Annotated in this window: 103 protein-coding genes and 3 pseudogenes (2 of these 106 running past the window's edge); 43 read left to right on the forward strand and 63 right to left on the reverse strand. The window is 72.6% G+C overall.

What is annotated here, in order from left to right:
* The 4 genes from T328_RS09490 to T328_RS09505 all read right to left on the reverse strand — a co-directional run.
* Nucleotides 1–1,309 carry the 5' portion of an ATP-dependent helicase gene (locus T328_RS09490; RefSeq protein ID WP_496495490.1) on the reverse strand. 2,195 nt of this gene lie to the left of the window's left edge, so 1,309 of the gene's 3,504 nt are visible here — the first part of the coding sequence; it begins with the start codon at nt 1,307–1,309; its stop codon lies off the left edge, out of view.
* 156 nt (nt 1,310–1,465) lie between these two features.
* On the reverse strand, nt 1,466–2,182 hold the full coding sequence (locus T328_RS09495) for a hypothetical protein (RefSeq protein ID WP_496495491.1): 717 nt from the start codon (nt 2,180–2,182) through the stop codon (nt 1,466–1,468).
* Between the two features lie 102 nt (nt 2,183–2,284).
* Nucleotides 2,285–5,707 (reverse strand): ATP-dependent helicase, encoded by a 3,423-nt coding sequence (locus T328_RS09500; protein WP_496495492.1) that lies wholly within the window; start codon nt 5,705–5,707, stop codon nt 2,285–2,287.
* 120 nt (nt 5,708–5,827) lie between these two features.
* On the reverse strand, nt 5,828–6,205 hold the full coding sequence (locus T328_RS09505; protein ID WP_496495493.1) for an MGMT family protein: 378 nt from the start codon (nt 6,203–6,205) through the stop codon (nt 5,828–5,830).
* 161 nt (nt 6,206–6,366) lie between these two features.
* Between T328_RS09505 and T328_RS09510 the strand changes: the two genes are divergently transcribed.
* Complete coding sequence (locus tag T328_RS09510; RefSeq protein WP_496495494.1) at nt 6,367–9,048, forward strand: lysylphosphatidylglycerol synthase transmembrane domain-containing protein; 2,682 nt, start codon at nt 6,367–6,369, stop codon at nt 9,046–9,048.
* Between the two features lie 85 nt (nt 9,049–9,133).
* On the opposite strand, the gene T328_RS09515 is transcribed toward T328_RS09510, so the two are convergent.
* Nucleotides 9,134–9,409, reverse strand: a complete 276-nt coding sequence (locus T328_RS09515) for a YciI family protein (protein ID WP_496495495.1) — start codon at nt 9,407–9,409, stop codon at nt 9,134–9,136.
* A 93-nt stretch (nt 9,410–9,502) separates the two neighbouring features.
* Between T328_RS09515 and T328_RS09520 the strand changes: the two genes are divergently transcribed.
* On the forward strand, nt 9,503–11,125 hold the full coding sequence (locus T328_RS09520; RefSeq protein ID WP_496495496.1) for an alpha/beta hydrolase: 1,623 nt from the start codon (nt 9,503–9,505) through the stop codon (nt 11,123–11,125).
* Between the two features lie 63 nt (nt 11,126–11,188).
* On the opposite strand, the gene moeZ is transcribed toward T328_RS09520, so the two are convergent.
* The 7 genes from moeZ to T328_RS09555 form a co-directional block, all read right to left on the reverse strand.
* On the reverse strand, nt 11,189–12,367 hold the full coding sequence (gene moeZ / locus T328_RS09525) for an adenylyltransferase/sulfurtransferase MoeZ (RefSeq protein WP_496495497.1): 1,179 nt from the start codon (nt 12,365–12,367) through the stop codon (nt 11,189–11,191).
* 61 nt (nt 12,368–12,428) lie between these two features.
* Entirely contained in the window at nt 12,429–13,262 is an 834-nt protein-coding gene (locus tag T328_RS09530) for a spherulation-specific family 4 protein (RefSeq protein ID WP_496495498.1), read from the reverse strand.
* The gene (locus T328_RS09535; RefSeq protein WP_496495499.1) at nt 13,250–14,353 is read right to left on the reverse strand and encodes an SDR family oxidoreductase; all 1,104 of its coding nucleotides are present in this window, start codon (nt 14,351–14,353) and stop codon (nt 13,250–13,252) included. The genes T328_RS09530 and T328_RS09535 overlap by 13 nt, the downstream gene beginning before the upstream one ends.
* The gene (locus tag T328_RS09540) at nt 14,350–15,798 is read right to left on the reverse strand and encodes a hypothetical protein (protein ID WP_496495500.1); all 1,449 of its coding nucleotides are present in this window, start codon (nt 15,796–15,798) and stop codon (nt 14,350–14,352) included. The genes T328_RS09535 and T328_RS09540 overlap by 4 nt, the downstream gene beginning before the upstream one ends.
* A gap of 287 nt (nt 15,799–16,085) precedes the next feature.
* Nucleotides 16,086–17,897: a DUF3492 domain-containing protein gene (locus T328_RS09545; protein ID WP_496495501.1), complete on the reverse strand. Its 1,812-nt coding sequence runs from the start codon at nt 17,895–17,897 to the stop codon at nt 16,086–16,088.
* A gap of 141 nt (nt 17,898–18,038) precedes the next feature.
* Nucleotides 18,039–19,499 carry a DUF3152 domain-containing protein gene (locus T328_RS09550; protein ID WP_496495748.1) on the reverse strand — a complete coding sequence of 487 codons (1,461 nt, stop codon included), beginning with the start codon at nt 19,497–19,499 and terminating at the stop codon, nt 18,039–18,041.
* A 350-nt stretch (nt 19,500–19,849) separates the two neighbouring features.
* The gene (locus tag T328_RS09555) at nt 19,850–20,857 is read right to left on the reverse strand and encodes an alpha/beta fold hydrolase (protein ID WP_496495502.1); all 1,008 of its coding nucleotides are present in this window, start codon (nt 20,855–20,857) and stop codon (nt 19,850–19,852) included.
* Between the two features lie 183 nt (nt 20,858–21,040).
* On the opposite strand from T328_RS09555, the gene T328_RS09560 reads away from it, so the two are divergent.
* The 4 genes from T328_RS09560 (at nt 21,041) to T328_RS09575 (ending at nt 22,945) form a co-directional block, all read left to right on the forward strand.
* Complete coding sequence (locus tag T328_RS09560; protein WP_496495503.1) at nt 21,041–21,355, forward strand: hypothetical protein; 315 nt, start codon at nt 21,041–21,043, stop codon at nt 21,353–21,355.
* Nucleotides 21,356–21,517: 162 nt separating this feature from the next.
* The gene (locus T328_RS09565) at nt 21,518–22,159 is read left to right on the forward strand and encodes a TetR/AcrR family transcriptional regulator (RefSeq protein ID WP_496495504.1); all 642 of its coding nucleotides are present in this window, start codon (nt 21,518–21,520) and stop codon (nt 22,157–22,159) included.
* Between the two features lie 125 nt (nt 22,160–22,284).
* Nucleotides 22,285–22,512, forward strand: coding sequence for a DUF3107 domain-containing protein (locus T328_RS09570; RefSeq protein WP_496495505.1), 228 nt, complete (start codon nt 22,285–22,287; stop codon nt 22,510–22,512).
* A gap of 145 nt (nt 22,513–22,657) precedes the next feature.
* Entirely contained in the window at nt 22,658–22,945 is a 288-nt protein-coding gene (locus T328_RS09575; protein ID WP_496495506.1) for a hypothetical protein, read from the forward strand.
* Between the two features lie 103 nt (nt 22,946–23,048).
* Here the strand turns inward: T328_RS09575 and T328_RS09580 are convergent, their stop codons facing one another.
* Nucleotides 23,049–23,801, reverse strand: a complete 753-nt coding sequence (locus T328_RS09580; protein ID WP_496495507.1) for a ferritin-like fold-containing protein — start codon at nt 23,799–23,801, stop codon at nt 23,049–23,051.
* A gap of 472 nt (nt 23,802–24,273) precedes the next feature.
* On the opposite strand from T328_RS09580, the gene T328_RS09585 reads away from it, so the two are divergent.
* On the forward strand, nt 24,274–25,728 hold the full coding sequence (locus T328_RS09585) for a DEAD/DEAH box helicase (RefSeq protein WP_496495508.1): 1,455 nt from the start codon (nt 24,274–24,276) through the stop codon (nt 25,726–25,728).
* A gap of 175 nt (nt 25,729–25,903) precedes the next feature.
* Entirely contained in the window at nt 25,904–26,773 is an 870-nt protein-coding gene (locus T328_RS09590) for an alpha/beta fold hydrolase (RefSeq protein WP_496495509.1), read from the forward strand.
* A 200-nt stretch (nt 26,774–26,973) separates the two neighbouring features.
* Here the strand turns inward: T328_RS09590 and T328_RS09595 are convergent, their stop codons facing one another.
* Complete coding sequence (locus T328_RS09595) at nt 26,974–27,435, reverse strand: MarR family winged helix-turn-helix transcriptional regulator (RefSeq protein ID WP_496495510.1); 462 nt, start codon at nt 27,433–27,435, stop codon at nt 26,974–26,976.
* Between the two features lie 61 nt (nt 27,436–27,496).
* Here T328_RS09595 and T328_RS09600 point away from each other — a divergent pair, with 61 nt between their 5' ends.
* Entirely contained in the window at nt 27,497–28,408 is a 912-nt protein-coding gene (locus T328_RS09600; protein ID WP_496495511.1) for an LLM class flavin-dependent oxidoreductase, read from the forward strand.
* A gap of 207 nt (nt 28,409–28,615) precedes the next feature.
* Nucleotides 28,616–29,071, forward strand: coding sequence for a redox-sensitive transcriptional activator SoxR (soxR, locus tag T328_RS09605; RefSeq protein WP_496495512.1), 456 nt, complete (start codon nt 28,616–28,618; stop codon nt 29,069–29,071).
* A gap of 196 nt (nt 29,072–29,267) precedes the next feature.
* Here the strand turns inward: soxR and T328_RS09610 are convergent, their stop codons facing one another.
* Nucleotides 29,268–29,699 (reverse strand): ATP-binding protein, encoded by a 432-nt coding sequence (locus T328_RS09610; protein WP_496495513.1) that lies wholly within the window; start codon nt 29,697–29,699, stop codon nt 29,268–29,270.
* 137 nt (nt 29,700–29,836) lie between these two features.
* Nucleotides 29,837–31,021: a helix-turn-helix domain-containing protein gene (locus T328_RS09615; protein WP_496495514.1), complete on the reverse strand. Its 1,185-nt coding sequence runs from the start codon at nt 31,019–31,021 to the stop codon at nt 29,837–29,839.
* 105 nt (nt 31,022–31,126) lie between these two features.
* On the opposite strand from T328_RS09615, the gene T328_RS09620 reads away from it, so the two are divergent.
* Complete coding sequence (locus tag T328_RS09620; protein WP_496495515.1) at nt 31,127–31,690, forward strand: flavoprotein; 564 nt, start codon at nt 31,127–31,129, stop codon at nt 31,688–31,690.
* Here the strand turns inward: T328_RS09620 and T328_RS09625 are convergent.
* The 3 genes from T328_RS09625 to T328_RS09635 all read right to left on the reverse strand — a co-directional run bounded on the left by T328_RS09625 (nt 31,687) and on the right by T328_RS09635 (nt 34,009).
* Complete coding sequence (locus T328_RS09625; protein ID WP_496495516.1) at nt 31,687–32,532, reverse strand: PHP domain-containing protein; 846 nt, start codon at nt 32,530–32,532, stop codon at nt 31,687–31,689. The genes T328_RS09620 and T328_RS09625 overlap by 4 nt on opposite strands.
* Before the next feature lie 104 nt (nt 32,533–32,636).
* The gene (locus T328_RS09630) at nt 32,637–33,272 is read right to left on the reverse strand and encodes a DUF6758 family protein (protein WP_496495517.1); all 636 of its coding nucleotides are present in this window, start codon (nt 33,270–33,272) and stop codon (nt 32,637–32,639) included.
* 128 nt (nt 33,273–33,400) lie between these two features.
* Nucleotides 33,401–34,009 carry a suppressor of fused domain protein gene (locus T328_RS09635; protein WP_496495518.1) on the reverse strand — a complete coding sequence of 203 codons (609 nt, stop codon included), beginning with the start codon at nt 34,007–34,009 and terminating at the stop codon, nt 33,401–33,403.
* 445 nt (nt 34,010–34,454) lie between these two features.
* Between T328_RS09635 and T328_RS09640 the strand changes: the two genes are divergently transcribed.
* Both T328_RS09640 and T328_RS09645 read left to right on the forward strand, forming a co-directional pair.
* On the forward strand, nt 34,455–35,564 hold the full coding sequence (locus tag T328_RS09640; protein WP_496495519.1) for a magnesium and cobalt transport protein CorA: 1,110 nt from the start codon (nt 34,455–34,457) through the stop codon (nt 35,562–35,564).
* Between the two features lie 65 nt (nt 35,565–35,629).
* Nucleotides 35,630–36,151 carry a hypothetical protein gene (locus T328_RS09645; protein ID WP_496495520.1) on the forward strand — a complete coding sequence of 174 codons (522 nt, stop codon included), beginning with the start codon at nt 35,630–35,632 and terminating at the stop codon, nt 36,149–36,151.
* A 95-nt stretch (nt 36,152–36,246) separates the two neighbouring features.
* Here T328_RS09645 and T328_RS09650 read toward each other — a convergent pair whose 3' ends face one another.
* Nucleotides 36,247–36,996, reverse strand: coding sequence for a hypothetical protein (locus T328_RS09650; RefSeq protein ID WP_496495749.1), 750 nt, complete (start codon nt 36,994–36,996; stop codon nt 36,247–36,249).
* A gap of 95 nt (nt 36,997–37,091) precedes the next feature.
* Between T328_RS09650 and T328_RS09655 the strand changes: the two genes are divergently transcribed.
* On the forward strand, nt 37,092–38,228 hold the full coding sequence (locus tag T328_RS09655) for an Mrp/NBP35 family ATP-binding protein (protein ID WP_496495521.1): 1,137 nt from the start codon (nt 37,092–37,094) through the stop codon (nt 38,226–38,228).
* 112 nt (nt 38,229–38,340) lie between these two features.
* On the opposite strand, the gene T328_RS09660 is transcribed toward T328_RS09655, so the two are convergent.
* The 5 genes from T328_RS09660 to sigE all read right to left on the reverse strand — a co-directional run bounded on the left by T328_RS09660 (nt 38,341) and on the right by sigE (nt 45,303).
* Entirely contained in the window at nt 38,341–38,985 is a 645-nt protein-coding gene (locus tag T328_RS09660) for a hypothetical protein (protein WP_496495522.1), read from the reverse strand.
* Nucleotides 38,986–39,147: 162 nt separating this feature from the next.
* A complete protein-coding gene (locus tag T328_RS09665) occupies nt 39,148–39,633 on the reverse strand; it encodes a sec-independent translocase (RefSeq protein WP_496495750.1) in 486 nt (161 codons plus the stop codon).
* A gap of 198 nt (nt 39,634–39,831) precedes the next feature.
* Complete coding sequence (locus T328_RS09670) at nt 39,832–41,451, reverse strand: S1C family serine protease (RefSeq protein WP_496495751.1); 1,620 nt, start codon at nt 41,449–41,451, stop codon at nt 39,832–39,834.
* Between the two features lie 2,104 nt (nt 41,452–43,555).
* A complete protein-coding gene (locus tag T328_RS09675) occupies nt 43,556–44,506 on the reverse strand; it encodes an anti-sigma factor family protein (protein ID WP_496495523.1) in 951 nt (316 codons plus the stop codon).
* The gene (gene sigE / locus T328_RS09680; protein ID WP_496495752.1) at nt 44,503–45,303 is read right to left on the reverse strand and encodes an RNA polymerase sigma factor SigE; all 801 of its coding nucleotides are present in this window, start codon (nt 45,301–45,303) and stop codon (nt 44,503–44,505) included. Before sigE ends, T328_RS09675 begins: the two co-directional genes overlap by 4 nt.
* 297 nt (nt 45,304–45,600) lie before the next feature.
* On the opposite strand from sigE, the gene T328_RS09685 reads away from it, so the two are divergent.
* Complete coding sequence (locus T328_RS09685; RefSeq protein ID WP_496495524.1) at nt 45,601–46,233, forward strand: O-methyltransferase; 633 nt, start codon at nt 45,601–45,603, stop codon at nt 46,231–46,233.
* A gap of 142 nt (nt 46,234–46,375) precedes the next feature.
* On the opposite strand, the gene T328_RS09690 is transcribed toward T328_RS09685, so the two are convergent.
* On the reverse strand, nt 46,376–46,543 hold the full coding sequence (locus tag T328_RS09690) for a DUF3117 domain-containing protein (RefSeq protein WP_018834979.1): 168 nt from the start codon (nt 46,541–46,543) through the stop codon (nt 46,376–46,378).
* 343 nt (nt 46,544–46,886) lie between these two features.
* On the opposite strand from T328_RS09690, the gene chcB reads away from it, so the two are divergent.
* Nucleotides 46,887–47,690 carry a 2-cyclohexenylcarbonyl CoA isomerase gene (chcB, locus tag T328_RS09695; RefSeq protein WP_496495525.1) on the forward strand — a complete coding sequence of 268 codons (804 nt, stop codon included), beginning with the start codon at nt 46,887–46,889 and terminating at the stop codon, nt 47,688–47,690.
* Between the two features lie 681 nt (nt 47,691–48,371).
* Here chcB and T328_RS09700 read toward each other — a convergent pair.
* Nucleotides 48,372–48,953: a DNA-3-methyladenine glycosylase I gene (locus T328_RS09700; RefSeq protein ID WP_496495526.1), complete on the reverse strand. Its 582-nt coding sequence runs from the start codon at nt 48,951–48,953 to the stop codon at nt 48,372–48,374.
* Nucleotides 48,950–49,600, reverse strand: a complete 651-nt coding sequence (locus tag T328_RS09705; protein WP_496495527.1) for a DivIVA domain-containing protein — start codon at nt 49,598–49,600, stop codon at nt 48,950–48,952. Before T328_RS09705 ends, T328_RS09700 begins: the two co-directional genes overlap by 4 nt.
* A 208-nt stretch (nt 49,601–49,808) precedes the next feature.
* On the opposite strand from T328_RS09705, the gene folP reads away from it, so the two are divergent.
* Entirely contained in the window at nt 49,809–50,669 is an 861-nt protein-coding gene (gene folP, locus T328_RS09710; protein ID WP_496495528.1) for a dihydropteroate synthase, read from the forward strand.
* A 27-nt stretch (nt 50,670–50,696) separates the two neighbouring features.
* On the opposite strand, the gene T328_RS09715 is transcribed toward folP, so the two are convergent.
* Both T328_RS09715 and dapE read right to left on the reverse strand, forming a co-directional pair.
* Nucleotides 50,697–51,437, reverse strand: coding sequence for an LOG family protein (locus T328_RS09715; protein ID WP_496495529.1), 741 nt, complete (start codon nt 51,435–51,437; stop codon nt 50,697–50,699).
* A gap of 113 nt (nt 51,438–51,550) precedes the next feature.
* Complete coding sequence (dapE, locus tag T328_RS09720; RefSeq protein ID WP_496495530.1) at nt 51,551–52,624, reverse strand: succinyl-diaminopimelate desuccinylase; 1,074 nt, start codon at nt 52,622–52,624, stop codon at nt 51,551–51,553.
* 133 nt (nt 52,625–52,757) lie between these two features.
* Between dapE and T328_RS09725 the strand changes: the two genes are divergently transcribed.
* The gene (locus T328_RS09725; protein WP_496495531.1) at nt 52,758–53,717 is read left to right on the forward strand and encodes a VldE C-terminal domain-containing protein; all 960 of its coding nucleotides are present in this window, start codon (nt 52,758–52,760) and stop codon (nt 53,715–53,717) included.
* A gap of 297 nt (nt 53,718–54,014) precedes the next feature.
* Entirely contained in the window at nt 54,015–54,383 is a 369-nt protein-coding gene (locus T328_RS09730) for a hypothetical protein (RefSeq protein WP_496495532.1), read from the forward strand.
* 177 nt (nt 54,384–54,560) lie between these two features.
* Here the strand turns inward: T328_RS09730 and dapC are convergent, their stop codons facing one another.
* Both dapC and fdxA read right to left on the reverse strand, forming a co-directional pair.
* Complete coding sequence (gene dapC / locus T328_RS09735) at nt 54,561–55,667, reverse strand: succinyldiaminopimelate transaminase (protein ID WP_496495533.1); 1,107 nt, start codon at nt 55,665–55,667, stop codon at nt 54,561–54,563.
* A 121-nt stretch (nt 55,668–55,788) separates the two neighbouring features.
* Nucleotides 55,789–56,115 carry a ferredoxin gene (fdxA, locus tag T328_RS09740; protein ID WP_027754067.1) on the reverse strand — a complete coding sequence of 109 codons (327 nt, stop codon included), beginning with the start codon at nt 56,113–56,115 and terminating at the stop codon, nt 55,789–55,791.
* A 111-nt stretch (nt 56,116–56,226) separates the two neighbouring features.
* On the opposite strand from fdxA, the gene T328_RS09745 reads away from it, so the two are divergent.
* A complete protein-coding gene (locus tag T328_RS09745; RefSeq protein WP_496495534.1) occupies nt 56,227–57,273 on the forward strand; it encodes a GNAT family N-acetyltransferase in 1,047 nt (348 codons plus the stop codon).
* A gap of 67 nt (nt 57,274–57,340) precedes the next feature.
* Nucleotides 57,341–58,273 (forward strand): transglutaminase family protein, encoded by a 933-nt coding sequence (locus tag T328_RS09750; RefSeq protein WP_496495535.1) that lies wholly within the window; start codon nt 57,341–57,343, stop codon nt 58,271–58,273.
* A gap of 124 nt (nt 58,274–58,397) precedes the next feature.
* Here the strand turns inward: T328_RS09750 and T328_RS09755 are convergent, their stop codons facing one another.
* The 5 genes from T328_RS09755 to T328_RS09775 form a co-directional block, all read right to left on the reverse strand.
* Complete coding sequence (locus T328_RS09755) at nt 58,398–59,534, reverse strand: ABC transporter ATP-binding protein (RefSeq protein ID WP_496495536.1); 1,137 nt, start codon at nt 59,532–59,534, stop codon at nt 58,398–58,400.
* A 16-nt stretch (nt 59,535–59,550) separates the two neighbouring features.
* Nucleotides 59,551–60,612: an ABC transporter ATP-binding protein gene (locus T328_RS09760; RefSeq protein ID WP_496495537.1), complete on the reverse strand. Its 1,062-nt coding sequence runs from the start codon at nt 60,610–60,612 to the stop codon at nt 59,551–59,553.
* A gap of 10 nt (nt 60,613–60,622) precedes the next feature.
* On the reverse strand, nt 60,623–61,600 hold the full coding sequence (locus T328_RS09765; RefSeq protein ID WP_496495538.1) for an ABC transporter permease: 978 nt from the start codon (nt 61,598–61,600) through the stop codon (nt 60,623–60,625).
* Between the two features lie 102 nt (nt 61,601–61,702).
* Entirely contained in the window at nt 61,703–63,442 is a 1,740-nt protein-coding gene (locus T328_RS09770; protein ID WP_496495539.1) for an ABC transporter substrate-binding protein, read from the reverse strand.
* Between the two features lie 150 nt (nt 63,443–63,592).
* On the reverse strand, nt 63,593–64,645 hold the full coding sequence (locus T328_RS09775) for an ABC transporter permease (protein ID WP_496495540.1): 1,053 nt from the start codon (nt 64,643–64,645) through the stop codon (nt 63,593–63,595).
* A gap of 498 nt (nt 64,646–65,143) precedes the next feature.
* On the opposite strand from T328_RS09775, the gene T328_RS09780 reads away from it, so the two are divergent.
* The 5 genes from T328_RS09780 (at nt 65,144) to T328_RS09800 (ending at nt 70,535) form a co-directional block, all read left to right on the forward strand.
* The gene (locus T328_RS09780) at nt 65,144–66,109 is read left to right on the forward strand and encodes a hypothetical protein (protein WP_496495541.1); all 966 of its coding nucleotides are present in this window, start codon (nt 65,144–65,146) and stop codon (nt 66,107–66,109) included.
* Nucleotides 66,110–66,318: 209 nt separating this feature from the next.
* Nucleotides 66,319–66,513, forward strand: coding sequence for a hypothetical protein (locus tag T328_RS09785; RefSeq protein ID WP_496495542.1), 195 nt, complete (start codon nt 66,319–66,321; stop codon nt 66,511–66,513).
* Nucleotides 66,514–66,565: 52 nt separating this feature from the next.
* Nucleotides 66,566–67,471, forward strand: coding sequence for an N-acetyl-1-D-myo-inositol-2-amino-2-deoxy-alpha-D-glucopyranoside deacetylase (gene mshB / locus T328_RS09790; RefSeq protein ID WP_496495543.1), 906 nt, complete (start codon nt 66,566–66,568; stop codon nt 67,469–67,471).
* The gene (locus tag T328_RS09795; RefSeq protein WP_496495544.1) at nt 67,468–68,130 is read left to right on the forward strand and encodes a DUF6113 family protein; all 663 of its coding nucleotides are present in this window, start codon (nt 67,468–67,470) and stop codon (nt 68,128–68,130) included. Before mshB ends, T328_RS09795 begins: the two co-directional genes overlap by 4 nt.
* A 275-nt stretch (nt 68,131–68,405) precedes the next feature.
* Complete coding sequence (locus tag T328_RS09800) at nt 68,406–70,535, forward strand: peptidoglycan binding domain-containing protein (RefSeq protein WP_496495545.1); 2,130 nt, start codon at nt 68,406–68,408, stop codon at nt 70,533–70,535.
* Between the two features lie 135 nt (nt 70,536–70,670).
* Here T328_RS09800 and T328_RS09805 read toward each other — a convergent pair whose 3' ends face one another.
* The 14 genes from T328_RS09805 to T328_RS09870 form a co-directional block, all read right to left on the reverse strand.
* On the reverse strand, nt 70,671–70,829 hold the full coding sequence (locus T328_RS09805) for a hypothetical protein (protein WP_496495546.1): 159 nt from the start codon (nt 70,827–70,829) through the stop codon (nt 70,671–70,673).
* Between the two features lie 29 nt (nt 70,830–70,858).
* Nucleotides 70,859–72,016 carry a hypothetical protein gene (locus T328_RS09810; protein ID WP_496495547.1) on the reverse strand — a complete coding sequence of 386 codons (1,158 nt, stop codon included), beginning with the start codon at nt 72,014–72,016 and terminating at the stop codon, nt 70,859–70,861.
* Nucleotides 72,017–72,137: 121 nt separating this feature from the next.
* On the reverse strand, nt 72,138–73,220 hold the full coding sequence (locus T328_RS09815) for an ABC transporter ATP-binding protein (protein ID WP_496495548.1): 1,083 nt from the start codon (nt 73,218–73,220) through the stop codon (nt 72,138–72,140).
* A gap of 270 nt (nt 73,221–73,490) precedes the next feature.
* On the reverse strand, nt 73,491–74,498 hold the full coding sequence (locus T328_RS09820; RefSeq protein WP_496495549.1) for an ABC transporter ATP-binding protein: 1,008 nt from the start codon (nt 74,496–74,498) through the stop codon (nt 73,491–73,493).
* 7 nt (nt 74,499–74,505) lie between these two features.
* Entirely contained in the window at nt 74,506–75,468 is a 963-nt protein-coding gene (locus T328_RS09825; protein ID WP_496495550.1) for an ABC transporter permease, read from the reverse strand.
* Nucleotides 75,461–76,384, reverse strand: a complete 924-nt coding sequence (locus tag T328_RS09830; protein ID WP_496495551.1) for an ABC transporter permease — start codon at nt 76,382–76,384, stop codon at nt 75,461–75,463. Before T328_RS09830 ends, T328_RS09825 begins: the two co-directional genes overlap by 8 nt.
* 67 nt (nt 76,385–76,451) lie before the next feature.
* Complete coding sequence (locus T328_RS09835) at nt 76,452–78,095, reverse strand: peptide ABC transporter substrate-binding protein (RefSeq protein ID WP_496495552.1); 1,644 nt, start codon at nt 78,093–78,095, stop codon at nt 76,452–76,454.
* A gap of 143 nt (nt 78,096–78,238) precedes the next feature.
* Complete coding sequence (typA, locus tag T328_RS09840; RefSeq protein ID WP_496495553.1) at nt 78,239–80,143, reverse strand: translational GTPase TypA; 1,905 nt, start codon at nt 80,141–80,143, stop codon at nt 78,239–78,241.
* 147 nt (nt 80,144–80,290) lie between these two features.
* Entirely contained in the window at nt 80,291–80,560 is a 270-nt protein-coding gene (locus tag T328_RS09845) for a DUF3349 domain-containing protein (RefSeq protein ID WP_496495554.1), read from the reverse strand.
* Between the two features lie 5 nt (nt 80,561–80,565).
* Nucleotides 80,566–81,066 (reverse strand): hypothetical protein, encoded by a 501-nt coding sequence (locus tag T328_RS09850; RefSeq protein ID WP_496495555.1) that lies wholly within the window; start codon nt 81,064–81,066, stop codon nt 80,566–80,568.
* On the reverse strand, nt 81,063–81,188 hold the full coding sequence (locus T328_RS09855; RefSeq protein WP_496495556.1) for a hypothetical protein: 126 nt from the start codon (nt 81,186–81,188) through the stop codon (nt 81,063–81,065). The genes T328_RS09850 and T328_RS09855 overlap by 4 nt, the downstream gene beginning before the upstream one ends.
* A 36-nt stretch (nt 81,189–81,224) precedes the next feature.
* A complete protein-coding gene (locus tag T328_RS09860; protein WP_496495557.1) occupies nt 81,225–81,707 on the reverse strand; it encodes a hypothetical protein in 483 nt (160 codons plus the stop codon).
* A 24-nt stretch (nt 81,708–81,731) separates the two neighbouring features.
* Nucleotides 81,732–86,204 carry a DUF6531 domain-containing protein gene (locus tag T328_RS09865; RefSeq protein ID WP_496495558.1) on the reverse strand — a complete coding sequence of 1,491 codons (4,473 nt, stop codon included), beginning with the start codon at nt 86,202–86,204 and terminating at the stop codon, nt 81,732–81,734.
* Nucleotides 86,205–86,312: 108 nt separating this feature from the next.
* Nucleotides 86,313–88,535: an ABC transporter family substrate-binding protein gene (locus T328_RS09870; protein ID WP_496495559.1), complete on the reverse strand. Its 2,223-nt coding sequence runs from the start codon at nt 88,533–88,535 to the stop codon at nt 86,313–86,315.
* 355 nt (nt 88,536–88,890) lie between these two features.
* On the opposite strand from T328_RS09870, the gene T328_RS09875 reads away from it, so the two are divergent.
* From T328_RS09875 to T328_RS09915, 9 genes and pseudogenes are all read left to right on the forward strand, one after another.
* Nucleotides 88,891–89,181, forward strand: a complete 291-nt coding sequence (locus tag T328_RS09875) for an Rv0250c family protein (protein ID WP_047017871.1) — start codon at nt 88,891–88,893, stop codon at nt 89,179–89,181.
* Nucleotides 89,182–89,309: 128 nt separating this feature from the next.
* Complete coding sequence (gene sdhC, locus T328_RS09880; RefSeq protein ID WP_496495560.1) at nt 89,310–90,143, forward strand: succinate dehydrogenase subunit SdhC; 834 nt, start codon at nt 89,310–89,312, stop codon at nt 90,141–90,143.
* 41 nt (nt 90,144–90,184) lie between these two features.
* The gene (locus T328_RS09885; RefSeq protein WP_496495561.1) at nt 90,185–92,212 is read left to right on the forward strand and encodes a fumarate reductase/succinate dehydrogenase flavoprotein subunit; all 2,028 of its coding nucleotides are present in this window, start codon (nt 90,185–90,187) and stop codon (nt 92,210–92,212) included.
* Nucleotides 92,209–93,000 (forward strand): succinate dehydrogenase/fumarate reductase iron-sulfur subunit, encoded by a 792-nt coding sequence (locus tag T328_RS09890; protein ID WP_496495562.1) that lies wholly within the window; start codon nt 92,209–92,211, stop codon nt 92,998–93,000. The genes T328_RS09885 and T328_RS09890 overlap by 4 nt, the downstream gene beginning before the upstream one ends.
* A 93-nt stretch (nt 93,001–93,093) precedes the next feature.
* Nucleotides 93,094–94,668 carry a D-alanyl-D-alanine carboxypeptidase/D-alanyl-D-alanine endopeptidase gene (gene dacB / locus T328_RS09895; RefSeq protein ID WP_496495563.1) on the forward strand — a complete coding sequence of 525 codons (1,575 nt, stop codon included), beginning with the start codon at nt 93,094–93,096 and terminating at the stop codon, nt 94,666–94,668.
* 196 nt (nt 94,669–94,864) lie between these two features.
* A pseudogene (locus tag T328_RS09900) lies at nt 94,865–94,999 on the forward strand (threonine dehydratase); the annotation flags it as partial.
* A gap of 11 nt (nt 95,000–95,010) precedes the next feature.
* Nucleotides 95,011–95,220, forward strand: coding sequence for a hypothetical protein (locus T328_RS09905; protein ID WP_496495564.1), 210 nt, complete (start codon nt 95,011–95,013; stop codon nt 95,218–95,220).
* Nucleotides 95,221–95,239: 19 nt separating this feature from the next.
* Entirely contained in the window at nt 95,240–95,440 is a 201-nt protein-coding gene (locus T328_RS09910; protein ID WP_496495753.1) for a hypothetical protein, read from the forward strand.
* Between the two features lie 367 nt (nt 95,441–95,807).
* A complete protein-coding gene (locus tag T328_RS09915) occupies nt 95,808–96,794 on the forward strand; it encodes a sulfotransferase (protein WP_496495565.1) in 987 nt (328 codons plus the stop codon).
* 56 nt (nt 96,795–96,850) lie between these two features.
* On the opposite strand, the gene T328_RS09920 is transcribed toward T328_RS09915, so the two are convergent.
* The 4 genes and pseudogenes from T328_RS09920 to T328_RS09935 form a co-directional block, all read right to left on the reverse strand.
* The gene (locus T328_RS09920; protein ID WP_496495566.1) at nt 96,851–97,447 is read right to left on the reverse strand and encodes a glycosyltransferase; all 597 of its coding nucleotides are present in this window, start codon (nt 97,445–97,447) and stop codon (nt 96,851–96,853) included.
* A 1-nt stretch (nt 97,448) separates the two neighbouring features.
* Entirely contained in the window at nt 97,449–97,928 is a 480-nt protein-coding gene (locus tag T328_RS09925) for a hypothetical protein (protein WP_496495567.1), read from the reverse strand.
* Nucleotides 97,918–98,874 (reverse strand): sulfotransferase, encoded by a 957-nt coding sequence (locus T328_RS09930; protein WP_496495568.1) that lies wholly within the window; start codon nt 98,872–98,874, stop codon nt 97,918–97,920. Before T328_RS09930 ends, T328_RS09925 begins: the two co-directional genes overlap by 11 nt.
* Nucleotides 98,875–98,975: 101 nt before the next feature.
* A pseudogene (locus T328_RS09935) lies at nt 98,976–99,143 on the reverse strand (IS1380 family transposase); the annotation flags it as partial.
* A 331-nt stretch (nt 99,144–99,474) separates the two neighbouring features.
* On the opposite strand from T328_RS09935, the gene T328_RS09940 reads away from it, so the two are divergent.
* Nucleotides 99,475–101,007 (forward strand): MATE family efflux transporter, encoded by a 1,533-nt coding sequence (locus T328_RS09940; RefSeq protein ID WP_496495569.1) that lies wholly within the window; start codon nt 99,475–99,477, stop codon nt 101,005–101,007.
* A gap of 199 nt (nt 101,008–101,206) precedes the next feature.
* On the opposite strand, the gene T328_RS09945 is transcribed toward T328_RS09940, so the two are convergent.
* Nucleotides 101,207–102,727, reverse strand: a complete 1,521-nt coding sequence (locus tag T328_RS09945; RefSeq protein WP_496495570.1) for a hypothetical protein — start codon at nt 102,725–102,727, stop codon at nt 101,207–101,209.
* A gap of 342 nt (nt 102,728–103,069) precedes the next feature.
* Between T328_RS09945 and T328_RS09950 the strand changes: the two genes are divergently transcribed.
* The 4 genes from T328_RS09950 (at nt 103,070) to T328_RS09965 (ending at nt 108,857) form a co-directional block, all read left to right on the forward strand.
* Entirely contained in the window at nt 103,070–104,029 is a 960-nt protein-coding gene (locus T328_RS09950; protein WP_496495571.1) for a glycosyltransferase family 2 protein, read from the forward strand.
* Nucleotides 104,029–105,432, forward strand: coding sequence for an O-antigen ligase family protein (locus tag T328_RS09955; protein ID WP_496495572.1), 1,404 nt, complete (start codon nt 104,029–104,031; stop codon nt 105,430–105,432). The genes T328_RS09950 and T328_RS09955 overlap by 1 nt, the downstream gene beginning before the upstream one ends.
* A gap of 250 nt (nt 105,433–105,682) precedes the next feature.
* Nucleotides 105,683–106,714, forward strand: coding sequence for a glycoside hydrolase family 26 protein (locus tag T328_RS09960; protein ID WP_496495573.1), 1,032 nt, complete (start codon nt 105,683–105,685; stop codon nt 106,712–106,714).
* 649 nt (nt 106,715–107,363) lie between these two features.
* Nucleotides 107,364–108,857, forward strand: coding sequence for a sugar transferase (locus T328_RS09965; protein WP_496495574.1), 1,494 nt, complete (start codon nt 107,364–107,366; stop codon nt 108,855–108,857).
* Nucleotides 108,858–108,869: 12 nt separating this feature from the next.
* On the opposite strand, the gene T328_RS09970 is transcribed toward T328_RS09965, so the two are convergent.
* The 4 genes from T328_RS09970 to T328_RS09985 form a co-directional block, all read right to left on the reverse strand.
* Nucleotides 108,870–109,658: a sulfotransferase family protein gene (locus T328_RS09970; RefSeq protein WP_496495575.1), complete on the reverse strand. Its 789-nt coding sequence runs from the start codon at nt 109,656–109,658 to the stop codon at nt 108,870–108,872.
* A gap of 155 nt (nt 109,659–109,813) precedes the next feature.
* Nucleotides 109,814–110,008, reverse strand: coding sequence for a hypothetical protein (locus T328_RS09975; RefSeq protein WP_496495576.1), 195 nt, complete (start codon nt 110,006–110,008; stop codon nt 109,814–109,816).
* Nucleotides 110,009–110,372: 364 nt separating this feature from the next.
* Nucleotides 110,373–110,672 (reverse strand): hypothetical protein, encoded by a 300-nt coding sequence (locus T328_RS09980; RefSeq protein ID WP_496495577.1) that lies wholly within the window; start codon nt 110,670–110,672, stop codon nt 110,373–110,375.
* A gap of 48 nt (nt 110,673–110,720) precedes the next feature.
* Nucleotides 110,721–111,074 (reverse strand): hypothetical protein, encoded by a 354-nt coding sequence (locus tag T328_RS09985; protein ID WP_496495578.1) that lies wholly within the window; start codon nt 111,072–111,074, stop codon nt 110,721–110,723.
* Between the two features lie 201 nt (nt 111,075–111,275).
* Here T328_RS09985 and T328_RS09990 point away from each other — a divergent pair.
* Nucleotides 111,276–111,545: pseudogene (locus T328_RS09990) on the forward strand (D-alanyl-D-alanine carboxypeptidase); the annotation flags it as partial.
* Between the two features lie 25 nt (nt 111,546–111,570).
* Here the strand turns inward: T328_RS09990 and T328_RS09995 are convergent.
* The gene (locus T328_RS09995; protein WP_496495579.1) at nt 111,571–113,397 is read right to left on the reverse strand and encodes a serine/threonine-protein kinase; all 1,827 of its coding nucleotides are present in this window, start codon (nt 113,395–113,397) and stop codon (nt 111,571–111,573) included.
* Between the two features lie 173 nt (nt 113,398–113,570).
* Here T328_RS09995 and T328_RS10000 point away from each other — a divergent pair, with 173 nt between their 5' ends.
* The gene (locus tag T328_RS10000; protein ID WP_496495580.1) at nt 113,571–113,930 is read left to right on the forward strand and encodes a DUF6247 family protein; all 360 of its coding nucleotides are present in this window, start codon (nt 113,571–113,573) and stop codon (nt 113,928–113,930) included.
* A gap of 213 nt (nt 113,931–114,143) precedes the next feature.
* Here the strand turns inward: T328_RS10000 and T328_RS10005 are convergent, their stop codons facing one another.
* Both T328_RS10005 and T328_RS10010 read right to left on the reverse strand, forming a co-directional pair.
* On the reverse strand, nt 114,144–114,344 hold the full coding sequence (locus tag T328_RS10005; protein WP_496495581.1) for a hypothetical protein: 201 nt from the start codon (nt 114,342–114,344) through the stop codon (nt 114,144–114,146).
* Complete coding sequence (locus T328_RS10010) at nt 114,341–114,580, reverse strand: hypothetical protein (protein WP_496495582.1); 240 nt, start codon at nt 114,578–114,580, stop codon at nt 114,341–114,343. The genes T328_RS10005 and T328_RS10010 overlap by 4 nt, the downstream gene beginning before the upstream one ends.
* A 481-nt stretch (nt 114,581–115,061) precedes the next feature.
* On the opposite strand from T328_RS10010, the gene T328_RS10015 reads away from it, so the two are divergent.
* Nucleotides 115,062–115,343: the 5' end (the start) of an NsdA family TPR-like regulatory protein gene (locus tag T328_RS10015; protein ID WP_496495754.1), read on the forward strand. The gene runs 714 nt beyond the window's last position; only the first 282 of its 996 coding nucleotides appear in the window; the start codon lies at nt 115,062–115,064; its stop codon lies beyond the right edge, outside the window.

Genomic DNA, 115,343 nt, shown 5'->3' on the forward strand with positions numbered 1-115,343 from the left:
CCGTGCCCGTACGCACCAGATGCGCCACCGAGTCCGCCAGCCACGCCAGCTCCTCCGCGTACGTCGGCAGCAGCGCGCAGCGCACCGTGCCGTGCCGCTCCGCGCCGGGCGCGGGGCGCAGCGCCTCGACGCCGACGTGCCGTTCGCGCAGGGGGGCGGCGAGGCCGTTGGCGAGGGCGAGGAGGCGCCCGCCGCTGCGCCGGTTCTCGCCGAGCGCCTGGCGGCGCGCGGGGCTGCCGTCGGCGTGCGGGAAGTGGGCGGGGAAGTCGTCGAGGTTGGCGACGGACGCGCCGCGCCAGCCGTAGATCGCCTGACAGGGGTCGCCGACCGCGGTCACGGCGTGCCCGGTGCCGCCGCCGGAACCGCCGAACAGCCCTGCCAGCAGCCGCCGCTGGGCGACGGACGTGTCCTGGTACTCGTCGAGCAGCACCACCCGGCACTCCTCGCGCAGCTGCCGCCCCACCGCCGGGTGGGCCTCCGCGAGCAGCGCGGAGTGGGCGATCTGGTCGCCGAAGTCGAGCAGGTCGCGGCGCCGCTTCTCGCGCCGATAGGCCCGTACGAGCCCCAGCAGCTCCAGCCGGGCCAGCGCGGCCCTGGGGGCCTTGCGCAGCTCGTCGTTGGTGAGCCGGACGCGGTCCAGCTCGGCGAGCTGCGCGACGCCGAAGTCCGCCAGCGCGTCCGGCTCCACGAGGTGTTCGGCCAGCTCGGCGTCGAGCGCGAGGAGTTCGGTGACGAGCGTGGCAAGGGACTTCGTCAGCGCCGGGTACGGGCCGGGGGCGGTGCGCAGGACGTGGGCGGCGAGCTGGTAGCGGGTGGCGTCGGCGAGGAGGCGGGCGCCGGGTTCGAGGCCGATGCGCAGGCCGTGGTCCTTGAGCAGCTGGCCGGCGAAGGCGTGGTACGTGGAGATCCGCGGCTCGCCGGGCTCCGCGGAGCCGTCACCCCACGCGCCGTCAGCCCCGTCGCCGTACGCACCGTCGCCGTACGCACCGTCGCCGTAAGCACCGCCCCCGCCCGCGGCTCCGTCCGGCGGCGTGACCCCCGCCTGCGCCAGCGCCCGGCGCACCCGTTCCGCCAGCTCCGCCGCCGCCTTGTTCGTGAACGTCAGCCCCAGCACCTGCTCCGGCGCCACCTGCCCCGTGCCGACCAGCCACACCACCCGGGCCGCCATCACCGTCGTCTTGCCGGAGCCCGCCCCCGCCACGATGACCTGCGGGGCGGGCGGTGCGGTGATGCACGCCGTCTGCTCCGCGGTGAAGGGGATCCCGAGGAGCTCCTTGAGCTGATCGGGGTGGGAGATACGAGCCGGCATCCCAGCGAGCGTAGCGGCGCCCGCCGACAGCCGGGGTCTTGAGGCCACCGACGGGCGCAAGGGACGCGGGATGCGCTACGGGGCGTACGCGCCCGGTCCCAGCCCCGTCTCCCGGGTCCCGCCTCCCAGCCCCGCCTCTCGGCTCTGGTCCCGGTCTCAGCCGCTGAGTTCGTCGAGGCTCACCGAGTCGGCCGGCGCCTCGACGTCCACCGTCTCGTTGAACTCCGAGAACTCGGCCGTGCCCGGCTCGTCCCCGCCCTCGATCTCCATCTTGAGGATGTACGGCTCGCCCTCCGTGGCGACGTGGACGTTCGTGGTCTCGCCGTCCTTCTTCTCGATCAGCGTGATGGTCGGGGTGCCCCGCACCTCGCCCTCGTCGCCCTTCTCGGTCTTCTCCTTGTTGTCGCCCTTGTCGTCGTCCATGTCGTTGAGGACCGTGTCGAGGTCGCAGAAGGACGCGAAGTCGTCCTGGCCGGCGCCCATCTCCACCCAGCGGTCGCCCACCGTCGCCTCGATGAGCTGCGCCTGCTCGGGGCCGCCGGCGTTCAGCTCCCAGAACTTCGTGTCCGGCTTCATGTACGACGTACCGCCGACGCGCAGGATCTCCGCGTTCGCGCCGTCCACGCTGATGGTGCCCGTGCACTCGCCCTTCTTGGTCAACGACAGCTCCATAGCCGTCTCCTGGGCACCGGGGGCACCGGTCTGGTTGAACTTCAGGGTCATGGACGTGGCGGCGCGCATCGCGTCCACCGTCTCGTCCTTGATCTCCTCGGCCGACTTGCTCGCGAGACCACCGTCCTCGCTGCCGCAGGCCGACAGGACCGTCATGCTCAGGGCCGAGACCAGGGCCGCCGCCACCACGCTCTTCCGCACAGTCATTCCTTACTTGTTGCTTACGTCTGACCGGCTGGTCATACGACCACATACGACGCCCCGCTGTCACACCGGGTCTCACTCTGCGGTCCTGCCGCCGCCTCACTCCACGATGTGCCGCCCCTCCGGGCGGGCGCTGCACGAGCTGCGGAAAGCGCACTGCGCGCAGTGGTCGCCGGGCGTCGGGCCGAAGCGCTCGTCCAGCACCCGGGCGGCGGCGGTCGCCAGCAGCCGCGGCACCCAGTCACCCTCCGGCGGCGGCTGCCGCTGCACCTTGGGCAGCGCGTCGCCGCCCTCCCGGACGGGCGCCCCGATCCGGAGGTGGACCAGCTCCGCGCCGCCCGGAACGGTGCCCTCCGTGCCGGCCGCGCCCTCGGCGACCGCGCCCTCGGCAACCGCGGCCTGGTACACGGCGAGTTGGGCGTGCTCGGCCACCTCGGGGCCGGTCGGCCGGGATTTGCCGGTCTTGAAGTCGACGACGTACGCGCGGCCTTCGTCGTCCTCCTCGACGCGGTCCATGGTGCCCTTGATCTGCACCTCGTACGTGCCGGCCTTCAGCGTGACGTCGAAGTCCCGCTCGCTGGCCACCGGCCGGCGGCCCCGCTCCAGCACGTGCCAGCGCAGAAAGCGCTCCAGGGCGGCGCGGGCGTTCCCCTTCTCCTGCGCGGACTTCCACGGCGCGTCGAAGGCGAGCCCGTCCCAGACGCCGTCGAGGCGCTCCATGAGCGCGTCGAGGTCGGCGGGGGTGCGGCCGGAGGCGACCTCGTCGGCGAGGGCGTGGACGACGAGGCCGAAGCCCTGGGCGGCGGAGGCCGGTTCACCGGCGCGTACCTCGCGGCCGAGGAACCACTGCAGCGCGCAGGTGTCGACCAACTGCCCTACGGCGCTGCCGGAGAGCGCGACGGGCAGGTCGCGGTCGCGCAGCGGGACCGCGTTCTCGGTCGGCTCCACCAGCCCCCACCAGCGGCCCGGGTGCGCGGCCGGCACCAGCGGGCGGCCGTCGTCCGCCGGCGCCGCCAGCCGGGCCAGCCGCTCGGCGGCGGCGGCGCGCAGGGCGTCGGACGCCTCGGGGTCGACGGTCGTCGCGCGCAGCTCGGCGACCATCGCGGCGACGGACAGCGGGCGGCGAGGGCGGCCGATGACGTCCTTGGGGTCGACGCCGAGCTCGGCGAGGAACCGCGACGGCTGGTCGCCGTCCTCCGCCGGCGCCTTCACGGCGGTGACGACCAGCCGTTCGCGAGCGCGGGTGGCGGCGACGTAGAACAGCCGGCGCTCCTCGGCGAGGATCGCGCCGGGCGGCAGCGGCTCGGCGAGGCCGTCGCGCCCGATGCGGTCCGCCTCCAGCAGGGAGCCGCGGCGGCGCAGGTCGGGCCAGAGGCCCTCCTGGACCTGGGCGACGACGACGAGCCGCCACTCCAGGCCCTTCGCGCGGTGCGCGGTCATGAGGCGCACGGCGTCGGGGCCGGCGGGGCCGGTGTCGGCGCGGCGGGTGAGGACGTCGGCGGCGATGTCCTGCGCCTGAAGCTCCTCCAGGAAGTTGAGCACGCCACGGCCGCCGGTGCGGTCCTCGGCGCGGGCGGCGGTCTCGAAGAGGGCGCAGACGGCGTCGAGGTCGCGGTCGGCGTTGCGCCCGGCGGGCCCGCCGCGGGCGGCGGCGCGCTCCAGCCGGTCGGGCCAGGGGGTGCCGTCCCACAGCTCCCAGAGCGCGGCCTCGGCGGTGCCGCCGCGGGCGAGCAGCTCGCGGGCGTGGCGGAGGAGCAGCCCGAGGCGGCGGGCGCCGCCGGCGTAGGCGCGGTCGTGGGCGACGAGGCGCGCGGGCTCGGCGAGTGCCTCGGCGAGGAGGACGTCGGAGGGGGGCGGTACGGAGCGGCCGGCGGCCCGCGCCTCCTCGCGGAGGGCGCGGCCGAGGCGGCGCAGGTCGGCGGCGTCCATGCCGCCGAGGGGGGAGGAGAGGAGGGAGATGGCGGTGTCGGGGGAGATCCACGGCTCGGGTACGGAGTCGCCGTGCCCCTCCGGGCCCGTCCCCCCGTCAGGTACCTCGGCACCCGTCGCGTCGGCCGACGACGCCTCCGGCGCCGAGGCATCCACCCGCCCACCCGATACCGGCGCACGCGCAGCCACCGACCCGGCGCCGGGCTCCCCGCCGTGCTCCGCCGCAGGCGGTTGCGCGGCGACCCGCAGGGCCGTCAGCAGCGGCTGCACCGCCGGTTCGTGGCGTAGCGGCAGGTCGTCGCCCGCGATGTGCAGCGGCACTCCCGCCGACGTCAGGGCGCGGCGGACCGACGGGATCGTGCGGGCACCCGCGCGGACCAGGACCGCCATCTCGCGCCAGGGGACGCCGTCTTCGAGGTGGGCGCGGCGCAGGATGTCGGCGATGTTGTCCAGTTCGCCGCTCGCCGTCGGGTACGTGTACGCCTCCACCCGGCCCCCCGCGCGCGGCGACGCCAGCGCCCGGTGCGCCCGTACCGCCGCCGACGGCAGCCGCGGCAGCGGCATCCGGCGCGTGAGCAGCCGGGTCGCCTCCAGCAGCCGCGCGCCCGAGCGCCGCGACGTGCCCAGGACGGCGACCGGCGCCGGCCGGCCGTCCGGCCGTGGGAAGACCTCCGGGAACGTCAGGACCCCCCCGACGTCCGCGCCCCGGAACGCGTAGATCGACTGGTCCGGGTCGCCGAAGGCGACCAGCGTCCGGCCGCCGCCCGCCAGCGCCCGGAGCAGCCGCACCTGCGCCGCGTCCGTGTCCTGGTACTCGTCGACGTACACCGCGTCGTACCGCCCGGCCAGCTCCGCCGCCACACCCCCGTCGGCCGCTGTCTCGGCCAGCAGCACCGCCCGGTGCACCAACTCCGCGTAGTCCAGCACGCCCTGCATGTCGAGCACGTCCAGGTACTCCGCCAGGAACTCCCCCGCCGCCGCCCAGTCCGGCCGGCCGGCCGCCGCCGCGAACCGGTCCAGTGCCGCCGCCCCCAGCCCCAGCTCCCGGCTGCGCGCCAGCACCGCCCGCACCTCGTCCGCGAACCCGCGCGTCGTCAGGCCCGCCCGCAGGTCGTCCGGCCAGGACACCCGCGCCCGCGCGCCGTCCTCCTCGTGCCCGGCGAGCAGCTCCCGTACGACGACGTCCTGCTCCGGCCCGGACAGCAGCCGCAGCGGCTCGACGAACATGTCGGCATCCTGGTGCGCCCGCACCAGCGCGTAGCAGTACGAGTGGAACGTGCTCACCTGCGGTGCCCGCAGTGCCTGCGCGCCGTCCAGCCGGGCCGCCATCCGGTCCCGCAGCTCCACCGCCGCCTTGCGGCTGAACGTCAGCACGAGGATCCGCCCGGGGTCCGTGCCGCGTCTGATCCGCTCGGTGACGGCCTCCACCAGAGTCGTGGTCTTGCCCGTGCCCGGCCCGGCGAGCACGAGCAGCGGCCCGTCGCCGTGCTCAACCACCGCGCGCTGCCGCGCGTCCGGCACAGGGGGGACCGGCCGCACGGGTGCGGTGCGGACGAGCCGGTAGGCCGGGGAGGAGACGGACGCAGTGCTCACATGTATCGCCGGTGGAAGTGGAAGTGGAAGTGGAAGAGGTCGGGATTCAGGTGCCGGTTGCCGAACCGTACTCCGTACGGGTGGCGGCCCGGGCCGTTTGGTGCCCGGTGTCGGAAGCTGTCAGATATGACCCTCGACACCGTCGCCGCCGCCGTCCCAGCGGGCGCGACGGAGGTCGATGCGCTGCTCACCGGTGGTGGTGACGCGCAGCGGCGTGCCCTCCACGCGGTACTGCTCAAGGGCGTCGCGCTCGTGGCCGGGCAGCGGCCGGCCGTCCGCGCGCACCACGCGCCACCAGGGCACGGGGCTCCCGTAGAGCGCCATCACGCGGCCTACCTGGCGCGGCCCGCCGCGGCCTGTGAACTCCGCCACGTCTCCGTACGTCATCACCCGGCCCGGCGGGATGCGCTCTGCCACGGAGAGCACCAGGTCCGCATACTCGTCGAGAAGAGCCGCTTCGGGGCCCGGAGGGCCGGCGGAAGGTGTCGCGTCGTCCATCCGTCCCATCCTGCCCCAGACCGCCGACAGCCCGGGGTGGCGGCGGGCAGCGGCCACACCGCTGTAAAGCAGACCCGGATGCGACCATCGGAGACATGCTCGTGCCACCATCGTGCGGGCGGTGACTGGTGATACGAGACGAAGACGGGACAACTCAGGGCATGCGGCGCGACCCCGCGGCCGAGCCTCCGCCGGCCGAGCCGGCCACGGAGGCGCGGAGCCCTGCCCGCCGGGACTCCGGGAACGGTGACGAGGGAGGCGCACGGGACGGCAGGGTCCGGCACGACTCCCGCCGCCGCGTCGCCCCCGGCCCCGTCGAAGGCGACGACCCCCTCCTCCCCGCCCGCGTGCACCGCCCCTCCGACCTCATCCGGCTGCTCCTCGGTGTCCTCGGCATCGCCGCCGTCCTCGGCCTCGCCGCCGTCGCGCACGCCACCACCGAGGGCCTGGAGGAGGACATCACCAAGGGCGCCGAGTACACGCCCTCGTTCGTCGTCACCCTCGGCGGCCTGACCTCCAGCATCGCCGTCCTCATCGTCCCGGTCGCGTTCGCCGTCGAACGCCTCGTCAAGCGCGACGGCCTGCGCATCGCCGACGGCGTGCTCGCCGCCGTGCTCGCGCACGGCGCCGGGCTCGCCGTCTCCCTCTGGGTCTCCGAGGCCGCCCCCGGCTCCGTGCAGGGGGCGCTGACGCAGATCGCCCGCGACGGCGAGCGCACCGACCCCGTGCACGGCTATCTCGCCCCCGTCATCGCGTACATGACCGCCGTCGGCATGTCCCGGCACGCCCGCTGGCGCGTGCTGATGTGGACGGTCCTGGTGCTCGACGGCCTCGCGGTGCTCGTCGGCGGCTACACCACCCCGTTCGCCATCCTGCTCACCGTCCTCATCGGCTGGACCGTCGCCTACGGCACGATGTACGCGGTCGGCTCCCCCAACGTCCGCCCCACCGGCCGCAACCTCCTCGCCGGCATGCGCCGCGTCGGCTTCCGCCCGGTCAGCGCGCTGGTGCCGGACGAGCAGCCGGACCTGGAGGGCGACGGCCGCGGGCGGCGGTTCGTCGTCACCCTGGAGGACGGCCCGCCGCTGGACGTCACCGTCGTCGACCGCGAGCAGCAGGCCCAGGGCTTCTTCTACCGCGCCTGGCGCCGCCTGTCGCTGCGCGGCGTCTACCAGCGGCGCAGCATGCAGTCGCTGCGGCAGGCGCTGGAGCAGGAGGCGCTGCTGTCGTACGCCGCGATCGCCGCCGGCGCCAACGCCCCCAAGCTCATCGCCACCTCCGACCTCGGCCCCGACGCGGTCATGCTCGTCTACGAGCACACCGGCGGCCGTCCCCTGGACGCCGTCTCCGACTCGGCGATCACCGACCGGCTGATGCGCGAGAGCTGGCGGCAGGTCAAGGCGCTGCAGTCGCGCCGCATCGCGCACCGCCGCCTGGACGGCGACGCCGTGCTGGTGACCGGCGCGGGCGAGGTGATCCTCACCGACCTCAGCAGCGGCGAGATCGCCGCCGGCGACGTCGTGCTGCGCATGGACCTCGCCCAGCTGCTCACCACCTTCGCGCTGCGCGTCGGCGCCGAGCGGGCGGTCGCGGCGGCGGTCGAGGTGCTCGGCCCGGACGCGGTCGCCGACGCGCTGCCGCTGCTGCAGCCGATCGCGCTGACCCGGGACACCCGCGCCGAGCTGCGCCGGCTCTCCCGCGAGCGGGCCGCGCGCGAGCGCGAGTCGGTCATCGAGGCGTCGCGGACGCGCAAGCACCAGCCGGCCGGGGACCGCAGGAGCAAGCGGGCCGCCAAGCAGGCGGAGAAGCGGGCGATCGAGGGCGCCCTCGACGAGGCCCGCGAGGAGGACGTGCTCACCCAGATCCGCCACCACGTGCTGCGGATCCGGCCGGAGGCGCCGGTGGAGCCGGTACGGATCGAGCGGATCCGGCCGCGCACGCTCGTCAGCATCATCGCGGGCGTCTTCGCCGCGTACTTCCTGGGGACGCAGCTGACCCACGTCAAGGTGGACGACGTCCTGGCGCAGGCGAACTGGCGCTGGGCGGCGCTGGCCGTGCTCTTCTCCGCCGCCACCTACCTCGCCGCAGCGATGTCGCTGCTGGGCTTCGTCCCCGAGCGGGTGCCGTACGGGCGCACGGTGCTGGCACAGGTCGCCGCCTCGTTCGTCAAGCTGGTCGCCCCGGCGGCGGTCGGCGGGGTCGCCATCAACACCCGCTTCCTGCAGAAGTCGGGCGTACGGCCCGGGCTGGCGGTGGCCAGCGTCGGCGCCTCGCAGCTCTTCGGGCTCGGCAGCCACGTGCTGCTGCTGCTCACCTTCGGCTATCTGACGGGGACGGAGCGGACGCCGTCGCTGTCCCCGTCCCGTACGGTCATCGCCGGGCTGCTCGCGGCGGCCGTGCTGATCCTGATCATCACCGCCGTACCGTTCCTGCGGAAGGCCGTGGTGTCGCGGATCCGGTCGCTGTTCGCGGGCGTGGTGCCGCGCATGCTGGACGTGCTGCAGCGCCCGCAGAAGCTGGCGGCGGGCATCGGCGGCATGGTGCTGATGACGCTGTCGTTCGTGCTCTGCCTGGACGCCTCGGTACGGGCCTTCGGCGGCGACCTCAGCTTCGCGAGCGTCGCCGTCGTCTTCCTCGCCGGCAACGCGCTGGGCTCGGCGGCGCCGACGCCGGGCGGCGTGGGCGCGGTGGAGCTGGCGCTCACGGCGGGTCTGACGGCGGCGGGGATGCCGAGCGACACGGCGCTGTCGGCGGTGCTGCTGTTCCGGCTGCTGACGTTCTGGATGCCGGTGCTGCCGGGCTGGCTGTCGTTCACGCACCTGACCCGCAAGGGCGCGTTGTAGCGGGCGCGGGGCGCCGTTGTTCTCGGCGGGCGCGGGCGGGTGGGTGGGTGGGGGCACCGCCCAGGCCGGAGGCTCTGGGGGAGCGTCAGAGGTCGACGACGCGCCAGGGGCGGATGCTCCAGCTGTCCACCAGCCCGTTCGCCACGTACGGGTCCTTCCTCACGAACTCCTCGGCGGGCGCCGGGTCGTCGGTCCGCCAGACGATGAGCCCGCGCGGCGGGTCCTCGGTCATCGCGCCGGCCATGAGGAGGTCGCCGCGCCGGTGGCACTCGCGGATCAGGTCGAGGTGGGCCTGGCGGTAGGAGTCCCGGCGCTGCAGGTAGTCGTCGACGTAGGCGTAGTCGAGGACGTAGTAGGACACGCGGCCTCCCAGGTGGCGGGGTGATCGGTACGGGACCACCGTACTCACCCGTACGCCCCGCGCAGCGCGCGACCGCCCGCGGGCCGCCGGACGATGGCAGTCCGCCACCTCCGAGACCGGGGAGCCGCCGTGCGGGCCACCGCCAAGCTGACCACCGCCGCCACCGCCGTCACCGCCGTCACCGCCGTCACCGCCGTCCTGCTGACCGCCCTCGCCGCCGGCGGGTGCGGCATCGCGGCGTCGTCCGACAGCTCCAGCGGCCGGCTGGAGGGGGAGGCGGGCGCCGGCATCGACTGGGGGGCGTGCAAGAACCTCCCCGCGCCGGCGCCGGGCGCGCCGGCCGCCGAGGTCGACTGGCAGTGCGGCACGCTCGACGTGCCGCTCGACCACGACAGGCCGGACGGCGAGAAGATCGGCATCGCCATGATCCGCGCCGAGGCCACCGGACCGCGGTCGGAGCGCATCGGCTCGCTGATGTTCAATTTCGGCGGCCCCGGCGGCTCCGGCATCGACACCCTCCCGGGCCTCGCCGGCCAGTACAAGACGCTGCGCAAGCGCTACGACCTCGTCAGCTTCGACCCGCGCGGGGTCGGCCGCAGCAACGGCGTGCGCTGCCTCGGCGACCGCGCGCTCGACACGTACTTCGCCGCCGACAACACCCCCGACGACAAGGCCGAGGAGAAGGCGTACCTGGGCCGGATCCACGACTTCACCGCCGCGTGCGAGAAGAAGTCCGGCCGGATCCTGCCGTACGTGGGCACCGAGAACACCGCCCGCGACATGGACCTCATGCGCGCCGCGCTCGGCGACGACAAGCTGCACTACTTCGGCATCTCCTACGGCACCGAGCTGGGCGCCGTGTACGCGCACCTCTTCCCGAAGAGGATCGGCCGTGCCGTTCTCGACAGCCCGGTGGACCCGACGCAGGACAGGGCGGAGATGTCGCTGGCGCAGGCGGCGGGCTTCCAGCGGGCGCTGGACAACTACGCCGAGGACTGCGCCCGCAAGGGCAGGAACTGCCCCGTCGGCAACGGCTCGGCCGACGACCCGGCCGCCGCCACCGAGGACGTCGCGGACCTGCTGAAGCGGCTCGACCGCAAGCCGGTCCCGGGCACCTCCGGCCGCGACCTGACCCAAGCGCTGGCGACCGGGGGCATCACGCAGTCGCTCTACTCCAAGCAGCTGTGGCCCCTGTTGACGGAGGGGCTGCGGCAGGCGCAGGACGACGACGGCGCGACCCTGCTGCTCCTCGCCGACGTGCTCAACGGCCGCGATCCCGACGGGCACTACAACACGCTCCACTCGTCCTTCCTCGCGATCACCTGCGCGGACACCCGGGACCGCTACTCGGCCGGCGAGATCCGCGAGCGGCTGCCGGAGTTCCGCAAGGCGTCGCCGGTCTTCGGCGACTTCATGGCGTGGGCCATGGCGTCGTGCGACGGCTGGCCGGTGACCGGCAAGCGCTCGACGCTGGAGGTGGGCGCGAAGGGCGCCGCCCCGATCCTGGTCGTCGGCACGACCGGCGACCCGGCGACACCGTACGAGGGCACGCAGAAGATGGTCGACGCGCTGGGCGGCGACGTGGCGGTGAAGCTGACGCGCGTCGGGGACGGGCACGGGGCGTACGGCAGCGGCAGCGGCTGCACGCGGAAGGCGGTCGACACCTACCTGCTCGACGGCCAGGCCCCGAAGGACGACACGACCTGCCGGAAGTAGCCGTCCGACGCGTGCGTGCCGCCACCGGGAAACTCTCTCCGGTGGCGGCACGCGCGTCATCTCTTAGTAGATGGGCTTCTCCGGCTCGATCTGGTTCACCCAGCCGACCACGCCGCCGCCCACGTGGACCGCGTCGGCGAAGCCCGCCGACTTCAGCACCGCCAGGACTTCCGCGGACCGGACACCCGTCTTGCAATGCAGGACGATCTTCTTGTCCTGCGGCAGCCCCTCCAGGGCGTTGCCCATGAGGAAGTCGTTCTTCGGGACCAGCCGGGCGCCGGGGATCGAGACGATCTCGTACTCGTTCGGCTCCCGGACGTCGATGATGTCGATGTTCTCACCGTCGTCGATCCACTCCTTGAGCTGCTTCGGAGTGATCGTGGAGCCGGCCGCGGCCTCCTGCGCCTCGTCGGAGACGACGCCGCAGAACGCCTCGTAGTCGATCAGCTCGGTGACGGTCGGGTTCTCGCCGCAGACCGCGCAGTCCGGGTCCTTGCGGACCTTCACCTGGCGGTACTGCATCTCCAGGGCGTCGTAGATCATCAGCCGGCCGAGCAGCGGGTCGCCGATGCCGGCGAGCAGCTTGATGGCCTCGTTGACCTGGATGGAGCCGACCGACGCGCACAGCACGCCCAGCACGCCGCCCTCGGCGCAGCTCGGCACCATGCCGGGCGGCGGGGGCTCGGGGTACAGGCAGCGGTAGCAGGGGCCGTGCTCGGCCCAGAAGACGGACGCCTGGCCGTCGAAGCGGTAGATGGAGCCCCACACGTACGGCTTGCCGAGCAGCACGCAGGCGTCGTTGACCAGGTAGCGGGTGGCGAAGTTGTCCGTGCCGTCGACGATCAGGTCGTACTGCGCGAACATCTCCATGACGTTCGAGGAGTCCAGCCGCTCCTCGTGCAGCCGGACCGTCACGTACGGGTTGATGCCCTGGACGGTGTCGCGGGCGGACTCGGCCTTGGAGCGGCCGATGTCCGCCTGGCTGTGGATGATCTGGCGCTGCAGGTTCGACTCGTCGACCTCGTCGAACTCGACGATGCCCAGCGTGCCTACGCCCGCCGCGGCGAGGTACATCAGTGCCGGCGAGCCGAGACCGCCGGCGCCCACACAGAGGACCTTGGCGTTCTTCAGCCGCTTCTGGCCGTCCATCCCGACGTCCGGGATGATCAGGTGGCGCGAGTACCGGCGGACCTCGTCGACGGAGAGCTCGGGGGCGGGCTCGACCAGCGGTGGCAGCGACACGGGGACTCCGTAAGCGTGTGAGAGCACAGTGGGTCTTTCCGTAACACTGCCACGCGCCTCCTCATTCCGAGACACCCTGTCCGAGACGCGAGACGAGGTCGTCCCAGTAGCCGGGCAGGGCCTCCCAGCCGGGCCGGTCGGTGAAGAACACCGAGGCCGCGCCCTGCCAACGGGCGATCCGCAGGGCCTCGTCCAGATGCGTCGGCGGGACGCCGTGGACCAGGTGGCAGAACCGCTCGGCGGGGTGCTCCGCGGTCCACTCCGCGACCTGCGACCAGCGGTAGCCGGCCCACGGGCCGGCGAAGGTGACGAGCTGGTCGGCGACCTCCGCGTAACCGGGGTACGGGTGCGTGCCGACGCCGAGGACGACATGCGCCCGCGGGGACAGGGCGCCCAGCGTGGCCGAGACGCGCCGGACCTCCGGCAGCCGGTCCCGCTCGGCGGGGCAGCGGCCGAGGTAGAAGCCGTCGACGCGGTACCACTCCAGGAACCGGTGGGCGTCGGTGATCAGCTCGCCGAGGGGGCGGTGGCCGTTGCGGAGGTCGAGGTGGCCGAGGGTGCGCACCCGCGCCGACTTCAGCCGGCCCGCGGCCTCCAGGCAGTGCGGGTCGGGTCGGGTGCCGGGGCCGGCGGCGACGTCGAGCACCGTCCAGTGGACGGCGTCGGCGGCGGCGGGCCGGGTCAGCTCGCCCCACTCGACGGGGGCGACGAGGGGGTGCGCGTAGCCGGGGACGCCGAGGCGGAGGGGGGTCTCGGCCGGCGGGGGCGGCGGGCGGTGCAGCCCTTCGGGGGCGGGCGGGGTTTCGGGGGTTTCGGTCCGGGCTCCCGGCAGGTCGCGCAGCACCGCCCCGGTGCCGGTGGGTGGGCCGGTCCCGTCAGACCTCAGATGCGGCATGCCGCCTCCATCCAGATATCCGCAAGGCTCTCCTCGATTCCGATCCGGGGCCGCCAGCCGAGGCGGTCCCGCGCCGTCCTGATGTCCGCCTGCTGCCAGGCGCCGCACCCGTCCGGATAGGGATACGCCGCGGCGACCGCCGCCGGTTCCGCGCCGGGGCCGCCGTTCGGCCCGTGGCCGGGTCCGTGGCCGGGTCCGTGGCCGGGCCCGTGGCCGTGGCCCGATCCATGGCCCAGGCCGTGACCGGGCCCGTGGCCCAGGCCGTGGCCCGGTCCGTGGCCGCCGTGCCCGAGGCCGTGGCCGGCGCCCACGGGCTGCGGAATCCGGCCGGTCAGCGTCGTGTCGTACTCGTGCAGCTGGCCGCCGTACCCCGCGATCCGCGCCAGCGCCGCCGCCGCGTCCCGCAGCCGCACCGCACGCCCGCCGCCGATGTTCACGACGCCCTGCGCCGCCGACAGCGACGCGGCGTGCACCGCCCGCGCCACGTCCCGTACGTCCACGAAGTCCCGCTGCGCGCCGAGCCCGCCGAGCTTCAGCTCGCCGTCGCCCTGCTGCATCGCCCGCCGCAGCGCCTCCGCCAGCCGGCCGAGCGGCGAGCCCGCCGGGGTGCCGGGGCCCGCGGGCGAGAACACCCGCAGCACGATCGCGTCCAGCCCGGAGCCGAGCACCAGCTCGGTCGCGGCCAGCTTGCTCACCCCGTACGGGCCGCCGGGGCGCGGCAGCGCGTCCTCGGCCGTCGAGGAACCGGCCGGCGACGGCCCGTACTCCGAGGCGCAGCCGACGTGCACCAGCCGCGCCGAGCAGCTGCTGCGCCGCATGGCCTCGCAGAGGGTGGCGACGGCGACGGTGTTGTGCCGGGTCAGGTCGCGGGCGCCGCCGCGGGTGGTGCCGGCGCAGTTGACGACGACGCCCGGGTGCACGGCGTCCAGGAACCGGGTCAGCGCGCCGGGGCTGCCGGACGACAGGTCGAACCGTACGTCGGCGTCGTCGCCGCGGCCGAGCGCGGTGAGCTGCACGGCGGGGTCGGCGAGCAGGCGGTCGGCGACGTAGCGGCCGACGAAGCCGGTGCCACCGATGAGCAGCACTCTCATCGCGTACCCCCCGTGTTCGAGGGGGGCGTGGCCAGTGGTGGTGCGGTCATCTCGTTGTGCTCCTTGCGATGAGCTGAGGCTCGGGTGAGTGCGCCGCCGGCGTACGCCAGCAGCGCGAGCGCGGCGGCGCCGCAGGCGACCGCCGGTACGGCGGCCATGTCGGAACCTGCGGAGCCGGCGACCAGCAGCTCGACCGGACGGCCGAGCACGGCCAGCCCGGGAACCCGGGCGGCCAGGACCAGCAGCAGCGCCGTGACCTGCGCGGCGCAGGCGGCGGCGAGGCCGTACGCGGCGGCCCGGGGGAAGCCGTGCACGGCGAGCAGCCGGGCGAGGAAGAGCAGCGCGCCGAGCGCGCCGGCGGCGGCGACGGCGCCGGGGACGCCGGAGGCGGGGACACCGGAGGCGGGGACGGCCGAGGCGTGGGCGGCCGAGGCGTGCGCGGCGGGTTGGTGCGGGGCCTCGGCGAGCTGTCCGACGACGGGTTCGGCGGCCACGGCGGCGAGTTGCAGCGCGACGAGGACGGCCGGCACGACGGTGACGGCGACGGCCAGCAGCGGACGGACCCGGGCACGGAACTCGGCCAGATCCCGGCTGTCCCGCAGCCCGGCGCGGGCCCGGGCGGCGAACCACCGGGCGACGGCCGCCGCGGGCAGCACGGCGGCGGTGAGCCCGGCGAGGGCGGCGGCGGTGGCGTACGGGATGACGGGGGCGCGGCTGACGGCGGTGGCGCCGCCGAGCAGCTCGGCGAGGAGCCAGTCCCCGTACGCGGCGTACGCCAGCAGCCACCCCACGGCGAGCCCGGCCCCGGCCGGCAGCCCGCCGCCGACCCGCAACGGCCCCCGCTGCGGCCCGAGCACCACCGCGATCACGACCGCGGCGACGCCGACGCCGGTCACGGCGGCCTGCGCGCGGCCGGGCAGCGCGGTGGCGAGGAGGACGACGAGCCCGCCGACGAGGGGCAGGAGGTGGGCGACGGGGGCGAGGGGCGTACGGGGCTGAGGGCCGCCGGACACCGGGGCGTGGGCCGGGACGGCGTCGGGCCGGCGGGTCCGTACGTACATCTCCTCGGCGAGGGAGAACACGTCCCGGTGCCGGCACCGCCGAGCGGTCCGGTCGGTCACCCCGTGAGCCTCCAGCCCGGCGGCGATCTCCAACGGATCGACGGCACGGTCGCACAGCTCCCGGTGCCGGTGCATGAGCCCCCGAACGGGATCGGCGGGCCCGCGCCGACCGCCTCCGGCGCGGAAGCGGGTGGCCGCGGGGGCGGGGGCGGCGGGGGTCGCCGCGTCCGCGGTCGCGGAGGTCGCGGTCGCGGAGGTCGCGGTCGCGGAGGTCGCGGTCGCGGAGGTCGCGGTCGCGGAGGTCGCGGTCGCGGAGGTCGCCTCGCCGGTGGCGGGCGACGCGGGGCCGAGGACCGCCGCGGCAGCGCCTGCGGCACGCGGCACGGCGGCGGCGTCGCCTGATCCCGCCGTCCCGCCTCCGGCGCCCGGCGCAAGCTCCGGCCCCCCGGGGTCCCCCGCGGCAACGTCTTCGGCGGGGGGCTTCGAGGGATGAAGAGACGTTACGGCGGGTGGTGTGCGGCGAGGGCCGAAGGCTGCTTCCAGGGCTTCCGCCAGGTCTTCCGCCGGTGTTGCCGGCGACGGCTCCCGGGGCGCGGCCCCCGGCCGCGGCGGCTCCTCCTCCGGCAGCGGCAGCGGCGGCTGCGGCTCGGCGGCCGCTCTCGGTACGTCGGTCATCGGTCGGCCCCCTCGAACACGGCGCACGCACCCGCGACCACCGGCTCCGGGTCCGACTCCGCGTCCGGCGCCGCTGCCGGCGCGGCCGTCCAACCGTCCGGCAGATGCGCCTCCGCCGGGCGCGCGAAGGGCCGCGGCTCACCGTCCGCCGGGCCCACCAGCGGACTGCGCGAGGCCAGCTCCAGATAGATGTTCCGGAACGCCCCCACGTTCTGCTCCACGGAGAACAGCTCCACCGCCCGCGCCCGCGCCGCCGCGCCCAGCCGCGCCCGGCGCGCCGGGTCGCGGAGCAGCGCCAGGCAGGCGTCCGCCAGCGCCCGCGGGTTCCGCGGCGGGACCACGAGGCCCGTACCGCCGATGACTTCCCGTACCGCGCCGACGTCCGTCGACACCGTCGCCCGGGCGCAGAACATCGCCTCCACCAGCCCCACCGGGAAGCCCCCCATGACGCTGGAGCGCACCGTGACGCCGCCTGTCGCGTACGCCGCCGCCGTGTCCGGCAGCGCCGGGTCGCCGAGTTCCTCGAACGACACCGGGCTGGCGCCCACCGCGTGGGCGTCCGCGGCCTCGTCGGGGAAGAGCTGGGCGGCCAGCGCCCGGCAGTGGTCGCGGTAGCCCGCGTGGGCGGCGGGCGGCGGGCCCGTCTCCACCACCACGAGGTGCGCGGCGGGCTCCGCCCGGTGGATCTCCGCGAACGCGTGCAGCAGCGCGACGAGGTCACCGGCCGGCTCCGTCCGGCCGACCCAGACCAGGGTTCTGTCGTCCTCCCCGGCCTCCGGCGCCGGCTCCCCCACCTCCGCGAACCGGGCGCTGTCCATGCCCGGGTAGACCGTCCGCAGCCGGCCCCGCGACGCGCCCAGGCGCAGTGCCCAGCGGCACGCGTGCGCGTTGCCGGGGGTGACGAGCGCCGCCTTGTCGTACGCCTCCGCCGCCAGCCGGCGGTGGAAGGCCGCCGTCAGCGCCCGTACGGCCACGGACCCGCCGGCGCGCGCCCCCGCTCCGCTCGCCCCGCTTGCCGCGCTTGCCGCGCTTGCCGCGCTTGCCGCGCTTGCCGCGCTTGCCGCGCTTTCCAGGTAATGCCGCCGCAGCCGCACCCCGTACTCCGTCACCAGCAGCGGCGTCCCGAAGAACCGCCGCGCCAGCAACCCCGGCAGCACCGCCGGACCGCCGGACAGCGCATGGCACAGGTCGACGCCCGCCAGCCCCCCGGCCACCGCACCGCCCGGCACCACACCGCCCGGCACCGCACCGCCCGCCGCCGGCCCGCCGCACCAGCCCGCCGCCAACGGCCGCAGCGCCCGGTCCAGCTGCCCCGCGACGGCCAGCAACTCCACCACGCGCGCCCCCTGCACCACCGGATGCGCGCCCGGCGCCCGGCACACCCGCTCCAGGATCCGCACCGCCTGCTCCGAACGCAGCGCCCGCCCCGGCCCGCCCGCGTCCACGGCCAGCTCCGCCAGCCCGTACAGCCCGTAAGCGAAACGGTCCTGCCCGTCCGCCGCCGCGTCGCCCGCCGCCAGCGCGGTGGCCAGCTCGGTGAAGTGCTCGGCGAATCGGCGCCGGCCGGCGCGCCCGTAACGGCGCTCGCCGGGCGCCGGGCGCCCCAGCGGCGCGACGTGCACCGTGCGCACCTGCGGCGGCAGCGAAACGAGCCCCGCCGTCTCCTGTGCCGCATCGGCGGCAAACGCGAAAACGTCGAACTCGTGGTGCGCAAGCCCGCGTACGAGCCGGTCGCACCACCCCGGCGACTCGCCCGCGGCAAACGGGAATCCGCCCTCCGCGAGAAGGCCGATGCGCAACGAGAACACCCCCGAGACTGCTGTGGCTCCGTCCAGTGGGAGGACGGTACGCACGCGGTGGGGAGCGCGGTGGACGGTTGTCCATCGCACCACCGGAAGGGGTGAATACCCGTGACTATTCGGGGACTAGGGCGTTTTACGCGCCCACCGTCAGCCGCGCGGGTACGGCCAGGGGTTGGGCTTGCAGGTCGCGCCATCCGTCGACAGGTACTTCGTCTGCTGCATCATCACCGGCGCGAGCGCGCCGTCGCGCGAGCAGCCGACGTGCCCGTGTCCGAGCCGGTGGCCGACCTCGTGGTTGATGAGCATCTGCCGGTACGCGTAGATGTCGTCGCCGTAGGTCTTCGAACCCTGCGCCCACCGGAAGGCGTTGATCATCACGCGCTCGGTGGCGGCGGAGTCGCAGGACACGTCCTGGTCGGCGGTGTCGAGGCCGGACTTGGCGCACCACTCGTCCGTGGTCCCGGGGCTGGCCAGGGTGATGACGAAGTCCGACTCCGCACCCGCGGCCACGCGCTCGAAGGTGCGCTCGCCCCGCCCACCCCAACTCCGGTCGTCGTTGAGCGTCTTGTGCACGGCGGAGGCGAACAGCTCGCCGTCGAGCGGCAGTCCCTCCTCGACGTCCACGCGGTACGCCAGCACCTCGCCGCGGCCGGGCGCCTTGTCGCCGCCGGGGACCGCGGTGAGCTTGCCGGAGCCGGTGAGGTCGCGGCTGAGGGGGTACGTGGCCGCCATCTTCTCGGCGTACGTGGCGGGCACGGCCCGCGCGCCCCCGTCGCCGTCGCCGTCCGCACCCGGGCGGGTGGTCGAATCCGAGCCCGCCGGGCCGTCGCGGTCGCCGGAGCGGGAGGCCGCGTCGTCGGCGGCGGCGCGCTGTTTGCGCGCGTCGGCGGCGGCGGCGTCGGCGCGCTTCGCGCGGCCGTCGGAGACCTGACCGGCGATGGCGGCGGCGAGCGCGCACGTCACGACGGCGGCGGCGACGCCGGTGGCGACGCGGCCGCGGTTGGTCGTGCGCTGCCGGGGGCGACGGTGGCCGCCGGCGGTGGACTCCAGGGCGGTGGCGGCATGGTCGGGCGGCCCGTCGCCGTCGTCGCCGGGCGGCGGCCGGCCGCGGTCGTCCGCCGCGGGGGCCGGCCCCGGCACGTCGCCGGGGCGGCGGACGGCGGGCCCGCCGGCGTGGCCGGGCCCGTCGAAGGCGTCGAGGTACTCCTGCCGTACGGGTGTGGGTGCCGCGGCGACGGTGGCGGTGCCGGGACCCCGGGGCGCCGGCCCGTAGGGCGGGGCGCCCCACCCGCCGCCGGGCTCCCGGTGCTGGGGGTGACCGAGGGGGGTCTCGCCGGTGTCGTCCATGCGCGGCACGCGGGGCAGCCCTCCGGTGTCGGCGACGCGCCGCGTCGCACCGGTGTCGCCGACCGCGCGGAAGCCGCCCGTGTCGCCGGCCCGCGGCACGTGTCCCGTATCGCCGACCCGCGGCATGTTGCCCGTGTCGCCGAACGACCGCATCGGCCCGGTGTCGGTGAAGCGCGGTGTGGCGCCCGTGTCCCCGGCCCGCGGCACCGGTCCCCCACCGGCGGCCCGGGGGATGGGACCCGTGTCGCCGAAACGGGGCATCGGCCCCGTGCCCGTGACCGTTCCGCCCGCGACCCGCGGCGGCGGCCCGGTGTCCGGCACCCGCCGCATCGGACCCGTGTCCGCGACCCGCGGCACCGGCCCCGTGTCCGTCACCCGCGGCAGCGGGCCCGTGTCCGTCACCCGCGGCAGCGGGCCCGTGTCGCTGATCCTCGGGATCGGCCCGGTGTCCCCGCGCCGCGGCAGCGGCGGGCGTGACCGGGCCCCGGTGCCGCCACCGCCACGGCCGCCACCGCCACGGCTGACGGCACCGCCGTCACGGCTGCCGCCACCGGCGTCCCGCGCCTGCTTCCTGCCCTTGCCGCCCGCGCTGTGCCTGCCCACCGTGTGTGTCAGCTCCCGCCCAGGCTCGCGTCGGCGGCCCCTGTCTCGTACTCGCCCAGCAACTCGGTGAAGGCCTTGGCCACCACTTCCGGATACTCCATCATGGCCACGTGCCCCGCCGCCGGCAGGGCCAGCAGCCGCGAGTTGCGGAACGCGGCCTTCGCCCGCCGCGCCATCCGGAACGATACGAGTTGGTCGCGGCCGCCGTAGATGAGAAGCGTAGGGGCAAGCACCCGCTCGGCCAGCCGCCAGAGCGAATGCTGCCCGCCCAGGGTGTACGCACCGACGACCCCGCGCGCGGAGCGCTCCATGGCGTCCCAGTGGTACGGCAGCCTCATCCGCCCGGCGTACTCGCGCGCGTGCTCCGCGAAGCCCTCCGGGCTGACCCGGCGCGGGTCGCCGTAGCAGAGGCCGAGCATCGCGCGGGTGTGCTGCTCGGGAGTCCAGTCCCGGGTCAGCCGGGCGAAGAGCGCGGTGACGCCGGGCACGGCGAGCAGCGCCGTGGGGACCGCGGTGCGCTGCGGGCGCAGCTCGGGCAGCGCCGGCGAGACGAGGGTGAGGGTGCGCACCAGGTCGGGGCGGAGCGCCGCGACGCGGGTGACGATGGTGCCGCCCAGCGAGTTGCCGAAGAGGTGGACGGGGCCGCGCTCGCCGGCGTCGAGGTACCGGATGACGGCGCGGGCGTGGCCGGAGAGGGAGTAGTCGCCGTCGTCCGGGGGCGGGGAGTCGCCGAAGCCGGGGAGGTCGACGGCCTCGCCGTCGACGCGCTCGGCGAGGCGGGGGCCGAGGCCCGACCAGTTCAGCGCGGAGCCGCCGAGCCCGTGCACGTACACCGCCGGCGGCAGCCCCGCGCGGGCCGCCGGGTGCTCGCGGACGGCGAGGGTCAGTCCGGGGAGCGTCACCTGCCGTCGCGCGACACCGCCCCGGCCCTCGTGGGACGAGGGCGGCACGATCCCGGGGGGCGTCCTCGCCGGGGACGCCTCGTCGCCCGCCAGATAGGGCTCTGTCGACGGCATGGGGGCAATGTTACGAGACAGTCACGCTGTGGTTCATGTGTTCGCGCTCACAGGTCGCCTCGCGTCTGAAAGCGCCCTCTCTTACGCTCGTATGGAGGACATCTACCGAAACTGCGCCCGAAGTCCGCGTGACGAACCGGACGCGCAGCGTCGACGGCGATGCGAGAGAGGGGAGACGACGCCATGGCTGTGGACCCGCAGGATTCGGACACGTTCAACGAGCCCGCCGGCGGTACGGGCCCCGACGGCGCGAAGGGCGCCTCCGCCGCCCGGTCCCGCCCGCCCCGTCAGGCCGGCCCCGACGACCCGGACGACCCGGACGACCCGGACGGCGAGACGCCGGAGGCCGACGCCGCGGAGCAGCGCGCCGAGGTGGAGGGCGCCGAGACCGAAGAGGACGACGCCCCGCCGAGCGAGCGCCACAACGACGAGGTGAACCCCGCGGACGCCGCCGAACAGGCGCGCGTCGTCGAACAGAGCGAGGAAGAATACCGGTGACATGCTCCGTATTGCCCCGATTCGACGCGGGTCGGGCGCGATGAAATTTCGCGCAGCGACGGAGCGCCGGACGATTACCCGCACGTACGATGGCACCCGCGGTCGACCCGCCGGACAGGCCCGGCGTCCCGGGGGCGATCATCTGAGGAACCAGGAGGCGCAGTGACAGCCATCGAGCAGGCCGAGACGCGTCCACGCAGTACGAGGCTTCCCCGTCGTGCGCGCCGCAACCAGCTCCTCGGCGCGGCCCAGGAGGTCTTCGTCGCCCAGGGCTACCACTCCGCCGCCATGGACGACATCGCGGACCGCGCCGGCGTCAGCAAGCCGGTGCTCTACCAGCACTTCCCCGGCAAGCTGGAGCTCTACCTCGCCCTCCTCGACCAGCACTGCGACGCGCTGCTCAAGGCGGTGCGCGCGGCGCTCGCCTCCACGTCGGACAACAAGCAGCGCGTCGCCGCCACGATGGACGCGTACTACGCCTTCGTCGAGGACGAGGGCGGCGCCTTCCGGCTGGTCTTCGAGTCCGACCTGACCAACGAGCCCGCGGTGCGCGAGCGGGTCGACAAGGTCAGCCTGGACTGCGCGCAGGCGGTCAGCGAGGTCATCGCGGAGGACACCGACCTGCCGGTGGAGCAGGCGATGCTGCTCGCCGTGGGGCTGTGCGGCATGGCGCAGATCACCGCGCGGTACTGGCTGGGCTCCGGCCAGTCCATCCCGCGGGACGCCGCCGCGCGGCTGATCGCCTCGCTCTCCTGGCGCGGCATCGCCGGCTTCCCGCTGCACGGCGGCCCGGACCAGGCGTAGGGCCCGCCCGCCGGGACACCTCCCGCGGCGGTGTTCGCTGCGGGCGTGCAGGCATCGGTCCCGCGGGGTGTGCACGCCGGGTTAGTGTGCATGCGTACATCCAACTGACCGAAAGGGATCAGGCCGTGGAGGTCAAGATCGGCGTGCAGCACGCCCCCCGAGAGATCAGCCTGGAGAGCGGGCAGTCCGCCGAAGAGATCGAGAGCGCGGTGGCGGACGCGCTCGGCGGCAAGTCGGAGGTGCTGACCCTGGTCGACGACCGCGGCCGGAAGATCCTCGTGCCGGCCGGCCGCATCGCCTACGTGGAGATCGGCGCACCCTCCGCACGCAAGGTGGGTTTCGGCGCCCTGTGAGGGTGGGTTCCACCGCTCTCCCCCACTCGTCCGGCCCCTCGGTGTCCTCACCGGGGGGCCGTCGTTTGCCCGCGCATCCGTGCGGGTAGACCCGGAGCGTCCGATTCGCCCCAGCGGTGGGGGCCCAACGAAGGGCGGGCGCGAGATGGTCCTGGCAGCTCTGTGCTCCGCAGTCATCGGCCTGGCGATTGCGCTGGCCGCGTTCTCCCGCTATCCGGATCGGTTCGGGAACCGGAACCTGACCCTGGCCACCGGCCCGGGGGCCGCGGCGCTCGGCGCCGCGATCGCCCACACGGTGCTCGGCGGCGGGAACCTGCCGATCGTCCTGCCGGTCGCCGCGGCGTTCGCGGCGGCGATGCTGTCGCTGCTGGTGAAGCACCCGGAGCGGAGCCGCCCCGCGGCGGCGTACCTCGCCGGACGCCCGGTGCGCTGAGCGGCCCGCGGCGCGCGTACGGACGGACCCGTACCAAGACGCGCACCGGCACGTACAGACAACCGCACAGCGGCACGCGCCCCGGGCGCCCCGGGGCGCCGCGCTACGCCGACAGCCCCAGCGCCGCCATCCGCTTGGTGTGCGCCTCGGTGATACGCGAGAACATCCGCCCCACCTCCGCCAGATCGAAGCCGTCGGCGACCCCGCCCACGAGCATCATCGACAGCGCGTCCCGCTCCGCGACCACGCGCTGCGCCTGGCTCAGCGCCTCACCCATCAGCCGCCGGGCCCACAGCGCCAGCCGGCCGCCCACCCGCGGGTCGGCCGCGATGGCGCTACGGACCTTCTCCACGGCGAACGTCGCGTGCCCGGTGTCGTCCAGCACGCCCAGCATCAGCCCGCGGGTGTCGGAATCCAGCCGGACCGCGACCTCGCGGTAGAAGTCGCTGGCGATCGAGTCGCCGACGTACGCCTTGACCAGCCCCTCCAGCCAGTCGGACGGCGCGGTCTGGCGGTGGAACTCGTTCAGCGCGGCGGCGAACGGCTCCATCGCCCGGGCCGGGTTCTCGTCGATCTCGGCCAGCCGGTCCCGCAGTTGCTCGAAGTGGTGGAACTCGGCGGCGGCCATCGCCGCCAGCTCCGCCTTGTCCTCCACGCCGGGCGCGAGCTTCGCGTCCTCCGCCAGCCGTTCGAAGGCGGCCAGCTCGCCGTAGGCGAGGGCGCCGAGGAGGTCCACGACCGCGGCCCGGTACTGCGGGTCGGCGGCGGCCTCCGCCCAGCTCTCGGCGGCTACGCCGGAGGCGGCAGCGGTGTTCTCGGGCTGCTCGGGAGCCTCGTCGGAAGAGGGAGTGTCCATGGAGCGGAGAATAGCGGCCCGCGCGGACCTGGGAAGGGCCTGGTCAGCCCGTGGACTATGAGACATCGCACAACACAGCTGCACGATTTTAGGTAGAGTGGTATAGCGCCCGCCGGTCACGGCGGGTCCTCCATGCCCGGGCGTGAGTCCGGAGGCGCATGGGAAGTATGTATCGAAGGATGCCCGGTCGGTGGCCCGATCGGCTCCGACCCCGACCGCTCTCAGCGGAGCCCGTGCGGCCTGTCCCGCCGTACGCACACCGCCGGAGGGAATTCTCGCGGCTGGAGCGCCCGAGTGACGGAAGAAGTGGTCCCGCGCGACCCCGCGCGGTACGACCCAAGTCCCCCGCCGCTCGCCGCGACCGACAGAAGAGGCAAGCATCCTGTCCACGTTTCGAGACCTGGGGATCCTCCCCGAGACTGCTGAGGCCCTGGAGGCCGTGGGAATCACCACTCCTTTCCCCATTCAGGAGATGACCCTCCCGGTCGCCCTCGCCGGCACCGACGTGATCGGCCAGGCCAAGACCGGTACCGGTAAGACGCTCGGCTTCGGCCTTCCCCTGGTGGAGAAGGTCGTCGTCCCCGCCGACGTCGAGTCCGGCCGCGCCGACACCGGCGCCCTGACGGACGCGCCGCAGGCGCTCGTCGTCGTCCCTACCCGCGAGCTGTGCGTGCAGGTCACCAACGACCTGCTGACCGCCGGCAAGGTCCGTAACGTCCGCGTGCTGTCGATCTACGGCGGCCGGGCGTACGAGCCCCAGCTGGAGGCGCTGAAGAAGGGAGTCGACGTCGTCGTCGGCACCCCCGGCCGCCTCCTCGACCTCGCCGGGCAGCGCAAGCTGGACCTGTCGAAGATCAAGGTGCTGGTGCTCGACGAGGCCGACGAGATGCTCGACCTCGGCTTCCTGCCGGACGTCGAGAAGATCATCCAGCAGCTGCCCGCCAAACGGCAGACGATGCTGTTCTCGGCCACCATGCCGGGCCAGGTCATCGGCCTCGCCCGGCGCTACATGTCGCAGCCCACCCACATCCGCGCCACGGCGCCCGACGACGGGGGCGCCACCGTCGCCGCCGTCGAGCAGCACGCCTTCCGGGCGCACTCGATGGACAAGCCGGAGATGCTGGCGCGCATCCTGCAGGCCGAGGGCCGCGGGCTGACCATGATCTTCTGCCGTACGAAGCGCACCTGCGCGGACGTCGCGGAGCAGCTGGCCCGGCGCGGGTTCGCCGCCGGCTCGGTCCACGGGGACCTGGGCCAGGGCGCGCGCGAGCAGGCGCTGCGGGCGTTCCGCAACGGCAAGGTCGACGTGCTGGTCTGCACGGACGTCGCCGCGCGCGGCATCGACGTCACCGGCATCACGCACGTGATCAACTACCAGACGCCGGAGGACGAGAAAACGTACCTGCACCGCATCGGCCGCACCGCCCGCGCGGGCGCGTCCGGCACGGCGGTCACGCTGGTCGACTGGGACGAGATCACGCGCTGGCACCTGATCAACAAGGCGCTGGAGCTGGATCTGGAGAACCCCGAGGAGACGTACTCCACCTCCCCGCACCTGTACGAGGCGCTGCAGATCCCCGAGGGTACGAAGGGCGTGCTGCCGCGCGCCGAGCGCACCCGCGCGGGGCTCGGCGCCGAGGAGCTGGAGGACCTGGGCGAGACGGGCGGCGGCCGGCGCGGCGCGGGCTCGCGCCGCGGGTCGTCGGCCACCGGGGAGCGCCCGAAGCGGACCCGTACGGAGCGGCAGCGCCGCCGCACGCGCAGCGGGCGCCCGTTGGCGGCGGAGGCCGGCGCGGGCGCTGAGGGCGCCGGCGAGAAGCGGGAGTCCGCGGCGGAGCCGGCCGCGGCCGACGCCGCTCCTCGCAAGCCCCGTCGCCGCCGTCGCCGCACCCGCAGCGGCAACGCGGGCCAGCCGACGGCCGAGTAGGAGAAACAGCAGAACCCTGAACGGGCCCGGGGCGTACGTCACGACGTACGCCCCGGGCCCGCGGCTTGCCCGCAAGCGGGGTGGAACGCAGGTAACCGGGCGCCCCCTGCCCCCGCCCCCGCCGCGAGGCGGGGTGGGTGCCCGGGGGTCGTACGGCCACGGCTAGGGTCGGGGCATGAGCAAGCCGCCGTTCGTCGCGTTGCCGGCCGGGACCGAGGCCGTGCGGATCGAGACCCCGCGCGGGGCTTTCGCCGCGCTGCGGGCCGGGCGGTCCGTACACGGGACCGCGCTCCTGCTGCCCGGGTTCACCGGCAGCAAGGAGGACTTCATCGCCCTGCTCGAACCCCTCGCCGCCGCCGGGTTCCGCGTGGTCGCGGTGGACGGCCGCGGACAGTACGAGTCCGACGGCCCCGCCGACGAGGCCGCGTACGCGCAGGACGAACTCGCGCAGGACCTCCTCGCGCTGGCCGCCGCCCTCAGTGCACCGGACGGCCCACCGCCGCACGTCCTCGGGCACTCCCTCGGCGGTCAGATCGCCCGGGCCGCCGCCCTCCGCGCCCCGGGCGCGTTCTCCTCGCTCACCCTCATGAGCAGCGGCCCCGGCGCCATGTGCGACGAACAGCAGTCCCGCGCCAAGCTCCTCGCCGACGCCCTGACGACGTACGACATGGAATCCGTCTGGCAGGCCATACGCGCCATGGACCCGCCCGAGGCCGCCGACGCCCGCACCCCCGCCGACGTGGACGACTTCCTGCACCGCCGCTGGCTCGGCACCAGCCCCGCCCAGCTCACCGCCACCGGCCGGCAGCTGTGCGAGGAGCCCGACCGGACCGCGGAGCTGGCCGGGCTGCCGCTGCCCGTGCACGTGCTCACCGGGGAGTCCGACTACGTCTGGCCCGTCGCGGAGATGGACGACATGGCGCGCCGGCTGCAGGCCCACCGCACCGTCGTCGCGGGCGCCGACCACTCCCCCAACGTCGACCGCCCCGCTGAGACGGCCGCCGCGCTCGCCGCGTTCTGGGCCGCCGGGCCCGCGGCCGGGTAAGCGCCCCCGGGGAACATCGGTGCGGCCGATCTGGGCTGAGATTGACCTCGCTGGCCAGTCGGTCTCCGTGCCCTGGAGGACCCGGTCCGCAAGGCGTTGCCGGAGGTCGGCTTCCTCGGGGGTCACCGGGCGTCCGCTATGAAGTGCTGCACCTGTCCGCCCCCGCCCTGGCAACCCGCCGGAGGGATGGGTGAGGGCCTTCAGGGTCTGTTCGGAATTCTGGTCAGCACCCGAAGCGACTGCATCAGCCGCGCCGCGTCCTTCGCGCCGAGTGGGGCGAGGAACTCGCGTTCCGTCGCCTCGCGGGCGTCCTCGGCATCGGCCCGCACCCGCCTGCCCCGCTCCGTCAACTCAACAACGTTGCGGCGGCGGTCCTCCTCACTGCGGCGCCGCTCCACCAAGCCCTTGCCCTCCAGCGCGTCGACGAGCGCGACCATCGTCGTCCGGTCCACGGCCAGCCGCCGCGCTGCTTCGAGTTGCGACAGCGGGCGGCCCGCCGCCAGCACCGCGAGCACCGCCAACTCCCGTGCATCCAGCCCGAACGGGGCCAGTGCGGGCCCCGCGTGCTCGGCCAGCCGTAGCTGCGTGTGCTTGAGCAGGTAGCCCAGCCGCGTGCCGAGCAGCTCCTCGACCGCGGCCCCGTCGTCGCCACTCTCCGCCATTGCGACATTCTAACCAAGTGCTGATCGTCAGCAAACCTGACGATCGCCTATGCTGATGGCTATGCCTGTTGATGTGCCCCACCGCGCGCTCCGCTTCGGCGTCAAGACAACGCCCATGCACCTGGCCTACGATGAGATCCTCCGCGTCTGGGAGGAGGCCGACGGACTGCCCGAACTCGACGACGCCTGGCTGTGGGACCACCTGATGCCGCTGGCCGGACCGCCCGGCGGCGCCGTACTGGAAGGCTGGACACTGCTGGCCGCGCTGGCCGCTCGCACCACTCGACTCCACCTCGGCCTGCTCGTCACCAGCAACAGACTGCGCGCCCCCGCACACCTCGGAAAGATCGCCACCACCGTGGACGTGATCTCCCAAGGGCGCCTGATCATGGGCCTGGGCGTCGGCGGCACCCGACAGCCCGACGGCCCCAACCCGGCCGTCGCCGAGTACGCCGCCTACGGCCTCCCACTCCCGAGTCCCCGCGAGGGCCTGGCCCGCCTCACCGAGACGATCAACATTCTGCGCCGCATGTGGACCGAGGAGGTCTTCGATCACGACGGCCACTTCACCACCCTGCACGGCACCCGCAACGGCCCCGGCCCGGTCCGGGCCGGCGGCCCGCCGCTGCTGCTTGGCGGCTGGGGCGACCGCACGCTGCGCATCGTCGCCGAACACGCCGACATCTGGAACGTCCCCGGCCCGCCCCACAACGGCACCGACTGGATCGCGGAGCGCGCCCGCGCCCTGGACACGCACTGCGCGACGATCGGCCGCGACCCCGCCGAGATCACCCGCTCCGCGCAGATCATCGTCGACTACGCCGACCCGGCCGCCACCCGCGCCCACGTCCGCGCACTCGCCGCTGCCGGCATCCGGCACGTCGTGCTCGCTCTGCCCCGCCCTTATCCGGACCATGCCGCCCGCTGGCTTGTCGACGAGATCGTCACCCCTGTCCGCGAGGAAGGCGTCTGAAGGGGTCTGCGCTACTCGGCCGCGCATCGTCCCCGCACCGACACGCGCTGGGGGCGGGTGCGCGGGGATGCGCATGCGGCCACAGGCCACGGCGACGGGGAGGGGCACCATCGCTCAGCGCCAGCGGCTGTACCGACGTTCCCCGAGGCTGGTAACCGCCCGTCGTCGAACCTCAACCGCGGTTGAGGTCGGGTTACGCTGGCGGGTATGACGCACCACCTGTCCCCGCAGGCCAAGGAAGCCACCATCGGCGAGCTGTCCGACCGCAGCGGAGTCCCCCAGTCCGCGCTGCGCTTCTACGAGCGCCAGGGCCTGATCAGCAGCCGCCGCACCACCGGCAACCAGCGCCGCTACTCCCGGGACACGCTGCGCAGAGTCGCGTTCATCCGCGCCTCGCAGCGCGTGGGCATCCCGCTGGCGGCGATCCGCGAGGCGCTCGCGTTGCTGCCCGAGGGGCGTACGCCCAACCGCGCGGACTGGGCGCGGCTGTCGGAGTGCTGGCGCAACGACCTCAACACCCGCATCCGCCGGCTGGAGCGGCTGCGCGACAACCTCACCGAGTGCATCGGCTGCGGCTGCCTGTCGATCGACAAGTGCGAGCTGGCCAACACCGGCGACCGCCTGGGTGAGCGTGGCCCGGGCGCGCGCGGCCTCGGGGTGTGACGGAGGCGCCTGTCACCTCACGCCCGCCGGCTGAACGCCGTGACGCCGCCTGCGATCTAGCGAACCCGGTGCCGGTTCTCGGATCCGGGACGTCCCCCGCGTTCTGTGAGACTGGCGACGGCGAAGCCCGCACGCCGCGGTCCGCCACACCGATCAGCCTTTGCCGCCCGCCGCATCGCCCTCACCTTCCGTGGGATCACTTCGCCCCCTCGTCGGTGGTCAGCACCGCCCAGACGCACTTACCAATCCCACCGCGCTCCGCGACGCCCCACCGGTCGGTCAGCTCATCGACCAGGAGCAGCCCGAACCCACCGTCGTCATCCGGCGTGCGCGGCACCGGCCGCTCGTCGGAGGCGTCGTGTACCTCGATGCGCACCCCGTCGTCCTGTCGGACGAACCGCGTCAGGATCTCCCTCCCCGGCGGCACACGGGCGTGAACGACGGCGTTCGTGACCAACTCCGAGACCACCAGCGCAGCCGGTTCCTCGATCCCGGCCATCCCCCACCCGGTCACAGCCTTCCGCACCTGCGCCCGCGCCAACGCCACACACCGAGGATGCCGGCGCCACTGCCACGTCATCACGCGGTCGTCGGCGTCACGGGCCTTACTCGTCGTCGTCGCAGACATCGGTCATCGCCTCAGAACGTTGGTCTCGGGCCGCCCATCGGGTCCCGGTCACTCGACCGGCCGTGATCCATCCTGATGACGTGAACAGCCCCCGACTTTCACAGTTCAGTGAAAGTCGGGGCCACGGAGTGTGATGACTACAGACCGACCCAAGCTGCCAGGTGATCCAACGTGTCCGGGGTACGCCGGGCCAGGTGGACAAGCCCTCTGATCGTCTCGCGTGCCCCCGAGTGATAGCGGGTCTGCTGAGGCGCCAGCCGGCGTGCCTGGCTGATCGACTTCAAGGCGGCTTCGCTGCGCCCCGCTTCCATCTGGGCGCGAGCCTTGTCCACGTAGAAGTGCGCGGCGCGGGAAACCGCCCAGTCCTTCGGGATCACCACCTCTGCCGCTTCCTTCAACGCCTCCCCGTACTCGCGGAGTTCGATGTTCGCCGACACAGCGTGCGCCGCGACGTTGGTCGGGCCGAAGGACAGCCAGTGCACGTCTGTGGCCTCACCGACACGTTCCGCATGGGCACGGGCCTCGGCAAGATGCGTCTCTACGGCGCCCCTGTCGCGGGCGCGAGCCGCGATGATGCAGGCGCCCAGGTGGAGCTGCCCGGCCACCACCTCCCGCTCTCTCGACGGGGTGGCCTGGCTCAGAAGCCCGTGACCGGACGAGACGAGCCGCCGGCCGATCGTGTACTCACCCTCGCGGAAGTACACGAGCGCACGCATGTACTGGCGTACCGCGCCCAAGAGCGGATCCGCCGCGCGGGAGGCGGCCCAGTCCATCCGGTCCAGCGCCACGGTGGACAGGTCGTAGAAGCCGAGCTTCACCGAGATGTCATGGGCGGTCCGGAAGGTGCTGGACAGTGCGGCCCACAGCTCCGACGACGGCGCGCGGTGCGCGGCCGTGGTGATCTCGGCGATCAGCCCTGGCAGGTCCAGCGCGGCGTCATGGAGCTTGGTGGCTCTTACCTGCTGACACAGGTTCTCCGCAGCGGCTACGAGTTGGAGGGTCGGCCTCGGATCAATGTCCGGGTCGGCGCCCAGGTCGTAGAGATCGAGCGCTTCGCGAATCGGCCGGATCAGCCCGGCGAGTCTGTCCTGCTGGAGTTCGGTCACATACGGCTGCCCCGTCAGGGCGGTCACGTCGATGGCCAACGCACGCGCCACCGTGGCCACCAAGTCGGGGCTCGCCGGCTTGTGGCCGCTCTCCACCTGAGTGAGCAGGCTGTACGAGTACGGGATCTTGTCGGCCAAGGCGCGCTGGGTCAGTCCCGCACGCTTGCGGTGGTGCGCGATGCGCGCCCCCGTGTGATCTTCGCCGCGAAAGGGCATAGGGCTCCGTTCCGTCACTCCTCCCCCGAAGCTACCCGCCGGGGCGCCGTCGGAGACGATTGTTCCCGGTTGCGCCCACCCGGCCCCGCACGATGAACTGCGCCAATGGCCAGGAACCGCGTGCTTTACCTGCTGGGCAGCGCCGCTCCGCCCGTGCTCGACGTCGAGGACGTCATCAAACGCGCACAGGCGGGGGGATGGAACGTGTGTCTCGGGCTCACCCCCACCGCCGCCCGATGGCTGGACGACCAAGTGCCCCGGCTGGAGGAGCTGACCGGGTATCCGGTCCGCAGCCAGTACAAGCTGCCTCATGAACCGGACGTCTGGCCGCCTGCCGACGTCGGCGTCATCGCCCCTGCCACCTTCAACACCATCAATCAGTGGGCACTGGGGATCACTGAAAAGTTCGTCGTCGGGTTCGCCGCCGAGGGGATCGGCAAGAACATCCCGCTGGTGACCATGCCGTGCGTGAACGCGGCCTATGTGCAGCACACCCAGTTCACGCGCAGCATCGAGACGCTTCGCGCCATGGGCGTGCATGTCCTCTACGGCGAAGGCGGGTTCGTGCCGAACGAACCAGGCAAGGGCCGACCGGACGCATACCCGTGGGACCTGGCCCTCGAAACGGCCACGAGACTGGTCGTCCCGCGCGCCCCGGCGGGTGGCTAGCGCCGCACCGGGGCTGCTCCCGTCGCGCGGTCCACGATCTGCTCGTACACCTCCGGGGCGGTCGTGAACTCGCCCAGCCGGCAGGTCTTGCGCGCGCCGTGGTAGTCGCTGGAGCCGGTGGCCAGCAGGCCCAGGTCCGCGGCCGTGCCGCGGAGGCGGGCGCGGGTCTCCTCGTCGTGGTCCATGTGGTCCACCTCGATGCCGTCGAGGCCGGCGGCGGCCAGTTCCGCTACGGCGCTCTCCGGCAGGCACACGCCGCGCTTGACGGCCAGGGGGTGGGCGAAGACCGTGACGCCGCCGGCGCCCTTGATGAGGCGGATGGCGTCGAAGGGGTCCAGCTCGTGCTTCTCCACGTACGCCCGGCCGCCGGAGCCGATCCACTCGTCGGTGAACGCGTCCCCCACCGAGGCGACGATGCCCGCCTCGACCATCGCGCTGGCCACGTGCGGCCGGGCGATGGCGCCCTCGCCGGCGATCTCCCGCACCCGCTGCCAGGTGATCGGCACGCCCAGCTCGATCAGCCGCTCGGTCATCAGCTTCGCCCGGCGCACCCGGTCGTTGCGCACCGCGTCGCGCTCGCGGGTCAGCTCCGGCTCCTCGGGATCGAAGAGGTACGCGAGCATGTGCAGGCTGACGCCGTCGAGGTCGCAGGACAGCTCCATGCCGGGGACGAGGGTCAGCCCGTCGGGCAGCGCCTCGATCGCCTCGGCGTGGCCGCCGACGCCGTCGTGGTCGGTGAGCGCGACGACGTCCAGCCCCTCGGCCGCCGCCTTGCGCACCAGCTCGGCGGGGGTGTCCGTGCCGTCCGAGTCGGCGGAGTGGGTATGCAGGTCGATGCGCACGGACGGTACCTCGCACGGGTTCGGGGTCGCTGGAAGGCACCCAGCTTAGGGGCCCGGGCAGATGTCCAACCGGGCAAGGCGGGTTCCGGGGCACCGCCCCTCTGCTAAAGCAGCCGCGGCGACAGCGCCCCGCAGGGCAGCAGCTCCAACTCCGCGCCGGCGTCGCGCAGGTCGGTGAGCACCAGCTCGTCGTAGAGCAGCAGGCCGGACTGCTCCGGCCAGACGATCGCCCACAGCCACAGTCCCCGCGCCTCCCCGGCGAAGACGGCACGGTCCACGGGTACCCCGCCGACGTGCCACAGCGGGGTGGGCCGGCCGGCGGCGATGACCTTGGCGTCCGGCGGCTTGTCCGTGCACATCCCCGGCCCGGGGTCGGGGCCCTGCACGCCGGCGAAGCGCGCGCCGAGGCCGACGCCCAGTTCCTCGGCGACGAGGACCAGCTCGCCGGGTCCGCCCAGCGGCCCGGGTCCCGAGCACGCGACGGCGGTGGCCCGGCCGCCGCTGCGGTCGTCGCCCGCGTTGGCGACCCCGGTGAACAGCCAGCCCAGGGGCAGCGGCCACGGCATCCACACCGGCACCTGGGCCCGGTGCACCACCACGCCCAGCGCCTCGACGCTGGGTGGTATGACGGGCTGCAGCGGCTGCACGGGTCCGTGCCGCTCGCACTGCCAGGAGTCGGTGAAGAGACCGGGCGCCCGGACCCGCCCGCCGCACTTCGGGCAACTGGGTTCGCCCCTCATAGCCACCCACGGTCCTCCCCGGCCGCCGCATCGTCAAGGACGATCACCCGTCCGGGGCCGCCCGGCCGGGCGCCCCCGCGCGTTCGCCGCCCCCCGCCCCGTCCCGCCCCGTCCCGTACGACGAGCGCCTACGCCCCCAGGTCCACCCCGCGGCGCAACGGGTCGCGCAGGTCCGTCCCCGCCGCGAGCCAGCGCTCGCGCAGCGCCGCCGCGCCGTGCACCCGCTTCCACGCCGCCTCGTTCGGCGTCATCGGCAGCAGCGGCAGGACCCGTACCGGATCCCGCGGCGCCGGCAGCGCCACGTCCGCCACCAGCCCGCCCGGCTCCGCGACCAGCACCGCGCGGAACGGCGCCCCCGGCCAGAGCGGCTCCCCCACCTCCAGCGACGCATCCGGTGCCACGACGACGCCCTCCACCTGCGGCGACGCGGCGAGGACGGCGAGCGGGCGCAGCACCTTGTCCGTGTCGGCGTGCCCGGCCCGTACGGTCAGCAGCAGCTCGGCGCGCGGGCCGCGCAGCGGGTCGGCCAGGGCCTGCGCGGGGTCGGTCATGGGCTGCGCGGACATGCCGAGGGTGGCGTAGCGCAGCAGCGGCTCGCCTTCGGCGGTGGCGGACGTGAAACGCACCACCTCGATGCGGTCCGTACCCACGAAGGTCACCGAGGCCCGGGCGTCCGGCTCGCCGAACGCCCCGGTCAGCCGCCGCTCCACCTGCGCCAGCACGTCGTCGTACGCCATGTGCCTCAGCCTAGGCGCCCGGAAGCCGTCACGGCCGCGCGGTCGGTTCACCGGCGGCTGGTAGCCTTGCATGTCGGCTTGATGCGCGTCGTACGCACCGTGCCGGCACAGCTTCGACATTCACGCCCTTCGACAGGGCCCGGCCGGAGGAGGTGGGGACTGCGGTGGATCCCAGCCGACCTTGCAGTACCGACAGCTCGCCCGCCCGGCCCGGCGTTCGCTGACGCTCTCCGGCCTCCTCCCGCACCGTCGCGGGGACTTCCTTCCAGGCCGGCTCCGGCCGCACCCTCCGGCGCCCTGCGGTTGAGCATGCACTTTCCGTCGTAATCCACTGACGTGCCGTCGGCGCGCTCAGCGGTGCCCGCTTTGTGGGTGTACCTCTGCGTAGATCCCCATTCCCGGCAGCGTTGGCCCGCGCCCGGCAGGAGCGTGAAGGAGTTCGCCCATGTCGATGATCCGTGACCTGCGAGCCGTCGTCCGTCCCGCCCGCAGCCGCCGGGGCCAGTCCGTCCACGGCTACGACCCCACCCGCGACCCGGCCACCGGCAGCGCCGTCGTCGACTGCGCCGTCTACCGCGGCGGCCGGCGCATCAGCGAGCGGCTCTCCCCGGCCCAGGCGATGCGCCGGGTGCGCGCCGAGGGCGGCTTCGCCTGGATCGGGCTGCACGAGCCGACGGAGCGCGAGTTCGCCGGCATCGCCCAGGAGTTCGGCCTGCACCCGCTGGCCGTCGAGGACGCGATCGACGCCCACCAGCGGCCGAAGCTGGAGCCGTACGAGGACTCGCTGTTCACCGTCTTCAAGACCATCCACTACGTCGAGCACGCCGAACTCACCGCCACCAGCGAGGTGGTGGAGACCGGCGAGGTGATGTGCTTCACCGGCCAGGACTTCATCATCACCGTCCGGCACGGCGGCCAGGGCTCGCTGCGGGCGCTGCGCGCCCGGCTGGAGCAGGACCAGGAGCTGCTGGCGACCGGCCCGTCCGCGGTGCTGCACGCCATCGCCGACCAGATCGTCGACAGTTACATCGTCGTCGCCGACGCCGTCCAGGAGGACATCGACGAGGTCGAGATCGACGTCTTCTCGCCGAGCGACGGCCGCAGCGGGCGCGGCAGCGACGCGGGGCGGGTGTACCAGCTCAAGCGCGAGGTGCTGGAGTTCAAGCGGGCGGTGGCGCCGCTGCTGCGGCCGATGCAGCTGCTGTCCGAGCGGCCGATGAGGTTCGTCGAGCCGGAGATCCAGAAGTACTTCCGGGACGTCGCGGACCACGTCGCGCGCGTCCACGAGCAGGTGGTCGGCTTCGACGAGCTGCTCAACTCCATCCTCCAGGCCAACCTGGCGCAGGCCACCGTGGCGCAGAACGCGGACATGCGGAAGATCACGTCCTGGGCGGCGATCTTCGCCGTGCCCACGATGATCGCCGGGATCTACGGCATGAACTTCGACCACATGCCGGAGACGACCTGGGAGTACGGCTATCCCTTGGTGGTCTCGGTGATCCTCGTCATCTGCGGTGCCATGCACCACGGCTTCCGCCGCAACGGCTGGCTGTAGCCGCGGCGGCACGGGGCGGCGCGGGGCGGTACGGCCCCGGGCTCCGGCGGCTACGCTCGTGCCCCATGGAGCCGATCGCCGCCGCCCTCGCCGAAGAGGCCGCCAAGAAGTCCGGGCTCGTCTGGATCGAGGGCCCCGACGGCACGCAGCGCGCGCTGTGGCACGTCTGGCTCGACGGCGCCGTCCACCTCGTCGGCGACGGGCCGGCCGAGCAGCCGCTCGACGGGCTCGGGCTGGCCGACGGTGCGCTGGTGACGGTGCACGCGCGGAGCAAGGACAAGGGCGGGCGGCTGGTCGCCTGGCCGGCCCGGGTGACCGAGCTGGCGCCGGAGAGCGAGGTGTGGCGGGCGGCGGTGGCGGAGCTGAAGGGCAAGCGGCTCAACGCCGTGGACGCCGACCACGTCACCGAGCGCTGGGCGCGGGAGAGCCGGGTGCTGCGGCTGGCCCGGGACGGCGCGGCGGTCACCGGGGAGGCGCTGCCCTCCGGTTCGCTGGCCGCCCCGCCGCCGGCGACCCCGGCGACGACGCGGCGGCCGGCGCCGGCGGCGCTGCCGCGGCTGCTGTTCGGGCGGCGGCGGCGCGGCTGAGCGGGGGGCACGGTTCGTACGGGTCGTACGGGACGACGTCCGCCGCCGCGGGACGAGGTCCGTACGACGGTGAGGCCCGTACGACCCGGGCCGGGTCAGCTCGCCGAAATCTGCTTCCCGTAGTCCACGACGTCCTCCTTGCGCGGGGCGTTGACCTCGAACTCCTCGTCCCAGTCCACCAGTCGCAGCTCGCCCGCGTCCCCCGCACGCTCCAGCAGCAGCGGGTACGGCCGCCCCTCCAGGGCCACCTCCAGCGCCCCGCCCTCGCCGTCGTCGGCCGTCACCCGGATCGTGGTGAAGCCGTCGACCTCGCCGTTGTCCTCCGTGGCCAGCTCGCCGTCGAGCTTCAGCAGCCCGTCGAGCAGCACCTTCATTTCGGTGAAGCCGCTGAGCTGCTGGTACGCGGTGTCCTCGGGCGGCACCTTCACGTACTTGCCGTCGAGCTTCCGTGCCGCCGCCTTGTCGGACTCTGAGGGCTTGCCGCCCCCGTCCCCGTCTTCGTCGCCCTTGCCGCCGTCGCCCCCGGCGTCGTCCTGGTGCAGCCAGAACTCGTCGCCGGCCTTCAGGTACAGGTCCTTCTCGTCGCGCAGCAGGGAGAACGTCATGCCCCCGGTGGACACTTCGCCGACCCCGCCGGCCGACGACAGCCTCATGTCCAGCTTCACCGGTTCGCCGTTGCTCACGAGGGTGCCCGCCAGCCGCACCGAACTCGCGCCCGTCGCCGCCCGCTCCGCCTTGGACCTGATGCTCTCGGGAGCGAGCTTTCCGACACCGTTTTCGCCCGCCTCCGGACCGTCCTCGGAACAGCCCGCGAGAACGGCGGCGGAGACAGCGAACAGCACTATCCGGAAGGCCGATCTCCTCATCACGTGCGGCAGCGTACCGGGCGCCCGGGCACCTGGCTTTCCCCGCCCGCGGCACTCGGCCGTAGGCTGGTGCCATGGCTGTCACAGATGAGGCGGTGCGCGCCGCGCTCGCGACGGTGAACGACCCGGAGATCCACCGGCCGATCACCGACCTCGGCATGGTCAAGTCGGTCGAGATCGGGACAGACGGCTCGGTGGCCGTCGGGATCTTCCTGACCGTCGCCGGCTGTCCGATGCGGGACACGATCACCTCGCGGGTCACCGACGCGGTCGAGAAGGTCGCGGGTGTGACGTCCGTCACCGTCGAGCTGGACGTGATGAGCGACGAGCAACGCAAGGCGCTCGCCGCCTCCCTGCGCGACGGCAAGGCGGAGCGCGAGATCACCTTCGCCCAGCCCGGCTCCCTGACCCGGGTGTACGCGGTGGCGTCCGGCAAGGGCGGCGTCGGCAAGTCGTCCGTGACGGTCAACCTGGCGGCGGCGATGGCGGCCGACGGGCTGAAGGTGGGTGTCGTCGACGCCGACATCTACGGCCATTCCGTGCCCCGCATGCTCGGCACGGACGCCGTGCCCACGCAGGTCGAGGACATGATCATGCCCCCGACCGCGCACGACGTGAAGGTCATCTCCATCGGGATGTTCACGCCGGGCAACACGCCGGTCGTCTGGCGCGGCCCGATGCTGCACCGCGCGCTGCAGCAGTTCCTCGCGGACGTCTTCTGGGGCGACCTCGACGTGCTGCTCCTCGACCTGCCCCCGGGCACCGGCGACATCGCGATCTCCGTCGCGCAGCTGGTGCCGAACGCCGAGATCCTCGTCGTCACCACGCCGCAGCAGGCCGCGGCCGAGGTCGCCGAGCGGGCCGGCGCGATCGCCGTGCAGACGCACCAGAAGATCGTCGGCGTCGTGGAGAACATGTCGGGCCTGCCGTGCCCGCACTGCGGCGAGATGGTCGACGTCTTCGGCACCGGCGGCGGCAAGCAGGTCGCCGAGGGGCTGACGCGCACGACCGGCGCGGAGGTGCCGGTGCTGGGCGCGATCCCGATCGACGTGACGCTGCGGGCCGGCGGCGACGAGGGCAAGCCGGTCGTCCTGACCGACCCGGACTCCCCGGCGGGTACGGCGCTGCGCGACATCGCGGCGCAGCTGGGCGGGCGGCCCCGTGGGCTCGCGGGCATGTCGCTGGGCGTCACGCCGCGCAACAAGTTCTGAGCGCCGGTTTCCCGGGCGCCGCCGGTTCCGGGCGCCGCGTTCGGCGCCGCCGAGCGCGGGCTGGGGGGGGCGCGGCCCGTACGCGATCCGCGCCCCGCACCGCCGGGGGCGGTTACCCGCGGCGGTCCTCGTACGCCGTGATGTCCTTGATCACCGAGAACGCGAGCCCGTACGCGCTCATGCCGCGGCCGTACGCGCCCAGGTGCACCTGGTTCGGCGTCGTCCCCGCCAGCACCCAGCCGAACTCCGACTCGCGGTAGTGGAACTGGGTCGCCTCGCCGTCGACCGGCAGCGACAGCGCCGACCAGCCGGGACCCTCCAGGTCGTCCGCCAGCTCCCAGGCCACCGACGTCTGCTGGTCCAGCCACTCCTCGCGCATCTGGCGCTCCATCTGCGGCGGCCAGGTGCACGACAGCAGCCCGGAGCCCGCCAGCCAGGCCGCGGACGACACGGACGTCGCCTCCAGCACCCCGGTACCGTCCGCGCTGCGCCGCACGGGGCGGCTCGCGACGGTCACGACCACCGCGAAGCGGTGCTCGCGCATGCCGGCTTCGGCGAGGTACGAGGGCATGTCCCCGTGGCCCACCGTGCCGTGCTCCACGCCGCCGTCGCCGCCGGTCGACTGCAGCCAGCGCGGACCCGCGAACGCGCCGTCCAGCCCGTACCAGGGGAAGGACGCCAGCAGAAAGCTGTCCACCAGGCGTGGCTCGGACTCCTGAGTCGTCCCCCCGGCCTCCGCCTCGCTCGTCATCTCCATCAGCGTGGTGCCTCCTCGTGGCCTGGCTCTGTATTCGGCGGTCGCCCCCCGCGGGGCGCACGCCCCGCCTGGCACACCGCATGCCGGGCGCTCACCCAGACACACCGGAGGATATCCACCTGCATACGCTAGGACAGGCAGCTGGTCTGATATGTGAGCCGATCAGGTGGCGTCCGAGTCGTACGGGGGGCGCTCGGCGGTGGCCGTGCCCCTGGCCTCACCTGCGGCGTCACTCTTGCCGTTGCTGCCGTTGCTGCCGCTGCTGCTGTCCTTCGTCAGGCTCATGCGCTTGTCGCTCGCGGCACCGTCGTCCTCGATGTCCCCCACCGTGCGCGCGGCCTCACCGATCTCGGCGACCTCCTTCTTGAGGTCGAAGCCGTTGCGGATCTCCTTCAGACCCAGGTCGTCGGTGTCGAGCAGATGCTTCTTGGCGAAGTTCTTCGGGTTCAGGTCCTCGAACTCGAAGTCCTTGAACTCCGGGCCCAGCTCCTTGCGGATGTCCTCCTTGGCGCTGTCGGAGAACTCCCGGACCTTGCGGATGAACCGCATCGTGTCCTGGATGACCTTGGGCAGCTTGTCGGGGCCGAAGACGATCGTGGCCAGGATGATGAGAGCGATCAGCTCAAGGGGTCCTATGTCGAAGAACACCTGGCACTCCTTGCTGTCCTGTCCGTCGGCCTGCTGCCGGCAGGTCCGGGCGACTCTCACGGTACCTGGCGACCCCGCCTCACCGGGAGTACCGCATCGGCCGCGGTGGAGTGGTCCGTCCGCGGCCGGTGCGGTGTTTGGTGACGCTTGGCTGCTTTTGGCATTTTTTGGCGTTGTTCGGTGGCGCCGGGCGCCGGTTCAGTCGGTGGCCTCGCCCTCGCCGAGGGTGAGGTCGACGGTCAGCTCCTCGCCGTCGCGCTCGACGGTCAGGCTCAGCTCGTCGCCGGGGCTGCGGCTGCGGATCTTGACGATCAACTCCTCGCCGTTGTGCACCGCGTCGCCGTCGACCCCGGTGATGACGTCCCCGGGCTCGATGCCCGCGCTGTCGGCGGGGCCGCCCGGGGTGACGGGCTCGGTCCCGCCCTCCTCCGCGGAGGTGCCGACCTGCGCGCCGTCGCCGGTGTACTGCATGTTGAGCGTCACGCCGATGACGGGGTGCGTCGCCTTGCCGGTGTTGATCAGCTCCTCGGCGACCTCCGCGCCCTTGTTCACCGGTATGGCGAAGCCGAGGCCGATGCTGCCGCCCTGCTCGGTCTGCGGTTCGCCGCTGCCGTTGTCGGCGCCCCGGATGGCGCTGTTGATGCCGATAACGCGCCCTTCGGAATCGAGGAGCGGGCCGCCGGAGTTGCCGGGGTTGATCGGGGCGTCGGTCTGCAGGGCGTTGACGTACGAGATGTCGCTGCCGTCGCCCTGTTCACCGCCGGCGGTGATGGGGCGCTCCTTGGCGCTGATGATCCCGGAGGTGACGGTGTTGGGCAGGTCGTACGGGGCGCCGATGGCGACGACGGGGTCGCCGACGGCGACGGAACGGGAGTTGCCGAGCGGCAGCGGCTTCAGCCCGGAAACACCCTTGACGCGGACGACGGCGAGGTCGTAGCCGGCGTCGCCGCCGACGACTTCGGCGGTCTGGGACTCGCCGCCGCTGAACGTCACCGTTATGTCGCCGCCGTCCTCGGCGGGCTGCACGACGTGGTTGTTGGTGAGGATGTGCCCGCGCTTGTCGAGGACGAAGCCGGTGCCGGTGCTCTGCTCGGCGACGCCGCTGACGCGCAGCGTCACGACCCCGGGCAGCGCGGACCGGGCGATCCCGGCGACGCTGCCGGGCGGGCGCTTGCCGTCGTCGTCGGCGGCGGACTGGTCCAACTCGACCTGCCCGGAGGTGCCGTTGCGCTCGATGTAGCCGCCGATGGCGCCGCCGATGCCCCCGGCGACGAGCGCGATGATGAGTGCGCCGACGAGGGTGGCCCACCGCCCCCTGCGCCGCTCGGGCGCGCTGGCGGCGTGCGCGGTGTGCGCCGGGGCCCAGGGGTCGTAGCGCTGCCACGAGGCCCCCTGCGCGGGCCCCTGCGGGGTGCCCTGTGCGGTGCCCTGCGGGTGTCCGTAGGGGCCGGGGGTTGTGGGCGCGGGGGTGTACGAGCCGGGCGCGGGGGCGTCGGGCCCGCCGACGTGCGGGGTCGCGCCGTGGGCGGGCGGCGGCGCGTGTCCGCCGTGCGCGGCGGGCGGGTGCCCGTGGGCGGTACGCCCGGGACCGTCGGCCCCCGGCGCCCCCGGCGCGGGTACGCCGCCGGGCGCCCCCGGCACTCCGCCGGCGGCGGGTACGGGTGCGCTGTGTGCCGGGTTCTGGCCCCCGGGCCCGTGCGGGCCGGGAGCACCGGTGTGGCCCGCCTGCGGGCCGGGGCCCGGGTGGCGGGTGTCACCGGGCGCAGGCCGCCGCGGGCCCGGAACGCCGCCGGCGGGCGGCGGGTCGGCGTCGGAGATGACGGCGAGCTGCGTGGTGTCGTCGTCCTCGACGGGAACCCCGGTCGCCGGCCCGGATCCGGCACGGTCCGCGTGAGCGGTGTCAGACCCCGGCGCGTTCGCGTCGGGACGGTGGTGAGGCTCGTCCGAAGGCGCAGCGCCGAACCCGGCCGCGCGGCCGGACTGCGCGGTGGCGTCCGACTTCGGCGTGACGGCGTCGGACTGCGGGCCGTCCGCTTCGCCGCGAGCCGTATCCGAGGCGCCAGCCTGCCGGCCGGCCTCCGCGCCGCGATCCTGGCTCGACCGCGCGACGTCGGCGGCATCCCGCGGGCCCTGCCCGGGCACAGCGTCGTCACCGCCCGAAGTGCCGGGCCACCCTCGGCCGCCCGCACCCGACGCGGCGGCGTCGGCCCTCCGGCGGGCCTCCTCGCCACTGTCCTGGCGCGACTGCGCGGCTTCAGCGGCATCCCGCGGGCCCTGCCCGGGCACGGCACCGCGGCTGCCCGATGCGCCCGACCCCCCTTGGCCGTCCGCCCCGGGGGCGGAGGCGCCGGCCCGCGGGTCCTGCCCGCGCGCTGCACCATGACCGCCCGAACCGGCAGAGTCCGTACCCGGCGCGGTTGCGTCGGCCCTCTGGCCGGGCTTCTCGCCGCCGGACCGGAGTGACTGCGTAGCCCCAGCGGCATCCCGCGGGCCCTGCCCGGGCACAGACCCGTAATCGCCCGAACCCGCCAAGTCCGCGCCCGGCGCGGCAGCGTCGGGCCCGGCCGGTCCGGCCTGCCCGGCGACGTCTCGTTGTGGCCCGGCCGCCGGGGCGGCGTTCGGCGGCGCCGCGGGCTCTGGCGGGCCTGAGGCGGCCGTACGGGCGTCGGGCGCGGGGGCGTGCGGGTGCTCGGGGCCTGCGGCGTCCTGCGGGGCGCCTGGGGGCGCTGCCGGGGGCTCGGGGGCGGTGTCCTGTGTGTCGCGTGGCGGCAGGGCGGCCCGGCCGGCGCGGGCGCCCGCGACGGCGGACACCGCGGCGGGTATGTCCCTGCCGCCCGACGAGCCACCGGCCCCGGCCTCCTCGGCACCCGGGTACGGCCGCACGCCGACCTCCCAGGGCCGTACGTCCGCACCCCCCGCACCCGCATCCGCACCCGTGCCTGCGCCGGCCGCAGCCGCGGCGGTGCCGTCCCGGGCCGGCGCCGAGGAACCGTCCACGTCCTCAGCCGTGCCCGGCGCCTCCGCCGACGCGGCCCCGGCCCGCGGCGCGGGCACGCCCGCGTCCGAGTCCGACCAGCCGGACTCCGGAGACCGCGCCGCGGGGGCACCGGCGCCCACCGCCGGGCCCGGGCCCGGCGTCTCGGCGCCCGTGGCCCGCGTCGGCAGCGCACCCGCACCCGCGGCGTCCGGAGCGGCCTCCGCGACCGTGCCCGACCCGCCGCTCTCCGCCTGTGCCGCCTGTGCCGACGTCGCCGCGCCCGCGGCCGGGTCCGCACCCCGCCCCGCGGAAGCGTCGGCGCCCGGTGCCCCGGCCGCCACGGCCGGCGCGCCCGCCTCCGCACTCCGCGCGGCAGGCGCCGGACTCGGCGCACCGGCGTCCGCGGCCTGCTCCGTACCGGACACGGCATCCGCACCAGGGCCCTCCGGAGCATCCTCCGACAGGCCCCGCTCCCGTACGCCGTTCTCCGCCGCACCGTTCTCCGCCGCGCCCCCCGCAGGGGACACCGCAGGGGACGACGCCGACCGGCTCCGGCTCCTGTGGTACTCGTCCTCTCCGTCGCGCCATTCCCGCAGCGCCTGCCGTACGCGGCGCAGCTGGTCCACCTCCGGGTCGTACCCCGGTGGCGGACCCGCGTCCTCCGGCGGGGCCGCCGAGGCGGCCTGCTGCGCGGAGGTGTCGGAGTCGGTGGGCGGTCCGGCGGTGTCCGACTCGGCCTCGCGCGGAGGCTCGCCGGGCTCCTGCCTCCACCAACTCGGCTTCCCCTGGTCCATGTTCTCCCCACACGTTCCGCATGCGACTGGGCGCGAACCGTCGCGGCCCGCAGTTGTTGCTCACCCGCCGGGCAGGCCCTTGCGATTCAATCAGGTGCATGCGGTCCGGCGCATCGCCCAGGGGCCGACGGTCGCCGGTCCCCGTGGGCCGTCACCGCGGGGGTGGGGTATTCATCCCGCTCAGTGCCGTCTGCGGCGCGGAGGGCGCGGACGGCTCGGCTGCCGGGGGGTTCGTGACGGCGACCACCGACAGCAGCGGCGGCTGCGGCGTCGCGGTCGTCGCCGCCGTCGCGGAGGCGGCCATCTGCAGCGAGCCGCTCTGCGTGGAGAACGGCTGCACCTCGCCGGCGTCCTGTGCGCCGCCGGAGGTGGAGAGCCGGGGGTCGTACGAGTAGCGCGCGGGCACCCCGCGGTCGCCGGGGGTGACCGCCGGGGAGCCGGCGGGGTCGATGGCCGCCTCGATGGGGAGCGCGCCGCCGAGGGCCAGGGCGGCGAAGGAGACCGCGCCGGCGGCGGCGAACGCGAAGCGCCGCCCGCGGGCGGCGGGCCGGTCGACCTCGTGGATCGGGAACCCCGGGCCGGTGTCGAGCACACCGCCGTCCAGCGCACCGCCACCGTCAAGGGCACCGCCACCGTCGAGCGCACCGCCACCGTCCAGCAGGCCGCCGTCGAGCACGCTGCCGCCCGGCCGCCCGCGAGCACCGGCACCGGTGCCGGCAGCCGCAGCCGCCGGCCTCAGTCCGATTCCGGGCCGCGACCCGGCGTCGCGCCGGCCGCCCAAGCCGCCGGCCCGGCCGCCCGTACGCGTACCGCCGGCGCCGCCGCCCGCGAAGGGCGAGCGGCGGGCGGCGTCGTCGAGGTCGACACCGGGCAGGTTCTCCAGGCGGGCCAGCAGCCCGTCCGAGGGCGGCGGCGGCGCGGCGGCGGAGAACACGCTTTTGAGCCGACGCTGCTCGTCGGCCTCTGCCTTGCACCGCGGACACGTCGCCAGGTGCGCCAGCACGCGATCGCGCGCGTCGTGGGGCAGCTCCCCGTCGACCAGCGCCGCCAGCGCTTCGCCCAGGTGCTGCTCGGCGGGCGACAGCCCGCCCACGCTGCTCACAGCGTTCCGCCCTCCTCGTCCGAGCCGTAGGCGCCCTGCCCCGCCCCGGCGAGCGAGCGCTGCTCGGCCCGCGCCTCCGGGGAGCGGTGCTTGAGCGCCTTGCGCAGGTGGGAACGGCCGCGGTGGATCCGGCTGCGGACCGTGCCCAGCTTGACGCCCAGGGTGGCGGCGATCTCCTCGTACGACAGGCCCTCGATGTCGCACAGCACGACCGCGGCCCGGAACTCGGGCGCGAGGGTGTCCAGCGCGTGCTGGACGTCGGCGTCGAAGTGCGTGTCGTTGAAGTGCTGCTGCGGCGACGGCTCGCGGCTCGGCAGCCGCTCGGCGGCGTCGTCACCGAGCGCGTCGAACCGGATGCGCTGCTTGCGCCGCACCTGGTCGAGGAAGAGATTTGTGGTGATGCGGTGCAGCCAGCCCTCGAAGGTCCCCGGGGTGTACGTCGACAGCGACCGGAAGACGCGGATGAAGACCTCCTGCGTGAGGTCCTCGGCGTCGTGCCGGTTCCCGGTGAGGCGATAGGCGAGACGGTAGACGCGACCGCTGTGGGTGCTGACGATCTCCTCCCAGGAAGGCGGAGTCCACCCCTTGGACGACGCGTCGTCTGCCGGGAACGTGGAGAATCCGGCAACGGTCACGGTGTCGGTGGCGTGGCTGCGGTCATCAGCATTGTCGGTCACGGATTTCGGCTCATCCGGTGCTCGGGACCCCCGGCGGAATCGCCGCAGGGCGCCCTGGTCGCCGGACGCGGCCGCACCTCCCCTGGTGGCTCTGGTGGTGTCCAGTAGGCCCCCTACCATATCCACCTCGCCCGTTAGCTCCGGATAAGCTCTTCCGACCGGTATTTTCCCGCATTCAGCGGAACCGTCCCCGCCGGCATCCTTACCTCGTCCGTATCACTTCCGTCTCCCCCAACGCACGGTCCGGCCAGGAGGTTCCCAGACGCAGCGGATACAGTCACGCTTGCGACGGATGCAGGTGCAGGTGCCAACGGGGAACAGGAGAAGGCGATTACCGGCAACCGGCTGGCGAGCTGGTCGTTCGCGGAGGCGTACGGCACGGACGGTGCCGCGGACGCCGACAGCGGCCGGGGCGGGGTGCCCCCGGGCGACCCGGCGGGGCCGACGCGTGCCCAGGGCTCGGCGACGGCGGCGCTGCACTGGGCCCGGCAGCGGGCGCTGGAGGCGGGGCTGCGCCAGGTGTCCGCGGGCGCCGGGGCCGCGCTGCGGCTGCTGGCGGCGACGGCGGGCGCGAAGGCGGTGGTCGAGATCGGCACCGGCACCGGGGTCTCCGGCATCCACCTGCTGCAGGGCATGCGTCCGGGCGGGGTGCTGACCACCGTGGACCCGGAGCCGGAGCGGCAGCAGTTCGCCCGTCAGGCGTTCCGGGCGGCGGGGTTCGCCGCGAACCGGGCGCGGATCATCGTCGGCCGGGCGCTGGACGTGCTGCCGCGGCTGGCGGACGGCTCGTACGACATGGTCTTCTGCGACGGCGACCCGTTGGAGTGCCTGGAGTACCTGGGCGAATCGTTGCGCCTGCTGCGCCCCGGGGGCGTCGTGTGCTTCGAGGGGGTCTTCGCCGACGGCCGCACGGTGGATTCGGCGGCGCAGCCCGACGAGGTGCAGAAACTGCGCGAGCTGCTGCGTTCGGTGAAGGAGAGCCCGGAGCTGATGCCCGCGCTGCTGCCGGTGGGGGACGGGCTGCTGTGCGCCGTCAAGCGCGAGGCGTGACGAAGCGTGACGGGGGCGCGCCGGGGGCGCGGCAGGGGCGCGGCGGAGGCGCGGCAGGGGCACGGCGGCGGGCCGGAGGACGATCCGCCCCGGCCACCGCGTGGCCGGGGCGCATACAGGGTTCTTCCGGACCTCGGTCCGACTAGCTGACGACCTTCTTCAGGGCGTCGCCGAGCGCGTCGGCTTCATCGGGGGTCAGCTCGACGACGAGCCGCCCGCCGCCTTCGAGCGGAACGCGCATGACGATGCCCCGCCCCTCCTTGGTCACCTCGAGCGGGCCGTCACCCGTCCGCGGCTTCATGGCCGCCATGCTCGTTCCCCTTCCTGAAACCAGCTCTTCGTTGAGAAGCTCTCGACGGCCCGTGGACAGGCTCGTCGACACCGGCATCGAACACAGTGCTTCTTGCCCATTATCCCGCATTGCCGGTCCTGATGACCAACATCGGTCCGCATACTCTCGACGACGTCCGACCCCAAAACCTCCCAATTCCCGCCAGAGGGATGCGATACTGCGCCCTTCCCGGCCAAGGCGTGCCGCGTTTCGATTTGACGCACGTCACATGTCGCGGAGCGTGGATCTCCGCCATGCTGACGGCACCGGACGAGACGCGGCACAGCCCCGGTGGCCGAAGGGGCGTAGCGAAGGGACGAACATGGCGGACACCGTGCTGTACGAGGTCGCCGACGGGCTCGCGACCGTCACCCTCAACCGCCCGGACGCGATGAACGCCCTCGACACCGGGACCAAGGCCGCCCTCCGCGACACGCTGCGGCGGGCCGCGGAGGACGACGCCGTACGGGCCGTACTGCTCACCGGCGCCGGGCGGGCGTTCTGCGTGGGGCAGGACCTCAAGGAGCACATCGGCACCCTCGCGGCGGCCCGGGCCGCGCGGCGTACGGACCACGCGATGGACACCGTCGCGGAGCACTACAACCCCATCGCCGCCACCCTCGCCGGGATGCCGAAGCCGGTGGTCGCGGGCGTGAACGGGGTCGCCGCCGGAGCCGGCGCGGGGTTCGCCTTCGCCGCCGACTACCGGGTGGTGGCCGACAGCGCGTCGTTCAACACCTCCTTCGCCGGCGTCGCGCTGACCGCGGACTCCGGCGTCTCCTGGACCCTCCCCCGCCTCGTCGGCCACGGCCGCGCCGCCGATCTGCTGCTCTTCCCGCGCCGGATCGGCGCGGACGAGGCGCTGGCGCTGGGCATCGCGAACGTCGTCGTACCGGCGGCAGACCTGGCCGCCGAGGCGGCGGCGGTGGCCCGCAGGCTCGCGGCGGGGCCGACGGGCGCGTACGCGGCGATCAAGGAGTCGCTGGCGTACGGCGCCGGGCACGGGCTGGCGGAGACGCTGGCGAAGGAGGCCGAACTGCAGTCCCGGGCGGGGGCGTCGGAGGACCACAGGATCGCGGTGGAGGCGTTCGTGGCGAAGGAGGAGCCGCGCTTCACGGGCCGCTAAGCCCTCGCCGGGCGGGCGACGCCGGGACGGTGCCCTCGCCGGGCGGGCGACGCCGGGACGGTGCCCTCGCCGGGCGGGCGACGCCGGGACCGGGCCCGCGCCGGCCGGGGCCGGCGCCCCGGGCGCCAGGGGGCGAACGACACGAGCGCGCACCGCGGACTCGCCGCCCGCGCCCCCGCCCGAGGGCGGATAGGCCGCCGCGCCCCGACGCCGCCCGCGACCGGCGCGAACCCGACACCCCGGCATCGACCGCGTACGAGACGTGCACGACCGCCGACGCCCCACCCGCCCCCGCCGGGACCCGCGCCGGGACCGGGCCCGCGCCGGCCGGGGCCGGCGCCCCGGCGCCGGGGGCGAACGACACGAGCGCGCACCGCGGACTCGCCGCCCACGCCCCCGCCGGAGGGCGGAGAGAGCGCCGCGCCCCGACGCCGCCCGCAGCCGACACGGACTCGACACCCGGCACCGACCCGCCCGCGGCGCCCGCGGCGCACGGCACCGGGACCGAGCCGCGCGCCGCTCACATGCGGTGCGCGGGCAATGCGTGGCCGTATCGCGGCCCCCGCGCGAGCACCCAGCCGGTCCGGACCCGCCATCGAGAAACCGCTGGGGCGGGCCCGCGGCCTCGCGCCGAGCGGAGGCGCGGCACCTGCGGAGGAGCCCGGCGTGCGGCCCGCAGGGTTACCGCGCGTGGCAGTCCGCGAGGTGGTCGTCGACCAGGCCGCACGCCTGCATCAGCGCGTACGCCGTCGTCGGCCCGACGAACCGCACGCCGCGCCGCTTCAGCTCCTTGGCCAGCGCCGTGGACTCCGGCGTCACGGCCGGCACGTCCGCGAGCGTGCGCGGCGCCGGGCGGCCGGCAGGGTCCGGGGCGTACGACCAGATCAGGGCGTCCAGCTCGCCCGGGTCCCAGGTGGCGAGCGTGCCGGCGTTGGCGAGCGTGGCCCGCACCTTCAGCCGGTTGCGGATGATGCCGGGGTCGGCAAGCAGCCGCTGCTCGTCCTCGGGGCCGAACTTCGCCACCGCGGCGATCTCGAAGCCGGCGAAGGCGGCCCGGAAGCCCTCGCGGCGGCGCAGGATCGTCAGCCAGGACAGCCCGGACTGGAACGCCTCCAGCGACAGCCGCTCGAAGAGCGCGTCGTCGCCGTGGACGGGCCGGCCCCACTCATCGTCGTGGTACGCGACGTAGTCCTCGGCGGACAGCCCCCACGGGCAGCGCAGCAGCCCGTCGGGCCCGGCCACGGCCCCGCCCGCGGCGCTCATACCCGCCCGTCCAGACCGCCGCGCGGGTCCGGCCCGCCGAGGTCGGGGCCGCCGGGATCAGGCCCGCCGAGGTCGAGCCCGCCCAGCTCCGGGCCACGCAGCCCCGGGCCACGCAGGTCCCCGCCGCCCAGGTCCCTGCCTCCGCGGTCCCCGCCGCCCAAGTCCATGCCGCCCAGTTCCCTGCCGCCCAAGCCCGTGCCGCCCAGGTCCGTACCGCCGTTGCTCCGGCCGCCCAGGTCCTGCCCGCCCCCGAAGCCCGGCCCCCGGTAGTCCGCGGGACCGGGCGGCGCGTCCTCGTACTCCTGGTATTCCTGGTACTCCGACACGCCCTGCCGCCCCCCGCGGTACGCCGCCGCGTGCGCACCCGCCAGCGCCGCCTCCAGCTCCGCGATGCGCGCGTCGCGCTCGGCCAGCTCCGCGGCGACGCGGTCCAGCGCGTCGTCCACGTCCTCCATGCGGTATCCGCGCAGCGCGACCGGCAGCCGCAGGCCGTCGATGTCGGCGCGGCCGATCGGGCGGTCGGCGGGCAGCGGGTCGTGGAACCGGTCGGGCTGCGGCTCGGTCAGTTCCTCCTCGCCGTTCCCCGCCAGCACGAGGGTGACCGCGGCGACGACCGCGACCATGGCGATGAGCATGAACCAGAACACGATGTCTCCCCGTGGACAGCCGGGGCGCCGCAAGGCCGCGCCCGGTACGCCGGGTGGCTGCGCCCCACCATAGCCGGGGCGTGTGACAGCCCCCAGGGCCCGCCTCGCGGACACCGGGCCCAGCGCGGCGCGCCCGTGCCGCGCCCCCGGGCTAAGGTCGCTGGAGGAGCCCGGGACCGCCGTCCCGGAGGGCGTCAGAGGAGGCAGCATGCTGCGACTGGGGTCGCGCGCTTTCGCCGCGCACGAGCCGGTGATCATGGCGATCGTCAACAGGACCCCGGACTCCTTCTACGACCAGGGCGCCACCTTCCGCGACGAGCCCGCGCTCACCCGCGTCGAGCAGGCCGTCGCCGAGGGCGCGGCGATCATCGACGTCGGCGGGGTGAAGGCCGGACCCGGCGACGAGGTGTCGGCCGCGGAGGAGGTGCACCGCACGGCGGGCTTCATCGCCGAGGTACGCCGCCGCCACCCGGACGTCGTGATCAGCGTCGACACCTGGCGCCACGAGGTCGCCGAGGCCGCCTGCGCGGCCGGCGCGGACCTGCTGAACGACGCCTGGGGCGGCGTCGACCCGCAGCTCCCCGAGGTCGCCGCCCGGCACGGCGCGGGGCTCGTGTGCACCCACGCGGGCGGCGTGCAGCCGCGCACGCGACCGCACCGCATCGCGTACGAGGACGTGATGGCCGACATCCTGCGGGTCACCCTCGGACTGGCGGAGCGGGCCGTGGAGCTGGGCGTACGCCGCGACGGGATCCTGATCGACCCGGGGCACGACTTCGGCAAGAGCACCCGGCACTCGCTGGAGGCCACCCGCCGGCTCGGGGAGATGACCGCGGCGGGCTGGCCGGTGCTCGTCTCGCTGTCGAACAAGGACTTCGTCGGCGAGACGCTGGACAAGCCGGTCAAGGAGCGGCTGGTCGGCACGCTCGCCACCACGGCGGTCTCGGCGTGGCTGGGGGCGCAGGTGTACCGGGTGCACGAGGTGGCCGAGACCCGGCAGGTGCTGGACATGGTGGCCGCCATCGCGGGCCACCGCCCGCCCGCGGTCGCGCGCCGCGGCCTCGCCTAGCGCCTCCGTACGACGCCGGGTGTACCTCTAGGGCGTCTCCTTCGTGACCAGTTCCACGGCCTCGGCCACCTCGTCCGTGATGTGGAACAGGTCGAGGTCCCGCTCCGCCGCCTTGCCCCCGTCGACGACGGTCTTGCGCAGCCAGTCGACGAGCCCGCCCCAGTACTCGCTGCCGAAGAGGACGATCGGGAACCGCGTCACCTTCTTCGTCTGCACCAGGGTCAGCGCCTCGAACAGCTCGTCCATCGTGCCGAAGCCGCCGGGGAGCACCACGAACCCCTGGGAGTACTTCACGAAACAGGTCTTGCGCACGAAGAAGTAACGGAAGTTCACGCCCAGGTCGACGTACCTGTTGAGCCCCTGCTCGAAGGGCAGCTCGATGCCCAGCCCGACGGACAGCCCGCCGGCCTCCAGCGCGCCCTTGTTCGCCGCCTCCATCACCCCGGGCCCGCCGCCGGTGATCACCCCGAAGCCGGCCTCCACCAGCCCCTTGCCGATCGCGACCCCGCGCGCGTACTCCTCGCCGTCCGGCGCCGTACGCGCCGAGCCGAAGACGCTGATCGCCGGCCCCACCTCGGCGAGCGCGCCGAACCCCTCGACGAACTCCGCCTGCATCCGCAGCACCCGCCACGGGTCCTCGTGCACGTACTCGGCAGCGCGCTCCCGGGTGTCGAGCAGGTGCTGGTCCATCGTCCCGCGCTGGATGCGGCTGCGGCGGCGGAGGACGGGGCCGAGCCGCTGCTCCCTGAAGTCGTCCCGGTTGCCCACACGCGCTCCCTTCCTCGTACGGCGATCTCCCGGCCAAGGCTAGGCGAAGCCGCCCGAAGCCACGTGAACCCCGGCAGAAACCACGGCGGAACAGCCGGTGACGGCCCTGCCGCTCACCCGGTGAGCCAGGCGCGCAGCCGTTCCTCGCAGTGGTGGATACGGGCCGTGTGCACGTGCTCGTCGCGCTTGTGCGCGAGGTTCGGGTCGCCCGGTCCGTAGTTCACCGCGGGCACGCCGAGGGCCGTGAAGCGGGCGACGTCCGTCCAGCCGTACTTCGGCCGCGGGGTGCCGCCGACGGCGGCGGTGAACGCGGCGGCGGCGGGGTGGGCGAGGCCGGGCAGGGCGCCCGGGGAGCTGTCCTCGACGGTGATCTCCGCGACGCCGCAGCCGTCGAAGTACGCGCGTACGAAGGTGATCGCGTCGTCCTCGGAGCGGTCCGGGGCGTAGCGGAAGTTGACGGTGACCTCGCAGACGTCCGGCACGACGTTGCCCGCGACGCCACCGGAGACGCGGACGGCGTTGAGGCCCTCGCGGTACTCCAGGCCGTCGATGACGGCGTGCCGCGGTTCGTACGCCGCGAGCCGGGCCAGCGCGGGGGCGGCGGCGTGGATGGCGTTGGCGCCGAGCCAGCCGCGCGCGGAGTGGGCGCGTTCGCCCTCAGTACGGAGAACGACGCGGAGCGTGCCCTGGCAGCCCCCCTCGATCTCGCCGTCGGACGGCTCCAGCAGCACGGCGAAGTCGCCGGCGAGCCAGTCGGGGTGGCGCTCGGCGAGGCGGCGCAGGCCGTTGCGGGAGGCGTCGACCTCCTCGTTGTCGTAGAAGACGAAGGTGAGGTCGCGGTTGGGGGCGGGCACGGTGGCGGCGATGCGCAGTTGGACGGCGACGCCGGCCTTCATGTCGGAGGTGCCGCAGCCCCAGAGGACGCCGTCCTCGTACGTGCCGTCGAGGCGGGAGGGCACGTTGTCGGCGAGGGGCACGGTGTCGATGTGCCCGGCGAGCACCACGCGCTCGGCGCGCCCCAGCCGGGTCCGGGCGACGACGGCGTCGCCGTCGCGGTCCACCTCCAGGTGCGCGAGCCGCCGCAGCGCGGCCTCGACCGCGTCCGCGAGGGGCTTCTCCGCGCCGCTGACGGAGGCCGTGTCGACGAGCTGGGCGGTGAGCCGTGCGGCATCGAGCATCAAGTCCATGCCGTCGACCCTACGGCGCGGCGCCGCACGCTCCCGCGCCCTCTGGGCCCCGTGCCGTACGGGCCCCGCCCGGTCCGCTCCCTCGTCCGCTCCCTCGTCCGCGGCTGTCCGCCGCGAACGCTACGGTGGGCGCGTGCCCGCCTCCGACGTCTTCCGCCGCCGCCTCCTCCGCACGCTCGTCGCGTTAGCGGTGCTCGGCGGCGTGGGCGCGTACCTGCTGGTCCACCTCAACACCGGCGGCGGGCCCGCGCCGCGCTGCGAGGTGCGCACCAGGGACGAGGACGAGCCGTACGAGCTGGATCCCGAACAGGCCGCCAACGCCGCGACGATAAGCGCCGTGGCGTCCTCCCGCCGGCTCCCCGAGCGCGCCGTGACCATCGCGCTGGCCACCGCCATGCAGGAGTCCGGGCTGCGCAACATCGAGTACGGCGACCGCGATTCGCTCGGGCTGTTCCAGCAACGCCCGTCCCAGGGCTGGGGCACGGAGGAGCAGATCCTCGACCCGGTGTACGCCAGCGGCGAGTTCTACGAGCACCTGGCGGAGATCCCCGGCTACTCGCGGCTCCCCCTCACCGAGGCCGCCCAGCGCGTCCAGCGCAGCGGCTTCCCGCAGGCGTACGCGAAGCACGAGCCCGCCGCCGCCCGGCTGTCCGCCGCGCTGACGGGCCGCGAGGGTGGCGCCTTCACCTGTACGACGGCGATGGGCGGCAGCCGCCCCGGCGACCCCGCGCTGCTGCGCAGGGAGCTGAGGCGGGAGTTCGGCGCCGACGTGCTGCCGGAGCCCGAGACCGGCGGGTCCGGCTCGTCCGGCGGCGGGACCGCGGGCGGGAGCCGGGGCGACGGCGGGCAGGTGCTCGTGCTGCCGACGGCCGCGGACGGCGGCGGCATCGCGGGCGGCAGCGCGGACGCGACCGGCCGCGGCTGGGAGCTGGCGCACTGGGCGGTGGCGCAGGCGCCGCGGCTGCGTATCGCGCAGGTGTCCTTCGCCGGCCGCGAGTGGCGGTCGGAGGACTCGGCGGACGGCTGGCGGGAGGTCGAGGGCGCCGGCGGGGCGGCGGGCGCGGCGTCGGTCCGTATCGTCACCGAGCCGTAGCGCACGCTCCTTCGCGCGAGGGAAGCCGGTCAACGCGAGTTGACCGCGGGACGGGATCCCGCACCCCTTCCCCGCTCCGATTCCACGATCCGACGAATCCCCGGTGAGCAGGGTTCTTGGCCCCTCCAGCGGCACGCCCGCCGACCCGCTTTGCCCGGTTTTCTGGTGAAGCAGATAATGCGACGCATTACCAACTCTTTACCTAGAACGGCCGCAACCTTCCGGCGCCTCGCGCGGTAGTCACGGCGTCCGCACGGCGGACACGACCTGTCAGTAACCCTCCGTCAAAGGAGCACCATGTCCCACCCCCTCAAGCGCCACCTCGCCCGGGTCGCACTCGTCGTCGCCGCGGGTGCCGCCCCGGTCGTCGGCGCCGCGGGTGCCGCAAGCGCCGTCGAGCTGCCGAGCACGAACGGCCTGAACCCGGCCAGCGCCCTGGAAACCGGCGCGCTGCCCGAGACCGCTTCCCAGACCGGCAGTGAGGTGCTCAACGCCGGCGCCGAGACCGTGACGCAGGTCGGCGAGGACGCCGGCCCGACCACCGAGAAGGCCCTGACCACCGTGCAGGAGACCACCGGCAGGACCGTCGAGCAGGGCAACAACGCGGTCGGCGGCGCCGCCGCGAACCTCCAGCCCGACCTGCCCAGCCCGGCGGGCCTCATCTGAGCCTGCCCGGCTGACCCACGAGGCCGCCGGTGGCCCGCGGAGCCGTCCTCCGCGGGCCCGGCGGCTCGTCTGCGCCGCGGCGGGACCGCCGGCGGCGTACGAGACGCGCCGGATCGCTCAACCCCGCAGCCGCGGCCTCAGACCCGCAGCCGCGGCCTCAGCCCTGCAGCCGCGGTCTCAGCCCCGCAGCGCCCCCAGCCGCTCCACGGCGGCGGCCACGCGCTCGTCCGTGGCCGTGAACGCCACCCGTACGAACCGCTCCCCCGCGGCCCCGTAGAACTCCCCGGGCGCCACCGCGATCCCCAGCTTCGCCAGCTCCGCGACCGTGTCCCAGCACGGCTCGTCCCGCGTCGCCCACAGATACAGCGACGCCTCGCTGTGCTCGATCCGGAAGCCCGCCCCCGTCAGCGCCCCGCGCAGCGCGGCCCGCCGACGGGCGTAGCGCTCGCGCTGCTCCGCCACGTGCCGCCGGTCGCCCAGCGCGGCGATCATGGCCTGCTGCACCGGCTTCGGCACCATCATCCCGGTGTGCCTGCGCACCGCGACCAGCTCGCGCACCACCGCCGCGTCGCCGCCGGCGAACCCCGCGCGGTAGCCGGCGAGGTTGGAGCGCTTCGACAGCGAGTGCACGGCGAGCAGTCCCTCGTACGAGCCCTCGCTGACCGACGGGTGCAGCACGGAGACCGGCTCGGTCTCCCAGCCCAGCTCCAGATAGCACTCGTCGGAGGCGACGAGCACGCCGTGCGCGCGCGCCCACGCGACCGCGCGGCGCAGCTCGGCCGCGTCCATCGTGCGCCCGGTGGGGTTGGACGGGGTGTTGAGCCAGAGGAGCCGCACCCGCGCCGGGTCGAGGTCCACGACCGGGTCGGCGTACGTCACGGGCTCCGCGCGCGCCGTCAGCGCCCCGATCTCGTACGTCGGATACGCCAGCTCCGGATACGCCACCTGGTCCCCCGGCTCCAGCCCCAGCAGCGTCGGCAGCCAGCCGACCAGCTCCTTGGTGCCGATCGCCGGCAGCACCGCGTCCGGCCCGACCGCGGCCCCGAGCCGCCGGCCGAACCAGCCGGCGATGGCCTCGCGCAGCTCCGGGGTGCCCCAGGCGAGCGGGTAGCCGGGGCTGTCGGCGGCGTCGGCGAGCGCGGCCCTGACCACCTCGGGAACGGGGTCGACGGGGGTGCCGACGGACAGGTCGACGATGCCGCCGGGATGGGCGGCGGCCGCGGTCTTGTAGGGCTCCAGCCGGTCCCAGGGGAAGACCGGCAGCCGGGAGGTGACGGGTCGCACTCTCACAGTCCTCAGTCGACGGGCGACGGGTGACGGGCGACGGCGACGCAACAGCCCCCGCCGATCAGCCCGGAGCCGATGGGCGGGGGCGATGCGTGCGTGTCGCCGTGGTTCTCGGGTGTTACTCGTCGTGCTCCTGCGGCGGCAGGGCCGCGACGATCGGGTGGTCCCGCTCGATCAGGCCGAGCTTCGAGGCGCCACCGGGCGATCCGAGGTCGTCGAAGAACTCGACGTTCACCTTGTAGTAGTCCTTCCACTCCTCCGGAGTATCGTCCTCGTAGAAGATCGCCTCCACAGGGCAGACCGGCTCGCAAGCACCGCAGTCGACGCACTCGTCCGGGTGGATGTACAAGAACCTCTGGCCCTCGTAGATGCAGTCGACGGGGCACTCCTCAATGCAGGCCTTGTCCTTGAGGTCCACACAAGGCTCTGCGATGACGTAGGTCACGCTGTCGTTCCTCCTCGATCAGGCTGGCGGCGCGGGAGCGCGGCGTGTCGATGCCCGCATCTAGTATCTCCGTTCCCGGGCACGGAGCGAACAAGAGGGGCGTGGAGAGCTGTGGAATTCACCACTGGGGCGCGGCTCGAAGTCCGTATCACCCCTGCTGACGTGGGAAAACGCGTTTCAGTTCGGCGACTGACAGATGCCTGCGAGGCAGCCGCGCGGTTTACGGACGCGGTCGGCGTGCTCACATCGTGGGACGCCGGGGAGCTTCGTCTCACGAGACGGAACGGCGAGGTCGTGCGGATCCCGGAGTCGGCCGTGGTGGCGGCGAAGGTCGTGCCGGCCGCGCCGGCCCGGCGCCGCGGCCCGGCGGCCTCGGCGGCGGAGCTGACGCGGGTCGCGGCGCGCGGGTGGCCGCCGGTGGAGAGCGAGCGGCTGGGCGACTGGACGCTGCGGGCCTCGGACGGCTTCACCAGCCGGGCCAACTCCGTGCTGCCGTCGGGCGACCCCGGGCTGCCGCTGGACGCGGCGCTGGCGCAGGTCACGCGGTGGTACGGGGCGCGGGGGCTGCCGGCGCTGGTGCAGGTCGCGACAGGTGCAGAGGGCGCAGAGGGCGCGGAGGGCACCGGGGAGGCGCTGGCGGCGGAGCTGGACGCGCGCGGCTGGACGGTGCGGCGGGCGGCGCTCATGCAGGTCGGCGAGCTGGCGCCGGTGGCGGACACGGGCGGCCCGGACGCGGGCGGCGGGGGCGGCGCAGACACGGGGCGGGTGGAGCTGTCCCGTACGGCGTCCGCGGCCTGGTTCTCGCTCTACAACCGGGCCGGGGAGCTGACGCCGGCGGCGCGGACGGTGCTGGAGGGCGGCCCGTCGGTGTGGTTCGCGACGGTCCCGGGGCCGGACGGCGCACCGGCGGCGATCGGGCGCTGCGTGGTCGACGGCCGCTGGGCGGGGTTCGCGGCGGTCGAGGTGGCCCCGGCGCACCGCCGCCGCGGGCTGGCCACGACGGTGATGGCCGCCCTGGCGGACCGGGCGCTGCAGGAGGGCGCCTCGGCGGCGTACCTCCAGGTGGAGCCGGACAACGCCCCGGCCCTGTCCCTCTACGCCGGCCTCGGCTTCACCACCCACCACGCCTACCACTACCGGTGTCACCCGACGGACTAAGCACCGGCGGCGGGGGGGTCTCCCGTTGCCCGGGACGTTGGGGGGCGGTGCGTCGCACAATGGAGGCATGAGTTTGCCCGGCGTCGGTCACCGGGCCCGGTTCGCGGAGGAGGCACGCGCGCCGCGGCCCGACCTCGCGCTGCTCTGCCTGCTCGTCGGCGCCGAGACCGGCCCCGGGCTCGACGAGGACGGCATCGACGCCGTGCAGATCGAGCTGGACGAGTTGGCCGGGCAGTTGCCGTACGCCCCCGGCGGGCCCCGCGCGTGGGCGCGGGCCGCCGCCGAGCTGCTCGGGGAGCGCTGCGGGTTCCACGGGACGCCCGGGGACTACCGCCTGCTGGAGTCGTCGCAGCTGCACGAGGTGCTGCGGCGCCGCCGCGGCCTGCCGATCATGCTCTCCGTGGTCTGGATGGAGGTCGCCCGCCGCGCCGGGGCCCCGGTGTACGGCGTGGCCCTCCCCGGACACTTCGTCGTCGGCTTCGGCCCACCCCCCACCGGCACGCCCGCCACCGGCAAGCCCGGCCCCTCCCGCGCCGCACCACCCCCCGCCCGCCCCGGCGACCCCGGCGACCCCGCCGCGCCCGCCGCGGGCGACCCCGTGCTGGCCGACCCCTTCGACGGCGGCCGGCTCCTCTCCCTCGCCGACGCCGAGTCGCTGGCCGCCGGGGCCGGCGGCGGCGAGCCGCTGTCGCCCGCGCTGCTCAAGCCCGCCGACCCGCTGGACATCGTGCTGCGCATCCTCAACAACATCCGCGCCTGGGCCGCCCCGCGGCCCGAACAGTCCGGCGTCCAGCTCGCGGCCGTCGAACTCTCGCTCCTGCTGCCCAGCCACCCCGCCCGGCTGCGCCACGAGCGGGCACAACTGCTCATCGCCCGCGGCGACTTCGTCACCGGGGCGGCCGAGCTGGAGGAGTACGCCGCGGTGATAGCGGCGATGGAGCCGCAGGCCGCCGAAACCCTGCGCCGCGAGGCCCGCGCGGCCCGCGCCCGCCTCAACTGACCGGGCCCGCCTCAACCGGCCGCGCCCGGGCCGCGCCCGGGCCCGAACCGACGACGCGGGGACCGCCACCGGGCAACAGCCCCGGCACCGGCCCCCGCGCCCCTGCGCGACGTACGCCCCGCCGCTACTCCTTCACCGGAGACGCGCCCGGGATGTCCTCCAGCGCCGCCAGCGCCTTGTCCATGATGACCACTTCCTCGCGCTCCACCGTCGGCTCCTCCGGGAAGTGGCACGCCGTCAGGTGCCCGCCCCGGTTCCCGCCGATCTGCACCAGCGGGGGCTCCTTCTCCGCGCACAGGTCCTGCGCCTTCCAGCACCGCGTGCGGAACCGGCACCCCGACGGCGGGTTGATCGGCGACGGCACGTCGCCCGCCAGCCGGATGCGCTCCCGCGGCGCCGCGTCCTCGTCCTCCGAGAGGTTCGCCTCCGGGACGGCGGAGAGCAGGGCGTGGGTGTACGGGTGCCGCGGCCGGGTGTAGATGTCGTCCCGGTCGCCCGTCTCGACGATCTTCCCGAGGTACATGACCGCGACGCGCTGCGAGAAGTGCCGGACGATCGCCAGGTCGTGCGCGATGAACAGGAACGCGATGCCCATCTCCCGCTGCAGATCCTGCAGCAGGTTGACGACCTGCGCCTGGATCGACACGTCCAGCGCCGAGACCGGCTCGTCCGCCACGATCAGCTTCGGCCCCAGCGCCAGCGCCCGCGCCACCCCGATGCGCTGCCGCTGGCCGCCGGAGAACTCGTGCGGGAAGCGGTTGTAGTGCTCGGGGTTGAGGCCGACGGTCTCCAGCAGCTCGCGGACCCGCTTCTCCCGGCCGCCGGGCGGGTTGATCCCGTTGACCTCCATCGGGCTGCTGATGATGGTGCCGACGGTCTGCCGCGGGTTCAGCGACGAGTACGGGTCCTGGAAGATCATCTGGATCTCGGACCGGATCGGCGCCAGCTGCTTGCGCTTGGCGTACGTGATGTCCTGGCCGCGGTACGTGATCTTGCCGCCGGTCGGCTCCAGCAGCCGCGTGAGCAGCCGCCCGGTCGTCGACTTGCCGCAGCCGGACTCGCCGACCAGGCCCAGGCTCTCGGCCGCACGCACCTCCAGGTCGACGCCGTCGACCGCCTGCACCGCGCCGACCCGCCGCTTGATCGGGAAGCCGCCCATGATCGGGAAGTGCTTCGTGAGCCCTTCGACGGTGAGCAGCTCCTCGCCCGCCGCTGTCGGGGTGTCGTCCCGGGGGCCGGGGAGGGTGAGTTCTTCGCTCATGGTGGTCAGTCTCTCCCTAGCCCAGCCGGGGCTTGATCTGCTCGATGAAGATGTCCTGCTTCTGCCCGGCGCTCAGGTGGCAGGCGGCCCCGCGGCCGTCGGGCAGCTCCGGCCGGTCCGTACGGCAGGCGGTACCGCCCACCTCCTGGACGAAGCCGCACCGCGGGTGGAACGGGCAGCCCGGCGGCGGGCTCAGCAGGCTGGGCGGGGTGCCCTTGATCGGCGTGAGCGGGACGTTCACGTCCGAGGAGAGCCGCGGCATGCTGCTCAGCAGGCCCCAGGTGTACGGGTGCTCCGGCTTGCGCAGCACCTCGCGCGTGGTGCCCCGCTCCACGGCGCGCCCCGCGTACATCACCAGGATGTCGTCCGCGACGTTGGCGATGACGCCGAGGTCGTGGGTGATGAAGACGATCGCGGAGCCGAACTCGTCCTGCAGGTTCCTGAGCAGGTCGAGGATCTGCGCCTGCACGGTCACGTCGAGCGCGGTGGTCGGTTCGTCGGCGATCAGCAGGTCGGGGTTGCAGACCAGCGCCATCGCGATCATGGCGCGCTGCCGCATGCCGCCGGAGAACTGGTGCGGGTAGTCGTCCGCACGCAGCTTGGCGTTGGGGATGCCGACCTTGTCCAGCATCTCCACGGCCCGCTGGTGCGCCTCGCGCTTGGAGACGCCCATGTGCTTGCGGTACGGCTCGGCGATCTGCCGGCCGACCGTGTAGAAGGGCGAGAGCGCGGTCAGCGGATCCTGGAAGATCATCGCCATCTTGTTGCCGCGCAGCTTCTCCAGCTTGCGCTCGGGCGCGCCGATCAGCTCCTCGCCGTCGAGGCTGATGGAGCCCTCGATGTTGGTGAACATCTGGTTGTGCAGGCCCAGCACGGTCAGGTTGGTGACCGACTTGCCGGAACCGGACTCGCCGACGATGCCCAGGGTCTTGCCGCGCTCGACGTCGAAGGAGAGACCGTCGACGGCCTTGACGACGCCGTCCTCGGTGGTGAACTGCACGCGCAGGTCCTGCACCGAGAGGAAGGCACCGCCCGCGGACGGAGCGGAACCTTCCGATTCCTTGGTCAGGGTGGTCACTGCTCTTCTCCTAGGACAGACGGATGCGCGGGTCGATGAAGGCGTACGCCGCATCGACGATGACGTTCATCAGGATGATCATGGTGGACGAGAACAGCAGCACGCCCATGAGCACCGGCAGGTCCGCCCTGAACACGGACGCGATGGAGAGCTGGCCGAGGCCCGGCAGCGAGAAGGTGAACTCGGTGATGATCGCCCCGCCGAGCAGGGTACCGAGGTCGATGCCGAAGATCGTGACGACCGGGATCAGGGCGCCGCGCCAGGCGTAGCGGAAGAAGACCGTGCCTGACGACATGCCCTTGGCCTTGGCCGTTCTGACGTGTTCCTCCTGCAACTGCTCGATCATCGTGGACCGCACCATACGGGTGTAGTTCGACGCGAAGATCGTGGAGAGCACCGCCCAGGGGAGAATCAGTCCGACCGCCCATTTCCACGGGTTCTCGGTGAAGGCGTTGTACGCCGGGTCGCCGAAGAGTCCGGTGCTGTACACCAGCGCCCACAGCACGAGCGGGCCGATGAAGTAGATCTGTAGCGAGCCGATGACCAGCGAGCTGCCGCTGACGAACTTGTCGAGCGCCGTGCCGCGCCGCCAGGCGGCGACCATGCCGGCGCCGACTCCGAAGAAGAGGAACACGACGGCCGCGCCGATGGTGAGCGACAGCGTGGTGGGGAAGCGGTCCTGGATGAGGGTGAGGACGTTCTCGTCGTGCACGAACGAGCGGCCGAGGCAGGGCGCCGGGCACTCGCCCGTCGGGTAGGAACGGCCGGCGAAGATGCCGGAGAGGAAGTTCCAGTACTGCACCGGGACGGGATCGTCGAGGCCGAGGGACCTGCGGATCAGCTCCAGGTTTTCCGGCGTGCACTTCTCGCCGCAGGAGATGCGGGCGGGGTCACGCGGAACGGCGAAGAACAGGAAGAAACAGACCGCGCTGAGGATCAGCAGGATGATCAATGCGCCGATTGTCCGGCGAATCAGGAAACGAAGCATGACTGTGGGCTGCTTTCGAAGGACAAAGCGGCGACGTGGACTGAAGGGTGGGTGCGCGGGGGCCCGCCGATCGGGCGGGCGCCCCGCGCACCGGAGGTGGTGCTACTGCTTCAGGTAGAGCTTCCGCGGGTCGATGTCACCGATGACGTCGTCGTACTGGACGCCGCCGATGTTCGATCCGTAGAGCTGGATCTGCTTGTAGTACGTCATGGGGATGTTGGAGATGAGGTCCTCCACCACGTACTGGGAGAGGGTGTTCCACTCCTTGGCCGCCTCGGCCGGGTCCGCGATCTTCTGGATCCGGTCGATCTCGGAGTTGATGTGGTCGTCGTTGGTGTGCGAGTAGTTCGACGAACCGTCCTGGATCTGCCGGCCGTCGTACAGCGGCGGGACCACGGTGCTGGCCGACGGCCAGTCGGCGCCCCACGCGCTCACGTACATGTCGAACTCGTTGTCCACGACGCCGATCTCGTCGTAGTACGTCTCGGCCGAGATCTCCTTGCGCTGGACGTCGAAGCCCGCTTCCTCCAGGGTCTTCTCCATCGTGGGCGAGTAGTTCTGGCCCTCGGGGGTGTTGATGTAGCCCCAGGTGATCTTGTACCCGGTCTCGCCGGCCTCTTCGAGGATCTTCTTGGCCGCGGCCGGGTCGCCCAGCGGCTTCTTCAGCTTGCCGAAGGGGTCGAAGCCCTCCTCGTAGCCGGAGACGGTCGGGCTGATCAGGCCGCCGGCCAGCTCCTGGCCCTGCGGGCCGCCGAACGCCTGCTGGTAGGGCTGGATGGGCAGCGCGTACGCGATGGCCTCGCGGACCTTCTTGTTCTTCACCCGGTCCATGTTGATGGCCATCTGGGCGACGTACGGCTGGTAGCCGTTGACCGAGCGCTTCTGGGCGTCGGGGTCCTTGTTCAGCTTCGGCAGCGTGGCGGCGTCCACGTTGTTGGTGAAGCTGACCGAGTTCTTGTTCTCACCCTGGTCGGCCATCAGCCGCTCGGCCGAGGTCTCGAACTGGATGTTGAACGTGATCTCGTACTTGTCCGGGTAGGCGTTCCGCGTCGCGTCGGTCGCCGGGTCCCAGTGCTCGTTCTTGACCAGCGTCATCGACTTGCCGGTCTTGAAGGACTCGATCTTGTACGGGCCCGCGGTCATCGGGGCCTTGTCGTACTTCTCCTGGGTGTCCTTCGCCTCGGAGACCATCGAGTAGCCCGACATCGCCAGGGCGTACGGGAGGTCCGGCTTCGGCTCCTTGAACTTGAAGACGATGGTCTTGTCGTCCGGCGTCTCCAGGACGGAGTCCGGCAGGTGGTCGCCCTTGTACGGGCCGTCGGGCAGCAGCTTGCGGTAGTCGGTGCCGGGCTCGTTGGACAGCCACTGCTGGATGTAGACCGGACCGTCGTTGATGAACTCGGCGAACTGCCGCTCGAAGGTGTGCCGGACGTCCTTGGACGTGATGTCCGTGCCGTCGGCCCACTTGATGTTGTCCTTGAGCGTGTACGTCCAGGTGCGGCCGCCGTCGGAAGGCGTGCCGCTGTCCGTGGCGAGGTCGCCGACGAGGGTCTGCTTGCCGTCGAAGTCGGCCTTGTAGCCGGTCAGCCCGCGGTGGATCAGCCGCGCCAGGGCGCCCTCGTCCGAGACGTATATCTGACCCGGGTCGAGGTGCGCGTAGCTGTCGCGCTGCATGACGGGGATCGTGCCGCCCTCCTGGGCGCCCTTCACCTCGGGAGCGGGGCCGGTGGACGCCTTGGCGTCACCGAACGGGATCTGCGCCTGCTGCTCCGCCGCCTTCTTCTTGTCGTCCTGGTTGGCGTCGGTGTTCTCCGAGCCGCTGCTGCAACCGCTCAGGGCCAAGGCCCCCGCTGCGAGCGCCGCCACCACGGCGTGCGATCTGCGTGCACCCCTGATTCTCACTGTCTAACCACCCTGTCTGTCGGTCTTGACTTGCTGTGTGCGTGTTCACCCGTTGCCACGGCCGGTCGCACCCTGGCGGCGGTACGAACGTCAGCGCGCGGCCTTCGGATCGAACGCGTCGCGGACGGAGTCCCCCAGCAGGTTGAAGGCGACCACGAAGATCACCATGGCGATGCCGGGGAAGAACATGAACGTGGGAACGGTCTCGGACACGTCCGCGGCCCGGGAGAACATCAGACCCCAGTCCGGGGTCGGGTTCACCAGGCCGACGCCGAGGAACGACAGTCCCGCGGCGCTCGTCACGACGAGCGGCAGCTCGAAGGTTCCCTGCACGAGAATGGGTGTGACGAGGTTCGGCAGCATCTCCTTGCGGATGATTCGCCAGTTCGACGCCCCGCTCACCTTGGCGGCCTCGACGAACTCGCGCTCCCGCATCGACAGCGCAACACCGCGCACGATGCGCGCCATGCGCATCCAGTTCAGCGCCGCGAGCACGCCGATCAGCACCGCGACCCGCAACCAGGTCGGCGTCGCGTCCTCGGGAGCGACGAACATCGCGGTGATGACGGGCATGAACGCCACGAAGAACAGCTGGCTCGGGAACGCCATCATCAGGTCGGTGAAGCGGCCGATCAGCGTGTCGGTGCGACCGCCGGTGAAGCCGGCGGCCACGCCCAGCAGGACGCCGACGGTGACGGTGAGGAGCGTCACCGCGACGGCGATGGCCAGCGAGGTCCGGATGCTGTAGATCAGCAGCGTGAAGACGTCCCGGCCGAGGATGGGCTCCAGGCCGAACCAGAACTCGCCGCTGATACCGCCGTTGGGCTTGATCGGGTAGCCGAGAGGGTCGAACAGCTCGGGCTTGCCGGTGGCCGAGTTGTACAGCGTGTACGGCGACTTCCCGTACAGCTTCGAGATCAGCGGGGCGCAGATCGCGATCAGCACGAAGAAGCCGACGACATACGCGGATATAACGCCCGCGCGGTCGCGCTTGAAGCGCTGCCACATCAGCTGGCCAGGGGACTTGCCGATGTGCTCGGCGGATTGCTGCCCCTCTGGGCCGGCCGCGCCCCGCTCCAGCCGTGCGGGGTCGTACGGAGTGCCCTGGGGCCCCTCCGCAGTGGCCGGGACCGTACTGTCCATAGGTTTGAGCTCCCGAACCGCGTATGCCGCAGCGCCCGTGCACGCTGCGGTGGTTGACCGGACTTTCGCAATCGATTCATCCCCCAGTCAAGGGGGTGGCGGGGTAAGGCGAGGTGCGGTATCGCTTCTTGAGCGTATGTTTTGCAGATTGAGGTCCCTACGTGCTTGACAAGCCGCCTTAGTGACCGACATGACCGATAAATCGCCCCGAAGGTCGTTAACACGTCGGCAACCCACCTGTCGTATCACCGATATACGAACGCGTCACTCTGGGGAGCGTACGGCCGTGCGGGTGCCGTCACCCGGCCGGGCCCGGCCTTCACGCCGGCCCGGCCGGATCCGGCCCACCGTCCGCCGCCCGTCCGCCGCCGTCCGACCGGTCGTGCCGAGAGTGTTGTCCGGCGGTGCGGAGAGGTGTAGACCTGGGTGCCAGTGGGCCCACAAGGCACACGGTTGCGTATCGGGGGTCGGCCGGCGATGGAACAAGGACACATACTGGTGCGCGGTGCACGCGTCTTCGGTGCCGTGTGCTGCGCGCTCCTCGCCCTGCTCTCGCTCGTGTGGATCGGCCGGGACGTGGACGTCTCGGCGAGCCTGCCCGACCTGTGGTGGTTCTGGGCGGGCACCCCCGAGTCCGCTCCCGAAAGCCCCTGGGGCACCTCTCTGTACGACCCCGTCCTCGTCGGCGTCTACGCCGTCGCCGGCGTGACCGCCCTGCACTCCGCCGCCGCCGCCGGCGCGCTCGGCGCGGCCGGCGCGGCCACGATCCTGCTGCGCGCCCCCGCGCTGTGGACGCTGACGGCCGACTGGATGCAGGGCGTCGACCAGGACCTGCGCAACCGCGCGCTGCTCTCCGCCGGCGCCGCCGTCACCCTCGGCGCGGTGCTGCTCATCTCCGTCGCCGCCGGCCGCCGGCCGGTGGACTCCGCAGGCGCCGGCTACCTCCTGTCCGACGAGCAGCCGCCGCACCGGCCCTCCCGCGGCGCCGCGGGAACCGGTCTCGTCTTCCTCGCCGTCGCCGCGCTGGCGTTCGCGGCGTGGGAGCTGCGCGTCGCCACGGTCGACGGCTGGAGCGCGTACGGCGACCGGCTCACCGGCGAGGGCACCACGTACGCGCTGCTGATGCCCCCGGCCGCGTACGGCAAGTGGGCGGTCGCCGCCTTCTGCTTCGTCGCCGCCGTGGCCGCCGCCAAACGGGCCGCGCTCGCCCGCCCGCTGGGCATGACCGCGGGCGCGCTCGTCCTGGGCTGGGGCGCCGCCGACACCTCCCGGTACCTGAAGGCCGAGGTCTTCGAGAACTTCGGCGACCTGGCCACGGAGTACCAGTTGCGGGCCGTCACCGGGATCGGGCTGCTCCTCGCCGGCTTCGTCATCCTGTTCGCGCTCGCCGGCCGCGGCGAGCGCGACCCCATGGCGGAGCCGCTCTCCCGCTGGCAGGAGCCCTCCTCCCCGCCCCCCTGGTGACCGCCGGGCGGACCCCCGCGTCGCCCTCTCCGCCACCCGCCGCGACGGCCCCGTCAGCGCCCCGCGGCGGCCCGGCGCGTGCGACCCCTCCATGCGCCGGTGCGCCGAACGATGCACGGGCACCGATAGTTATGATGCGTGCGCGCGGCGGGCATGCATCTCGTGGCCCGTCAGATGACCCGACCACAGGTCCCGGGAGGTGAGCCGCTGTGGCTCTGTCGATCTCGCTAGTGCTACTGCTCGCGATCATCGTCTACCTGCTCATCAAGAAGAGCGGCCTCAAAGGCGGGCACGCAGTGGTGTGCATACTGCTGGGCTTCTACCTCGCGAGTTCGTCGATGGCGCCGACCATCGACGACGTGACACAGAACGTCGCGGACATGATCGAGAGCATCGAGTTCTGACCTCCGCACACGTGCCCCGGGACCTCCCGTCCCCTCGTCTAGGCTTCCCTCCATGAGCAGGGAGCTTCCGCCGCGCAGGCTGCTGCTGGTGCATGCGCATCCGGACGACGAGACGATCACCACCGGCGCCACCATGGCGCGGTACGCCGCCGAGGGCGCCCTCGTCACGCTGGTGACGTGCACCCTGGGGGAGGAAGGCGAGATCATCCCGCCCTCGCTCGCCCGGCTGGGACCCGGGCGGGAGGACCGGCTCGGCCCGTACCGGGCCGGTGAACTCGCCGCCGCCATGCGGGCGCTGGGCGTCACCGACCACCGCTTCCTCGGCGGCCCCGGGCGCTTCCGCGACTCGGGCATGAGCGGCCTCGACACGAACGGCCGCCCCGGCACGTTCTGGTCCGCCGACGTCGACGAGGCGGCGGGACTGCTGGTGCCGGTGATCCGCGAGGTACGGCCCCAGGTGCTGGTCACGTACGACCCGGACGGCGGCTACGGCCATCCCGACCACATCCAGGCCCACCGCGTCGCGACGCGCGCCGCGGAGCTGGCCGCGGACGCCTCGTACCGCGCGCCCGGCGAGGACGCCGCCGAACCGTGGGCGGTGGCCCGCATCTACTGGACCTGCGTCGCGCGCACCGCGGCGGAGAAGGGCCTCGCCGAGCTGGCCGCGGCCGGCCGCCCCTTCGCCGCCCCGGCGACCCTCGCGGACCTGCCGGGCGTCGTCGACGACGACGAGGTCACGGCGGCCGTGGACGGCGGCGCGTACGCGGCGGCGAAGGCCCGCGCGCTGACGGCGCACGCGACGCAGATCACCGTCGCCGACGGCTTCTTCGCCCTCTCCAACGGCCTGGGCCAGCCGATTCTGACCACGGAGCACTTCCGGCTCGCCGGCGGCGCGGATGCCGCCCGGCACGGTCCGGGGTCCCCGGAGACCGACTTGTTCGCGGAGGTGACGGCGTGAGCGCCAAGAAGCGGGCCGTACGCCCCAAGTCCGCCGCGCGCGGCGGGAACGGGGGCTCGCGCGGCGGGAAGGCGGGCGGAGGGAAGGCGAGCGGAGGGAAGGCGAGCGGAGGCAACGGCGCCGGAGGCAACCGCGGCGCGGGCCACGGCGGCTCGGGCAACGGCGCCGGGGGCAACCGCGGCGGGGGCGCGGGGAAGCGGAGCCGGGCCGGCGCCGCCACGACGAGCCCACCCGCGCGCCGCCCCGCCGCCCCGTACCCCGGCAGCGCCCTCGCGCAGCCCGTGACGCTCGGGCGCGTCCTCGCGTACCTGGCCGCCGTGCTGCTCGGCGCCCTCGTGGGGGCCGCCGGGTCGCTCGTCCAGGCGGCCTGGTCGCCGGGCGGGATGCTGCTCGCCCTCGCCGCCGTCGGCGCCCTCTGCTACGGCGCCGGGGTGGCCATCGACGGACGCGGCGGGGGTAGCGGGGGCGTCGCCGCGGGCGGCGGCTGGCTGCTCGCGGTGATCGCCATGTCGCTCAACCGCCCCGAGGGCGACTTCGTCTTCGTCTCCGGGCTCGGGCCACAGCTCTTCATCTTCGGCGGGTTGCTGATCGCTGTGATGTGCACCACCCTGCCGCGGCTCGTCTCGACGGACGACGCGCCGTCCCGACTCCCGGAGTGACGTGCTCTGTTGGACGTCGACGGCCGCCAACTACGCCTTCGCGCGGGTGGCCGAATGCGGTTACCGGGCGTCGGTGTCGGAGCGGACAAGTATGGTGGTGCGCGCCGCCGAGCTGCCCGCGAGTGCCGTGACGGGCGGCGGAGCACTACGGGAGACCTGCCGTGAGCCGAGAGAATGACAGTCCGCAATCCGGTCCCGAGGGACGCGGCGACGCCGCGTATCCGTCGGGGACCCCGCCGTACGCGGGACCGGACTCGCCGACCGCCGGTCCCCCCGTGCCCGCTCCGGGCACCGGGGCGGGCCCGGACGGCGACGCGGGCGTTCCCGCGACCGAGACGACGCTGACGACCCGGATCCGGATCAACATCCCCGGTTCCCGGCCGATCCCGCCCGTCGTGGTGCGCAAGCCCCTCGAAGACGGGGCGGAGGACCCCGACGGCGCCGGCGCCCCCGCGCCCCCGCCCGGCCCGGCGGAGGCCGCCGCGGCGTCCGCGAACGGGCAGGGCGGCGACGCCAAGCCGGCGACGAGCGACTGGTTCGCCCCCCGCAAGACGCCGAAGGACACGACGTCCGCGCAGGGCGCCCCCGAGGCGGCGCCCCCGGCGCCCGCCGGACCGCCGCCTGGCCCGCCGCCGATGAACCCCCCCGCGGGCCCCACGGGCACCACGGACGGCTCCGGGATGCAGTTCCCCGCCTTCGCGCCCCCGGGCGGGCCGGGTGGGCCGGGTGGGCTCGGCGGGCCGATAGACACCCCGCCGGTCGGCGTCCCGCCGGCGCACCCGGCGCCCACGGACACCGGGTCCGTGGAGGTGCCGGTGAGCGAGAGCGGCCACGGCTTCGCCGGGGACGACCCGGCGAACGCCCTGCCGGTACGCCCCACTCCGGCCGGCGGCACGCCCCGCGGCGGCCCCGGCAGCCCCGGCGGACCGGCCGGTCCCGGCGGCGTACCCGCCGGCCCGACGTCGGGTCCCGCCACCGGCAGCATGCCGCTCAAGCCCGCCGCCCCGGCCGCCGGCCGCACCCTGCGCGGCCCCGCCGCGCCGCCGGCGCCCACCGGCGGCATGGGCGACACCGCCGTCGGCGGCATCCCCGCGGTGCCGCCGGGCCCCGACCCCACTCCGGCGCACGGAGTGCCGCAAGGCCCCGGGCACACGCCGGCCCACGGCGTACCGCAGGCCGGCCCGCCGCGCCACGGCCCCGGGCACACCCCGACGCACGGCATCCCGCAGGGCGGCCCCGGCCCGGAGGGCCCGCGGTACCCCCAGGAGGCCACGCCCGCACCGGGGTTCATGCCCCCCGGGCAGCCGCCGATCGGCCCCGGCCCCGGCGCCGCGCCGCCCCCCGGCCCTGGTCCCGGCCCTGTACCCGTACCGGGCAGCGACTCCCCGCCCGTGCCGCCGCCCGCCCCCGCCTCCGCCGCCCGCTCCCGCTCCGGGAGCCCGGCGGGCCGGGCCCCCCGCGGCGACCGCAAGAAGCTCGCCGTCATGGCCGGCGCCGGCGTGTTCGGGGTGCTCTGCATCGCGTACGGCGCCGGGCTCGTCCTCAACAACGACGACGTGCCGAAGGGCACGACCGTCCTCGGCGTCGACATCGGCGGCAGCTCCCGCGACCAGGCGGTGTCCAAGCTCGACGCCGCCCTCCAGGAGCGTACGAAGGCGCCGCTCGTCCTGCGCGTCGGCGACGACGAGCAGGAGCTGACATTGCAGTCTGCGGGCCTCGGCATCGACACCGCGGAGAGCGTCCGCTCGGCGATGGGCAGCGACTACAACCCGGTGTCCGTCATCGGCTCGCTCTTCGGCGGCTCCCGCGAGGTCGACCCGGCGATGGTCGACGACGAGGACAAGCTCCGCGCCCAGCTGCAGGAGATCGCCGACGAGACGGGCGGCGGCAAGGACGGCATGATCCGGTTCGTCGACGGCGAGGCGGTGCCCGTGAAGGGCGAGCCGCATGAGGCCGTGGACGTGGACAAGTCCATGAGCGCGGTGCAGGAGGCGTTCGACGAGCGCGCCGCCGGCGGTGCGAACGAGCCGGTGACGCTGCCGGTCTCGCAGCAGGAACCGGCCGTCAGCCAGGCGGAGTTCGACTCCGCGATGAACGGATTCGCCAAGACCGCCATGTCCGGCAGCGTCTTCGTGCAGGCGGGCGACGCTTACATCGAGTTCAGCCCGGAGAACTCGATCTCGCAGTTCCTGACGATGCAGGCGACGCCGGACGGCAAGCTGGCGCCGAAGTTCGACCTGGAGAAGCTGGAGGAGCTCTACGGCCGCACCTTCGTCGGGCTCCTCGTCCAGCGCGGCGACGGCAGCAAGACGGAGATCACGCCGAACGACGTGGCGAGCGCCTTGATGGGCCCGCTGCGCGCGACGGACCCGGAGAAGCGGGTGGGTGTCATCGACATCGACTGACACCTCCGGCACGAGTCGCCTCCGGCGCGGGCCGCCTCCGGCGCGGGCGGCCGGAGGCGGATGGGGCGCCGACGACGTACGACGACGGGCCCCGCGGTGCTGCCACGGGGCCCGTCCGCCGTACTGCAGGGGGCGTCAGGCGTGACGTCGCCTGCGGGCCACCACGACGACCCCGGCGCCGAGGGCGGCCAGGCCGCCGAGGCCGGAGCCAAGCGCGAGCCGCCTCCGGCGCGGGCGGCCGGAGACGGACGAGGCGCCCACGACGTACGACGACGGGCCCCGCGGTGCTGCCACGGGGCCCATCCGCCGCGCTGCAGGGAGCGTCACGCTTGACGTCGCCTGCGGGCCACCACGACAGCCCCGGCGCCAAGGGCAGCGAGGCCGCCGAGGCCGGAGCCAAGCGCGAGCCAGAAGTCGGCGCCGGTGTGTGACAGTTGCGCGGCGGCCTTGTCGGCATCGGCCTCGTAGTCGAAGTCGTACGCGGAAGCAGGGGTACGGCGATCGGGCGGCTCGAAGCCGTCGCCGTCCTCGTTGATCCCGCCCGCGGCCCCCGCCCCGGAGTCGTCGGTCGCGCCGGGCGCCGGGGCCGCGGAAGCGGGGGGTTCGGCGGCGGGGGTCTCGGGGTGGGGGACATCGGTGCGGGGGCGTGCAGCCTCGGGGGCCTCGGCCGCGGAGACTACGGCGGCGGGGTGTTCGGCCGCAGGGGCTTCGCGCCTGAGGAGTAGGGACAGGGGCGGTTCGACCGCGGGGAGTTCGGCCGCGGAGGCTTCAGGGCGGGAGAATTCCGCCCCGGCGCGTTCGGCGCGGGAGAGTTCGGCCGCGGGGAATCCCGCCCCGGAGCGTTCGGCACGGGAGGGTTCGACCGCGGGGAGTTCCGCCTCGGAGCGTTCGGCTGCGGAGGGCTGGGGGCGGGAGGGCTCAGCCGCGGAGTCTTCGGCGCGGGAGGGTTCTGCCGCGGAGGGCTGGGCCTCTGAGCGTTCGGCGCGGGAGGACTCGGCCGCGGGGAATTCGGCCCCGGTCGCCGGCCCGCCGGTCTCGGTGCCGCCGGGTGCCGCAGCGTCGGCCCGGCTGCCCGGCGTCCCGGCGTCGGCCTCCTCGTCCTCGAACTCCGCCCCCGGGACCGCGGATTCTGCGTCGGACCCGGCCCGCTCCGACCCGGCCTCCACCTCCACCTCCACCTCCGGCACCGGCAGCCCGGCCTCACTCTCGACCGCGCTCTCCGAACCTCCGGAGGCCGGGGCTCCGGTCTCCGCGCCCGCATCCGCCGCGGAGCCGGCCGGCCCGTACCCCTCCCAGAAGCCCTCCTCCCCCGCCCCCTCCACCACATCCGCCACAGGCACCTCCCACCCCTCCGGCACCAGCTCCACGGCCCCGGCGGCGGCCGGCGCCGCGTGGACGGCCGGCGTCGCGCCCGCAAGGGCCGACGCGGCGAGCAGCGCCCCACTCAGCACGCGGAGCCGACGGCGTGACAAACGCTTCATGGTGGACGTCCTCTGCTCGGTGACGGGGCATCAGTGGCCGACGCCCACCATCGCTATCACTAATACGCGATAAAACCGACTAACCAGACTTCCCTCTCTCCGGCAGATTCGCCCCGTCGGCCTACGCGCTCCCCGGCGGCTTCTCCTCGTCCTCCCACTCCGCCGCGAAGTGGCACGCCGACGGGTGCGCCACCGCCCCCTCCGCCTCCCGGAACCACGGCGGCACGTCCAGCGCCGGGTCCTTCTCCGCGCACACCGGCTGCGCCTTCCAGCACCGCGTCCGGAACCGGCACCCCGACGGCGGGTCCGCCGGCGACGGCACGTCGCCGGCAAGCAGGATCCGCCCCCGCGTCTCCCGCGCCTCGGGGTCGGGCACCGGCACCGCCGAGAGCAGCGCCTGCGTGTACGGGTGCGTGGCGTGCTCGTAGATCGCCGTGTCCGTGCCGGACTCCACGATCCGGCCCAGGTACATGACCGCGACCCGGTCCGAGATGTGCCGGACGACGGACAGGTCGTGAGCGATGAAGATGTACGACAGGTGGAACTCGTCCTGCAGCCGCTCCAGCAGGTTCACCACCTGCGCCTGCACGGACACGTCGAGCGCCGAGACCGGTTCGTCCGCGACGATGACCTCCGGCCGCAGCGCGAGCCCGCGCGCGATCCCGATCCGCTGCCGCTGCCCGCCGGAGAACTGGTGCGGGTAGCGGTTGATGTGCTCGGGGTTGAGGCCGACGACGTCCAGCAGTTCCTGCACCCGCGCCCGCCGGCTGCCCTTGGGCGCTACCTCGGGATGGATGTCGTACGGCTCGCCGACGATGTCGCCGACGGTCATCCGCGGGTTGAGCGAGGTGTACGGGTCCTGGAAGACCATCTGGATGTTGCGCCGCACCGCCCGCAGCGCGCGCCCGGACAGCCGGGTGATGTCCTCGCCCTTGTACCGGATCCGGCCGGCCGTCGGCCGCTCCAGGCTGACCAGCATCTTGGCGATGGTCGACTTGCCGCAGCCGGACTCGCCGACGATGCCGAGGGTTTCGCCGCGGCGGAGGTCGAAGGAGACGCCGTCGACGGCCTGCACGGCACCGATCAGCCGGTGGAAGACGATCCCCTGGGTGAGAGGGAAGTGCTTGACGAGGTCGCGCACTTCGAGGATGGTCTCCCCGCCCGGCGCGTCCGGCCGCGTCTCGGTCACCTCGGGGCTGGTCATACGGTGGCCTCGCCGGCCGGGCCATACCCGGACGGGCGCAGGCCCGAGCCGCCCGGTCCCACGCCGCCCGGTCCCACGCCGGGAAACCCCGAAAGAGGGCAACGCCGAGGCTCATCCCCTCGCGGCACCTCACGAGTGACACGCGCAATGGCCTCGCAGGCCCGGCCATACCCGGACCAACGCCCGCCCACCGAGCCGCCCGACCCCACCACCCGAACCACCCAAAACAAAGAAGGCGGCCCATCCGGCACACCTTCCCCCCACGACACCTCACGGCTGATCATGCAACTGGTCCCTCCAGAAGTGACACGCGCTCCCCCGCCCGGCGAGAGGGCGCCCCGCGTCGTCCGTCACCTCGTACAGCGGCGGGCGGTCGGTCAGGCAGACGTCCTGGACGCGGGGGCAGCGGGGGTTGAAGGGGCAGCCCGGGGGGATGGCGAGCAGGCTGGGCGGGGTGCCGCGGATGGCGCTCAGCTCCTGGCCCTTCTGGTCCAGCCGCGGGATGGAGTCCAGCAGCCCGCGGGTGTACGGGTGCGCCGGCGCCTTGTACAGGTCGTGTACGGGCGCCGTCTCCATGATCCGGCCCGCGTACATGACCGCGATCTTGTCGGCGACGTCCGCGACCACGCCCAGGTCGTGGGTGATGAGGATGAGCCCCATCCCCGTCTCCTCGCGCAGCTCCGCGAGCAGGTCCATCACCTGCGCCTGCACGGTCACGTCGAGGGCCGTCGTCGGCTCGTCCGCGATGATCAGCTCCGGGCCGAGCGCCAGCGCCATCGCGATCATGATCCGCTGCCGCATGCCGCCGGAGAACTGGTGCGGGTAGTCGTCGACCCGCTCCCGGGCGGCCGGGATCCGTACCCGTTCCATCAGCTCGATCGCCCCGGCCCTGGCCGTCGACCGGCTTGCGCCGCGGTGTACGCGGAACATCTCGCCCAGCTGGAAGCCCACGCTCAGCACCGGGTTGAGCGACGACAGCGCGTCCTGGAAGATCATCGCCATCCGCTCGCCGCGCACCCTGCGCCGCGCCTCGCGGCCCAGCGTCAGCAGGTCCTCGCCCTGGAAGAGCACTTGCCCGCCGGTGACGAACCCGGGCGGCGAGTCGAGGATGCCCATCACCGCCTGCGCGGTGACGGACTTGCCCGAGCCGGACTCGCCGAGCACCGCCAGCGTCTCGCCCGCCGCCACGTCGTACGAGACGCCGTTGACGGCGTTCGCCACCCCTTCCCGGGTGCGGAACTCCACCTGCAGGTCGCGGACGTCGAGCAGCGCGGTCACGGGCACCTCACCTGAGCTTCGGATCGAGCGCGTCGCGCACCGCGTCGCCGAGCATGATGAACGCCAGCACGGTCAGGCTCAGCGCCCCGGCCGGCCACAGCAGGGCGTGCGGCGCGTTGCGGATCTGCTGCGAGGCGGTGGAGATGTCGCCGCCCCAGGAGACGGTCGGCGGCTTGAGGCCGACGCCGAGGAACGACAGCGTCGCCTCCAGCGCCACGTACGTACCGAGGGCGATGGTCGCGACGACGATGATCGGCGCGATCGCGTTGGGCAGCACGTGCCGCAGCATGATGCGCCCGGTGGAGGCGCCGAGCGTGCGGGCGGCCTGCACGTAGTCGTTCTGCTTGGCCGTGATCACCGAGCCGCGCGCGATCCGCGCCACCTGCGGCCAGCCCAGCAGCACGATCAGCCCGATCACCGGCCAGACCGACCCGCTCTTGATCACGGAGAGGAAGACCAGGCCGCCCAGCAGGATCGGGATGCCGAAGAACACCTCGGTGATACGGGACAGGACCGCGTCGCCCCAGCCGCCGAAGAAGCCGGCGAGGCCGCCGAGTACGGTGCCGAGGACGGCGGCGCCGAGGGTCGCCAGGGTGCAGACGGTCAGCGAGGCGCGGGCGCCGTAGACGGTGCGGTTGTAGACGTCGCAGCCCTGGCTGTCGAAGCCGAAGGGGTGCCCGGACTCGGCCCCGAGGTTGCGCTTGGCGATGTCGCAGTCGTACGGGCTGCCGGTGGCCACCACGCCGGGCCACAGGGAGATGAAGATCAGGAAGAGGATCAGCAGCCCGGCGACGACGAAGACGGGGTTGCGGCTCAGGTCGTGCCAGGCGTCGGACCACAGGCTGCGGGCCGGCTGGTCCGTGGCGGCGGTGCCGTCGTGCTCGGCCTGCAGGACGTCGCTGCCGGGCAGCGTCTCCGCCTCCTGGGTCGCGAAGTCCGCCCGCTGCTTCTCCTCGTAGCGCTCAGGCATAGCGGATCCGGGGGTCGAGGACCGCGTACAACACGTCCACCAGCAGGTTCGCGAGCAGGTAGACGATGACGAGGACGGTCACGAAGCCGACGACCGTGGGGGCGTTCTGCCGCAGCACGCCCTGCCAGAGCTGGTAGCCGACGCCCTGGATGTTGAAGATCCGCTCGGTGACGATCGCGCCGCCCATGAGGTTGCCGATGTCGATGCCGATGAAGGTCACGACCGGGATGAGGGAGTTGCGCAGCAGGTGGCGGACGGTGATGCGGCGGCGCGGCAGGCCCTTGGCGACGGCGGTGCGGACGTAGTCGGCGCGGGCGTTCTCGGCCACGGAGGTACGGGTCAGCCGCGTGGTGTACGCCAGCGACACCAGCGCCAGCACCACGGCCGGCAGGATCAGCTCGTCCAGCGGCGCCTCGGCCGACACCGCGGGCTTGACCCAGCCCCACCTGACGCCGAGCAGGTACTGCAGCACGTAGCCGGTGACGAACGTCGGGATGGAGATGACCACCAGCGTGACGAACAGCACCCCCGTGTCCACCGCCCGGCCGCGCCTGAGCCCGGAGATCACGCCGAGGGTGATGCCGATGATCATCTCGAAGAGCACGGCGAGCAGGGCGAGCCGGACGGTGATCGGCCACGCGCTGCGCATCAGGTCCAGCACCGGCTGACCGTTGAACGCCTGGCCGAAGTCGCCGGTGAAGATGTTGCCCATGTAGAGCACGTATTGCTGCCACAGGGGCTTGTCGAGGTTGAGGTCCCTGCGGATCTGCGCCGCGGTCGCGGGGTCGGGCGCCCGGTCGCCGAACATGGCGGCGACCGGGTCGCCGAGCGCGTACACCATGAAGAAGATGAGGAACGTGGTGCCGATGAACACCGGGATCATCTGCAGCAGCCGCCGGATCACGTAGCGGCCCATGGCGCCCCTCCTCTCCTCGCGTGTCCGCTCCTCCCGTCACCGCGGCGGCGGACCGCCGTGCGTGCAGCTAGTCGACCTTGATGTCCGGGTAGTACGGCACGCTGAAGGGGTCGAGCCTGACGTCGGAGACCCGCTCGGAGTGGCCGGCGATGCCGTTCTGGTACCACAGCGGGATCGCCGGTACGTCCTCGGCGAGCAGCCGCTCCGCCTCCTTGTACGTCTCGACGGCGGCGGCGGTGTCCTCGGCGGCGTTGGCCTGGTCGAGGAGGTCGTCGAACTTCTTGTTGCTGTACTCGCCGTCGTTGGAGGACGCGCCGGTGTAGTACGTGGGCGCGAGGAAGTTCTCGATCAGCGGGTAGTCCATCTGCCAGCCGGAGCGGAACGGGCCGGTGAACTCGCGGTCCACGACCTGGGTGCGGAAGTCCGCGAAGGTGCCGACCGGGTCGACGACGCAGGCGTTCTCCTTGCCGAGCGTCTTGTTGATGCTGTTGCAGACCGCGTCCATCCACTCCTTGTGCGAGCCGGTGTCGACGTTGGAGGAGATCGTCAGCTTGCCGCCGGGGAGGCCGCCGGCGTCCTCGATCAGCTTCTTGGCCCGCTCCGGGTCGAACGTGCACAGGTCGCCGCAGATCGTGTCGTCGAAGCCGCCCTTCTCACCGATGACCGGGGAGGTCCAGTCCTTGGCGGGGATGCGGGTGTCGTTGTAGATCTGCTTGGTGATCTGCTCGCGGTCGATCGCCATGGAGATCCCGCGGCGCAGGTCGACCTTGTCGTCTCCGCCCCAGCCGTCGTCGTAGAGCGGGTAGGCGAGGGTCTGGATGATGCCGGCCTTCTGGTTGATGAAGCGGTCGCCGAGGTCGCTCTCGGCGTTGGCGAGCTGGCCGGCGGGCAGTTCGTCGGAGACGTCGAGGTTGCCGGCCTGGAGGTCGGTGTAGGCCGTGTTCTGGTCGGTGTAGACCTTCAGCTCGATGCCGTCGTTCTTGGCCGTGTCGTCGCCCCGGTACCTGTTGTCCTTGACGAGCTTCATCGACGTGCCCTTGGAGTACGAGTCGATCTTGTACGGGCCGTTGCCGATGGGCTTGTCGAGGTACGCGTCGTGGTCGTCGAAGAACGCCTGCGGGAGCGGCGCGAAGGCCGGGTAGCCGAGGGTGTCGGGCCAGATGGCGAACTTCTGCGACAGCTTGACGGTAAACGTCTGGTCGTCGACGACTTTCAGCCCGGACAGCTTCTGCGCGGTCGGTTCGGCGCCCTCGTCGGTCGGGTGGACCGCGTCGTAGCCCTCGATGTACTGGAAGAAGGTGCTGTTGACCTGCTGGTTCTTGATGTTGGCGGCGTAGTTCCAGGCGTCGGTGAAGGACTTGGCGGTGACCGGCTCGCCGTTGCTGAACCGGTGGCCCTTCTTGACCTTGACCGTCCAGTTCTGCCGGTCGTCGCTCTCGATGGACTCGGCGAGCATGTTCTGCGGCTCGGCGGTCTCCGGGTCGTACGTGACGAGCCCGCGGGTGATCAGCTTGAGGACCTTGCCGCCCTGGACCTCGTTGACGTTCGCCGGCTCCAGCGGGTTCTGCGGGTCGCCCCACTGCGCGGTGACGATGTCGCCTCCGCCCGACGAACCGCCGCCGCCGTCACCGCTGTCACTGCCGCAGCCGGTCGCGGCGAGCGCGGCGCAGACGACGCAGGCGGTCCACGAGGCGCGGGTGGCTCGGCGCATTGGTGCCTCCCAGGGGTCCCAAGTATCACTTAAGTGACATAAGACCCCATAGGGAGCATTCGCGCTTCCGGGGCACGCCATCGGGGGAACACAACCCCCCGGATGGAGCGCGCGCCGTGAGCCGGGCCGGGGGCGGCTTTGTACTACGCGGTCGCGGGTGACGCGTGCTTCGCCCGCGAGGCCGCCCGCGCGCGCTCGCGACCGTCCAGCACCACCTTGCGGATCCGCACCGTGTCCGGCGTGACCTCCACGCACTCGCCGTCCCGGCAGAACTCCAGCGACTGCTCCAGCGACAGCTTCCGCGGCGGGACGATCGACTCGGCGATGTCCGCGGTGGAGGAACGGACGTTGCTGAGCTTCTTCTCCTTGGTGATGTTGACGTCCATGTCGTCGGAGCGGGAGTTCTCCCCGACGATCATGCCCTCGTACACCTCCGTGCCCGGCTCCACGAACAGCGTCCCGCGCTCCTGCAGGTTCGTCATCGCGAACGCCGTCACCGCGCCCGTCCGGTCCGCGACCAGCGACCCGCTGCTGCGCGTGCGCAGCTCGCCGACCCAGGGCTCGTGGCCCTCGAAGATCGAGTGCGCGATGCCGGTGCCGCGGGTCTGGGTCAGGAACTCCGTACGGAAGCCGATGAGCCCGCGCGAGGGCACGACGAACTCCATCCGGACCCAGCCGGAGCCGTGGTTCGTCATCGTCTCCATCCGGCCCTTGCGGGCGGCGAGGAGCTGCGTGATCGCGCCGAGGTGCTCCTCCGGGGCGTCGATCGTCATCCGCTCGAAGGGCTCGTGGACCTTGCCGTCGACCTCCTTGGTGACCACCTCGGGCTTGCCGACGGTCAGCTCGAAGCCCTCCCGGCGCATCGTCTCCACCAGGATCGCCAGCGCCAGCTCACCGCGGCCCTGCACCTCCCAGGTGTCCGGCCGCTCGGTGGGCAGGACGCGCAGCGACACGTTGCCGACGAGCTCGCGGTCGAGGCGGTCCTTGACCAGCCGGGCGGTCACCTTGTGCCCCTTGCTCTTCCCGCCGCCGACTCCCTTGCCGACCAGCGGCGAGGTGTTCGTCCCGATCGTCATCGAGATCGCCGGCTCGTCCACGGTGATCAGCGGCAGCGCGACCGGGTTCTCCGGGTCCGCGAGGGTCTCGCCGATCATGATGTCCGTGATGCCGGCGACCGCGCAGATGTCCCCCGGCCCGGCCAGCTGCGCGGGCCGGCGGGTCAGCGCGTCGGTCATCATCAGCTCGGTGATCCGGACGTTCTGCACGGTGCCGTCGCGCTTGATCCACGCGACCGTCTGCCCCTTCTTCAGCTCGCCCTGCTCCACGCGCAGCAGCGCGATGCGGCCGAGGAAGTTGTCGGCGTCGAGGTTCGTCACGTGCGCCTGCAGGGGGGCGTCCTCGTCGTACGAGGGCGCGGGGACGTAGTCCAGCACGGTGGAGAAGAACGGCTCCAGGCTGTCGCTGTCCGCCGGCACCGTGCCGTCCTCCGGCTGGGTCAGCGAGGCGACGCCGTCGCGGGCGCAGGCGTAGACGATGGGGAACTCGATCTGCTCCTCGTCCGCGTCGAGATCGAGGAAGAGGCCGTACGTGTCGTCCACGACCTCGGAGATCCGCGAGTCGGGCCGGTCCGTCTTGTTGATGCAGAGGATCACCGGCAGCCGCGCCTGCAGCGCCTTGCGCAGCACGAACCGCGTCTGCGGCAGCGGCCCCTCGGAGGCGTCCACCAGCAGCACGACGGCGTCGACCATGGACAGCCCGCGCTCGACCTCGCCGCCGAAGTCGGCGTGGCCGGGGGTGTCGATGATGTTGATGACGACCGTGTCCCCGCCGCCCTTGGGGTGGTACCTCACCGCCGTGTTCTTCGCGAGAATGGTGATGCCCTTCTCGCGCTCCAGGTCGCCGGTGTCCATGACCCGGTCGTCGACGGACTGCAGCTGGTGCTCGGCGAAGGCACCGGCCTGCTTGAGCATGGCGTCGACCAGGGTGGTCTTGCCGTGGTCGACGTGGGCGACGATGGCGACGTTGCGAATGTCCTGGCGCGTCGGCATGGCTGGGCGGTGCTCCCGGGCTAGAGGGGGTCTGCCGGGCGAATCAACCACGGCCATCCCTATCGTACGGGCCCCCACCGACACCCACCCCCCGCCGCCCCCGCCGCCGGCACCGGGGGCGGGGGCGGGGGCGCGGGCGCGCCGGGCTCAGTCCTCGTCCGGATCCCAGCCGTGCCGCTCAAGCCGCCCGCGGAGCACCGCGGCGCGCTCCCGCTGGGGCCGGGACAGCCGGCGGGCCGCGTCGTTCATCACCCGGTGGTGCTCGGCCCCCAGGAAGGCGGAGGCGACCACGCCCACGTTCCACTCGATGAGCCCCTCGGAGAGAACGGCCAGCAGAGGGAGGTAGTCCTCGTCCTCGATACCCGCCGGGAACGCCTCCTCCAGCATGGCCACGACCGGGATCAGATGCGACTCCACCGCGGTCACCCGGGCGTGACGGAGATCGACCAGAATTCTCCCCTGGAGATTCGGTGCGCCGAGTCGGGCAGCGGATCCGTGAGGACGTAGACCGCCACCCGGCCGCTCGGCGACTTGAACTGACTGAACTCTTTGCCGGAATAGTTCTCCATCCTGGTGAGGGGCAGGTCCGCACCTTCCAGGGATGCGGTCAGCTCCTCGATCCGCACACTGCTGCGGAAATCGCCGTATTTCTCCCGCAGGTACGCGGGGACGGAGCCTTCGCCTCCGTCGGAGAGCCGGTGGACCTGGATCGTGAAGCCGGAGCAACTCCACTGCTGGTCCACTCTGACGAAGAAGACCTCGACGAGCCCATAGTCCCGGCGCATGAACTTCTTGCGCTTGTCCTCCAGAAAGTCGCCGGGAAGGGCACGTTCCCACTCCTCCGGCGTGGAGTCCGCGGTCGGTCCCCCGATACCCTCGTGCTGCACAACCTGCCGGTACAGGTCGATGTCCGTCGCCGTCACATCTTCTCCAGCGCCTTGATCAAGAAGTGGATTTCGAGGGCCCGGTTCACCTTCGTACCGTACTCTCCAGCATTCATGGCGGCGCGCGCAGAAGAAGCCTTGGCTATGAGGTCCGCGCGCATTCTCGGATTGTTCTGCCCTCCCGGCTGCCCGCGACCTTACGAAGCGAAGCTCTCGCGCAGGTCGCGGAGAACGGTACCGGAGAAGGGATCGGTGGCCGGGTCGTCGGGGGTGAGGAGAGTGACCATGAAGAAGCCGGTGAGCATCAGGCCGATGGACTCGACCGACTCGGCGACCGCCTCCGGTACCCCGGAAACGCCGGTGACCGCACCAGCCGTCAGCGGTTGACGGTAGCGCGAGTAGAACAGGGCGAACGGTCCCTCGCCGGTGTCGTCCAGCGCGTACCCCTCGTCTTCCCAGTGCTGCTCCATCGCGGCGTCGCGGGCGAAGCCGAGGATGTTCGATTCGGACGCGTCCGGTTCCTCCGGCAGTTGCCAGCTGCCCAGCGCCGCGTCGTCCAGACGTTCCCCGTTCAGGGAGAGCTGCGGCCAGCGGCGCGTCCGGCGCACGAGGAACCTCCGCGCGGCCTCGGGAAACCCGAGGTCCGTGAGGAAGTCGGTGGGGTATCCGGTCAGATCCACGGTTGCTCCTGTTGCGATGCCGTCCTAGGGGGTCCAGCCAGAGGTGGGGCCGTGATAGGAGATCGCGCTCTTGGGGATATTGAGATCACCTGGGCTGTACCATACGTGCTTGCCCCGATCACCCCTGATCGCCTTGAAGAGGGCCTTGTCCATCTCGAATTCGATCATGTACTCCGACTTTTCCTTCGTGAGGCCGAGGAACGACTTGAAGCCGCCGGGCTTCTTCAGGATCTCCGCCGGGCTCATCGGGGTCACGTAGACACCGGTCGGGTGTCCCTTCGCCGGGGCACTGGCCTTGAGGAGAATGGCGTCCTTTCCGCCTCCGCTCATGATTCTTTGGTAGCTCTCCTTGGTGGTGAAGTGGCGGACGACCACCTTGCAGGGCGTCAGGCCCAGTGGGTCGATCTCGGTGAGCGGGTTGGCGACGTAGCCGTGGTGGTTCGGGGCCGGGTCGAGACCGAGGGGGTCAGGGCTGAGGTAGCGGGAGGTCTCGGGGTCGTAGTAGCGCTGGTTGTTGTAGTGGAGCCCGGACTCCGTGTCGCGGTACTGCCCGGGGAAGTCGAGTGGACAGTGCACGGCAGGCGTCGTCGCGTCGGCGGGGCCGCCCGCCAGGGGCCGCCCCCACAGCGTGGCCCGACGTTCCCATGCGACCGCGCCCTCGCGGTCCAGCAGGGAGGTAGGGGTGCCGGCGAGATCGGTGACGATGGCGAAGAAGCGGCGGTCCACCTCCTCCTGACCGAGTTCCGGGCCAGGTTCGGCGGGCCCTTCCACCTGGGTGAGCGGTCGGTCGGCCCCGGGTTCCCAGTCCCAGGTCGTCACCCGGCCGCCCGAGGTCTCCTCGGCCAGACGCGAGCCGTCCCAGGAGAAGACGGTCTCCTGCGTGATCACCGAGCCGTCCCGGCGGCGTTTGCCGATCCGGCGGCCGAGCGGATCGTACGCGTACTCCCACACGGCCCCGTCGGGACAGGTGAGAGTGAGAAGCCGGTCCTCGGCGTCCCACTCGTACGTCCATTCCCTCAGCTTGCCCGACAGCGTGCGCACGCTCTTACGGACCAGGCGGCCTTGACGGTCGTGCTCGTACCTGCTGCGACCGGCGGTGCGCAGCAGCGTGCCGGAGTACGTGAGAGGGGTGTCTTCCGCGGGCTCGGCGAACTGGTCACCGGCGCGGACCTCGGCCGCGGTGAGGTTGCCCAGCGAGTCGTACGCGTAGCGCTCGCTGTGCTCCGCCGAGGTGAGCGCGGTGACCCGGCCGAGGCCGTCCAGCGTCAGCTCGGCTGCCCCCGCACCGGTCATCCGGCCGGCCCCCCGGTAGCGGAAGTCCCGCTGCCGGGTACCGGCGTCCTGCACCAGCGTCTGCGACACGAGGCGTCTGCCCTGGTCCCAGACCTGCCGCAGCACGGCCGCCGGGCCCACGCGGCGCTCGATCTCGTCGCCCGAGGCGTCGCGGCGGAACGCGACGGTCGTCCCGGCGGTCGAGAGTGCGGCGACCCGGCCCTCGGGTGTCCACGACCAGTCGGAAACGGCGCCCGAGGGGGTCACCCGTCGCACGCGCCGGCCCACCGCGTCGTAGGTGCTGGTCACCGCCCGCTCGTTGCACTCCTCCGCCAGCAGGCGCCCGCACCGGTCATACACGAAACCGATCTCCGCGTGCCGGTTCGACGCGCGGACGAGACGTCCCGCGGCGTCGTAGCCGAAGCGGCTCACACCGTCCGCTGCGCGCTTCTCGACGGTGGCGCCGCTGGCGTCCCTGACGAACTCCGTCTCCTGCCCGGCGCCGTTGAGGTGGGCGACGACTTCCCCGGCGGCGTTGTAGCGGTACGTGAGGGACCGGCCGTTGTAGTCCGTCTCGCCGACCAACCGGGCCGCGTCGTCGTACCGGTACTCCCACGACTGCCCAAGCGGGTTGACGACCCGGCGCAGTGCGGTCTCCGTGTCGTACTCGATCACTGTCCGCTCGCCGAGGTGGTTGGTCACGGCGGTGGTGACGCCGAACGGTCCTACCTCCGTGCGTGTCCTGGCCCCGTTCGCGTCCACGTGCTCGACCAGGTTGCCCTCGGCGTCGTACGCCCACTCCTCCGTCTCCCCCGTGGCCCAGCGCCGCCGGGCGGGCAGGCCCTCCGGGGTCCACTCCGTTTCCGTGCGGGCGCCGCCCGGTTCGATGACCGCGCTGATCCGGCCGAAGGGGTCGTACTCGACGGTCGTCACGTTGCCCTCGGGATCCGTGATCCGGACCGGCAGTCCCAGGTCGGTCACCTCGACATGCCGGCGATGGCCCAGGGCGTCCGTGACGAGGCGCAGGGCGCCAGAGGCGTGATACTCGGAGGTCGCGACCGCATCGAGAGGGTCGGTCTCTTCGATGAGATTCCCGGCTTCGTCGTACGCGTAACGCCATTCGCCACCATCGGCCTCGATGATCCGCTCCGGCAGGCCCGGACCCGCGTAGGTCGCCCGGGCAACGGTGCCGTCGGGGTGGGTGATCTCCGTGACGTTGCCTTCGTCGTCGTGGGCGTACGACGTGCTGCGCCCGAGCGGGTCCGTCAGCCTGACGAGGCGGTCGTAGCGGTCCCACTCGCGCCTGGTCACGTTGCCCAGCGGGTCGGTCTCGGCGACCAGTTGGTAGGCGTCGTTGAACTGGTGGCGGCTCACCTTGCCCAGCGAGTTCGTCACCGTGGTCAGCCGGGCGTCGTCGTCATACGCGTAGGAGTAGTCGAGGAATCCGTCCGTCCCCCGGGTCGCCGTGCAGCGTCCGCGGTCGTCGTACTCGTACGAGTACCAGTATCCGATCCGGTCCCGCCATCCCGTGATCCGATGGCGGTCGTCGTAGGTGTACGTGAGCGGGTGGCCGGAGGAGTTCACGACCTCGGTGAGGTCTCCGTTGTCGTCGTAACCGAAGCGGACCAGTGCAGGGTCGTCCGGGGCGTCACGCAGGTGCAGAGCGGTGATCCGGCCGCCGGTGGTGGTGACGTCGACCGTGTAACCGCCCTCGTGCACGACCGCGGTGGGGGAGGCGTCGTCGTAGTCGACGGTGATGCGGTTGCCGTTGCGGTCGGTGAGCGCACGCAGCGGCAGGTCACCGGGCTCGCCCCCGGGCACAGGCTGGAAGTGCGCGGTCACCCCCGTCTCGGGGCGGGCCACCGTGATCAGTCCGCCCGGCGAGCTGTCCCACGTGAGTGGCCAGCGCGGACCTTCGACGGGCAGGACGGGCACCTCCGGTTCGGGCACCGGATAGTGCAGGACCATTCCGTCGTCGGTGACGTACTGCACTCCGGTGTCATCGAGGCACAGGCGCTGGTCGAGTGTCGAGGCCCAACTGCGACCGAACCACCGGCCGGTACGCACGCTCGTGCGGTGATGCCGCTCCAGGACCAGGGGGAGAACTCCCGGCAGCGACACGTCGGTGTCGGACATGACCATGTCGCCGGATGCGATGTCGATCGGATCGCCGCAGGTGAACAGCCCTTTGATGCCACGTGCACCCTTCCGGATGCCCTGCGCCAGGCCCTTGACGGCCGCGGTCATGCCCTTCAGACCGGTTTTGGCTGCGGCGAGGCCGCCTTTAAGGCCCTTGCCGAGTTTGGCGAGCGAGGTGATGCCCTTCATGCCGGGGATGCAGTCGAGGGCGGCGAAGGCGACATCCCACAGAGATGCCTGGCCGTTCATGTATTTCATGAGGGTGTCGGCGAGGACGACCAGGGCGGCGGCCAGCACCACCCACGCCAGCGGCCCGCCGATGATCAGGACGACGATCCCCAGCACCGCGACGATGACCTTGCAGACACTGACGATGGTGTCCCAGTTGTCCTTGACCCAGTCGACCGCGTTCTCCCACCAACTACGGTTCTGGATCCCCGCGTCGGACGCTTCCTCCAGCTTGTCCTTCGCCTCGGACGCGGCATCCTCACGCATCTGCTTCGCGTCCGCCGCCATCTTCTTCGCCGCTTCGAGGCCGGCTTCGGCGTTGTCCACCGCCGTCTGCGCCGAGGACTGCGCGGACTTGGCGTCGGTCGCATTCCGGGTGGCGGCACGTACCTCGGACTCGTCGGGCTTCTCCTTGCCCTCCTTCTCGTCGTACTCCTCGGTCTTCTCCGTCGCCCGGTCGACCCACGAATTCGCGGAGTCCAGGCGGCCGTTGGCGGCCGTCAGGTCGCTCTGCGCCTCCCGGCCCTTCGCCAGCGCCTTGTCCGCCAGCGACTGCGCACGCTCCAGTTTCGGCCAGTACGCCGCCAGCGCATCACCCGCCAGGTCGTACGAACGCTGCAGCTTCTTCAGGTTCTTGGGAACTTCCTCGAACTCGTCCTGGAACGCCTTCGCCGTCTTCCCCGCCCAGCGAAGCAGCGCGTCCTCACCGGCCATCCCCTTGATCTGCCGCAGCGCGTCCGCCACATCGTCGGCGAAGTCGTGCAGCTCACGGGCCAGTTGCTTCACCCGCTCCGGATCCCCCGGTGTCGGGTCGTCATCCAGGTCCAGCACATGCCAGTCCGTCGGACGAGTCCCCATAGCCGCAATCCCCCCGTACGCGGTACGCAATCCGAACGCAGACAACCAAGCGTTCTCTCAAGGGTCAAGACGCGGCCGGGGGGTGGCCGGTTCCCGTCGAACGGTCCGTCAGTTGCGGTAGCCGATGTCCTGGTACCGGGGAGTGGCGAAGCCGAAGGCGCCGGCGTTGGCGAGGTCGCGGTCCGTGGCGACCAGCTCCGGGCGCTGGTAGAGCGGCACCGAGCCGGCCGCCGCCCAGATGCGGGCGTCAGCGCGGGTCAGCAGCTCGTGCGCCGCCTCTTCGTCCAGCTCGGAGACCGCCTGGTCGAAGAGCTGGTCGATCTCGTCGGTGCCGACCCGGGTGTAGTTCTGCTCGACGACCAGGGAGCCGTCGGGGGACGGCACGGGCTTGGCGTAGATCGGGCGGGCGTCGGTGGCGGGGTAGGGGGTGCCGGGCCAGGAGTAGAGCGCGATGTCGTACTCGCCGGCCGCGATGTAGTCCTGGAAGTAGCCGGGCACCCCGGCCTCCACGACCTCGGTCCGTACGCCGATGTTGTCCAGCATCCTCACCACCCGCGAGGCCACCGACCGCAGCTGCTCCGTGCCCGGCCCCTCCGGCACCACGAAGCGGAGCGTCAGCGGCTTGCCGTCCTTGACGAACGGCCGCTGCCGCGGCGGCTGCGCCACGCTCGACTCCCGCTCGGCCAGCGCCGCGCGCGCCAGCCGGGCCGCCTTCACGGCCTTCTTGTACGCCTTCGAGGACCTGCCGTGCTTCGCCGCGGCCTCCCACAGCTCCGCCTGCCGGTCCAGCGCGACGTGCTGCGTCTGGGCCGGCTGCGTGACCGACAGCGGCAGGTCGTACGTCGGCAGCACCGCCGCGGCGGGCTTGTCGTCGCCGGAGTCCGCGCCGTCCGCGCCGCCCGCGCGGTCGCGGCCGTCCCGGCTGTCCCGGTCGCCCCGGCCGTCCCGGTCCCCGGGTCCCTTCGCCTCCGCATCCCCCGACCGCGGGCCGCCCTTCCAGCCCGCCTCGGCCAGCATCTTCTGCGCCGCCATCACGTCCTGCGAGCCGAGCGCGCCGCTCTGGTCGCTGTAGCCGGGCTGGCCCGGCATCAGCAGGTGGCTGCCGAGCGGCTTCGCGGGCAGTCCGTGCGGGCCGAGGACGCTGCGCGCCAGCGTGCCGCGGTCCACGGCGCGGGCGACGGCACGGCGGACCCGCTCGTCGGCGAGCGGGCCGGCGCTGCCGTGGAGCGCGAGCTGCGTGTACGCGGGCTCCAGCGCCCGGTGGACCTTGTACGGCCGCGGGCCGGACCTCGGCAGGGAGACCATGTCCGCCGGCTTGCCGTCCTGCGCCCGGTCGGGCCTGGCGACCTGCACCGTGGCCTTCGCGGCCCTCTCGGCGCGGGCGGCCTCCAGGGCCTCGTCCCGTTCGACCTCGGCGATGTGGAGGCGGCCGGCGTTCAGCGCCTGCTCGCGTGACGTGCCGCGCGGCACCTCCTCGAAGACCAGCCGGTCGAGCAGCGCCCGGTCGCCCCACCAGCGGGGATTACGCACGAGGGTCACCGACTTCGACTTGTTCCCGGCGTTCTCGTCCGGCTTCTCCTTCTTGTCGCCGTCCTTCTTCGTGCCGCCCTTGCGCTTCTTGCCCTTCTTCTCCTTCTTCTCCTGCTTCTCCTGCTTCTCGACGTCCTTGATCGTGAACGGGCCCGCGACCTCCGGCAGCCCGGTCCTCGACGCGTCGTTGAACGCCTCCGCCGTCTTCGTCACGCTCATGGGGTAGAGCGGCGAGAACAGCCCTTCCCAGTCCGCGTACGGCTCGTCGAAGACGACCTCCACCTCGCCCGGCTCCTCGCCGGCCGCCACCGACTCGATCCGGTCGTACCCGGCGTTGCGCGCCGTCCAGTACGCGGTGTCCTGGCCGTTCAGCGCCAGCCACTGGGCCTCGAAGTCCTCCGCCCCGATCGGCCGCCCGTCGCTCCACACCGCCCTGGGGTTCAGCCGGTAGACGACCCGCTGCTTCGGGCTGCGCTCCTCGACCTCCACGCTCTGCAGGTAGTCCGGGTCGGCCGTCGGCCGGCCGTACTGGTCGAGGGTGAACAGCCGCGGCAGCACGGCGCCCGCGACGTGGTCGGTCGCCTCGCCCGCGTCGGCCTGGAAGACGTTGAACGTCTGCGGCGCCTCGTCCACGGCCCAGCGGACGGTGCCGCCCGGCCGGAGCCGCTCGCGCGAGGCGGCGGCCACGTCGTGCGCGGCGCCGGCCGCGTCTTGCGAGGAGGTGTCGCAGCCCGCCAGGGGCAGCGTGACGCCCGCCGCGATCAGCACGGCGACGTACCGCCTGCGGCTGTGAAGGGACATGCGGGATACCTCCGTGATGCACACTTTTGGCGCCATTTGCCGTTCATCACACTTCTCCTGTCCGCCACCTAAAACGAGCGCCGCCCGGACCCCACGGCGACACGGCGGGCGCGCCGCGCAACGCAACCCGTCCGGCCCAGCCGTAGGGAGATCGGCCCGTGTGCTTTCCGTACGGACCGGCAGGATCCGGCCTCGTACCTCACCCCCGGAGGGGGAAATCTGCAGATCCCTTCCCAAGCGAGCTTGTGACGCGCGACACTTCCCCCCACAGCGCCCTGAGCGCGCCTTCGCCGTGCGCGAAGGCCGTCCGGGGTGCCCTGTCAGCGCCGCCCGACCGAAGACGTGAGGGCATGTCATGACCCTGAACGAAGAACTGACCGCAGCGCAGCGCTGCGTCGACGACCTCGTACGCACCGTGAGCCGCCTGGAGCAGCGCATGGGCACCGGCGCGCTGGAGCTGCGCCGCGTGCGAACCGACGCCGACCACCTGCGGGAGTCCCTCGCCCTGCTGCGCGAGGTCTCCGCCCAGGGCCCGGAGAAGGAGGGACCGACCCTGGTCCCCATCCCTGACCAGCCGTACGACCACACCCTGTGGCGGGACGCCGACGACGAGGGACTCGGCGCCGGCGGCCGGCACGCCCCGTAGCGGACAGCCGGAGCTTCCCGTCCCGCTATCGTGCGCCTATCGTGCGCCGGGGCCGCCGTCAGGCCCCTGCCCACCGCGGTAACCCGTCCATCCCCGACCCCACTACACCCGTCCCGCCGGAGAAAACCTTGGCCACCGGAACAACTGAACGCCCGCCCAGCCCCGACCAGCCGGGCGGTGTCCGCGCGCCCGGGCGCGCCGCCATCGCGGCGCGCCATCTGCGCACCGACCGCTGGTGGGTGCAGCCGACCGCCACCGTCGCCGGGCTGCTGGCGTTCGTCATCTACTCGGCGTGGCGCGCCCTCGTCAACGACGACTACTACGCGGCGCCCTACGTCTCACCGTTCTACTCGCCCTGCCTCGGGTCCGACTGCGTCGACATGAAGGGCGGCCCGAACGTTGCGCTCTTCGGCGACTGGTGGTTCATGTCCCCGGCGGCCATCATCCTGATCTTCCCGCTGGGCTTCCGGCTCACCTGCTACTACTACCGCAAGGCGTACTACCGCGGCTTCTGGGCGTCGCCGCCCTCCTGCGCCGTCGCCGAGCCGCACAAGACGTACACCGGCGAGACCCGCTTCCCGCTGATCCTGCAGAACCTGCACCGCTACTTCTTCTATGCGGCGCTCGTGGTCGCCGCGATCCTCACGTACGACGCGATCCTCGGCTTCCGCAACAGCGAGTACGAGTGGGGCCACGTGGGCCTCGGCACCGTCGTGCTCTGGATCAACGTCGTGCTCATCTGGCTCTACACCATCTCCTGCCACTCCTGCCGGCACATCGTCGGCGGCCGGCTCAGGCACTTCTCCAAGCACCCGCTGCGCTACCGCGCCTGGGGCTGGGTGGGCAAGCTCAACGCGCGCCACGCGCAGCTGGCGTGGGCGTCCCTGATCAGCGTGGGGCTCGCCGACTTTTACGTATACCTGCTGGCCACCGGCGCATTCGACGACCCGGTGCTGTTCTGAGCCGCAGGGAGCAGACCGATGGGAAAGGCGAAGCACAGAAAATGACGCAAGTCGAACGGCAGCAGTGGGACGTCGTCGTGGTCGGTGCCGGGGGCGCCGGGCTGCGGGCGGCGATCGAGGCCCGCGAGCAGGGACTGCGTACCGCCGTGATCTGCAAGTCGCTCTTCGGCAAGGCCCACACCGTGATGGCCGAGGGCGGCATCGCCGCCAGCATGGGCAACGTCAACGCGGGCGACAACTGGCAGGTGCACTTCCGCGACACCATGCGCGGGGGCAAGTTCCTCAACAGCTGGCGGATGGCCGAGCTGCACGCCAAGGAGGCGCCGGACCGCGTCTGGGAACTGGAGACCTGGGGTGCGCTCTTCGACCGCACCAAGGACGGCAAGATCTCCCAGCGCAACTTCGGCGGCCACGAGTACCCGCGCCTCGCCCACGTCGGCGACCGCACCGGGCTCGAACTGATCCGTACGCTGCAGCAGAAGGTCGTCTCCCTGCAGCAGGAGGACTTCAGGACCGGCGGGGACTACGAGTCCCGGATCAAGGTCTTCCAGGAGTACACGGTCACGCGCATCCTCAAGGCGCCCGACGGCCGGGTCTCCGGCGTGTTCTGCTACGAGCGCGAGTCCGGCCGGTTCTTCGTGATCGAGGCGCCGGCCGTGGTGCTGGCGACCGGCGGGATCGGCAAGTCGTTCAAGGTGACGTCCAACTCCTGGGAGTACACCGGCGACGGGCACGCGCTCGCGCTGCTCGCCGGGGCGTCGCTGATCAACATGGAGTTCGTCCAGTTCCACCCCACCGGCATGGTCTGGCCGCCCTCGGTCAAGGGCATCCTGGTCACCGAGTCGGTCCGCGGTGACGGCGGTGTCCTGCGCAACAGCGAGGGCAAACGCTTCATGTTCGACTACATCCCGGACGTCTTCAAGGAGAAGTACGCCCAGAGCGAGGACGAGGGCGACCGCTGGTACGAGGACCCGGACAACAACCGGCGCCCGCCCGAGCTGCTGCCCCGCGACGAGGTGGCCCGCGCCATCAACTCCGAGGTCAAGGCCGGCCGCGGCTCCCCGCACGGCGGCGTGTTCCTCGACGTCTCCACGCGGCTGCCGGCCGAGGAGATCATCCGCCGGCTGCCGTCGATGCACCACCAGTTCAAGGAGCTGGCGGACGTCGACATCACCGCCGAACCCATGGAGGTCGGCCCCACCTGCCACTACGTGATGGGCGGCGTCGACGTCGACCCGGACACGGCGGCGGCGGTGGGCGTGCCCGGCCTGTTCGCGGCGGGCGAGGTCGCCGGCGGCATGCACGGCTCCAACCGCCTCGGCGGCAACTCCCTGTCGGACCTGCTGGTCTTCGGGCGCCGCGCGGGGCTGCACGCGGCCGAGTACGCGCGCGACGCGGCGGGCGCCGACACGGAGCGCGCGGAGGTCGACGAGGAGCAGGTCGCGGCGGCGTCGGCGGAGGCGCTGCGCCCGTTCAGCGCGGAGGCCGGTGCCGACGGTGAGGCTGCCGGGTCCGGGTCCGGGTCCGGTGCCGGGTCCGGGGACGGCGACGGCGACGGCGACGGCGGTGCCCGGCCGCCGGAGAATCCGTACACCCTCCACCAGGAGCTGCAGCAGGCCATGAACGACCTGGTCGGCATCATCCGCCGGGAGGCGGAGATGAGCGAGGCGCTGACCCGCCTCGCCGACCTGCGGGTACGCGCCCGGCGCGCCGGCGTCGAGGGCCACCGGCAGTTCAACCCCGGCTGGCACCTCGCACTCGACATGCGGAACATGCTGCTGGTCAGCGAGTGCGTCGCGCGCGCGGCCCGGGAGCGTACCGAGTCCCGCGGCGGCCACACCCGCGACGACCACCCCGCCATGGACCGCGACTGGCGCAAGCAGAACCTGGTCTGCCGCCTCGCCGACCCGGCCGGCGGCGCGCTGCCCGCGGCGGACGTCCCCGACCCCGAGCGGGGCCAGATCCGGCTGGAGAAGCGCGAGATGCCGCCGATCCGGCCCGATCTGCTCGACCTCTTCGAGAAGGACGAGCTGGTGAAGTACCTGACGGACGAGGAGCTGACCGAGTGACCACCGCACCCACCACCGGCACGGGCTACACCGCCCGCTTCAAGGTCTGGCGCGGCGACGCCGAGGGCGGCGGCCTGGAGGACTTCGCGGTCGAGGTGAACGAGGGCGAGGTCGTCCTCGACATCATCCACCGGCTGCAGGCCACGCAGGCCCCCGACCTGGCCGTGCGCTGGAACTGCAAGGCGGGCAAGTGCGGCTCGTGCAGCGCGGAGATCAACGGCCGCCCGCGGCTGCTGTGCATGACCCGGATGTCGGTGTTCGAGCGGGACGAGACCATCACGGTCACCCCGCTGCGCGCCTTCCCCGTGGTCCGTGACCTGGTCACGAACGTGGGCTTCAACTACGAGAAGGCCCGCGAGATCCCCTCCTTCGTCCCGCCGGAGAAGCTGGCACCCGGTGAGTACCGGATGCAGCAGGAGGACGTGGACCGCTCGCAGGAGTTCCGCAAGTGCATCGAGTGCTTCCTGTGCCAGGACACCTGCCACGTGGTCCGCGACCACGAGGAGAACAAGGCGGCCTTCGCCGGCCCCCGTTTCCTCATGCGCGTCGCGGAGCTGGACATGCACCCCCTGGACGCGGCGGCGGACGAGGGGCTGGACCGTAAGACCACGGCGCAGGACGAGCACGGCCTGGGCTACTGCAACATCACCAAGTGCTGCACGGAGGTCTGCCCGGAGCACATCAAGATCACCGACAACGCGCTGATCCCGCTCAAGGAGCGGGCGGCGGACCGCAAGTACGACCCGCTGGTGTGGCTGGGGAACAAGATCTTCCGCCGCAAGGAGTGACGTCCGGGTACCGCCCCGGCACCACCGGTCGGACCAATGACACGGGCGGCAGGTACTTGTCGCCCGTGTCCCGGTTCGGAATGCTCCTCTGTCATGAGCAGATCCCCCGGAAGCCGGAAGTCATCAGCGCGTACGTGGACTTGGCCGGCCGCCTCCGCCATGGCCGCCCTCCTCGCCCTCGGCCTCGGCGGCGGCGCCCCCGCGGGGGCGGACCCCGACGACGACGGTCTCAAGCAGGCACTGGACAACGTCCTCGCCGACGAGCGGCTGGAGGGCGCGCTCGCGTCGGTCGTCGTGGCCGACGCGGCGAGCGGCGAGACGCTGTACGAGCAGTCCGCCGCCACCCGGCTGACGCCCGCCTCCAACACCAAGCTGCCCACCTCCGCCGCGGCCATGGAACTGCTGGGCCCCGACTACTCCTGGTCCACGGACGTCCTCACGGCCGGCGGCGACCTGTACCTGCGGGGCAGCGGCGACCCGACGATGCTGGCCGCCGACTACGACGCGCTGGCCGCCCGGGTCGCGGCGGCCGGGGTGGACGAGGTCGACCGGCTCGTCGCGGACGACACCCGCTTCGACTCCGTACGCCTCGGCAGCGGCTGGTCCGCCGACTACGAGTCGGACTACTACGCGATGCAGATCTCCGCGCTGACCGTGGCCCCCGACACGGACTACGACTCCGGGACCGTGGTCGTGGAGGCGTACCCCGGCAAGCGGGCGGGCGACCGGCCGACGGTGAAGGTGACGCCGCCCACCGACTACGTGAAGATCGACAACCGCGGCCGCACGGTGGCGGAGGGCGAGACCGACACGCTGGGCATCGCGCGCGAGCACGGCACGAACACCATCGTCGTCAGCGGAGACATCCCGGTGAAGGCGGACGCCACCAAGGAGTGGATCACGGTCTGGGAGCCGACCGGCTACGCGGCGGCGGTCTTCCGGGACGCGCTGGAGCGGCACGGCGTCGAGGTCGGGGGCGGCACGCAACTGGGCCAGGCGACGCCGGACGGGGCACGTACGGTGGCGAGCCACAGCTCCATGCCGCTGAAGGACCTGCTGATCCCGTTCATGAAGCTCTCCAACAACGGCCACGCGGAGATCCTGACGAAGACGATCGGCGTGGAGACGGCGGACGCCGGCACGTGGAGCGCGGGCCTGCGCGGGGTCTCGTCGTACCTGGAGTCGGTGGGCATCGACACGGCCACGCTGCGCCAGGTCGACGGCTCGGGGCTGTCGCGGGGCAACACGATCCCGAGCCGCGAGTTCGTGAAGCTGCTGACGGCGGCCCAGGACGAGCCGTGGTTCGACGCCTGGTACGCGTCGCTGCCGGTGGCGTGCGACCCGGACCGCTTCGTGGGCGGCACGCTGCGCACGCGGATGTGCGACACCCCGGCGGAGGGCAACGCGCGGGCGAAGACGGGGTCGCTGACGGGGGCGTCGGCGCTGTCGGGGTACGTGACGGATGCGGACGGCAGGGAGCTGGTGTTCAGCGTGGTGCTGAACAACTACCTGGCGGGTTCGGTGAAGGACATCGAGGACCAGGTGGTGACGACGCTGGCGGGCTACGGCGAGGGGACGGTTGAGCCGGCGTCTCCGTCGCAGACGACCCGGAGCGCGGAGAAGCGGGCGGATGTGGAGTGCACGTGGCAGAAGCCGAGGGGCTGCTGAGGCCCGCCAGCTCGGGGTCGGTGCCGCTGCCTGGTCCGGTGATCCTGGCGGGCCGCGGTCGGCGCTCCGATGGCCTCGGCGTCGTTCTCCTGCTGCTGGTCGGCGGCTTCGGAGCGCCGGGAGCGCGGACCTGATGCGGGATCTGACCCGCGAATACGCCATGGACCACTTCGCAGATCCTCAAGGCGTGGGCGGTCTCAGCATCGCGGCGATCCTCGAAGACCGAGACCGCTTCGCCGGCCGACACACAGTCACCATCGTGTGCGGCAGCAACGTCGACGTAGACGCCTATCACCATTGGGTCGGTGCGGCTCCCGTCCACAGATCTTGACAATTACTCGGATGACGCCGGACCGCTGCCTGCGGAATGATCGCCGCATGCCGATTCATGCTTCGGCTCAGAAGACCTGGTTCAGCATTGCCGCGCCCTGGCGTGAGGCCCTAGGGTTGGCCTGGACGTCATTCTGGGAAGGAGGTGTAGCCGTCAGTGCGGTGTTGGCTGACGGCGACGGTCTGATCATGGGCCGCGGCCGCAACCGACGCTTCGGCTAGGCCGGGCCGAGCAGGGCGCCTGCTTGCTCACGCGGAGATACAGGCACTGGACGCGCTCCCCCCGGGAAAGCAACGCGCACCGGACACCGAGTTGTTCACAATCCTGTCGCCCTGCCCCATGTGCCTGGGAGTAGTGGTGGTCGTGCACGTCGGGACGGTCCACCTTGGGGCTGAGGATCCGACCTGGCTGGGCGTTGAAGGGCTGCCGAAGCTGAACTAGGACGTGCGGCGCCGCTGGCCGCAAACCAGCGTGCCGCTGACCGGGCCGCTCGGCCAGTTCGCCGCCATCGTGCCCTGCCTGAACACCTCCGGATCCCTGGTCCGAGCCATAGAAACCGTCGCGCCCGAGCGCGCCGAGCTGGCATGGGCAGCGGCCCTGCGCATCGCGGAATCGAACGAACCAGCCGAGACCGCCGAACGAGCCATTGAGCTGCTCCGGGTTCTGCTCACCGAGTGTCGCTGGTCAACTTCTGAACAACGTGGGCCTCTTTGCTGGGATGCAGGCCGATGCGGTGGGTAAGGGTGCGGAGTGCGGTGACCAGCTCGCCCAGGGCCAGGGTCGAGGCATGAGAGGGTGCGATGATCCAGTGACAGCAACGACAGCGACGACTTCGCGGGAGACGGCGGCGGCCGGCCGCACCCCGATACTCGTCACCGGCCTGCCCCGCAGCGGGACGAGCTGGGTCGGCAAGATGCTGCAGGGCACCGGCGAGGTGGTGTACGTCAACGAGCCGCTCAACCCGCACCGCCCGCCCGGCCGCTCCCCCGGCGTGCTCAACGCCTCGGTGAGCCACGCCTTCCAGTACATCTGCGCCGACAACGAGGAGCCGTGGCTGCGGGCGTTCCACGACACCACGCGGCTGCGTTACCACACCCTCGCCGAGCTGCGCGTCAACCGCTCGCTGCCCGACATCGCGCGGCTGGCCAAGAACCTCAAGGCGTTCACCACCGGCCGCCTCAGGGGCCGCAGGGCGCTGTTCGACGACCCCTACGCCGTGCTGTCGGCGGCCTGGTTCGCGCGGCGCCTCGGCGCGGTCACCGTGGTGCTGGTCCGCGAGCCGGTGACCTGGGCGGGCAGCTGGCGCAAGCTCGGCTGGACGACGTACTTCCATGAGCTGCTCGAACAGCCGCTGCTGGTGCGCGACCTGCTGGGCGACCGCGCCGATGAGCTGCGCGCCCTGGTCGGCAGCCAGGACGAACTGGCGAAGAACGCGGCGCTGTGGCGCGTCACGTACGAGGCGATCGACCGGATGCGCAAGGAGGTCGACTCGCTGCACGTGGTGCGGTACGAGGACCTCGCCGGCGACCCGGAGAAGGGCTTCGCCGAGCTCTGCGAGACCTGCGGCCTCGACTGGGGCGACGCGGCGCGGCGGACGGTGCGCGAGGCCACCCAGGCGGGCACCGCGCCCACCCGGGCGATGTCCTGGTCCCTCAAGGGCGGCCTGTCGCGCACCGCATACCAGCCGATGGACAGTAAGGCGGCCCTGAGGACGTACAAGGAGCGGCTCACCGAGGCGGAGATCGACCGCGTCCGCGAGCTGACCGGAGACGTCAGGGTCCGCTTCTACGACTGACCCGTCCGGTGGCCGGACCGCCGGACGGCCGGACGGATCACGGGACGGACCGGCCGCTATGCCCGGGCGCGGCGCCGCAGCGGCAGCAGCGCCCGGCGTGACGGCTTCGTCATCAGCTCGTCGACGAGCGTACCGAACCGCCTGACCGTGGTAGGCAGATCGCTGACCTCCTGCTCGGCGGCGAAGCGTTCGGGCCGCTCCAGGGCGTCGCCGACCAGCCGGCGGAAGGCGTCTTCGTCCTCGGCCAGCCGGATCAGCCCCGTCTCGTCGAGGCGGCGGCTGAACCGCACCTGGTGGTCGTCGACGTGCTCGCCGAGATCCGGCCGCCGGGGCACCACGATGGGCACCAGGCCGGCGCCCCGCGCGTCCATGATCGAGCCGGGTCCACCCTGGCAGACCACGACCGACGCCTCGCGCAGCGCCGCCTGCAACTCGTCGTGCGGCATGAACTCTTCGGCCCGCACCCCGGTCCCGTCCGGCGCCGCGGTGAAGCCGTGCTGCACGATCCAGCGCACGGGCGGCCCGCCGGTGGCCTCCCACCGTTCGATCCAGCCCATCAGCCGGGCGAACGGGTGGTGGTCGGTGCCGACCGTCATCAGGACCAGCGGCAGGTCTGCGGGGTCCGGCTCCGCCGGGTCAGTCGTGTCCGTCATCTCACAGCACCTTCCCCACCACGACCGAGTCGTCGTACAGCGCGCGCTGGTCCTCCCACTGCACCAGGAAGAGATCGGTGACCGGCTTGCACAGCCGCCCCGTCATCGTCCTGCTGTCGATGCGGTCGAAGACCTCCAGGTAGGCGGTGCGGATGCCGCGTATCCTCGCCACCCAGAAGAACGGCACCGCCACGCCGGCTCCCGAACTGACCACCAGGTCCGGGGCGTAGCCGTGTATCAGCCGCCAGGCGAGCCGCAGATTGCGCAGCAGGTTGGGCACGTTGCGCGTCGTCGGGTGGAAGGCCCAGGTCACCTCCTCGTCGGCGAGGAGCGAGCGGGCGTCCGCGCTGCCGAACGTCACCCAGCGCCGCTCGTGCTGGCGCCACCAGGGCGCGAGCCGGTGCAGCTGGGCGAGGTGACCGCCTGCGGAGCACACGATCAGCACCCGCAGCGGCCGCTGGTCCTGAGGTTTAACTCCCATCGGTTCGCTTTCCACCTAATCGGTAGCCGTAGCGGAGCATGCCCGGTGCCGTCATCGCGGTGACGACGGCCTTGTGCCTGCGCGTCATCGCCGACCGCCAGGCGTCATCGACACGCAACGGCACCGTTCCGTCCGAGAAGCGCATGGGGTTGCCGGAAACACTGTGTTCAGTCGAGAGCCGCAGTCCCGACTCCTCGACGAAATCCAGATCGCGCGGCCCCATTTCATACCCCGCCATCGCGGATATCCGGGACATCACGCCGACCGGATCGGAGACGAACCGCTCGTAGCGCAGCCCCATCCCGCCGCGATGGAACAGTCGCAAAACGTCGAACAGCCCGTTGTACGTGGACCATCTCGCCGCAAGTTTCGATACCGGAATCCTCGCCATATACGCGTCTTCGCTGACGATCTCCGGGCGCTTCACCCTTTTCGCCCACGAGTGCGCCACGCCCCGGCTGTCCCGCATGACGTGCAGGAGCCGCAGGTCGACCGAGGGCACCTGGCGCAGCAGCGCCGCGTAGGAGACGTGCTTGGACGAGTCGATGATCACCGGGCAGCCGCTCACCTCACGGATCGACTCGTAGAGCCGTCCGAGCAGGCCCGTCATCTCCCGGAGCCTGGGTGCGAAGCCGCGGCCGAGACCGGGGCGCAGCAGCTGCGGAAGGTAGCGCGTGCGGTCGACCTCCTGCTGGAGGGCGGCGACCCGCTCCGGATCGACCGCATCCCACCCGTCGAACGCGCGCTTGCCCACCTCCGTCCAGAACGGGCAGGCGAGGAAGCGATTCCCGCAACCGCACAGGTTGTTCTCAGTCGCGCCGCGCGTCCACACGAAGACCAGTTCACCGACGTGAAAGAAATCGGGAAGCTCCCCCAGAGCGCGGGAGAGAATCGTGCTGCCGCTGCGGCCAAGTCCACCGATGTAGAGCACACGGACCGGAACCATGTCAGCGGAGCATAGGCGGTCTATGGTATGAGCACAACAATACCTCGGATGAACACACAACACCCGCACCACCGTCACACCGAGGCCGCCCGCCCGGCATAAACGGCCACTAGCATGCCTGTCGGCCAGCCCGTCAGGCAGTCGCCGCCGATCTCGGCGACCCAGGCGCCGTCGCGGATCTCGCCGTCCGGCTCGATGGCCGGACTCCAGGCCGAGGCCGGGACGGCGAGGACCGCATGGTGGACGGCGTCGGTGATGGTCATGCCGACCGAGCACGCTTCACCTGGGAAGTGCTTCTTCGGCAGTAGCGCTCTGGACTCTCGACGAGTCCCATCGTTGCAGCTCAGGAGCACTTCTCGCGTTTCTGATCAAGTGGTGGGCAAGTAGCCACGTGAAGGCCCGAGGCTAGACTGTCCCGGCGTTCACCCTTATATCACCAGGGGGATCCCCACTGACCGCCACCATGCCATGCGACGGGATGCCGTGACGACAACCGGGACCGGAGTAACAGACCAGCCACAGGGGGGAGCCAGCCGAGCCGACCTCGCCGGGGCGGCCCGGAGTGGGGCGCTCGGACTCCTCGGCGCCATCGTCGCCGCGGTGGGGGGGTTCGCGCTCACCATCGTCGTCACCCGTGGTCTCGGCTCCGAGGGTGCCGGTGTCTTCTTCGAGTCGCAGGCAGTTTTCATGATCCTCATCGCCGTCGGCGCGGCGGGCGCCGACACCGGCCTGCTCTACATAGCGACCCGAAACCGGGCGATCGGCCGGGTCTCCGAGCTGCGCCGCGCCATGGCGATCGCCTTCGGGCCGACGACGCTGGTGGCGATAGGGATAGCGGTCGGCGTCTACCTCGCGGCGCCCTGGATGTCCGAGATGCTCGTCGACGAGGAGCACCGGGACCAGGGCGCCGACTACTTCGCGGTACTCGCGCCGTTCCTCGTCATCGCGATCATCGCCCTGATCGGGGTGCAGGCCACGCGCGGCTTCGGTGGTCTGCGCACGTTCGTGGCGCTCCAGCAACTGCTGTTGCCGCTCGGCCGGGTGGCGGCCGTCGCCCTCGTCCTCGCCCTCGGCCTGCACGGCCTGGCCGTGCCGCTGGCCTGGGTCTTCCCGCTGCTGATCGTCTGCCCCCTGGGGCTGTTCGCGCTCTACCGGCAGCTGCGGCGCGCCGAGCGCAACCTGCTGTCGAAGCCCGATCCGCCCCGCCCGGTGGGCGAGATCGCCAAGGAGTTCTGGGCGTACTCCTCGGGCCGCGGCTTCGCCCAGGCGTTCACGCAGTCGATCATCTGGTCCAACATCCTCATCATCGGTGCCCTGCGCTCCGCCCACGAGGCCGGCATCTACGCCGCCCTCAGCCGCTTCGTCACCACGGGCACGTTGGTGATGCAGGCGATGCGGCTGGCCATCCAGCCGCAGTTGGGCGCGGCGCTCGCGGTCGGCGAGAAGCGCCGGGCGGAGGATCTCTACCGCATCACCACGCAGTGGATCATCGCCACCTCCTGGCCGCTCTACCTCGTCCTGGCGACGTTCGGGCCGCAGGTGCTGCGGCTGTTCGGCGAGAACTTCCCGGCCGGCGCCGACGCGCTGGCCATTCTCTCGCTGTCGATGCTCTTCAGCCTCGCCACCGGCAACGTCAACACCGTGCTGCTGATGGCGGGCAAGAGCCGCTGGAACGCCGCCAACACCGTCGTCGCACTCGCCGTCAACCTCGGCCTCAACCTGACGCTCGTCCCCGGGCACGGCCTCGTCGGAGCCGCCATCGCCTGGTCGGCGAGCATCGTCAGCGAGCGTCTGATGGGCATGTTCGAGGTGCGGGTCTTCCTCGGCATGCGCGGCTTCGGCAAGGGCGCGGCGGTGGCGATGGTGCTCTCCGCGACGCTGTACGGCGGCGTCGGCCTGGCGATCCGGCTCACCGTCGGCGCCACGTTCCCCGCCTTCGTGGCGTACCTCGTCGGCACCACCGCCGCCTACGGGGTGGCGCTGTGGCTGGTCCGTGACACACTGGGCCTTTCGGCGCTGATGGCGATCATCCGCAAGCGTGCGGATGGCGGCGCCCCGCCGGCCCGGCAGGGGCCGCCACCGCGAAGCGGGCCCGGCGGCAGCGCCGGGCCACGGCCGAGTCGGCCACGTTGACGTCCCGGCCCCAAGGGCAGGCACCGCAAGCCCAAGCGCTGGTCGATCTCCGGCCGCAGCCACACCTAGGCCGTCCGGATAGGCCGTCCGGTAGCCGTGCCCTGTCCGGAACGCACGGACCGCCCTGGCGTCCAGCGTGGAGTTGCTGAACGCCAAGGCGGTCGGGGAGCTGTTCCGGCGGCGGCCCGCCGGGAGGGGGTTACGTCCGGACAGACTGCGCCCGCCCGTGCCGCCGCCCGCCGGGGGCGGCGGCCGGGGTCTGGTCCTGCCGCTCGAATCGCTCCTGCCGCTCGCGGTTGCCCGCCTTGCGGCCCGAGACGACCGCGGCGCAGCCCGCGATGGGCGTGCCGAGCTGCTCCAGGCCGATGGCGAGCGACTCCAGTTCGGTGCTGCGGGTGCGCGCGCACCGCCCGACGATGAGCGCGCCGCCCGCCACGCCCGCCAGCGTCAGGATCGCCGAGCGGGTCAGCTCGCCCGAGGCGTCGAGCACCACGTAGCCGTTGTTGGCGGTGAGATCGGCCATGAGCACCTGGAAGTGCTCGCTCGCCATCAGCGGGCGCAGGCTGTCGCCGTACGCCACCCGCAGGCCGGGGACGCTCGACGGCGCCAGCGCGTCGCCGCTCGTGCCGCCTGGCATCGCGGTGCCCTGCATCATCGGTGTGTAGCCCTGGCCGCCGTCGAGCGCGCCGAGCCCGGCGGCCTCGCTGCTCTGCCAGCCCGGCATCAGCAGCGCCACGTTGTTCTGCGCCTGGGCGATCGCCACGGCCAGGCTGGCACCCGCCGTGCCGGATCGGTTCGGGCGGGTCAGGTCGGCGACGAGCACCACCCGGGAGCCCGCCCGCCTGAGCGCCGGTACGAGCTGCGCGCGCAGCAGCCGGTAGGACTCAGCCGCCACGCCACCGGGTTCGTCGACGAGCGGGGCCGCGGAGCCGACGGGAATCTCGGCGAGCAGCGGGGCATGGACCGCCTGGCTCACGTCCCTGCCGGTGCGCACCCGCTTGTCCAGCCCGTCACGAACGAAGGCCGCGAGCAGCGCCACCACGAGCGAGGCGAGCACGCCGCCGACCAGGAACATGGTGCCGCCGGCCAGCGACGCCGGGCTGGCACTTCTCGCCTCGCGCAGCACGGTGCCGGGCGAGAAGGACAGCGTCTCCAGCTCGGTGCGCCGCGAGGAGAGGTTCTGGATGGTGCTGTTGGCGACCTGCCGGTCGGCGTTGGCCTCCTGCCACTCCTGGGTGCCCTCCTCGGCATCGGCCACCGCCTCCTCGGCGGCGATCAGCTCCTCCCGGGCCGCGTCGATCGACACCTCGACGTTGCGGAGCATCGACTGCTGCTGCTCTCGCGCCTCGCCCTGGCGGTTGTCGAGGTACGCCTGCGCGAAGGCGTTGGCGCCGTCGACGGCGGCCCGCCTGCTGTCGGCGGTGTAGGCCAGGGTGAGGCTCGCCATGTTGGTCGCCGGCGTCACCGCCAGCCGGCCGCGCATCGCGTCGGGATCGCCGGCCGGCGACACCTCCTCGGCGGCGCGCTCCGCCACGGCGGAGGACCTCGCGATCTGCGCCTCGGAATCCGTGTTGACGAGCTGGTCGGGCGTTCTGCTGCTCATGAACGGATCGGCGACGATCGGGTCAATGCGAACAATGGCGGTCGCTTCGTAGGAAGACGAGGCCAGCCGGGCATAGCCCGCGAACGCGGTGATGCCGACCAGTGCGACGATGAGCACGGTTCGCCACCGGCACCGAGGCACTTCCAAATACTGCCTCACGTCTACGGACTGCGCGTCGGATGTGACAGTCATGAGTACCTTTGCTTCGGCGGGGGCAGGACACGCCGAGTCGGTGTGGGGGACCCGGACGACGATACAACGCGGCCTTGCTCACCCTGAGACGATTCCGTGAACATACAAACATCGCATGAACGACTTCGAACGGGATCACCCGCCGGACCGATGTTCCGGCGATCCTTGCAAATGATAATCTCAGCCCCCGTCGCGCGGCGAGATAACTGATGCTGGCCGCCAGCGGCACGCAGCTGCAAGCGGCCCCGTAAGCGATGAGGTCACACCATGAGTGATAGCGCCGCAGCGACGGCCCGGAATGCCACCCCCACCAAGCCGGCCCCGACGGTGAGCGTCGTGGTCGCCACGCGCGACCGGCCGGAGTTGCTGCGCCGCGCGGTCGCCGCCATCCTGGGGCAGCGGTACGAGGGTTTCGTCGAGTGCATCGTCGTCTTCGACCAGAGCGAGCCGGTGCCGGTGCCGGTGGAGCCCGGCGAGAACCGCGCGCTCAGGCACATCCGCAACGAGCGCACGCCCGGCCTCGCGGGCGGCCGCAACACCGGGATCCTCGCCGCCGACGGCGACCTCGTCGCCTTCTGCGACGACGACGACGAATGGCTGCCCGGCAAGCTCGCCGCCCAGGTCGAGCTGATGGAGCGGCACCCCGGCACGCCCCTGGTCTCCAGCGGCATCATCGTCGCCTACGGCGACAAGGAGACCCCACGGCTCGCGCCCGACCGGGCGCTCGGGCGCCCCGACTTCCTGCGCGACCGCATCATGGAGGTGCACCCGAGCACCCTCCTGATCCGCCGCCCGGTGCTGCTCGACCGCATCGGACTCGTGGATGAGGAAATTCCTGGCGGGTACGGTGAGGATTACGAGTTTCTCCTGCGCGCAGTGGACGTCGGCAGTATTCACGCGGTGCACGAGCCCTTGGTGCGGGTGCTCTGGAGTGCGCGGTCTTACTTCTTCGACCGGTGGAAGATGATCATCTCGGCGCTGCACTACCTGCTGGAGAAGCACCCCGACTTCGCGACCGAGCCGGTGGGCATCGCCCGCATCGAGGCCCAGTTGGCCTTCGCCCACGTCGGCCTCGGCGACATGCGGCAGGGCAGGCGGTGGGCGATGAAGTCACTACGGCACCACTGGCGCGAGCAGCGCGCCTACGCCGCGCTGCTGGCCAGCACGCGGCTGGTGAAGATCGACACCATCGTCAAGCTGGCCCACCGCTCGGGCCGAGGGATCTGATGCCCGCCGCCGCTCCGCCCGTTCAGCCCGCTCCCCCGGCGAAGCCCGCGCGGCCGGAGCCGGCCACGGCGCGGCGCGCCACGCCGCCGCTGCCGCGCTGGCCGCTGTACGCGCTGTTCGTGGTCTTCCCGCTCTGGTGGCTGATGGGCCTGGGGGACATGATCTGGCCGCTGTTCGCGGTGCCGATGACCGTCCTGCTGCTGCGCCACGGCCGGCTCCGGGCCCCCAAGGGCTTCGGGCTGTGGCTCCTCTTCCTGGTGTGGATGCTGGCATCGGTGATCGAGATCGACACCGGGGGCCGGATGATCGGCTTCTTCTACCGGGCGCTGATCTACCTCGCCGCGACGGTGATCTTCCTCTACGTCTACAACGGGACCGAACGGGACCTGCCGGCCCGCCGCGTGGTGCTCGCGCTGTCGGCCTACTGGTTCGTGGTGATCGCCGGCGGCTACCTGGGCGTGCTCTTCCCGCACAGCTCGATCAGCACGCCCATGGCCCAACTCATCCCCGGCGGCCTCCAGTCGAACGAGCTGGTCTCGCACATGGTGACGCCGCGCTTCGCGCAGGGCGATCCGGAGGGCTTCTACGCCAACGAGCCGCGCCCATCGGCGCCGTTCGCCTACACCAACGGCTGGGGTCACAACTACGCCGAGCTGATCCCGTTCGTGCTGGTCGCCCTCAGCTTTCTGCGGCGGCGGAGCCGGATGTTCTGGATCGTCCTGGTGCTGCTGCCGGTCTCGCTGGTGCCCGCGTACCTCACCGTCAACCGGGGCATGTTCGTCGCGCTGGGCCTCGGCCTGACCTACGTCGCGCTGCGGATGGCGCTGCGCGGCAACGCCAGGGGGCTGCTCGCGCTCGGTGGGCTCCTCGTGGTCGCGCTCGGCATCAGCCTGGCTGTCGGCCTGCAGGACCGCGTCTCCGACCGCGTCGACAACAGCCAGACCAACGAGACGCGTCTCGCGGTCTACGAGGAAGCGTACGAACGGACGCTGGACTCGCCGCTGTTCGGCTACGGGGCGCCGCGCCCCTCGCTGCTGGGCGAGGGCGTGCCCGCGGTAGGCACCCAGGGCCAGTTCTGGAACGTGCTGTTCTCGCACGGCTTCGCGGCCGCCGCGGGCTTCCTCGGCTGGTTCGTCTGGCTCTCCTGGCGCACCCTGAGATCGCCCAACCAACTGGCGCTGTGGATGCACGTCGTCGTGGTGATGACGACGGTCATGATGTTCTACTACGGCCTCATGGACTCCGGCCTGATCATCGCGATGATCGCCGGCGCGCTGGCGCTGCGCGAGGCCGAGCGGCAACCGCCGCTGCCACCGAGGGCGACGCCGCTCCTAGCCCCGGCGCGCACATCGCACACACCGCACGTATCGGGCGACACCGCGCCGCACGTGCCGGCGGGCTGACTTTCACCCGGAGTTCATGATGCCGAAATATCGCGGCGTACGGCGAACTCGGACTGGGCGGTCTAGACGCCTCGGCTGGTCACCACCCATAATCTGGGACTGCTGAGCGCAATGCAGGGGCCGCACTGCGCAGGACATGAAAGGTCAGTCTGATGCCTTAGGAGCATCCATGAGCGACCAGACGCCAGCGCGCAATCAAGGACGATCCCGTTCGGGTCGATTCCGCACAAACAGGTCTCCACGTCACAGGTTGGGCCTGGTCACGGCGGCGATCGGCAGCATCGTTCTCGGCCCGCTGACGATCAGCAGCTCCACGGCGGACGCCGAGCCCACCGCGCGCGATGCCCAGTCCGTCCAATGCGGCCTCAGTGAAATCCTTGTCCCCAGCTGCGGGGTTCTGTGGGGGACTTACACTCAGCCCTCCGAGGGCCGTACTCCCTACAAGACGATCACGGACCTCGAGTCCGACATCGGCCGCAACTTCGACCTCATCCACCGGTATCACGACTTCTCCAACACCGGTACGCCCGGCGTCTTCCCTGACCGCTGGGAGCGAATGTTCGGCAACGACGACCCCCGTCGCACGTTGTTCTTCAACTGGACCACGCGGGTCCACGGCACCGATGATCGGGCGTCGTGGCACGCAGTCGCCGCCGGCGCGTACGACGAGTCGGTCATCCGCCCGGTGGCCCGCCGGATCGCCGAGTGGGGCCGGCCGGTCTTCCTCGCCTTCGACCACGAGGCCGAGGGCAACCGCCGCGACACCCAGGGCAACGGGCCGCAGTACGTGGAGGCTTGGCGCCGCATCCACGACATCTTCGAGGAAGAGGGCGCCACCAACACCATCTGGACGTGGATCCACGTCGGATGGGTCGGCCACGCCGAGAACATGCGCAACTTCTACCCGGGCGACGAGTACGTGGACTGGATCGGCTACGACCCGTTCAACTACTACACGTGCCGGGATAACAACTGGCGCACGCCGGGCGAGACGATCGGCACCTGGTACAACTGGCTGATGCGCAACGGCTTCGACGACAAGCCGATCATGCTGGGCGAGTACGGCACCGTCGCCGATCCCGAGAACGAGTGGGCGCAGGCCCAGTGGTACCGCAACCTCGTGCCCGTGCTGCGGGATCACCCGCGTATCAAGGCCGTCAGCCAGTTCAACACCTTCAAGGCGTGTGACACCCGGGTAACCACCCGCCCTGACGTGCTGAAGGCGTACGGCGAGGCCGGACGGCACCCGTACGTCGACATCAACGGCGACCAGCGGGAGTAGCCGCCCCGTGTCGCCACCGTAGTGCCGGGCGCCGAAACCCCCCACCAACCCCCACATCGGCGCCTGGTCGGCAGGCCGTCATCTCTCGTGAACTCCCAGGTCAACCGGGTAGCGCCGCCCCGTCAGACGGCGTTTGCGCCCGCGTCGCCCCGCTTCACGGAGAATCCACAAACCCCCCACATGGATCTGCTGTCATGCGCATGACCATATTGATGTACTTATCTCCGCTGCTGCACAAGGACAACCGCTGCGCATCGGGGGTCACAACGTCATCCGCACCGTACGCACCGTGCGCACCGCCTACAGAGACTGCCCAGGTCTCGCACTGCTTCCCGGATCCCACCCGATTCCGGGTCACACCCCGCGCGCGGCCGCCCCCCTTCCTGCAGCAGACGCCCGCCTGAGGGCCGGGCCCACCGGTCCCTGAGCCGCGTCACCCTCTGGTCACAGAGGATCGGCGACCCCGTCGTCGCCACCCCCCACCCTCTATCGCCAAGAGAAAAGCGGTAACTCACCATGACGAAGTCACCCCCCACAACGCGCCGTTGCCTCCAACGGCCTGGTGTCGCGTCATTCACCAGGAGAATGCCCGCTCACCGTCGAGCGGTCATGCCCCCCGCCGGATCAGCTGCCGAGCGGGGGTGTCGCCGTGCCACTGCCCACGCTTGAACTCACGGAGCCGGACCGGCACCGGACACGCCACCAGGACCGGCGTCCGGCCGGGGGCCCGGCCAGGGCCAGGGCGCACCGCTGGGAACGCCGTTACGTCGCGGCCCTCGTCCTCACCGACGCCGCCGTCGCGCTGGTCGCGGCCGGGGCGGCGTTCGCGGCACGGTTCGGCACCGCCGCCAGCAGCGGCTATCTCGCCCTCAGCGCCCTCTTCCCCGTGCTGTGGGTCCTGGCGCTCACCCTGTTCCGCGCCTACGACGTGCGCTTCCTGTTCATAGGCCTGGAGGAGTACCAGCGCACCTTCATCGCGGGGGTGGCGCTCACCGCCACCGTCGCCGTCATCTCCTACGCCGCGGCGCTCCAGATAGCCCGCGGCTACGTCGCCCTGGTGCTGCCCTGGGCCCTGCTGCTCGACCTGCTCTGCCGGTTCGTCCTGCGCAAGTGGGTGCACCGCCAGCGCGTCAAGTCGGCCCGGTTCATGCAGCGGGTCATGGCCGTCGGCTACGAGCGGTCCATCGCCGTCATGGCCCGGGAGCTGCACCGCCACCGCTACCACGGCATGGAGATCGTGGGCGCCTGCCTGCCGCCAAACCAGCCCTACCGGGACCGGATCGAGGACCTCGACGTGCCGGTGTACGGCCGGTTCGGCGACGTCGTCGATGCCGTGGAGGAGGCAGGCGCGGACACCGTCGCCGTGCTCTCCTGCCCCGAGCTCGACGGCGCCGAGCTGCGCCGCCTGGCATGGCAGCTGGAGGAGAGCAACGTCGATCTCGTCGTCGCGCCCGCCCTGATCGACGTCGCGGGTCCGCGCACCACGATCCGCCCCGTCGACGGCCTGCCGCTGGTGCACGTCGACCATCCGACGTTCTCTGGCGGCCGGCGCGTGGCCAAGGAGCTCTTCGACCGGGCGAGCGCGGGCCTCGCGGTGCTGCTGCTGTCGCCGCTGATGCTGGCCATCGGCATCGCGATACGGCTGACCAGCCGGGGCCCCGCGCTGTTCCGCCAGACCAGGATCGGCAAGAACGGCGAGAGCTTCACCGTCCTGAAGTTCCGGTCGATGTACGTCGACGCCGAGCAGCGCCTCAACGAGCTGCGGGCGGTGAACGAGAACGACGGCGTCCTCTTCAAGATCCGCGACGATCCGCGCATCACCCGCCTCGGGAAGCTGCTGCGGCGCTACTCGCTCGACGAGTTGCCACAGCTGTTCAACGTGCTGGCGGGGCAGATGTCGCTCGTCGGGCCGCGCCCGCCGCTGCCCAGCGAGGTCGAGCAGTACGCGGGCGACGTCAACCGCAGGCTCGTCGTCAAGCCGGGCCTGACTGGCCTGTGGCAGGTCAGCGGCCGGTCCGACCTGTCCTGGGAGGAGTCGGTACGAATCGACCTGCGCTACGTCGAGAACTGGTCCCTCGCGCTCGACGCGATGATCCTGTGGCGCACCGCCTTCGCGGTGCTCAGGTCGCAGGGCGCGTACTGAACGCGCCGGCCCTCACGCCGGTCGCGGGGCGAGGTCCAGCGGCGGGATCTGGTCGATGTCGAGCAGGCTGTAGCCGTAGGCGTTGGCCCGCTCTTCGTACCGCTCGCACAGCCGCCGGAAGCGGCGGCGGTTGACGGGGTCGGCCGCCCCGGCCAGCCGCAGCCAGCGCGAGCGGTAGGCGTGGGACCGGTTCTGCACGGAATCGGCGGGGACAGCGCTGGGCAGGCCGAGGAAGTCGCCCACCCGGTCGAGGGTTTCTCTGGGATGCGTCACCAGCCGCTCGTAACTGAGCACGTGCAGCCTGGATATGTGCGCGGCGTCGGCGCGGAGCGTGTCGTGTGCGCGGAACCAGTTCTCGAAGAGCGTGGAGAGCCTGGTACGCGGCGCCCACTTCTTGGTGGAAAGTGTGACGATCGCGGGGTGGCGCATGATCACGACGAAACGGGCCTCGGGAAACAGCTTCTGAAGAAACCGCGTCATCACGAGGTTGGCGGGCGACTTCTCCACCAGGAACTGGCGCTCCAAATCCCAGTATCTCCCCCATTCACTCAGCATTCGCTCGCCGTTGCCCTGGGCGGCGAGCAGCGATTCCTCCGTCATGTGCGCCGCGGCCGAGAGCGCGAAGCGACCGGGTCCCGAACGGGTGCGTTTCGCCGCCGTGGGATACACCGACTGGAGATACTGCCCCTCGTCCTCCATTACGCCCGTGTCGTGAAATCCACTGACCTGAGGATGGGCCGCGAGCGCGCGCGCCAACGGCGTGGTGCCGCTGCGATGCAGGCCGCCGATAAAGATCAGCATCTGCCCGGGCCTGGGCACTCGACTTGCCACTGAGACTGACACTGAGTCGTTCCCTTCGCACGAATTGTCGTGACCTGACTCATAGGCTGGAGCTGTCGCCGTTCATCATATGAGCCGCGGCGGCCCGATGGGCCGGCCGATTCACGAGACGCCCTTCACGGCCGGGGCGCGCGGAGCAGGGTGACGCCCGCGGCGGCGCAGCGGGCCTCGAGGTCGGGCGGGGCGACGGCGACGGCGGTCCAGCCCGGCGGGAGCCTGGTCCAGGCGGGGGCGTCGCGGACCGCCGGCTCGGTGGCGTCGGCGAGGACCACGACGCGACGGTCGCGGGCGGCGACCCGTTCGTCCGGCACCCGCCGCACGGGCGGCCTGACGCATGGCGTAGACGAGCCCGTCCCACCGCGGCCGCGGCCAGTTCGTCAGCGCATGGTCGCCGAGGTCCACCCACTCCCCGGCAACCACCCAGCCACGCTCGGCCGCGTACCGCTGACATCACACTATGCGCTCGTCCAGAGCAACGGGCGTCAGCGTGGCGTGCCGGTCGTAGATGAACGCCAGCGTGGGGCGCCTGGTGCCGTCGTCGGAGGTGTCCATGCCGCTCGCCTGCCGTCGGTGATCGGGTCGTCACCAAACATAGAAGCACGGAGCGTGTATCTACAGGCACGGAACGTGGCGATTTGCCTCGGTGCCCGCCCGACGGGACACGAACCGTGCCCGTCAGCCGTCCACGGCCAGGAACTCCGCCAACTGCCGCTGAGCCCCCGTGAGGCTGCGCTTGCGGGTCTTCAGCACGTCCTCGAACGTGATCGCGGCGAGCCGCTGATGACGCAGCCACTCGGGAGCGTCCCGCCGCAGCGTCATCAGCACGTCGGTGGCCTCGGCGCCATGCCGCAGCATCGCGTGCGCACGCGCGACGTCGAGGCGGTGCCGGTTCCAGTTGTCCGAGGTCGCCTTGCCCGCCCCGCGCGGCAGATGCTCGGACATCTCCAGCACCCGGTCCGGCCGCTCGGCGATCAACTCGGCCTCGATCGCCTTCAGATCGACCGTCAGCGGCCCGAACGTGCCTCAGCCTCGTAGATGCTCCGTCACCTCGGAGCCGAGCGCGACGCCCGCCGTGCGCGCGAGCGACACGAGATCCTGGGCCTCGTCCGGTCGGTTGTTCCGCGCCGCCGCGGCGCTCGCGCGGAGCAGCAGCCATCCCCACGCGGCCAGTTGCTCGCGCGATGCCCGCGAGATCCGCGGCTCGATCTCGTCGGCGGTGTCGGTGGCGAGCTGTTCGGCCTCATCGAGACGAGCCTGCCGCAAGAGGATCCACGCCTGGCCGATGATGGCGGACGCAGCGTTGAGCCGATCGCCGATCTGTGCCGCATCCCGTACGGCGTCGCGCAACGCCATGTGCGCCAAGTCGTAGGCACGCACCTGCGTCAGGTACCGGCCGGCCAATTGCAGGGCTTCGGAACGCAGCGCCAGGGCAGCGGCACGCTCGTCGCCGGCGTCGAAGTAGTCGACCGCCGTGTGGGCGGAGCGGATCAGTTCGGGCAGTAACTCGGCGACGCGCGGGTAGTGATCTCGGTGGTAAGCGAGGGCTACCGCGGTGGTGGACGCACGCAGCTGGAGGGCAACGCGCGGGCGAAGACGGGGTCGCTGACGGGGGCGTCGGCGCTGTCGGGGTACGTGACGGATGCGGACGGCAGGGAGCTGGTGTTCAGCGTGGTGCTGAACAACTACCTGGCGGGTTCGGTGAAGGACATCGAGGACCAGGTGGTGACGACGCTGGCGGGCTACGGCGAGGGGACGGTTGAGCCGGCGGCTCCGTCGCAGACGACCCGGAGCGCGGAGAAGCGGGCGGATGTGGAGTGCACGTGGCTGAAGCCGAGAGGGTGGTGCTGAGCGCCCGCGCGCTGCCGAGGGCGGCTCAGTCCCTGGGCGTGGCGGTTCCGGCGGGCAGTTTGGATTCTTCTCCTTCCAGTGCGCATGTCACGAAACGAAAACCTTCGCTCCAGTCGTCGGAATTGGCATAGCCGACGAGATCCTGCTCCTCGGTGCGCACCCACTCCCGCTGGAACCGACTGGCGCAGATCGCGTACATGCTCACGCTGTCGTAAGGAACCTTTTCGGACACCTTGACATACCCGATGACCTGCTGGTCGTGCGGCTGGGCGCAGTCCGCCAGGATGATGTCGTCGTCCTCGTCGTCGATGCAGTCTCCGATGCTCAGTTGCGAAACGTAGAGGGAGGAACCCTGCTCCCTGCGTTCGCCCAGATCCCCACCGGCGAGGATGCCGCGTTGGAAGACCAGGCACGCCGCCTCGGCCTGCGCCCCGGAACCGCGATCGTCGTCAGGCCGTAGAACGGTCAGGACGGGGTCGGCCAGACTCCGGCGCAGGTCGGCGGTTTGGCTGCCGCACTCCCGGCGCACGGACGCCTCGCCGTCCTCGGCGTCCGGAACGGTGGCGATGACCTGGCCTGCCGGGGTAGGGGTCGATTCCGTCTCGACACAGGGCACGGTCACCACATCGGTCAGGACCGTGTAGTCCTCGTTGTGGGTGCCGACGATGACGCAGTCCCCCGCCTTGAGTGGCTTCCGCAGCCCGACCTCGGTGCCGTAGAGCACCCCGGCCTCTGTGTCGGCTGTGTCGGCTGTGTCAGCTGCGTCGGCGTCGTCGGTGCCCGCCGGGCCGGTACTGCCGGGCTGCTGAGCAGAAGAGTCTGCCGGGGCGTTGTCCTTGTCGGTGTCGCTCAGGGCCACGGCGGTCAACGTGATGGCGGTCGACGCCACGGCGGCGGCAACGACCCACGCAAGAATCTTGGAGGACTGTGGGGGGAAGCTCTTCCGGGTCGGGCTCTCGCCAGAACTGCCGGGCGGGGCCGCCGCGGTGCGTGCGGCCGCTTCGACAGCGGCGAGTTCGGTGATGGCGGTGTGCAGGGTGGGTCGGTGTCCGGGCTCTTTCGTCAGCAGGCCCATGATGATGTCGGCCAGCGGGCCGCAGGCGTTCGCAGGCCGGGGAGGCGTTTCGGTGAGGGGGGCGGTGGCGGTGCTGTCGCGGTCGTCATGACCGAAAGGCGGGTGTCCCTCGGAAGCGCAATAGAGCGTGGCCCCGAGGGAGAACAGGTCGGAAGCCGGCGGATCCGCGCCGTGGGCCCGCTCCGGTGCCATGTAGCCGGGAGTGCCGATCACTCCGTTGGTCATCCGGGTCTGCCCGGAGCCCGCGTAGAGGGAGATCCCGTAGTCGGCCAGCATCACCCGTCCGTACCGGTTCCCCGAGTGGTCCGGGGCCAGGAGTATGTTGGCGGGCTTCACGTCGCGGTGCACGATGCCCAGAGAGTGCCCCGTGCTCAAAGCCTTCAGCACGGCGATACCGACGCGGGCGATGTCCGCATCGGGCAGCCTGCCCTGGTCATGGATGATCGTCCGCAGGTCAGTCGCGTCGGTGACGTACTCCATGACGATCCACGGCAGCCCGTCCTGCTCCACGATGTCCACGACGTTGACCACGTGCGGATGGCCGCGTAGCTGCGCGGCGTTGCGCGCCTCTGCCCGAGCCCGCGAGATGCGCTGACCCAGGTCTCCGCCGCCCAGGTCATTCGACACGTCGATCTGCTTGATCGCGACCTCGATGCCCAGGTTCTCGTCCTCGGCCAGCCATACGCTGCCCATTCCGCCGGCCCCGAGCACGCGGAGCAACCGATACCGCCCCACCCGCGACCCACTCAACTCCGTCACTACCGTTCTCCGTCTCACGCCCGACCGTCGACAAGCCCTTCAATCTCCCCGCTCGACCGGGGCTTCCGCAACCACACCGGACTGGCTGTTGCGGTCCCGGCACAACCGCCGTGCGGTGGTGCGGTGTCCTTGACGGTCTGCCCCAGAACGGGCACGACCACGTGGCACCGACGCCGAGGAGACCGCCGCTCATGACCACCGCCCCGATCGACCCCACCGGGCCGATCATCCCCATGCCCGACAAGATTCCCGCCGTGCTCCGCATCGCCGTCGCCCAGCTCGACCCATCCGCCGTCGCCGCGTTCGATCAGCAGTGGAACGACGCGATCCGCCGGGCCCGCGACGAGTACACGCTCACACCGCCCAGCGCGTTCGTCGAACACTGGTGGTCATGGGTCGGTATCGCCCGATTCCCTGAACGGCTTGCCCGCTTCCGCGAGTGCCAACGCATCGTCAGCGAGTCCGCTGATCGCGCAGAACGCCGCGCCGCTGCCTCGGAACTCGCCGCGCTCCTCGCCGAGGCGGAGGCCGCCGCCGTTCGACATCAGTGAATCCGCCTCCGGCGTCCAGACGTTCGCCGAGGGCCCGTCATGGTCTGGTACCAGGAGGCCTACCGCGATGACGTCGTGCTGATCCACCGCGCCCAGCACCTCGGCGCCTGACCTCCGCCCCGTACACGACCGTGCCCCGGCCGGCCCGATCGCGTAGGCCGGCCGGGGCCCGCCCTCGTCACCGCCGTATCCCAACGGCCGGAGAGCGGGAGATCAGTGGGCAGGGTGTCTGCGGATGAGGACGTTGGCGTCGCTGACGGCCGACAGGTCACCCGCCGCGCGGGCCACGGCCCGGCCTGCGGCCAGCTCCGCGCACGTCGCGCAGCCGGGGGCTGCGGCGGCGTCGGGGATGGGCCACACGTCAGGCAGGTATACCGGACCATCCGCGTAGGTCCGGCGCGATGGTGCGGTCATCGGTCTCTGCCTTCCTGGGTCGACCGCAGCCAGGCGAGCACGCGGCCCGCTCGGCGTTCCGCGGTCACGTGCCGCCACGCGGGGATCGGCGCGATCCACAGCCGGACGTAGTCGTCGAGCAACCGGTCCATTCGGCCGAGCCGACCGGTCCGCCGGTTCATCAGCAAGTCGCCCGGCTTCGGCGCCTCCCGCCGGCCATCGCCGCCGGGACCGCCCCCGGGCTGATCAGCGCTCATGTCCTCCCCCACCGTCCGACCGAGCGGGTAGCCACGCCAGTCCGGCGCCTCACCCAAACTCGCCACCGCAGGCCTCCGGTTGAACGGCTCGGGTCGGCGCGGCTGCCGGGACGCCGGAGGCAGCCGACGCGGCTGGGCGCGCCCCTCATCGGCGCTCACGACCGCCCCCCGCGGCAGCGCGGGCACTCGCACGGCGGCAGGGCGTAGGTGTTGGGCAGTGGTTCGCAGTCACGGGCGTAGAACCGCCTCCGGCGCCCCCACGTCCGTCCGCCGTCACGGGACACTCGCAGGGTCAGCAGAGGACGGTCAGGCGCCGACGGCGCTTCACGTTGGACGGTCATGGGGACAGGTAACCGCCGCACGAGGCGGGGCGGCGGACGTGAGAGCGGACACCGGGCCGGACTTTCGCGTTCGCACCGGACGTTCGCCGGGAACGTCCGGTACTAGCGTGAGTTGCCAGCACCCCAGCCAGGGACGATCCATGAATGAGCAGACGGACTTTCAGCACGCGTGCGCAGAACGAGGATGGGCGACGCCCGCCACATTCCTTCGCGCGTTCGCCGAGACCGCTGCTCTGATCGGAGAACCGGTAACCGTCACGGACCGGCAACTGCGCCGATGGCGGCAGCCCAACCCGCCGCGGCCGAGGTTCCGCGCCTGGCGAGTGCTGCACGCGATGTTCGGCGTCCACCCTCTCACGCTCGGTTTCCCCGGCCCGGAGCCGATCACCACGACGAACACCCCGTCCCGAGGAGAGGGTGTC

Source organism: Streptomyces sp. CNX435, from assembly GCF_059570575.1.

Excerpts from the sequence above, each read along its gene's own strand:
- T328_RS09505 (WP_496495493.1), bottom strand. The coding sequence starts at position 6,205 with ATGGACGACGCGACACCTTCCGCCGGCCCTCCGGGCCCCGAAGCGGCT.
- T328_RS09510 (WP_496495494.1), top strand. The coding sequence starts at position 6,367 with ATGCGGCGCGACCCCGCGGCCGAGCCTCCGCCGGCCGAGCCGGCCACG.
- T328_RS09520 (WP_496495496.1), top strand. The coding sequence starts at position 9,503 with ATGGCAGTCCGCCACCTCCGAGACCGGGGAGCCGCCGTGCGGGCCACC.
- T328_RS09530 (WP_496495498.1), bottom strand. The coding sequence starts at position 13,262 with ATGCCGCATCTGAGGTCTGACGGGACCGGCCCACCCACCGGCACCGGG.
- T328_RS09535 (WP_496495499.1), bottom strand. The coding sequence starts at position 14,353 with ATGAGAGTGCTGCTCATCGGTGGCACCGGCTTCGTCGGCCGCTACGTC.
- T328_RS09550 (WP_496495748.1), bottom strand. The coding sequence starts at position 19,499 with ATGCCCCGTTTCGGCGACACGGGTCCCATCCCCCGGGCCGCCGGTGGG.
- T328_RS09555 (WP_496495502.1), bottom strand. The coding sequence starts at position 20,857 with ATGCCGTCGACAGAGCCCTATCTGGCGGGCGACGAGGCGTCCCCGGCG.
- T328_RS09560 (WP_496495503.1), top strand. The coding sequence starts at position 21,041 with ATGGCTGTGGACCCGCAGGATTCGGACACGTTCAACGAGCCCGCCGGC.
- T328_RS09575 (WP_496495506.1), top strand. The coding sequence starts at position 22,658 with ATGGTCCTGGCAGCTCTGTGCTCCGCAGTCATCGGCCTGGCGATTGCG.
- T328_RS09580 (WP_496495507.1), bottom strand. The coding sequence starts at position 23,801 with ATGGACACTCCCTCTTCCGACGAGGCTCCCGAGCAGCCCGAGAACACC.
- T328_RS09585 (WP_496495508.1), top strand. The coding sequence starts at position 24,274 with ATGACCCTCCCGGTCGCCCTCGCCGGCACCGACGTGATCGGCCAGGCC.
- T328_RS09590 (WP_496495509.1), top strand. The coding sequence starts at position 25,904 with ATGAGCAAGCCGCCGTTCGTCGCGTTGCCGGCCGGGACCGAGGCCGTG.
- T328_RS09595 (WP_496495510.1), bottom strand. The coding sequence starts at position 27,435 with ATGGCGGAGAGTGGCGACGACGGGGCCGCGGTCGAGGAGCTGCTCGGC.
- T328_RS09600 (WP_496495511.1), top strand. The coding sequence starts at position 27,497 with ATGCCTGTTGATGTGCCCCACCGCGCGCTCCGCTTCGGCGTCAAGACA.
- soxR (WP_496495512.1), top strand. The coding sequence starts at position 28,616 with ATGACGCACCACCTGTCCCCGCAGGCCAAGGAAGCCACCATCGGCGAG.
- T328_RS09610 (WP_496495513.1), bottom strand. The coding sequence starts at position 29,699 with ATGTCTGCGACGACGACGAGTAAGGCCCGTGACGCCGACGACCGCGTG.
- T328_RS09615 (WP_496495514.1), bottom strand. The coding sequence starts at position 31,021 with ATGCCCTTTCGCGGCGAAGATCACACGGGGGCGCGCATCGCGCACCAC.
- T328_RS09620 (WP_496495515.1), top strand. The coding sequence starts at position 31,127 with ATGGCCAGGAACCGCGTGCTTTACCTGCTGGGCAGCGCCGCTCCGCCC.
- T328_RS09630 (WP_496495517.1), bottom strand. The coding sequence starts at position 33,272 with ATGAGGGGCGAACCCAGTTGCCCGAAGTGCGGCGGGCGGGTCCGGGCG.
- T328_RS09635 (WP_496495518.1), bottom strand. The coding sequence starts at position 34,009 with ATGGCGTACGACGACGTGCTGGCGCAGGTGGAGCGGCGGCTGACCGGG.
- T328_RS09640 (WP_496495519.1), top strand. The coding sequence starts at position 34,455 with ATGTCGATGATCCGTGACCTGCGAGCCGTCGTCCGTCCCGCCCGCAGC.
- T328_RS09645 (WP_496495520.1), top strand. The coding sequence starts at position 35,630 with ATGGAGCCGATCGCCGCCGCCCTCGCCGAAGAGGCCGCCAAGAAGTCC.
- T328_RS09655 (WP_496495521.1), top strand. The coding sequence starts at position 37,092 with ATGGCTGTCACAGATGAGGCGGTGCGCGCCGCGCTCGCGACGGTGAAC.
- T328_RS09660 (WP_496495522.1), bottom strand. The coding sequence starts at position 38,985 with ATGGAGATGACGAGCGAGGCGGAGGCCGGGGGGACGACTCAGGAGTCC.
- sigE (WP_496495752.1), bottom strand. The coding sequence starts at position 45,303 with ATGGTAGGGGGCCTACTGGACACCACCAGAGCCACCAGGGGAGGTGCG.
- T328_RS09690 (WP_018834979.1), bottom strand. The coding sequence starts at position 46,543 with ATGGCGGCCATGAAGCCGCGGACGGGTGACGGCCCGCTCGAGGTGACC.
- chcB (WP_496495525.1), top strand. The coding sequence starts at position 46,887 with ATGGCGGACACCGTGCTGTACGAGGTCGCCGACGGGCTCGCGACCGTC.
- T328_RS09700 (WP_496495526.1), bottom strand. The coding sequence starts at position 48,953 with ATGAGCGCCGCGGGCGGGGCCGTGGCCGGGCCCGACGGGCTGCTGCGC.
- folP (WP_496495528.1), top strand. The coding sequence starts at position 49,809 with ATGCTGCGACTGGGGTCGCGCGCTTTCGCCGCGCACGAGCCGGTGATC.
- dapE (WP_496495530.1), bottom strand. The coding sequence starts at position 52,624 with ATGGACTTGATGCTCGATGCCGCACGGCTCACCGCCCAGCTCGTCGAC.
- T328_RS09730 (WP_496495532.1), top strand. The coding sequence starts at position 54,015 with ATGTCCCACCCCCTCAAGCGCCACCTCGCCCGGGTCGCACTCGTCGTC.
- T328_RS09750 (WP_496495535.1), top strand. The coding sequence starts at position 57,341 with ATGAGTTTGCCCGGCGTCGGTCACCGGGCCCGGTTCGCGGAGGAGGCA.
- T328_RS09755 (WP_496495536.1), bottom strand. The coding sequence starts at position 59,534 with ATGAGCGAAGAACTCACCCTCCCCGGCCCCCGGGACGACACCCCGACA.
- T328_RS09765 (WP_496495538.1), bottom strand. The coding sequence starts at position 61,600 with ATGCTTCGTTTCCTGATTCGCCGGACAATCGGCGCATTGATCATCCTG.
- T328_RS09775 (WP_496495540.1), bottom strand. The coding sequence starts at position 64,645 with ATGGACAGTACGGTCCCGGCCACTGCGGAGGGGCCCCAGGGCACTCCG.
- mshB (WP_496495543.1), top strand. The coding sequence starts at position 66,566 with ATGAGCAGGGAGCTTCCGCCGCGCAGGCTGCTGCTGGTGCATGCGCAT.
- T328_RS09810 (WP_496495547.1), bottom strand. The coding sequence starts at position 72,016 with ATGAAGCGTTTGTCACGCCGTCGGCTCCGCGTGCTGAGTGGGGCGCTG.
- T328_RS09815 (WP_496495548.1), bottom strand. The coding sequence starts at position 73,220 with ATGACCAGCCCCGAGGTGACCGAGACGCGGCCGGACGCGCCGGGCGGG.
- T328_RS09825 (WP_496495550.1), bottom strand. The coding sequence starts at position 75,468 with ATGCCTGAGCGCTACGAGGAGAAGCAGCGGGCGGACTTCGCGACCCAG.
- T328_RS09830 (WP_496495551.1), bottom strand. The coding sequence starts at position 76,384 with ATGGGCCGCTACGTGATCCGGCGGCTGCTGCAGATGATCCCGGTGTTC.
- T328_RS09835 (WP_496495552.1), bottom strand. The coding sequence starts at position 78,095 with ATGCGCCGAGCCACCCGCGCCTCGTGGACCGCCTGCGTCGTCTGCGCC.
- typA (WP_496495553.1), bottom strand. The coding sequence starts at position 80,143 with ATGCCGACGCGCCAGGACATTCGCAACGTCGCCATCGTCGCCCACGTC.
- T328_RS09855 (WP_496495556.1), bottom strand. The coding sequence starts at position 81,188 with ATGCGCGCGGACCTCATAGCCAAGGCTTCTTCTGCGCGCGCCGCCATG.
- T328_RS09865 (WP_496495558.1), bottom strand. The coding sequence starts at position 86,204 with ATGGGGACTCGTCCGACGGACTGGCATGTGCTGGACCTGGATGACGAC.
- T328_RS09870 (WP_496495559.1), bottom strand. The coding sequence starts at position 88,535 with ATGTCCCTTCACAGCCGCAGGCGGTACGTCGCCGTGCTGATCGCGGCG.
- T328_RS09875 (WP_047017871.1), top strand. The coding sequence starts at position 88,891 with ATGACCCTGAACGAAGAACTGACCGCAGCGCAGCGCTGCGTCGACGAC.
- T328_RS09885 (WP_496495561.1), top strand. The coding sequence starts at position 90,185 with ATGACGCAAGTCGAACGGCAGCAGTGGGACGTCGTCGTGGTCGGTGCC.
- dacB (WP_496495563.1), top strand. The coding sequence starts at position 93,094 with ATGAGCAGATCCCCCGGAAGCCGGAAGTCATCAGCGCGTACGTGGACT.
- T328_RS09905 (WP_496495564.1), top strand. The coding sequence starts at position 95,011 with ATGACGCCGGACCGCTGCCTGCGGAATGATCGCCGCATGCCGATTCAT.
- T328_RS09920 (WP_496495566.1), bottom strand. The coding sequence starts at position 97,447 with ATGACGGACACGACTGACCCGGCGGAGCCGGACCCCGCAGACCTGCCG.
- T328_RS09925 (WP_496495567.1), bottom strand. The coding sequence starts at position 97,928 with ATGGGAGTTAAACCTCAGGACCAGCGGCCGCTGCGGGTGCTGATCGTG.
- T328_RS09930 (WP_496495568.1), bottom strand. The coding sequence starts at position 98,874 with ATGGTTCCGGTCCGTGTGCTCTACATCGGTGGACTTGGCCGCAGCGGC.
- T328_RS09950 (WP_496495571.1), top strand. The coding sequence starts at position 103,070 with ATGAGTGATAGCGCCGCAGCGACGGCCCGGAATGCCACCCCCACCAAG.
- T328_RS09955 (WP_496495572.1), top strand. The coding sequence starts at position 104,029 with ATGCCCGCCGCCGCTCCGCCCGTTCAGCCCGCTCCCCCGGCGAAGCCC.
- T328_RS09970 (WP_496495575.1), bottom strand. The coding sequence starts at position 109,658 with ATGCTGATCTTTATCGGCGGCCTGCATCGCAGCGGCACCACGCCGTTG.
- T328_RS10000 (WP_496495580.1), top strand. The coding sequence starts at position 113,571 with ATGACCACCGCCCCGATCGACCCCACCGGGCCGATCATCCCCATGCCC.
- T328_RS10005 (WP_496495581.1), bottom strand. The coding sequence starts at position 114,344 with ATGACCGCACCATCGCGCCGGACCTACGCGGATGGTCCGGTATACCTG.
- T328_RS10010 (WP_496495582.1), bottom strand. The coding sequence starts at position 114,580 with ATGAGCGCTGATCAGCCCGGGGGCGGTCCCGGCGGCGATGGCCGGCGG.